This window comes from Neobacillus niacini (genome assembly GCF_036961885.1).
GTDB lineage: Bacteria > Bacillota > Bacilli > Bacillales > Cytobacillaceae > Neobacillus > Neobacillus niacini_H.
The window spans coordinates 146520-252625 of the sequence record NZ_JBALNQ010000029.1; the positions used below are offsets into that span (position 1 = coordinate 146520).

At 38.6% G+C, this 106106-nt stretch carries 114 protein-coding genes; 95 read left to right on the forward strand and 19 right to left on the reverse strand.

The window, feature by feature from the left end; translation table 11 throughout:
* Nucleotides 1-238 precede the first annotated feature (238 nt).
* Nucleotides 239-1147 (reverse strand): nuclease-related domain-containing protein, encoded by a 909-nt coding sequence (locus tag V7124_RS13795; protein WP_335489977.1) that lies wholly within the window; start codon nucleotides 1145-1147, stop codon nucleotides 239-241.
* Nucleotides 1148-1300: 153 nt separating this feature from the next.
* Here V7124_RS13795 and V7124_RS13800 point away from each other — a divergent pair, with 153 nt between their 5' ends.
* The 9 genes from V7124_RS13800 (at nucleotide 1301) to V7124_RS13840 (ending at nucleotide 12660) form a co-directional block, all read left to right on the forward strand.
* Nucleotides 1301-4957 (forward strand): dynamin family protein, encoded by a 3657-nt coding sequence (locus tag V7124_RS13800; protein ID WP_335489981.1) that lies wholly within the window; start codon nucleotides 1301-1303, stop codon nucleotides 4955-4957.
* A gap of 17 nt (nucleotides 4958-4974) precedes the next feature.
* On the forward strand, nucleotides 4975-5802 hold the full coding sequence (locus tag V7124_RS13805; protein ID WP_335408376.1) for a sulfurtransferase: 828 nt from the start codon (nucleotides 4975-4977) through the stop codon (nucleotides 5800-5802).
* Between the two features lie 54 nt (nucleotides 5803-5856).
* Complete coding sequence (locus V7124_RS13810; protein ID WP_335408374.1) at nucleotides 5857-6750, forward strand: 5'-3' exonuclease; 894 nt, start codon at nucleotides 5857-5859, stop codon at nucleotides 6748-6750.
* Nucleotides 6751-7103: 353 nt separating this feature from the next.
* The gene (locus V7124_RS13815; RefSeq protein ID WP_335489983.1) at nucleotides 7104-7334 is read left to right on the forward strand and encodes a hypothetical protein; all 231 of its coding nucleotides are present in this window, start codon (nucleotides 7104-7106) and stop codon (nucleotides 7332-7334) included.
* Nucleotide 7335: 1 nt separating this feature from the next.
* Nucleotides 7336-7971, forward strand: a complete 636-nt coding sequence (locus V7124_RS13820; protein ID WP_335489986.1) for a TorD/DmsD family molecular chaperone — start codon at nucleotides 7336-7338, stop codon at nucleotides 7969-7971.
* The gene (locus tag V7124_RS13825) at nucleotides 7961-10162 is read left to right on the forward strand and encodes a molybdopterin-dependent oxidoreductase (RefSeq protein WP_335489988.1); all 2202 of its coding nucleotides are present in this window, start codon (nucleotides 7961-7963) and stop codon (nucleotides 10160-10162) included. The genes V7124_RS13820 and V7124_RS13825 overlap by 11 nt, the downstream gene beginning before the upstream one ends.
* Nucleotides 10163-10177: 15 nt before the next feature.
* Nucleotides 10178-10741, forward strand: coding sequence for a 4Fe-4S dicluster domain-containing protein (locus tag V7124_RS13830; protein WP_335408367.1), 564 nt, complete (start codon nucleotides 10178-10180; stop codon nucleotides 10739-10741).
* A gap of 2 nt (nucleotides 10742-10743) precedes the next feature.
* Nucleotides 10744-11550, forward strand: coding sequence for a dimethyl sulfoxide reductase anchor subunit family protein (locus V7124_RS13835; protein WP_335489991.1), 807 nt, complete (start codon nucleotides 10744-10746; stop codon nucleotides 11548-11550).
* 27 nt (nucleotides 11551-11577) lie between these two features.
* Nucleotides 11578-12660, forward strand: coding sequence for a 4Fe-4S binding protein (locus V7124_RS13840; protein WP_335489994.1), 1083 nt, complete (start codon nucleotides 11578-11580; stop codon nucleotides 12658-12660).
* 91 nt (nucleotides 12661-12751) lie between these two features.
* Here the strand turns inward: V7124_RS13840 and sspL are convergent, their stop codons facing one another.
* Nucleotides 12752-12889: a small, acid-soluble spore protein L gene (sspL, locus tag V7124_RS13845; protein ID WP_335408362.1), complete on the reverse strand. Its 138-nt coding sequence runs from the start codon at nucleotides 12887-12889 to the stop codon at nucleotides 12752-12754.
* Between the two features lie 85 nt (nucleotides 12890-12974).
* Between sspL and V7124_RS13850 the strand changes: the two genes are divergently transcribed.
* Both V7124_RS13850 and V7124_RS13855 read left to right on the forward strand, forming a co-directional pair.
* Nucleotides 12975-13481 carry a divergent PAP2 family protein gene (locus V7124_RS13850; RefSeq protein ID WP_335408361.1) on the forward strand — a complete coding sequence of 169 codons (507 nt, stop codon included), beginning with the start codon at nucleotides 12975-12977 and terminating at the stop codon, nucleotides 13479-13481.
* Nucleotides 13482-13496: 15 nt separating this feature from the next.
* On the forward strand, nucleotides 13497-13778 hold the full coding sequence (locus tag V7124_RS13855; RefSeq protein ID WP_335408360.1) for a DUF6123 family protein: 282 nt from the start codon (nucleotides 13497-13499) through the stop codon (nucleotides 13776-13778).
* Nucleotides 13779-13812: 34 nt separating this feature from the next.
* Here V7124_RS13855 and V7124_RS13860 read toward each other — a convergent pair whose 3' ends face one another.
* Nucleotides 13813-14214 carry a reverse transcriptase-like protein gene (locus V7124_RS13860; protein ID WP_335408358.1) on the reverse strand — a complete coding sequence of 134 codons (402 nt, stop codon included), beginning with the start codon at nucleotides 14212-14214 and terminating at the stop codon, nucleotides 13813-13815.
* Between the two features lie 141 nt (nucleotides 14215-14355).
* On the opposite strand from V7124_RS13860, the gene V7124_RS13865 reads away from it, so the two are divergent.
* Complete coding sequence (locus V7124_RS13865; RefSeq protein ID WP_335408356.1) at nucleotides 14356-15012, forward strand: ribonuclease H family protein; 657 nt, start codon at nucleotides 14356-14358, stop codon at nucleotides 15010-15012.
* A gap of 21 nt (nucleotides 15013-15033) precedes the next feature.
* Nucleotides 15034-15219, forward strand: a complete 186-nt coding sequence (locus V7124_RS13870) for a zinc-finger domain-containing protein (protein WP_335408353.1) — start codon at nucleotides 15034-15036, stop codon at nucleotides 15217-15219.
* Between the two features lie 111 nt (nucleotides 15220-15330).
* Here the strand turns inward: V7124_RS13870 and cspD are convergent, their stop codons facing one another.
* Nucleotides 15331-15531 (reverse strand): cold-shock protein CspD, encoded by a 201-nt coding sequence (gene cspD / locus V7124_RS13875; RefSeq protein WP_026563856.1) that lies wholly within the window; start codon nucleotides 15529-15531, stop codon nucleotides 15331-15333.
* 257 nt (nucleotides 15532-15788) lie between these two features.
* Here cspD and V7124_RS13880 point away from each other — a divergent pair, with 257 nt between their 5' ends.
* The 8 genes from V7124_RS13880 to V7124_RS13915 all read left to right on the forward strand — a co-directional run bounded on the left by V7124_RS13880 (nucleotide 15789) and on the right by V7124_RS13915 (nucleotide 26116).
* Complete coding sequence (locus V7124_RS13880) at nucleotides 15789-16070, forward strand: hypothetical protein (protein ID WP_335408351.1); 282 nt, start codon at nucleotides 15789-15791, stop codon at nucleotides 16068-16070.
* A 246-nt stretch (nucleotides 16071-16316) separates the two neighbouring features.
* Entirely contained in the window at nucleotides 16317-17723 is a 1407-nt protein-coding gene (locus tag V7124_RS13885) for a cytochrome ubiquinol oxidase subunit I (RefSeq protein WP_335408349.1), read from the forward strand.
* 1 nt (nucleotide 17724) lies between these two features.
* Entirely contained in the window at nucleotides 17725-18738 is a 1014-nt protein-coding gene (gene cydB, locus V7124_RS13890; RefSeq protein WP_335490155.1) for a cytochrome d ubiquinol oxidase subunit II, read from the forward strand.
* On the forward strand, nucleotides 18738-20456 hold the full coding sequence (gene cydD / locus V7124_RS13895; RefSeq protein WP_335489997.1) for a thiol reductant ABC exporter subunit CydD: 1719 nt from the start codon (nucleotides 18738-18740) through the stop codon (nucleotides 20454-20456). The genes cydB and cydD overlap by 1 nt, the downstream gene beginning before the upstream one ends.
* Nucleotides 20453-22195: a thiol reductant ABC exporter subunit CydC gene (cydC, locus tag V7124_RS13900; RefSeq protein WP_335490000.1), complete on the forward strand. Its 1743-nt coding sequence runs from the start codon at nucleotides 20453-20455 to the stop codon at nucleotides 22193-22195. The genes cydD and cydC overlap by 4 nt, the downstream gene beginning before the upstream one ends.
* 455 nt (nucleotides 22196-22650) lie before the next feature.
* On the forward strand, nucleotides 22651-24834 hold the full coding sequence (locus tag V7124_RS13905; protein ID WP_335490003.1) for a DNA topoisomerase III: 2184 nt from the start codon (nucleotides 22651-22653) through the stop codon (nucleotides 24832-24834).
* A 69-nt stretch (nucleotides 24835-24903) separates the two neighbouring features.
* Entirely contained in the window at nucleotides 24904-25326 is a 423-nt protein-coding gene (gene mntR / locus V7124_RS13910) for a transcriptional regulator MntR (RefSeq protein WP_335408338.1), read from the forward strand.
* A gap of 109 nt (nucleotides 25327-25435) precedes the next feature.
* A complete protein-coding gene (locus V7124_RS13915; RefSeq protein ID WP_335490006.1) occupies nucleotides 25436-26116 on the forward strand; it encodes a class I SAM-dependent methyltransferase in 681 nt (226 codons plus the stop codon).
* A 71-nt stretch (nucleotides 26117-26187) separates the two neighbouring features.
* Here V7124_RS13915 and metA read toward each other — a convergent pair whose 3' ends face one another.
* Nucleotides 26188-27096 carry a homoserine O-acetyltransferase MetA gene (gene metA / locus V7124_RS13920; protein WP_335408334.1) on the reverse strand — a complete coding sequence of 303 codons (909 nt, stop codon included), beginning with the start codon at nucleotides 27094-27096 and terminating at the stop codon, nucleotides 26188-26190.
* Between the two features lie 200 nt (nucleotides 27097-27296).
* Between metA and V7124_RS13925 the strand changes: the two genes are divergently transcribed.
* The 21 genes from V7124_RS13925 (at nucleotide 27297) to V7124_RS14025 (ending at nucleotide 48681) form a co-directional block, all read left to right on the forward strand.
* Nucleotides 27297-28979: a formate--tetrahydrofolate ligase gene (locus tag V7124_RS13925; protein ID WP_335408332.1), complete on the forward strand. Its 1683-nt coding sequence runs from the start codon at nucleotides 27297-27299 to the stop codon at nucleotides 28977-28979.
* 69 nt (nucleotides 28980-29048) lie between these two features.
* Complete coding sequence (locus V7124_RS13930) at nucleotides 29049-29585, forward strand: hypothetical protein (RefSeq protein WP_335490008.1); 537 nt, start codon at nucleotides 29049-29051, stop codon at nucleotides 29583-29585.
* Between the two features lie 117 nt (nucleotides 29586-29702).
* Nucleotides 29703-30551, forward strand: a complete 849-nt coding sequence (locus V7124_RS13935) for a DegV family protein (RefSeq protein WP_335408329.1) — start codon at nucleotides 29703-29705, stop codon at nucleotides 30549-30551.
* Between the two features lie 97 nt (nucleotides 30552-30648).
* Complete coding sequence (locus V7124_RS13940; RefSeq protein WP_335490011.1) at nucleotides 30649-31299, forward strand: HD domain-containing protein; 651 nt, start codon at nucleotides 30649-30651, stop codon at nucleotides 31297-31299.
* The gene (locus V7124_RS13945) at nucleotides 31296-33191 is read left to right on the forward strand and encodes an ABC-F family ATP-binding cassette domain-containing protein (protein WP_335490158.1); all 1896 of its coding nucleotides are present in this window, start codon (nucleotides 31296-31298) and stop codon (nucleotides 33189-33191) included. The genes V7124_RS13940 and V7124_RS13945 overlap by 4 nt, the downstream gene beginning before the upstream one ends.
* A gap of 187 nt (nucleotides 33192-33378) precedes the next feature.
* Nucleotides 33379-34509 (forward strand): conserved virulence factor C family protein, encoded by a 1131-nt coding sequence (locus V7124_RS13950; protein WP_335490014.1) that lies wholly within the window; start codon nucleotides 33379-33381, stop codon nucleotides 34507-34509.
* 62 nt (nucleotides 34510-34571) lie between these two features.
* Nucleotides 34572-35006 (forward strand): BrxA/BrxB family bacilliredoxin, encoded by a 435-nt coding sequence (locus tag V7124_RS13955; RefSeq protein ID WP_335408322.1) that lies wholly within the window; start codon nucleotides 34572-34574, stop codon nucleotides 35004-35006.
* Between the two features lie 157 nt (nucleotides 35007-35163).
* The gene (locus V7124_RS13960) at nucleotides 35164-35754 is read left to right on the forward strand and encodes a YpjP family protein (protein WP_335408320.1); all 591 of its coding nucleotides are present in this window, start codon (nucleotides 35164-35166) and stop codon (nucleotides 35752-35754) included.
* A gap of 98 nt (nucleotides 35755-35852) precedes the next feature.
* Complete coding sequence (locus tag V7124_RS13965) at nucleotides 35853-36434, forward strand: TerD family protein (protein WP_335408319.1); 582 nt, start codon at nucleotides 35853-35855, stop codon at nucleotides 36432-36434.
* Between the two features lie 75 nt (nucleotides 36435-36509).
* Nucleotides 36510-37283, forward strand: coding sequence for a TerC family protein (locus V7124_RS13970; RefSeq protein ID WP_335408317.1), 774 nt, complete (start codon nucleotides 36510-36512; stop codon nucleotides 37281-37283).
* A gap of 268 nt (nucleotides 37284-37551) precedes the next feature.
* Complete coding sequence (locus V7124_RS13975) at nucleotides 37552-38748, forward strand: HpcH/HpaI aldolase/citrate lyase family protein (protein WP_335408316.1); 1197 nt, start codon at nucleotides 37552-37554, stop codon at nucleotides 38746-38748.
* Complete coding sequence (locus V7124_RS13980; RefSeq protein ID WP_335490017.1) at nucleotides 38690-40009, forward strand: phosphoribosyltransferase family protein; 1320 nt, start codon at nucleotides 38690-38692, stop codon at nucleotides 40007-40009. Before V7124_RS13975 ends, V7124_RS13980 begins: the two co-directional genes overlap by 59 nt.
* Before the next feature lie 10 nt (nucleotides 40010-40019).
* Nucleotides 40020-41138 carry a cysteine protease StiP family protein gene (locus V7124_RS13985; protein ID WP_335490019.1) on the forward strand — a complete coding sequence of 373 codons (1119 nt, stop codon included), beginning with the start codon at nucleotides 40020-40022 and terminating at the stop codon, nucleotides 41136-41138.
* Nucleotides 41138-41938, forward strand: a complete 801-nt coding sequence (locus V7124_RS13990) for an HAD family hydrolase (RefSeq protein WP_335408310.1) — start codon at nucleotides 41138-41140, stop codon at nucleotides 41936-41938. Before V7124_RS13985 ends, V7124_RS13990 begins: the two co-directional genes overlap by 1 nt.
* 456 nt (nucleotides 41939-42394) lie before the next feature.
* On the forward strand, nucleotides 42395-44032 hold the full coding sequence (locus V7124_RS13995; RefSeq protein ID WP_335408308.1) for a YceG family protein: 1638 nt from the start codon (nucleotides 42395-42397) through the stop codon (nucleotides 44030-44032).
* 36 nt (nucleotides 44033-44068) lie between these two features.
* Nucleotides 44069-45139 carry a toxic anion resistance protein gene (locus V7124_RS14000; protein ID WP_335408391.1) on the forward strand — a complete coding sequence of 357 codons (1071 nt, stop codon included), beginning with the start codon at nucleotides 44069-44071 and terminating at the stop codon, nucleotides 45137-45139.
* 37 nt (nucleotides 45140-45176) lie between these two features.
* Nucleotides 45177-45803 carry a TerD family protein gene (locus V7124_RS14005; protein WP_335490021.1) on the forward strand — a complete coding sequence of 209 codons (627 nt, stop codon included), beginning with the start codon at nucleotides 45177-45179 and terminating at the stop codon, nucleotides 45801-45803.
* Nucleotides 45804-45863: 60 nt separating this feature from the next.
* Entirely contained in the window at nucleotides 45864-46442 is a 579-nt protein-coding gene (locus tag V7124_RS14010) for a TerD family protein (protein WP_335408305.1), read from the forward strand.
* Nucleotides 46443-46601: 159 nt separating this feature from the next.
* Entirely contained in the window at nucleotides 46602-47306 is a 705-nt protein-coding gene (locus V7124_RS14015; RefSeq protein WP_335408303.1) for an anthrax toxin lethal factor-related metalloendopeptidase, read from the forward strand.
* Nucleotides 47307-47380: 74 nt separating this feature from the next.
* Complete coding sequence (locus V7124_RS14020; protein WP_335408301.1) at nucleotides 47381-48184, forward strand: thymidylate synthase; 804 nt, start codon at nucleotides 47381-47383, stop codon at nucleotides 48182-48184.
* Entirely contained in the window at nucleotides 48181-48681 is a 501-nt protein-coding gene (locus tag V7124_RS14025; protein WP_335490024.1) for a dihydrofolate reductase, read from the forward strand. The genes V7124_RS14020 and V7124_RS14025 overlap by 4 nt, the downstream gene beginning before the upstream one ends.
* A gap of 51 nt (nucleotides 48682-48732) precedes the next feature.
* Here the strand turns inward: V7124_RS14025 and V7124_RS14030 are convergent, their stop codons facing one another.
* Nucleotides 48733-48972: a hypothetical protein gene (locus V7124_RS14030; RefSeq protein ID WP_335408298.1), complete on the reverse strand. Its 240-nt coding sequence runs from the start codon at nucleotides 48970-48972 to the stop codon at nucleotides 48733-48735.
* A gap of 313 nt (nucleotides 48973-49285) precedes the next feature.
* Between V7124_RS14030 and V7124_RS14035 the strand changes: the two genes are divergently transcribed.
* The 14 genes from V7124_RS14035 to V7124_RS14100 all read left to right on the forward strand — a co-directional run bounded on the left by V7124_RS14035 (nucleotide 49286) and on the right by V7124_RS14100 (nucleotide 61735).
* Complete coding sequence (locus tag V7124_RS14035; protein ID WP_090757740.1) at nucleotides 49286-49480, forward strand: twin-arginine translocase TatA/TatE family subunit; 195 nt, start codon at nucleotides 49286-49288, stop codon at nucleotides 49478-49480.
* 124 nt (nucleotides 49481-49604) lie between these two features.
* A complete protein-coding gene (gene tatC, locus V7124_RS14040; protein WP_335408296.1) occupies nucleotides 49605-50351 on the forward strand; it encodes a twin-arginine translocase subunit TatC in 747 nt (248 codons plus the stop codon).
* 214 nt (nucleotides 50352-50565) lie between these two features.
* Complete coding sequence (locus V7124_RS14045; RefSeq protein WP_335408294.1) at nucleotides 50566-51645, forward strand: hydrogenase small subunit; 1080 nt, start codon at nucleotides 50566-50568, stop codon at nucleotides 51643-51645.
* On the forward strand, nucleotides 51638-53359 hold the full coding sequence (locus tag V7124_RS14050; RefSeq protein WP_335490026.1) for a nickel-dependent hydrogenase large subunit: 1722 nt from the start codon (nucleotides 51638-51640) through the stop codon (nucleotides 53357-53359). The genes V7124_RS14045 and V7124_RS14050 overlap by 8 nt, the downstream gene beginning before the upstream one ends.
* Nucleotides 53360-53370: 11 nt before the next feature.
* Nucleotides 53371-54165 (forward strand): Ni/Fe-hydrogenase, b-type cytochrome subunit, encoded by a 795-nt coding sequence (gene cybH, locus V7124_RS14055; RefSeq protein ID WP_335408291.1) that lies wholly within the window; start codon nucleotides 53371-53373, stop codon nucleotides 54163-54165.
* On the forward strand, nucleotides 54158-54652 hold the full coding sequence (locus V7124_RS14060) for a HyaD/HybD family hydrogenase maturation endopeptidase (protein ID WP_335408289.1): 495 nt from the start codon (nucleotides 54158-54160) through the stop codon (nucleotides 54650-54652). Before cybH ends, V7124_RS14060 begins: the two co-directional genes overlap by 8 nt.
* Nucleotides 54639-55070 (forward strand): hypothetical protein, encoded by a 432-nt coding sequence (locus tag V7124_RS14065; protein ID WP_335490029.1) that lies wholly within the window; start codon nucleotides 54639-54641, stop codon nucleotides 55068-55070. The genes V7124_RS14060 and V7124_RS14065 overlap by 14 nt, the downstream gene beginning before the upstream one ends.
* Entirely contained in the window at nucleotides 55063-55422 is a 360-nt protein-coding gene (locus V7124_RS14070) for a hydrogenase maturation nickel metallochaperone HypA/HybF (RefSeq protein WP_335490032.1), read from the forward strand. Before V7124_RS14065 ends, V7124_RS14070 begins: the two co-directional genes overlap by 8 nt.
* Nucleotides 55419-56078: a hydrogenase nickel incorporation protein HypB gene (gene hypB / locus V7124_RS14075; RefSeq protein WP_335408285.1), complete on the forward strand. Its 660-nt coding sequence runs from the start codon at nucleotides 55419-55421 to the stop codon at nucleotides 56076-56078. Before V7124_RS14070 ends, hypB begins: the two co-directional genes overlap by 4 nt.
* A complete protein-coding gene (hypF, locus tag V7124_RS14080; protein ID WP_335490035.1) occupies nucleotides 56063-58366 on the forward strand; it encodes a carbamoyltransferase HypF in 2304 nt (767 codons plus the stop codon). The genes hypB and hypF overlap by 16 nt, the downstream gene beginning before the upstream one ends.
* Nucleotides 58339-58575, forward strand: coding sequence for a HypC/HybG/HupF family hydrogenase formation chaperone (locus V7124_RS14085; protein ID WP_335408280.1), 237 nt, complete (start codon nucleotides 58339-58341; stop codon nucleotides 58573-58575). Before hypF ends, V7124_RS14085 begins: the two co-directional genes overlap by 28 nt.
* Nucleotides 58547-59659: a hydrogenase formation protein HypD gene (gene hypD / locus V7124_RS14090; RefSeq protein WP_335408389.1), complete on the forward strand. Its 1113-nt coding sequence runs from the start codon at nucleotides 58547-58549 to the stop codon at nucleotides 59657-59659. The genes V7124_RS14085 and hypD overlap by 29 nt, the downstream gene beginning before the upstream one ends.
* Nucleotides 59659-60660 carry a hydrogenase expression/formation protein HypE gene (gene hypE, locus V7124_RS14095; protein WP_335490038.1) on the forward strand — a complete coding sequence of 334 codons (1002 nt, stop codon included), beginning with the start codon at nucleotides 59659-59661 and terminating at the stop codon, nucleotides 60658-60660. The genes hypD and hypE overlap by 1 nt, the downstream gene beginning before the upstream one ends.
* Nucleotides 60661-60892: 232 nt before the next feature.
* Entirely contained in the window at nucleotides 60893-61735 is an 843-nt protein-coding gene (locus V7124_RS14100; RefSeq protein WP_335490041.1) for a DegV family protein, read from the forward strand.
* 33 nt (nucleotides 61736-61768) lie between these two features.
* Here the strand turns inward: V7124_RS14100 and V7124_RS14105 are convergent, their stop codons facing one another.
* The gene (locus tag V7124_RS14105; RefSeq protein ID WP_335490043.1) at nucleotides 61769-62656 is read right to left on the reverse strand and encodes an MBL fold metallo-hydrolase; all 888 of its coding nucleotides are present in this window, start codon (nucleotides 62654-62656) and stop codon (nucleotides 61769-61771) included.
* A gap of 216 nt (nucleotides 62657-62872) precedes the next feature.
* Here V7124_RS14105 and V7124_RS14110 point away from each other — a divergent pair, with 216 nt between their 5' ends.
* From V7124_RS14110 to V7124_RS14125, 4 genes are all read left to right on the forward strand, one after another.
* Nucleotides 62873-64498, forward strand: a complete 1626-nt coding sequence (locus tag V7124_RS14110; protein ID WP_335490046.1) for an ATP-binding protein — start codon at nucleotides 62873-62875, stop codon at nucleotides 64496-64498.
* A gap of 151 nt (nucleotides 64499-64649) precedes the next feature.
* The gene (locus V7124_RS14115) at nucleotides 64650-65231 is read left to right on the forward strand and encodes an SCO family protein (protein WP_335490050.1); all 582 of its coding nucleotides are present in this window, start codon (nucleotides 64650-64652) and stop codon (nucleotides 65229-65231) included.
* Nucleotides 65232-65340: 109 nt separating this feature from the next.
* Nucleotides 65341-66165 carry an SGNH/GDSL hydrolase family protein gene (locus tag V7124_RS14120; RefSeq protein ID WP_335490053.1) on the forward strand — a complete coding sequence of 275 codons (825 nt, stop codon included), beginning with the start codon at nucleotides 65341-65343 and terminating at the stop codon, nucleotides 66163-66165.
* Nucleotides 66166-66171: 6 nt separating this feature from the next.
* Nucleotides 66172-66750 carry a YpmS family protein gene (locus V7124_RS14125; protein WP_335490055.1) on the forward strand — a complete coding sequence of 193 codons (579 nt, stop codon included), beginning with the start codon at nucleotides 66172-66174 and terminating at the stop codon, nucleotides 66748-66750.
* 33 nt (nucleotides 66751-66783) lie between these two features.
* Here the strand turns inward: V7124_RS14125 and V7124_RS14130 are convergent, their stop codons facing one another.
* Nucleotides 66784-67533 (reverse strand): DUF4397 domain-containing protein, encoded by a 750-nt coding sequence (locus V7124_RS14130; RefSeq protein WP_335408264.1) that lies wholly within the window; start codon nucleotides 67531-67533, stop codon nucleotides 66784-66786.
* 303 nt (nucleotides 67534-67836) lie between these two features.
* On the opposite strand from V7124_RS14130, the gene rsgA reads away from it, so the two are divergent.
* The 3 genes from rsgA to msrB all read left to right on the forward strand — a co-directional run bounded on the left by rsgA (nucleotide 67837) and on the right by msrB (nucleotide 69985).
* Complete coding sequence (gene rsgA, locus V7124_RS14135) at nucleotides 67837-68907, forward strand: ribosome small subunit-dependent GTPase A (RefSeq protein WP_335490058.1); 1071 nt, start codon at nucleotides 67837-67839, stop codon at nucleotides 68905-68907.
* Nucleotides 68908-69069: 162 nt separating this feature from the next.
* Nucleotides 69070-69561, forward strand: a complete 492-nt coding sequence (gene msrA, locus V7124_RS14140; protein ID WP_335490161.1) for a peptide-methionine (S)-S-oxide reductase MsrA — start codon at nucleotides 69070-69072, stop codon at nucleotides 69559-69561.
* Complete coding sequence (gene msrB, locus V7124_RS14145; protein ID WP_335490061.1) at nucleotides 69551-69985, forward strand: peptide-methionine (R)-S-oxide reductase MsrB; 435 nt, start codon at nucleotides 69551-69553, stop codon at nucleotides 69983-69985. The genes msrA and msrB overlap by 11 nt, the downstream gene beginning before the upstream one ends.
* 22 nt (nucleotides 69986-70007) lie before the next feature.
* Here msrB and V7124_RS14150 read toward each other — a convergent pair whose 3' ends face one another.
* Nucleotides 70008-70598: a DUF502 domain-containing protein gene (locus V7124_RS14150; protein WP_335408258.1), complete on the reverse strand. Its 591-nt coding sequence runs from the start codon at nucleotides 70596-70598 to the stop codon at nucleotides 70008-70010.
* Nucleotides 70599-70718: 120 nt separating this feature from the next.
* On the opposite strand from V7124_RS14150, the gene V7124_RS14155 reads away from it, so the two are divergent.
* From V7124_RS14155 to V7124_RS14165, 3 genes are all read left to right on the forward strand, one after another.
* The gene (locus V7124_RS14155; RefSeq protein ID WP_335408256.1) at nucleotides 70719-70916 is read left to right on the forward strand and encodes a YjcZ family sporulation protein; all 198 of its coding nucleotides are present in this window, start codon (nucleotides 70719-70721) and stop codon (nucleotides 70914-70916) included.
* A gap of 183 nt (nucleotides 70917-71099) precedes the next feature.
* Nucleotides 71100-72566, forward strand: a complete 1467-nt coding sequence (locus tag V7124_RS14160; protein ID WP_335490064.1) for an NAD(P)/FAD-dependent oxidoreductase — start codon at nucleotides 71100-71102, stop codon at nucleotides 72564-72566.
* 154 nt (nucleotides 72567-72720) lie between these two features.
* Nucleotides 72721-73695, forward strand: coding sequence for a S66 family peptidase (locus V7124_RS14165; RefSeq protein WP_335490067.1), 975 nt, complete (start codon nucleotides 72721-72723; stop codon nucleotides 73693-73695).
* A gap of 133 nt (nucleotides 73696-73828) precedes the next feature.
* Here the strand turns inward: V7124_RS14165 and V7124_RS14170 are convergent, their stop codons facing one another.
* Nucleotides 73829-75193: a TrkH family potassium uptake protein gene (locus tag V7124_RS14170; protein WP_335408249.1), complete on the reverse strand. Its 1365-nt coding sequence runs from the start codon at nucleotides 75191-75193 to the stop codon at nucleotides 73829-73831.
* A 188-nt stretch (nucleotides 75194-75381) separates the two neighbouring features.
* Between V7124_RS14170 and V7124_RS14175 the strand changes: the two genes are divergently transcribed.
* The 8 genes from V7124_RS14175 (at nucleotide 75382) to V7124_RS14210 (ending at nucleotide 83610) form a co-directional block, all read left to right on the forward strand.
* Nucleotides 75382-76725, forward strand: coding sequence for an aspartate aminotransferase family protein (locus V7124_RS14175; protein ID WP_335490071.1), 1344 nt, complete (start codon nucleotides 75382-75384; stop codon nucleotides 76723-76725).
* A gap of 14 nt (nucleotides 76726-76739) precedes the next feature.
* The gene (locus V7124_RS14180; RefSeq protein ID WP_335490073.1) at nucleotides 76740-77432 is read left to right on the forward strand and encodes a CoA transferase subunit A; all 693 of its coding nucleotides are present in this window, start codon (nucleotides 76740-76742) and stop codon (nucleotides 77430-77432) included.
* On the forward strand, nucleotides 77417-78082 hold the full coding sequence (locus V7124_RS14185; protein ID WP_335490075.1) for a 3-oxoacid CoA-transferase subunit B: 666 nt from the start codon (nucleotides 77417-77419) through the stop codon (nucleotides 78080-78082). Before V7124_RS14180 ends, V7124_RS14185 begins: the two co-directional genes overlap by 16 nt.
* Nucleotides 78083-78116: 34 nt before the next feature.
* A complete protein-coding gene (locus tag V7124_RS14190) occupies nucleotides 78117-79385 on the forward strand; it encodes a peptidase (RefSeq protein ID WP_335490078.1) in 1269 nt (422 codons plus the stop codon).
* Between the two features lie 80 nt (nucleotides 79386-79465).
* A complete protein-coding gene (gene ablB / locus V7124_RS14195) occupies nucleotides 79466-80323 on the forward strand; it encodes a putative beta-lysine N-acetyltransferase (protein WP_335408239.1) in 858 nt (285 codons plus the stop codon).
* 55 nt (nucleotides 80324-80378) lie between these two features.
* On the forward strand, nucleotides 80379-81764 hold the full coding sequence (locus V7124_RS14200) for a sigma-54 interaction domain-containing protein (RefSeq protein WP_335490080.1): 1386 nt from the start codon (nucleotides 80379-80381) through the stop codon (nucleotides 81762-81764).
* Nucleotides 81765-81887: 123 nt separating this feature from the next.
* The gene (gene ablA / locus V7124_RS14205) at nucleotides 81888-83318 is read left to right on the forward strand and encodes a lysine 2,3-aminomutase (protein WP_335490083.1); all 1431 of its coding nucleotides are present in this window, start codon (nucleotides 81888-81890) and stop codon (nucleotides 83316-83318) included.
* Nucleotides 83311-83610, forward strand: a complete 300-nt coding sequence (locus V7124_RS14210) for a YokU family protein (RefSeq protein ID WP_335490086.1) — start codon at nucleotides 83311-83313, stop codon at nucleotides 83608-83610. Before ablA ends, V7124_RS14210 begins: the two co-directional genes overlap by 8 nt.
* Before the next feature lie 36 nt (nucleotides 83611-83646).
* On the opposite strand, the gene V7124_RS14215 is transcribed toward V7124_RS14210, so the two are convergent.
* Entirely contained in the window at nucleotides 83647-84750 is a 1104-nt protein-coding gene (locus V7124_RS14215; RefSeq protein ID WP_335408231.1) for an AI-2E family transporter, read from the reverse strand.
* A gap of 163 nt (nucleotides 84751-84913) precedes the next feature.
* On the opposite strand from V7124_RS14215, the gene V7124_RS14220 reads away from it, so the two are divergent.
* Together V7124_RS14220 and V7124_RS14225 are read left to right on the forward strand one after the other, a co-directional pair.
* Entirely contained in the window at nucleotides 84914-85132 is a 219-nt protein-coding gene (locus V7124_RS14220) for a YozE family protein (RefSeq protein WP_335408385.1), read from the forward strand.
* Between the two features lie 141 nt (nucleotides 85133-85273).
* On the forward strand, nucleotides 85274-85972 hold the full coding sequence (locus V7124_RS14225) for a hypothetical protein (RefSeq protein WP_420489476.1): 699 nt from the start codon (nucleotides 85274-85276) through the stop codon (nucleotides 85970-85972).
* Between the two features lie 3 nt (nucleotides 85973-85975).
* On the opposite strand, the gene V7124_RS14230 is transcribed toward V7124_RS14225, so the two are convergent.
* Complete coding sequence (locus tag V7124_RS14230; protein ID WP_335408227.1) at nucleotides 85976-86143, reverse strand: hypothetical protein; 168 nt, start codon at nucleotides 86141-86143, stop codon at nucleotides 85976-85978.
* A 177-nt stretch (nucleotides 86144-86320) separates the two neighbouring features.
* Here V7124_RS14230 and V7124_RS14235 point away from each other — a divergent pair, with 177 nt between their 5' ends.
* From V7124_RS14235 to V7124_RS14245, 3 genes are all read left to right on the forward strand, one after another.
* On the forward strand, nucleotides 86321-86494 hold the full coding sequence (locus V7124_RS14235) for a YozD family protein (protein WP_081954691.1): 174 nt from the start codon (nucleotides 86321-86323) through the stop codon (nucleotides 86492-86494).
* Nucleotides 86495-86725: 231 nt separating this feature from the next.
* A complete protein-coding gene (locus tag V7124_RS14240; RefSeq protein ID WP_335408222.1) occupies nucleotides 86726-87496 on the forward strand; it encodes a sporulation protein in 771 nt (256 codons plus the stop codon).
* 344 nt (nucleotides 87497-87840) lie between these two features.
* The gene (locus V7124_RS14245) at nucleotides 87841-88149 is read left to right on the forward strand and encodes a YodL domain-containing protein (protein WP_335408221.1); all 309 of its coding nucleotides are present in this window, start codon (nucleotides 87841-87843) and stop codon (nucleotides 88147-88149) included.
* Between the two features lie 40 nt (nucleotides 88150-88189).
* Here the strand turns inward: V7124_RS14245 and V7124_RS14250 are convergent, their stop codons facing one another.
* Entirely contained in the window at nucleotides 88190-88324 is a 135-nt protein-coding gene (locus V7124_RS14250; RefSeq protein WP_335408219.1) for a hypothetical protein, read from the reverse strand.
* A gap of 159 nt (nucleotides 88325-88483) precedes the next feature.
* Between V7124_RS14250 and deoD the strand changes: the two genes are divergently transcribed.
* From deoD to V7124_RS14275, 5 genes are all read left to right on the forward strand, one after another.
* On the forward strand, nucleotides 88484-89188 hold the full coding sequence (gene deoD / locus V7124_RS14255) for a purine-nucleoside phosphorylase (RefSeq protein ID WP_335408217.1): 705 nt from the start codon (nucleotides 88484-88486) through the stop codon (nucleotides 89186-89188).
* A gap of 107 nt (nucleotides 89189-89295) precedes the next feature.
* Nucleotides 89296-90105, forward strand: coding sequence for a M15 family metallopeptidase (locus V7124_RS14260; RefSeq protein WP_335490089.1), 810 nt, complete (start codon nucleotides 89296-89298; stop codon nucleotides 90103-90105).
* A gap of 117 nt (nucleotides 90106-90222) precedes the next feature.
* Nucleotides 90223-91725: a S41 family peptidase gene (locus tag V7124_RS14265; protein ID WP_335490092.1), complete on the forward strand. Its 1503-nt coding sequence runs from the start codon at nucleotides 90223-90225 to the stop codon at nucleotides 91723-91725.
* Nucleotides 91726-91796: 71 nt separating this feature from the next.
* Nucleotides 91797-92741 carry a CobW family GTP-binding protein gene (locus V7124_RS14270; RefSeq protein WP_335490095.1) on the forward strand — a complete coding sequence of 315 codons (945 nt, stop codon included), beginning with the start codon at nucleotides 91797-91799 and terminating at the stop codon, nucleotides 92739-92741.
* Nucleotides 92742-92801: 60 nt separating this feature from the next.
* A complete protein-coding gene (locus V7124_RS14275; protein ID WP_335490098.1) occupies nucleotides 92802-93623 on the forward strand; it encodes a hypothetical protein in 822 nt (273 codons plus the stop codon).
* Nucleotides 93624-93653: 30 nt separating this feature from the next.
* Here V7124_RS14275 and V7124_RS14280 read toward each other — a convergent pair whose 3' ends face one another.
* Nucleotides 93654-93896 (reverse strand): DNA alkylation repair protein, encoded by a 243-nt coding sequence (locus tag V7124_RS14280; protein WP_335490101.1) that lies wholly within the window; start codon nucleotides 93894-93896, stop codon nucleotides 93654-93656.
* A 124-nt stretch (nucleotides 93897-94020) separates the two neighbouring features.
* On the opposite strand from V7124_RS14280, the gene V7124_RS14285 reads away from it, so the two are divergent.
* Nucleotides 94021-94491 (forward strand): FixH family protein, encoded by a 471-nt coding sequence (locus V7124_RS14285; protein WP_335490106.1) that lies wholly within the window; start codon nucleotides 94021-94023, stop codon nucleotides 94489-94491.
* Between the two features lie 22 nt (nucleotides 94492-94513).
* Here the strand turns inward: V7124_RS14285 and V7124_RS14290 are convergent, their stop codons facing one another.
* Entirely contained in the window at nucleotides 94514-94966 is a 453-nt protein-coding gene (locus tag V7124_RS14290; RefSeq protein WP_335490109.1) for an Hsp20/alpha crystallin family protein, read from the reverse strand.
* A 162-nt stretch (nucleotides 94967-95128) separates the two neighbouring features.
* Here V7124_RS14290 and V7124_RS14295 point away from each other — a divergent pair, with 162 nt between their 5' ends.
* Nucleotides 95129-95287 carry a hypothetical protein gene (locus V7124_RS14295; protein WP_335408202.1) on the forward strand — a complete coding sequence of 53 codons (159 nt, stop codon included), beginning with the start codon at nucleotides 95129-95131 and terminating at the stop codon, nucleotides 95285-95287.
* A gap of 58 nt (nucleotides 95288-95345) precedes the next feature.
* On the opposite strand, the gene V7124_RS14300 is transcribed toward V7124_RS14295, so the two are convergent.
* A complete protein-coding gene (locus V7124_RS14300; protein ID WP_335408200.1) occupies nucleotides 95346-95906 on the reverse strand; it encodes a GNAT family N-acetyltransferase in 561 nt (186 codons plus the stop codon).
* Between the two features lie 314 nt (nucleotides 95907-96220).
* Nucleotides 96221-97342 carry an amidohydrolase gene (locus V7124_RS14305; RefSeq protein ID WP_335408198.1) on the reverse strand — a complete coding sequence of 374 codons (1122 nt, stop codon included), beginning with the start codon at nucleotides 97340-97342 and terminating at the stop codon, nucleotides 96221-96223.
* 174 nt (nucleotides 97343-97516) lie between these two features.
* On the opposite strand from V7124_RS14305, the gene V7124_RS14310 reads away from it, so the two are divergent.
* From V7124_RS14310 to dapF, 6 genes are all read left to right on the forward strand, one after another.
* On the forward strand, nucleotides 97517-97840 hold the full coding sequence (locus V7124_RS14310; RefSeq protein ID WP_335408196.1) for a DUF4870 domain-containing protein: 324 nt from the start codon (nucleotides 97517-97519) through the stop codon (nucleotides 97838-97840).
* A 107-nt stretch (nucleotides 97841-97947) separates the two neighbouring features.
* Nucleotides 97948-98148, forward strand: a complete 201-nt coding sequence (locus V7124_RS14315; RefSeq protein WP_335408194.1) for a PLD nuclease N-terminal domain-containing protein — start codon at nucleotides 97948-97950, stop codon at nucleotides 98146-98148.
* Nucleotides 98148-99056 (forward strand): ABC transporter ATP-binding protein, encoded by a 909-nt coding sequence (locus tag V7124_RS14320; RefSeq protein ID WP_335490112.1) that lies wholly within the window; start codon nucleotides 98148-98150, stop codon nucleotides 99054-99056. The genes V7124_RS14315 and V7124_RS14320 overlap by 1 nt, the downstream gene beginning before the upstream one ends.
* Nucleotides 99053-99832, forward strand: a complete 780-nt coding sequence (locus V7124_RS14325) for an ABC transporter permease (protein WP_335490115.1) — start codon at nucleotides 99053-99055, stop codon at nucleotides 99830-99832. The genes V7124_RS14320 and V7124_RS14325 overlap by 4 nt, the downstream gene beginning before the upstream one ends.
* Before the next feature lie 108 nt (nucleotides 99833-99940).
* The gene (locus V7124_RS14330; protein WP_335490118.1) at nucleotides 99941-100717 is read left to right on the forward strand and encodes a hypothetical protein; all 777 of its coding nucleotides are present in this window, start codon (nucleotides 99941-99943) and stop codon (nucleotides 100715-100717) included.
* Between the two features lie 73 nt (nucleotides 100718-100790).
* Nucleotides 100791-101771 carry a diaminopimelate epimerase gene (dapF, locus tag V7124_RS14335; protein ID WP_335490121.1) on the forward strand — a complete coding sequence of 327 codons (981 nt, stop codon included), beginning with the start codon at nucleotides 100791-100793 and terminating at the stop codon, nucleotides 101769-101771.
* A 317-nt stretch (nucleotides 101772-102088) separates the two neighbouring features.
* On the opposite strand, the gene V7124_RS14340 is transcribed toward dapF, so the two are convergent.
* Entirely contained in the window at nucleotides 102089-103921 is a 1833-nt protein-coding gene (locus tag V7124_RS14340; RefSeq protein ID WP_335490124.1) for a DNA ligase D, read from the reverse strand.
* Nucleotides 103922-104028: 107 nt separating this feature from the next.
* Between V7124_RS14340 and V7124_RS14345 the strand changes: the two genes are divergently transcribed.
* From V7124_RS14345 to V7124_RS14355, 3 genes are all read left to right on the forward strand, one after another.
* The gene (locus tag V7124_RS14345) at nucleotides 104029-104916 is read left to right on the forward strand and encodes a Ku protein (protein ID WP_335490127.1); all 888 of its coding nucleotides are present in this window, start codon (nucleotides 104029-104031) and stop codon (nucleotides 104914-104916) included.
* Nucleotides 104917-105261: 345 nt separating this feature from the next.
* Nucleotides 105262-105462 (forward strand): cold-shock protein, encoded by a 201-nt coding sequence (locus V7124_RS14350; protein ID WP_335408183.1) that lies wholly within the window; start codon nucleotides 105262-105264, stop codon nucleotides 105460-105462.
* Nucleotides 105463-105556: 94 nt separating this feature from the next.
* Complete coding sequence (locus V7124_RS14355) at nucleotides 105557-105760, forward strand: cold-shock protein (protein WP_335490131.1); 204 nt, start codon at nucleotides 105557-105559, stop codon at nucleotides 105758-105760.
* A 38-nt stretch (nucleotides 105761-105798) separates the two neighbouring features.
* Here the strand turns inward: V7124_RS14355 and V7124_RS14360 are convergent.
* The coding region (locus V7124_RS14360) for a DUF6509 family protein (RefSeq protein WP_335490134.1) at nucleotides 105799-106106 on the reverse strand (308 nt) is incomplete at its 5' end.

Genomic DNA, 106106 nt, shown 5'->3' on the forward strand with positions numbered 1-106106 from the left:
TAGAGAGTCTATAGTGACCGAGAGGAAGCTCGAAAAGGGTTTTGGGTAACTATAGAGAGTCTATAGTGACCGAGGGGAAGCTCGAAAAGGGTTTTGGGTAACTATAGAGAGTCTATAGTGACCGAACAAAAGCCTAAAAAGTACTTAGGGTAACTATGGATTTGCTTTTAGTTACCTAATGAACATTAGAATAAAAAAAGGTCACCATAAGTGACCCTGATCTGACGGAAAATATTGTTTATTCATAATAGGTATATTTTCCTCTACGACATGCCTCATAATGTTTCTTCAATATCCGTCTAATCTGTTTTCGTGACTCTATCACCTTACACCACTCAAAAATTAAATTGGTGGTGATGATAATATTGGGAAAAAGTAGCTGAAGTTCCCTCACAGACCGCAATATTCCATCCTCCACACTCTCCACACACCCACAAGAATGGCAGACAATGATAGTTCCATCGGACGAAACCTTTAATGAATGGCACAACCCACAGCTCAGTCCTTTTTTCAATTGTGCATAGTTATAGGGAGGTAATCGCGTGTAGGGAGATAGTGTTTTATGCTCTTTTACTAAGATGTTAGCTAGTTCATAGTGGTTATCTTTTAGGATAGAAGATTTTGCATTTAGCTCCTCAAAAAATTTATTAAGCTGTGTGGGATAAATGATCGGCTTGTCTAGGGGTGCTTGATAGAGGGTGAAGGCTGGGTTAACAAAGAAGACATTTGATTTAATAGAAATAGAGTGTTTTTTCTTTTGGAAAAGTTGCCGAAGCAAGGTATCACTTCTTTTTATTTGGTCAAGTGGACTCTGAATCTCATTATCATTCATTACGTAAAAGTGATCAGATTTATAGTAATAATCCCCCTCGAAATTCTTCACTTCACACGGCAAGAAATTTTCCTGACTAATAATAGAAGAATCTATTTGAAAAGTTGTAGAGTTCGTCTCTAAAAGTAAATCATTTAAAATCAGGAACTTACTTTTATCAAGACCTTCAGTTATCTGATCGAACATCACCTCTCCTTTATAGCCTTTTTCTAGATTAGAATAGATTTGTTTCTCTTTACTTGGTAAAGTCATATGATTATTCAAAATCCTAAAAATCTTTAATTCATCAGACTCAACCCGTTCTTTATATGCCATACTTCACTTCCTTCCTATATTTCTTATAATACCTTAGCGAAAAAATAAATGCGTGAATATTATGTTAACATTTTAAGCATTCACAATAGGAAAAGTTTGAATTATCATATAAAATATAAAATATTACAAAGTTGTGAACAAGGGGAAGAAATTATGGTGCAAACGGCTAATAAAACAGAAACGATTCCATCACTTAAAAACAAAATCCTGGCTTTATACGAATACCTAATCAAACAAAATGATACAGAAAACGCAGAAAAGACAAAGCAGTTAGCAAAAAAGCTTCAGAGCGGAGAGTATATGATTGCTTTTTGCGGTCACTTTTCAGCCGGGAAATCAACAATGATAAATAAGGTAATTGGCGAGAATTTGCTGCCTGCAAGTCCAATTCCTACCAGCGCGAACCTTGTGAGGGTAAGAACAGGTGAGGAATATGCCAAAGTTATTTTCAAAAATGAAAAGCCACGGATGTATTTAGCACCGTATGATTATGAATTAGTAAAGAATTACTGCAAGGATGGCGACCAAATCGAAGAAATCGAAATCAGTCATGCTGACTCGCAGCTTCCTGTTAATACGGTTATTATGGATACCCCTGGGATTGACTCCGCTGACGATGCCCATCGGGTGGCTACGGAATCGGCAATCCACCTGGCAGATTTAGTTTTATATGTGATGGATTACAATCACGTTCAAGCGGAGCTGAATTTTTTATTTACAAAAGAGTTAACCGAGGCTGGGAAAGAAATTTATCTCGTTATTAACCAAGTTGATAAGCATAAGGAAGATGAGCTTACCTTCGAAAAATTTAAAGAAAGTGTACAGGAATCCTTTGGCGCCTGGGGTGTTAAGCCTGCACGCATCTTTTATACTTCATTAAAGGTCCAAGATCATAAACGGAATGAATTTATTCAACTAAAGTCATTCATCGCAGAAAAATTGCAAAATAAGGATCACCTTCTTCAGCAATCTATTTTTCATTCATTAAAAAAGATAGCTCAAGACCATGTAAACCATCAACGAAAAACAAGAGAAGAAGAACTTCAGCCTATTTTTGAAGTATTAAATGAACTAACAGAGGAAGAAAAGCAGCAATTAACTAAAACCTATCAATCCATTTCCACAAACCTACAAACGCTTGAAAAAGGAGTAAAAGAGACCGAAAAGGAAATCGACGATGAAATCGCTAAGATTATGAAAAATGCCTATTTAATGCCGTTTCAAACTCGGCAATTAGCTGAGGCTTTCCTTGAAGCAGCGCAGCCAGAATTTAAGGTAGGATTCCTGTTCTCGAAACAAAAAACGCTTGAAGAGAAGAATGCGCGGCTTGACCGGCTTTACCAGGACCTAGTAGATAAAACCAAATCACAGCTGGAATGGCATTTACGTGAATATTTAATTGCAGCCCTGAAGCACAATGGTCTGGATAACCAAGAACTGCAAAAAAGTGCTCAAGCTTTTTCGATTGAAATCCCGATTGATATGATTGTTCAAACGGTTAAGCCAGGGGCTATGGTTTCGGGTGAATATGTCCTTCATTACACAGAAGATTTAGCAAATGGGATTAAAAAAATAGCCCGTGACGGAATTTTGAATTTTAAAGATGTGCTAATTCCTGCATTAGAAGCGAAAACAAATCAATTAACAAAAATATATCAAGAAGAATTCCATAACTTAGAACAGTTTGTGACAGCCCTAGCTGCACGAACGAAATTTGAGCAAGAAACAGCTATCACAGAAGCAGCAGTTGTTAAATTGTTGAATGAATCAATTGAAAATAATAAAGATGATTATTTTCTATTTAAACAAGAGGAAGAAGAAGCTGAAGTAGTTCATGGTCAGCCTCTAACTGAAACAAAGGAAGTAAAAAAGAATAAGCCCCTACTAACAAAAACAACTGTTACAAAGAAAAGCGAAACAGAAGCAGCAAGAAGTCATTTACAAAGTACGGTTTCTCGCTTACATCAATCAGCAAAACTCATTGACAGCCTGCCAGGATTTAAAAAACTGGCAAAGGAATTGGAAGATAAAGCAGACCGATTGGAACATAAAGGGTTTACGGTGGCTCTATTTGGTGCATTCAGTGCGGGGAAGTCTTCATTCGCAAACGCACTCATGGGGGAAAAGGTACTGCCGGTATCTCCTAATCCGACGACTGCTGCAATCAATAAAATTAAACCAATTACGGACCGTTACCAGCATGGAACGGTGCTCGTTAAATTTAAAGAAAAAAATGCGATGTTAGAAGATGTTAACCGTTCATTGAAACTATTTGATCTTCAAGGTTCCAATTTAGAAACAGCAGCAAATGAAATTGAAAAAGTTTTGCTTGAAAAGGGCCAGGAAGGTATCACAGAAAAGACGCATTATGCTTTTTTACAAGCATTTAAGAAGGGGTTCAACCTACATGGAGAGCAGCTTGGTACTATCTTGGAAACGGATTTAAACGAATTTGCTGATTTTGTTGCTTTAGAAGAAAAGTCATGCTTTGTTGAATGGATCGAGCTTTACTATGATTGTGAATTGACTCGTAAAGGAATTACGTTGGTTGATACCCCTGGAGCCGATTCGATCAATGCACGCCATACTGGAGTAGCGTTTGATTATATTAAAAATTCCGATGCGATTTTGTTTGTTACCTATTATAATCATGCATTTTCTAAGGCAGATCGGGAGTTTTTGATTCAACTTGGAAGGGTGAAGGAATCTTTCCAGCTTGATAAAATGTTCTTTATTATTAATGCGATTGATTTAGCTGAAAATGAGGAAGAAAAGGATACGGTTGCTGATTATGTAACTGAACAATTAATAAAATATGGCATTCGGGATCCTCATCTCTATCCGTTATCAAGTTTATTAGCTTTAAAAGAAAAACTCGAACCAAACACCGACATACAGTCTGGAATGGGTGATTTTGAAGGGGATTTCTATCATTTTATTTCCAATGATTTAACGGAAATGGCGATTACCTCAGCGGGGAATGAATTAAATCGTGTCAAACAGCTTGTCGATAAACTTATTCAAAGTTCAAAAGAAGATCAATCTGTAAAAGACCAAAGACGCTCTGAATTAGAAAAACAAAAATCGATGATAAAAAGTATTCTGGAAGAACAAAACCCAGATGGTTTGCAAAACCGGATGACTCAAGAAGCTGAAGAACTCCTTTACTATATTAAACAGCGAGTGTTCCTCCGTTTTGGTGACTTTTTTAAGGAAGCTTTTAATCCTGCAACCTTAAGAGATGATGGTAGAAATTTGAAAAAGGCCGTTCAATCTGCGTTGGATGAGTTTTTAGAAAGTCTAGGTTTCGACTTCGCTCAGGAACTAAGAGCAACAACGGTCAGACTAGATGTATTTGCGGGTAAAGTGTTAACTGACTATCATACAGCTCTAACGCGCCATATAATAGAAAAAAATAAAGACATATCGTTTTCAACCTTTGAGATGAAGCATGATGGAGAAATAGAATTTCCTATCGCTTTTAGTAATTTAAACAAACAATTGTTTACTAAAGCAGTCTCTTATTTCAAAAATCCGAAGTCCTTTTTTGAAAAAAATGAAAAGAAGTTAATGAGTGATGAACTGTACAGCGTTTTAAATCTGCCAGCAGATGATTATTTAAAAGCGGAAGGTGAAAAATTAATTCATTCTTATACTCAAATCTTGAGTGATCAATTAGAAAAATTAATAACACAAATAGCTGAACAAACTGAGGATTTTTATTTAAGTATCCTATCCACCTTGGATGGTGGAGTGTCTATTGAGAAGTTAGAAGAGGTTTATCAAAAGCTAGAAGAGTCAAAGAAATAAATAACTGGGGGATTCCTATGAATGTTATCGTTGACAAAGAATGGCTTCTGAAAAATTTACATCAAAAAAATATACGGGTTGTGGATTGCTCATTTTCATTAGCGAACTCTGAGAAAGGCAGACAGGAATATGATAAAAGTCATATTCCTGGAGCCATTCATTTTGACCTCGAAAAAGACCTATCTGGTGAAGTAAGTGAACATGGCGGCAGACATCCATTACCAAAAATCAATGAGTTTATCAATAAGCTTGAACATGCTGGTATTGATGAAAACACAACGGTAATTGCTTATGATCAAGGGGAAGGTGCTTTTGCCGCAAGGTTTTGGTGGATGTTGAAGTATCTAGGGCATGAAAAGGTCCTGGTCTTGGACGGAGGATTTCGTGGCTGGAAGGAAGGCGACTACCCAGTAACAACAGAAGTTCCGGTTTTAAAGCAAACTACATTCAACCCCAACATAAATCATGAAATATTCGCAAGTATGGACGATGTTAGCGCAGTGGCAGGGGATCCCGATTCTCAAGTTATTCTGATCGATTCCAGGGAAGAAAGACGCTATTTGGGAGTAGAAGAACCGATTGATAAAAAAGCAGGACACATTCCAGGAGCCATTAACAAGCCTTGGTTCGAAGGGTTAAATAAAGGCTTTTATAAATCTGTAGAAGTGCAAAAAGAACGTTTCCCCGGTATCGATCCTAAAGAACAAATTATCGTTTATTGTGGATCAGGTGTAACTGCAGCTCCGAATTTTCTAGCATTAAAAGCAGCAGGATTTGAGAAGGTAAAACTTTACTTGGGAAGTTTTAGCGACTGGATTTCCTATCAAGAAAACAAAATCCACTAATATTTATGCTATAATGGAACTCGTGTTGTTTTTAATTGATAGGAGGTATACTTAATGGAAAATCAAAAACCTTCACTTATGCTAGTTGATGGAATGGCGCTATTATTTCGTGCATTTTATGCTACGGCTGTAACGGGCCAGTTTATGATAAATTCTAAAGGAATTCCGACCAATGGAATTCACGGCTTCATTAAACATTTATTTACCGCAGTATCATCCTTCAACCCTTCTCACGTAGCCGTTTGTTGGGATATGGGCAGTAAAACATTTCGTTCCGAAATTTTTGAAGCTTATAAAGGGAATCGTGGCGAAGCTCCTATAGAACTAATTCCTCAATTTGATTTAGTAAAAGAAGTAGTTGCCGCATTTGATATCCCGAACATAGGTTTAGCAGGCTTTGAGGCGGATGACTGTATTGGAACGATTGCCTATCAAGCTCGAGAGCATGCGCATGTTTCGATACTAACAGGTGACCAGGATATCCTTCAGCTTCTTGATGAAAGTATTTCGGTTATACTATTGAAAAAAGGCTATGGGAATTATCTTGTTCATACTCCTGATACGTTCTTTGAAGAAAAAGGGATCACACCACGACAAATGATTGATCTAAAGGCGTTAATGGGAGACCCAAGTGACAATTATCCAGGAGTCAAGGGAATTGGTGAGAAAACGGCTCTAAAACTTTTAAAGGAATTTGAGCATGTTGATGGCATTATTACAAATCTCGAACGTCTATCAAAGTCTCACAAAACGAAAATTGAGCAGGATTTAGAAATGCTCCATTTATCGCGTATTCTTGCCGAAATTAAATGTGATGTGCCTGTCAGCTGCGATTTGGGAGAGGCAGGACTAAGCATAAAAAAAGATAAAGCGTTAAACAAGTTAAATGAACTCGAGCTTCGCGGCTTGCAGCGTTTGCTGCCGCTGGAGGCTTCCTTTATATCTTAAAATGAGAGGCTGTCCAACACGGGGCAGCCTCTTTTCATGGATTATTTTGTTTTTTAGTAATTGCATAGTGCGGTGTACAGCGGATTTAAGTAGATGTTTTAGAAAACTAAAATACATAATTATTTCATAAAATCTTCACCCTTTTGCCATTATTTCGTCCTTAGAAATAAAGACTCTTACTATATACTCATCTCATGGGTAATTGTACTATATGCATTGTAAAATTATGGGCAATGTTGGTTTGATACCTTGAAATTCATTTTTCTGCACCATTGGAGCTAAAAGTTAATATATATTTGCTCACTAGTTCACAAATGGTTATTTTGACTGAATCAGAAGGGAGTTAAAGAGATATGAAAACTTATCTTTACCTACTTATTAATGTAATGATTGCCGTATCCCTGTTAGGCTGTGAACAGCAAGCAGAAGAAAGCATAAAAGAAAAAATTCAAATGGTTCCAAATGAGGAATATGTGGGTGACCCAAATCCTACCGTGAAGAAAGAAATGAAATTAACAGATGAAGAAAAGCTAGAATTCGAGAAACTTCAGAAGGAAATCCAGTTAAAAAACGAGGGCGAATAATATGACGATTATACAAGAAAAGGTAATGAAGCACGAGGAACGATTGTTCTATTATCAGTTATTTTGTCATTATTATCGAGGGGATTTACTTCAACTTACCTCAGCACAATGGGGACAGTTAGTTCGAATTATAAAAGAAAATCAAAATACTAGTTTAATAGACGAAGTGACGCAAAGCTTACAAATGCTAGAAGAAGTCAATGAGACCACCATTCAAACGTTTGAATATGACTATAACCGTTTATTTGTGGGTCCCAATAAGTTATTGGCGTCACCGTATGAATCTAGTTATCGGAACTATGAAGGAAACGTTTTGCAACAGGAAACATTGAATGTACGGAATTTTTACCATCATGTGGGACTTCAGGTAGCGAATGAAGGGCAGATTCCAGATGATCACATCCAATTTGAATTGGAATTCATTCTACATGTATTAAGAGATCAAACGATTCAAGAAAATAAACAAATTTACAAGATGTTTTTAGATAAGCATCTCATGCAATGGGTATTAAAGCATTGTAAAAAAATCATAGAAAATAGTCAAAATCCCATCACATACGCGATGGCCGTTTTAATAAAAGAATTCTTACAACTTGAGAGCAAATTGATGGAAGGTGGGAAAAGAGATGTTAACTGAAAATGTTTCTCGCAGAACTTTTTTAAAGGGTTCAGCAGCATTAAGTACACTTTTAGGACTCGGAACAATTGGTAGTAAAGCAGCGAAGGGCCTTATTCCAACAGCCTCAGCACAGTCAAATGGCAAAAAGCAGCAATTTTACAATGCTTGCCCTCGAAATTGTTATGACACATGTTCGATTGTCACAACGGTTGAAGACGGCAGAATTACTTTTATTACTGGAAATGAAAAAAACAAATACACAAAAGGGAGACTTTGTGTTAAGGGGAATACGTATCCACGCATCGTCTATTCTCCAGACCGTATTAAATACCCAATGAGGCAAAAAGGGCGTGGAACTGGAAATTGGGAAAGAATTAGCTGGGACGAAGCCTATACGATTATCGCCAAGAAAATTCTTGCCATAAAAAAAGAGTACGGAAACACACTGCCAATCTGCTTAAATAAATACTCTGGAAACTTCAATATTTTAAATTACGCAACGGAAGGAATGCTTTCAAGTATCGGCTTTACTACTCGTGCTCAAGGAACACCATGTGATCCAGCCGGTTCAGATGCCCAAGCTTTTGATATGGGGACGGCTTATAACAATGATCCAGAGCAATTTATGGATGCCGAGTATATTATTCTTTGGGGAGCGAATCCAGCTTGGACATCTGCCCACTCAATGTATTTTATTGAGCAGGCGAAAGAGAAAGGGACTAAACTCGTTGTCATTGATCCATTGATTACACAAACGGCTTCAAAGGCAGATGAGTATATTCAAATTAAACCAAGTACAGATGGTGCATTAGCACTTGGTATGATTCGTTATATTATCGACCAACACTTATTTGATGAGGAATGGGTAACGAATAATTCCATTGGGTTTCATGAATTTGTGTCATATGTAAAAAAGAATATCACGGTTGAATGGGCTTCAGAAAAAACAGGTGTACCACAACCCTTAATTGAACGGATTGCCCGTGAATACGCAACATCAAAACCAGCCAATATTTGGATCGGCTTTGGGATGCAGCGTCATACAAACGGAGGCTCTATGGTTCGTGCGATCGATGCACTTGCTGCCATGACAGGCAATGTCGGTAAAAGAGGCGGTGGAGTCAATTATATTGGTGGAGAAACCTGGGGATTTAATTACCATACGATGAGCTTTGAAGCACCTGAAGGAACTGTAGGTGATGGTGACCGTTATGTCAATATGAACAACTTTGGTGCACAAGTCCTTGATGCCAATGAACCACCAATTAAGATGATGTGGATTGCCTGCCGCAATCCAATTGCTCAAGACCCTGAGCCAAATGTAGTAAAAAAAGCATTTGATCAGATGGAATTGATTGTAACAGCGGATTTATATATGAATCAAACAGTGGAATATTCAGATATTGTTTTACCTGTCACAACCCCATTTGAGACAGTTGGAATCAACGTAAGTTATTGGCATTATTGGATGAATGTGAATGAGCAAGCAATCAAGCCATTATACGAAACGAAAAGTGATTTAGAGATTGCCATGGGGCTTTCGAAGAAATTGAATGAGTTAGAATCAGGTTCATGTACATTTCCAGTTTCAGGCGAACTTGATGAATGGGTTGAAAAAGAATTTAACGATGACATTCGGGAAATGTTCGGCGTTAATAGCTGGGATGAATTACGAAAAAAAGGTGGAACCGTGAAGGCAAACGACAAGGTAACCGTTGCCTGGGAAGACTTAAACTTCCGAACTCCATCTGGTAAATATGAATTTTACTCAGAAAAGGCCGTTGAATATGGCCACCATCCACTTCCGGTATTTATAGAAGAGTATAAAACGACGAAAGAATACCCGATTCGATGCATGTCACCACACTGGAAATTAGGCATTCATAGTCAATTTCAACATATTGATTGGTTAGGTGCCATCCATGAGCATCCGTTTGTTGAAATGCATCCGGATTTGGCAAAGAAATATTCAATCCGTGAGAATGATATGGTCAACGTCCGAAATGAAGCAGGGTATTTGACTCTTCCAGCCAAACTAACAAAAACGATTCCGACAGATACGGTTGTGATGTATGAGGGCTGGTGGAAAGATGTGAATTATACCGAGAACTTTAATGTAAAGGCAATACCTTCCGACATGGGCGACTATAAAAAAGGCCAGCGCGGAATCGCCTTCCATGATAATTTTGTCAAAATAGAAAAGGCGTAAAGAGGAGGGGAAATCATGGCGAAAAAACTAGGATTTTTAGTAAATATTGAACGTTGTATTGGCTGTCATGCTTGTGAAATTTCATGTAAAAGCTTTTATCAGCTTGAACCGAATATGAGACGGAGAACTGTTCGGGAACTGCCAGAAGATCTAGTGGGTACTCCTGTTCGGGCCTTTGTATCCACTGCATGTAACCATTGTGATGAGCCAGCCTGTAAAAAGGCATGTCCTGTAGGGGCGTATACAAAACGGGATGAAGATGGAATTGTTGTTCATAATCAAGACCTTTGTATCGGATGTCAAATGTGCGGCAAGGCATGTCCATATGGAGTTCCACAATACAATCCTGTTAAGAAAAAAATGGATAAATGCAGTATGTGTTATGATCTGCTAGATGTAGGGGAATCACCTATCTGTGTATCGAAGTGTCCAATGGAGGCCATTGAAATTGTTGATTATAATGAAGTTCAGCCTTCTCGTGGAGTGTCAATAGTGCCGACATTTGCCGATCCATCCATTACTCATCCAACTACTCAATTTATTTTGCCAAAACCAGGCAAACAGTTTAGGAGGGCATAATCATGCATGATCTTCCACTTGTGATCTTTACCATTTTGTCACAGCTTATTTTAGGAGGATTTGTGACACTTTGGTGGATAGATCGAAAAAGAGCTGATATATCGCAAAAAACAGGATTACTGATATTGATTTCTTTCCTTATTCTTGGCGGTCTTTCACTAGTAGTCTCCATGCTCCACTTAGGTCAACCATTCTTCGCATATCGCGCAATCTTAAATATTGGAGTCTCGTGGCTAAGTCGTGAGGTAGCATTTTATGGAACATTTATTGGGTTGATTTTAGTATATACTTGGTTTTGGTATAAGGAAGATCGCACAAAGCGCAGCATCATCGGTTGCATCACGTCTATTATTGGAGTTATCGCAATCTTTTCATCCGCCAAAATCTACATGATTCCAGCAATTCCTGCCTGGGATGGGGTAAGTACTCTTTTTGCATTCTTTTTAACATCGCTTTTATTAGGTCCTCTATTTGTGGCTGCGATTTTAACAATAAGAGGAGAAATAAACGTTAATATTTCTGGTCTTTCGGTTTTAACGCTTGCTGTCACTGCGGTTGTAATGGCGGGTTACTTTTCATCCTTGCTCGCAGGTCTGCCAGAGGCTGTTGAAACAGCTAGATTAACGTTCAACCATATATTCTTTTGGATTAGGCTTGTGACGTTTGTAGCAGCCTTTACGTTATTATTCTTATCTTATAAAAATAGCAAATGGAGAAATGTAAAAATCTATTCTGCTGCCTTTGCCGTTTTATTTATCAGTGAATTTTTAGGCAGGGTTTTATTTTATGAAACAGCTATTCATTTATAGGTAGATACTTGAGAGGGGGCTGACATAATGGATTTGTTAAAATGGGTCAAGGTAATGGATCAAAAAATGACATCGGTGAGGGTGGAGCCAAATCTATGTACTCATTTGATTTCCCCGAAAAGCACTTGTCATAGCTGTGTTGAATATTGTCCAACCAAGAGTATTTCGTTTACAAAAAAACAGATTGAAATAGATGCTCATTGTCTGGAATGCGGAATCTGTTCAACCGCATGTCCAACCAATGCTCTGCTATTTAATCGCCCCCCTCTCGCGCAAGTACTTTCTGAAATTGTTCATCAGTGCGAACAAAATGAACAAGTGTACTTACATTGTGAAAAAATGCCTGTTTCAGATAAGAATGTAGTGACGGCTTCGGTTCCTTGCTTAGGGATGATTCCTAGAGAAGCATGGCTCTCCATGTTGAATAAGTGTCAAAACCTTACCATCTATCATGCTGATGCGGGTTGTTCCAGCTGTGAAGTGAAAACAGGAGAAAGAGTTTGGAGAAAGGAGCTTCAGGCTGGAGAAACGATGGCAGGTTCTTCTATAAAAATCACTTCCACTATCACTCATTCAGCAAAACAGAAACCGTTTGATAAGGATCGAAGGGCCTTCCTATCCAGCTTTTTTAATGAAATCAAGGCAACGAATAGGTTAGCATTAAAAGAAACCTTAGGAAGTACTGAAGTTGTATCTTACCAAGAAAAAAGGCAAGAGGATAAAGTTACTAAATTGAAAAGAGAGTTGGGGGAAGTGTCTAATCAAATATATGAGAAGATGACCAATGAATCCGCCTTGCCTTATATGAATAAAAGAGTACACTTATTAGCTCAATTACAGGGGAATGATACTTTTCAAAAACAAGAGGATATCAGGCTTCCGTTAATAAAGCCTAACTGTGATTTTTGCGGTGCCTGTACGATTTTATGTCCCACGGATGCTTTGAAAATGGAAACGGAAAGTAACCAGCATTCCATCACACTCTATCCTGCCAAATGTGTAGACTGTTCATTATGCGAAGACATTTGTTTTACGAATAGTATCCAATTACAGCATGTACAAAACAGAACCCTGCTCAAACAGGAGCAAAAACTTTTATCACAATCTTAACGGGGAGTACTGTCCAAAAAGCTCTGGTATAAAGTAAAAATAGCTGCGATTTAGAGAGGCTGTCCAACCATGGGCAGCCTCTTTCCATGGATTATTTTGTATTTTTCTTTTTAGCAGCATTTTCTAATTTACTTTTAGGATCTTCTGTCATTTCCGCATCCTGTCCATAGCCCTGTGGATTGACCCCAGGAGCCTTTACACCGCGATTTACTTGACCGTTTTTGCTCACCGTCGTTCACCTCCCATTTTTTTAGTATTGCCACTGGGAATAATAAAACTCAACTTTTTAAACAATAAAGCTAAGAGGTGATGACATGAACAAAGGTGTTTATTTGGCCCTTTTTAGTATTGGCTTAGCGCAGGGCTTGAAAATTCCCATTCATTATTATAAAAAGCAAGAATGGCGCCCAGAACTCTTTTTTCAAACAGGTGGGATGCCAAGCTCCCATTCAGCTGGAGTCTCAACGCTAACCACTTTTATCGCATTACAACGCGGTCTGCCGACGTTTGATTTTGCCCTTTCACTTGTTTATGGGTTAATTGTTATGTATGATGCCCAAGGGATTCGGCGCCAAACAGGCGAACTAACCTTAAGAGTGAATTCCATGCACGATCTAATGGAAAAAGTAAACAGAGAAGAAAGTGTTGAATTTGAACAAAAGTCGCCAAAGAAATTAAAAGAAATGTTAGGACATCAGCCTGAAGAAGTAATTGGCGGGGCCTTACTTGGTGCTTTAGTCGGAGTAATTGGGCATACATGCTCAAAAAAGAGTAGAAAATTGTCGAAATTTAAGTTAAAATCTGATAGTAGTTGGTTTTAAATTGCTTGGAGAGGGATGGATAAGCCAGTGCGGACAGTTGATGAGTATTTGCATTACTTGGAAGGAAAGGGTTTTCAATTTCAAGAGGATGCAATCGGTTTTATTTATTTCGGAAAACACTACACGAATGCTTCCGATGAATTAATTAATTCCGCAATAGAGATTACATTAAAAGCCCAGAAAAGTTTTGATGGCAGCTTTTATGTGTCCTTATTAGAAACCCTTGTTTCGAGCAAAATACAAACAAGAAATGCAGCCCTGAAATTCGTAAAAGAGCAAGAATTAGTGGCTATGTAAGCAAAAAAATACTCCCATGGTTGGGGGTATTTTTTTACTCTAAATTATTTTTCCGGATGGCAAGCCGTGCTAATTCATCAGCTGTTTTGTTTTCAATGCTTGGAATCCACTTCATAAAAAATAAATCAAATTGCTTAGATAAGCTAAGTGCCTTCTCAAACAAAGGTAAATATAATTTATTTTTTACAAATTCTTTTTCAACGGCATTGCTGACTAACTGTGAATCAGTTCGGAAAGATACAACTGATTTAGAATAGCCTTTTTCTAAGCAGATTTCTAACGCTTTAATAAACGCATGATATTCTGCTTCGTGATTTGACATATTTCCAAGTGGAATCGAATATTTTTCCGCTTTTCCATTTCCTTTAATGAATATACCCGCTCCGCTCGGTCCTGGGTTACCGGCACTAGCACCGTCGATATAAACTTCAATCAAAGCAGACCCTCCAGGTTCATAATAATTGAAAGTTTATCATAATCTAACACAAAACGCAGGAATTATATTTTTCCTATTTCTACTTTATTGAAGTGGGTATGCTAAGATTAGATAATTTATTTAGGGAAAGGTTGAAAAATGATGAAATACAGACTTGAGTGGAATTATAAAACAGCCAGAAATGAAAAAGTACAATTTACTTCTGATTGGGTAACAACAGAATTGGCCATACAAGCTGGTGAAGAGCTTGAAAAGCTTGGGAAAGCAAGTGACATTTATTTTTATGATGAAGTAGGGACATCCTGGATATTAAAAGAACTGAAGAAGCTTACGACTGAAATTGAAGACGACCCTCATGAGATTACCGTTTATTTTGATGGAGGATTTCAAAAAGAAACCAACACGGCTGGTCTTGGAGTTGTTATCTTTTTTAAACAAGGGAAAAAGAAATATCGAATTAGGGCGAACGAAAAGTTTGATGAAATGGAAACCAATAATGAAGCAGAATATGCTGCTTTTTATTATGCGCTTACGATATTAGAGGAATTAGGTGTTCACCATCTGCCATGTGAATTCAAAGGTGACTCACAGGTTGTTTTGAAACAGCTAGAAGGGGAATGGCCTTGCTACGAAGATGTACTCAATGCCTGGCTCGACAGAATTGAGAAAAAAATCAAAGCGCTTTCTCTTACACCAAAGTACACCCCCATTCCAAGGAATGATAATAAGGAAGCAGATAAGCTGGCTACACAGGCGTTAGATGGGAAGGAAATCTTCGCGAAAACACAAATTATTTAAGAAACGGGGAGTCGTAGACTGGTGGAAAATTCAAACAGAAAAGAATTGTTTTTTCACGTTGAATCCTTATTATGTCAATACTGTAACGGCTGTTTTGTCCATAAACAATTTAAACAGGAAGGCGGCAGGAGGTTTGCACATCGTTTTTGCATTTCACAATGTACAGTAGGGGAAAAACTGCAGGAATATGGAAAGAAGCTTACATGAAAAAGCAGGTCTCAACTAAGAAATTTCTCGAGAGAAGATCCCGGGCAGGCATTTGAGCAATAAAGAAAAAAGGCTGACGATGTGCGCCAGCCTTAGGTTAGTTGTGTTAGATTATAGTTTTACTACGTTAGCAGCTTGTGGTCCACGGTTTCCTTCAACGATTTCGAAAGAAACTTCTTGGCCTTCTTCTAAAGACTTGAAGCCTTCGCCAGTAATAGCGCTGAAGTGTACGAATACATCGTCTCCACCTTCAACTTCGATAAAACCAAAACCTTTTTCATTGTTGAACCATTTTACTTTACCATTTTGCATTTACTATTTCCTCCTAAGCCTTTTACGAACACCTTTTTAAAGTGCCAAAGATAAATATTATCATGTAAACAAAATATAGGTATTACCTTAATGATACACGACACTTAAAATATACATCAATATTTTTGGACAGTCAAGGAAAGTAAGCGCTTTTTATCCCAATAATCTTATACTTCCAAAAATAATCCAGCCACCTGAACATAAAAATTTATCAGCCTCATATTCTTATAAAAATGGTTGGTAAAGGGTGAGGAGTAATGTACCGATTTTCGATTGATGGTGATGAATGGATTTTAAGGTTCTCGCCGCAAGTCTTCATTGAAGCCGAAGAAAAACAAGTGGTCTTGATGACATTGCTTCAAATCGGAAATGATTTATCATCTTATTCCCATGGTGATGCCTTTCTCGTGTTTACAAAGAAGATAGGTGCAATCGTTTTTGATGTTGAGAGGATTCCATCTTTCATTTTGACAGTATCGAACATCATTCCTGAAGAAAATTGGTATATACAAGATTCAACTTTAAAACTAATAAAATAGTCAGGTAAACAAGTGGTTAGAGCTGGCCACTTGTTTTTATTTTTCATAATTCAGACAAAATTACCTAAACCATTTATTAAAAATGTCTGCTACTATATGGGTGATAGTAATGATAAATATTATTAAAAGATAATTATTATCATTTACTACATAATAATAGGGTTAACTGTGTTTAACCTTATTGGATCAATTTTTCTGTTTTGTGAAGGAATGAGCATGGAATTATTTTTTAGGGGGGTAATGATCATGGATGCAGTATTGCTGGCAAGGACTCAATTTGCCGCGACAACCATTTTTCACTTCTTCTTTGTTCCGCTTTCCATTGGATTAGTATTTATGGTTGCCTTAATGGAAACGTTGTACGTAGTAAAAAAGAAAGAGCTATACAAGAAAATGGCAAAGTTTTGGGGACATTTATTTTTAATTAACTTTGCAGTTGGTGTCGTAACAGGAATCATCCAAGAATTTCAATTTGGTATGAACTGGTCAGATTACTCTAGATTTGTAGGAGATGTTTTTGGTGCCCCGCTTGCCATAGAAGCTCTGCTTGCATTTTTTATGGAATCAACGTTTATCGGATTATGGATATTTGGCTGGGATCGTTTATCAAAGAAAGTTCATTTAGCCTGTATTTGGCTTGTATCAATAGGAACGATTTTATCAGGATTTTGGATTTTAACTGCAAACTCCTTTATGCAGGTACCCGTCGGATTTGAAATTAACAATGGTCGTGCAGAAATGAATGATTTCTTAGCACTGATTACAAACGGACAATTATTAGTGGAGTTCCCGCATGTGCTCACTGGTGCCTTGTGTACAGCTGCCTTCTTTATTGCAGGAGTAAGTGCTGTGGGTCTATTAAAGAAGAAGCATGTTGAGTTTTATAAAAAATCGATGCAAATAGCTATCATCATTGGCTTAATTGGCAGTATAGGAACTGCATTAACAGGTCACTTGCAAGCCCAATACTTAGTGAAAACACAGCCGATGAAAATGGCGGCTGCTGAAGGTATATGGGAGGATACCCCAGATCCTGCACCGTGGTCAGCATTTGCCATCATAGATACAGAGAAACATGTAAATAAGTTTGAACTGAATATTCCTTATGCTATGAGCTTTTTAGCTTATTCAAAATTTGAAGGCAAACTTAAGGGCATGGAAACGCTACAAGAAGAATACAAAGAAAAATATGTTTCAGTGGTAGGTGAAGATACAAACTATATACCACCAGTGAAAACAACCTATTGGAGCTTTAGACTCATGATTGGCTTTGGAGTAGGAATGATTTTGTTATCCTTTAGTGGTCTTTACCTATGGAAAAAGAGAAAACTTGAAAGTAGTTCTTTGTTCTTGAAACTCCTATTACCTGCCATTTCATTTCCGTTTTTGGCGAACACTGCTGGTTGGGTGATGACAGAGGTGGGGCGTCAGCCTTGGACGGTATTTGGTCTAATGACAACGGCAGATTCTATCTCACCGAATGTTTCATCTGGGATGATATTATTTTCAACTATTATGTATCTTCTCGTTTTCACTATCCTATTAGGTGTAATGGTTTATTTAATGGTACGTGAAATTAAAAAAGGCCCTGAAATTAGTCATGGAGTCATGTCAAAGGCAGCAAATGATCCATTTACGAAGGTAGGTGCTTAAGATGGAATTAAATGAATTATGGTTTGTCTTAATTGCTGTTGTCTTTATAGGTTTCTTTTTCCTTGAGGGATTTGACTTTGGCGTGGGAATGTCAACTAGACTAGTAGCTCGAAATCAAATAGAAAGAACCGTTATGGTCAATACGATAGGGCCATTCTGGGACGCAAATGAGGTGTGGCTGTTAACGGGTGGTGGTGCAATATTTGCAGCGTTCCCGCATTGGTATGCGACCATGTTCAGTGGTTATTATTTACCACTGCTAGCTGTTCTCCTTTGTCTCATTGGACGAGGCGTCTCGTTTGAATTTCGCCGTAAGGTTGAGAACCCACGGTGGACGAATGTCTGGGACTGGGTCATTTTCATCAGTAGTTTGCTCCCGCCATTCCTTTTAGGAGTACTATTTACGAGCATGCTTCGAGGGATGCCAATTAAAGGGGACATGAACATGGAAGCTGGGTTTACAGATTTCATTAATGTCTATTCACTTTGGGGAGGTCTAACCGTTACATTGCTCTGTTTCTTACATGGTCTTAATTTTCTATCTTTAAAAACCGAAGATGATATCCGTAAACGCGCAGCGGTATTAGCTAAAAAGGTAACATTTGTCATTTTTGGAGTTCTCGCAGTGTTCGTTGGTTTATCTTGGTTTATGACTGATATTTTTGAGGTGAGACTAATTCCCGAACTAATTCTAGTTGGATTGATTTTACTAGTATACGGACTTACGTACTATTTCAATCTTAAGAAACGTGAAGGATTATCGTTTGCGATGTCTGGTCTAGGGCTGGCATTTACGGTTGCTGCGATCTTTGTTGGACTTTTCCCAAGAGTGATGATTAGCTCAATTGATAAAGCGTTTGATTTAACGGTTTATAATGCAGCCAGTGGAGATTATTCCTTAAAAATAATGACCATCGTTGCTGTAACGGTCTTACCTTTCGTACTAGGCTATACCATTTGGAGTTACTATGTTTTCCGGAAAAGAGTAACCGACAAGGAGCATTTAACTTACTAATGGACAACAAAATGTTTTCTTATCAAGGGGCTAAGCAGGTGTTACTTCTCTTAGCCATTTTATCCGCACTACAAGGGACGGTTATCATTATCCAAGCCTATTCGTTGGCTGAAGCAATTTCCTCTCTTTTTGGAGGGGAGTTGTTTCGTACTGTTCGTAAAGACTTAGTGATTTTCATAAGCGCACTCGTTGGCCGTCAGGTGCTTTCGGTTAGTAAAAGAAATATCACCTACCATTTTGCAGCAAAAACGAGTCAGGATTTACGTGAACAATTATTGAAAAAATTATTTCAACTCGGTCCGCGGTTTACCAGAGAAGAAGGATCAGGACAGACAGTTACTCTTGTAATGGAAGGAACGATGAAGTTTCGACGCTACCTAGAGCTGTACTTTCCAAAAGTACTTAATGCTGGGTTTATCCCGCTCATCGTTAGCATCTATATCTTATTTGTTCATTTCCGTTCTGGGCTCATCTTGGTGCTCACCTTTCCAATTGTTCTCACTTTTATGGTTATTCTTGGGAAAGCGGCGAAAAGTAAAGCTGATAGCCAATATGAATCCTATCAATTACTCTCCAACCATTTTGTTGATTCGTTAAGAGGATTAGAAACACTTAAATACCTAGGCTTAAGCAAGAAGCATATTGAGAAAATCGCAATGGTTAGTGAAAAATATCGTATAGCTACGATGGCAACATTACGTGTGGCATTTTTATCTTCGTTTGCTCTTGAGTTTTTTACGATGCTGTCCATTGCAACGGTTGCCGTATTCCTTGGACTAGGATTAATTAATGGGAATATGGAGCTTCAGCCAGCATTAACAATCTTACTATTAGCACCAGAATTCTTCCTCCCTATTAGGGAGGTGGGATCAGATTATCATGCAACACTTGATGGAAAAAGTGCCGGTAAAAAGTTTCAAGAAATTCTTGAAATAGATTTGAGCCTGCCAAAACAAGAAAGACTTCCTGAATGGAATTCTACTAGCACGATTACATTATCCAAAATAAATGTCTCCTATAATAATGGTGAAAAAGCGGGGTTAAAAAATATTCAATATACATTTTCAGGTTTTAAGAAAATCGGGATTATTGGCAGCAGTGGTTCAGGAAAATCAACATTCATCGATATTCTCAGTGGATTTTTAATTCCTTCAAGTGGGAAATTTTTGATAAATGGCTGCGAGGTATCAACTTTAAGCCATCGTGATTGGCAAAAACAAATCACGTATATTCCCCAGCAGCCTTATATTTTTCATGATACCGTTTTGAATAATGTACGCTTCTATCACCCTGAAGCAACCGTAGAGGAAGTTGAAATGGCGTTAATGAAAGCAGGGTTAACTGGTATGATTTCCGGTTTGCCGCAAGGTTTAGAAACCTGCATTGGTGAAGGGGCACGAATGATAAGTGGAGGGCAGGAACAGCGAATTGCATTGGCAAGATCCTTTTTAGGAAATCAGCCTATTTTAATGTTTGATGAACCAACAGCACATCTTGATATTGAAACGGAAGCTGAGCTAAAAGAAACAATGCTTCAGTTGTTCAAGGATAAACTTGTATTTTTTGCTACACACCGACTACATTGGATGGTAGAGATGGATCAAATCCTCGTTCTAGACAAAGGGGAAATTGCGGAGACTGGAACACATGATGAATTACTTACCCAACGTGGAGTTTATTATCAGCTTGTACAGACACAAATGGGGGCGACTCTATGAAAAAGGAAAAATGGATCCTACCCTACATAAAAAAATACCGATTTTTATTTTTTCTCACCGTGATAATAGGGTCACTTACGATTCTTTTTGGCGGGGCTCTGATGTTTACATCAGGGTATCTCATTACAAAATCAGCCACCGTGCCAGAAACCATTTTGATGGTTTACGTTCCAATTGTCGGTGTACGAACTTTTGGTATTGGACGTGCTGCCCTAAGTTATGTAGAAAGATTGGTTGGACACCAGTTTATTCTAAAAATACTTTCAAATATGCGCGTACATTTATATGAACTGATTGAACCTCAAGCCCTTTTTATCCGCTCCCGGTTTCAAACAGGAGATATTTTAGGAGTATTAGCAGATGATATTGAGCACCTTCAGGAGTTCTATCTAAAAACATTAATCCCTTCGATTATTTCATTAGTTGTCTACAGTATAATTATCGTTGGTGCTGGACTTTTCTCGCTGCCATTTGCTATTCTACTAGCTTTACTAATGGGGCTATTGATTTTTGTTGGTCCATATATTTCATTGCTCTATGTTAGGGCTAAAAATAAACAATTAAAACATGGCAGAAATTTGTTGTATCAACGCTTTACCGAAGCAGTTTTTGGAATAAGTGATTGGATTTTTAGCGGTCATTCAAAAACTTTTATCCAGGGGTATGAAAAACAAGAGCAAAGTCTAATGAAGATTGAAACCAAAATGCAGTCATTCGTTTACATTCGCGATATTTTGAATCAACTGGTTCTTGGCGTCATTGTCATTGTTGCGGTATTTTGGGCGAATGATTTAACGATAAATGGTGAAATTTCTCCAACGTTAATTGCTGCTTTTGGACTGATATTACTATCGCTGTTAGAATCCTTTTTGCCGATAGCTGGGGCAGTAAGTGATACAACAAGTTACCAACAATCTCTAAAAAGGCTGGATTTAATACAAGAAAGCAGGTTGAAAAGGAGTGAGACAGTTCAGGGAGACAATACGCCTGATTCTAAGGTCCTGCTAGAAATAAACAATGTTTCCTTTGGGTATTCAGATCAAGCATTATTAGCGGATTTTTCATTAAAACTTGAACAAGGAGAGAAAATAGCGATAATTGGCCGCAGTGGGGCTGGGAAATCCACGCTCCTAAAGCTTATTCAAGGTGCATTCGCTCCAGAATCAGGTGAAATAAAATTGAATGGCATTCATGCACATGAGTGGGAACCATCGATTTCAAAAATGATCGGTTTTTTGAACCAGAAACCCTATTTATTTAATACTTCTTTGTTAAATAATATTCGTCTTGGAAACCCAAAAGCAAGTGATGAAGAGGTATATGAGGCCGCCAAGATGGTCCAATTGGATGAAATGATTAATCAACTTCCTAAAGGCTACGAAACAAATATGCAGGAAACAGGACAGCGGTTTTCAGGAGGTGAGCGTCAAAGGATTGCCTTAGCCCGTATCTTATTACAGAACACGCCGATTGTAATCCTAGATGAACCAACAGTTGGTCTTGATCCAATCACTGAGATCAGGCTACAGAAAACGATTTTTGAAACATTAAAGGGTAAAACCATTATCTGGGTCACTCATCATTTAATCGGAGTAGAAGCTATGAATCGCATCCTATTCTTAGAAAATGGTAAAATAGTCATGGATGGAAACCACTATCAGTTACTAGAAACAGAAGCAAGGTACCGCCGATTGTATACACTTGATTGTCCCGTGCGCAAAGAAATTATTATAAAATGAGTCTGAATCCATTAGATTTCAGACTCAACCTACTCGATTTTTCAACTCAATGAATGGCCACTTATTTTGGATTTTTAGACATCCTCAAGTTACCTTCTCAAACTTCTACCAATGCAATGGATATTTTTTTAGCCTTTACAAAAAGACAAATAAAGTGGGAAAATGAATTCTGGATGCTTTATTTAAGGCATTGCCACGTTAAAATCGGCTTTAAGATTTTAACAACATTGATGCGAATACAGCCTTAGTTAAGGCTCTTTTCTTTAACTTTGTTGTTTTCTAATAAAAATTATTGATTTTGCTGTGTATTAGCGAAAGTAAAAAAAATATAGTGAGAAAAGAGCTAGCAAACTAAATTTAAACACTAAAAATAATTATTGCCACGTTAAAATCGGCCTTATGATTTTAACAACATTGATGCGAATACAGCCTTAGTTAAAGAGGAGCAAACATAAATGAAATTAATTATTGCTGAAAAACCAGACCAAGGTTCAACCTTGGCTTCTATTTTTAAACATAAAAAACAAAATGGTTTTATAGAGATTTTTCCAAATGAAACTTTTACAAATGGCGCTTATGTCACATGGGCGATCGGACATTTATGCCAGCTTGTTAACCCAGAAAAGTACGAGCCAGGCTGGAAGAAATGGTCTTTAGATAATTTGCCAATGATACCTGCTCAGTTCCAATATGAAGTAACTAAGGATAAAATAAAACAATTTTCCGTTATTCAAAAGCTGGTAAATAACCCTGCTGTTACAGAAATTATTCACGCAGGTGATGCTGGGCGCGAGGGTGAATTAATTATCCGTAATATACTTCGGATTACAGGCTGTAAAAAGCCAATGAAACGGCTTTGGATTTCGTCCTTAACGGCAAATTCGATTCGTGACGGGTTTAGTAAATTACTAGACGAAGACCATACAAGAAATTTGTATTATGAAGCCTACACCCGCGCCTGTGCGGACTGGGTAGTAGGTATGAATGCATCGCGGCTGTATAGCTTGCTTTTGCAAAAACAAGGATTTTCTGATGTGTTTTCAGTAGGTCGGGTTCAAACTCCTACATTAGCTCTTATTGTAAAAAGAGAATTAGAAATTGAAAATTTCAAGTCCGAACCCTTTTGGGAAGTGATTGCTCATTTTAACATTGAAGGTAAGAAATATAACGGTAAATGGCAGAATGATGGGGAAACAAGGGTAAAAACAAAAGACATGGCAGAGAAGGTTGCAGCTTTTTGCCGAGAAAAGCCGGCAGAAGTAGCAGAGGTTGAAGCAGAGAGAAAAGAATTTTTACCGCCGTTACTATATAATCTATCAGCTCTTCAGGCAGAAGCGAACAAGCGCTATAAATTTTCGCCAAAGAAGACGCTTGATGTCCTGCAAAAACTCTACCAAAAAGGAAATGTCTCATATCCCCGTTCGGATTCAAGGTATGTGACCATAGAAGAAGCAAATACTTTCCCTGAAATTCTCAATAAAATTAGTCATATTAAGGGGTATGATCAGTTTTTTCCACTGCCTATCGAATCGATAGCCGATAACAAGCGCTATGTTAATGAGAAAAAGGTTACCGACCACTATGCGATTATTCCTACAGAACAAATTCCAAATGTTGACCGGCTGGATCCAGATGAAAAGAAACTTTACGATTTGATTGTCACCAGTTTAATAGCAGCCCATTATCCAAAAGCAATTGCCGAATATACAACGGTAAAAACGTTAATAGATGGTCGGGCCGTTTTTCTTTCAAAGGGTAAAGTGCAAATTGAAGTAGGGTGGAGGAAGGTTGTCAATCATAAGGAAAAGGAGGATGAGCCTGCGCTTCCACAACTTACAATAGGGGAAAAAGGCAGGACAACAAAGGTTGATGTTAAAGAGAGTCAAACGCAGCCCCCAAAACGCTATACAGAAGGCCAGTTAATTACCTTAATGAAAACGGCAGGCAAGCATATCGAAGACAAGGAAATGGAGAAAATTTTATCTAAGACAGAAGGACTCGGTACCGAGGCGACAAGGGCAGGAATTATTACCATGCTGAAGGACCGTAGATATATAGATGTCACAAAGAACATGGTCTATGCTACTGCGAAAGCGAGAATTCTGATAGAAGCAATTGGTAAGGAAGTCCTTGCTTCCCCGGAAATGACGGCTAAATGGGAACAAAAATTAAAAGAAATTTCCGAGGGCGCTGCCTCTCCGAAAAACTTTATGGAACAAACAAATAAGATGGTATACCATCTTATTTCTTCAGGTGTAGGTCATTCCGATAATTGGGCTTTTTCGGAAGATGTACGCGACAGTTTCACACCAAGTAAGCAATTGACAAAGGGTAAAGGCAGTACAAAGCTGGGCAAATGTAAAAAATGTGATGGAGCCATTGTGGATAAAGGCAGCTTTTATGGATGTACTAACTATCAAAAAAACCAATGTAACTTCACGATTTCAAAAAAAATTCTGGGGAAAAACATCACCCAAAAAAATATTAAACTCTTGTTAACGGAGGGAAAGACTGAGGTAATTGAAGGTTTTACAAATAAGGATAAAACCTTTAATGCAAGGCTTTTCCTAGATGAACAGGAAAATAGGATTAAGTTCCAATTTGAAAATAATCCAAAAGAGCAGAATGCAGTAAAGTGATAAATCACCTTGTCACTATTTTTTTTCTATAGTAAACTTTTAGAAGAGTAATTTTTTTGGAGGTACGGGATGCCAACACCTAGTATGGAAGATTATATAGAACAAATTTATATGTTAATTGAAGAAAAAGGATATGCCCGAGTATCGGATATCGCTGAGGCATTATCTGTTCATCCCTCCTCAGTAACAAAAATGGTTCAAAAACTAGACAAAGACGAATACTTAGTTTATGAAAAATATAGAGGATTTAGCTTAACCACAAAAGGTAATAAGATCGGTAAACGTCTAGTATTTAGACATGATTTACTTGAACAGTTCCTAAAAATCATCGGAGTTAGAGATGAAAATATCTACAATGACGTCGAGGGAATTGAGCATCACTTAAGCTGGGATTCGATCGAACGCATCGTTGACCTCGTTCAATTTTTTCAAGAGGATGAAACGAGAATTGATGCTCTAAAAGAAATTCAAAAACAAAATGAAGCTGATTAAACTAAAGCACCTGGCCAATTACCAGGTGCTTTACTAGTACTAGGATAATTAAAGGAATTATTAAATCTAAGGGCGAATACATAATAAATAAAATGGATGGAGGCGTAAAATGACCAATTTCAAATGGGTGGACGAAGCAGAAAAACAGTGGGATGAGCGAGCTGAAACGTGGCACTCTAACAGCATAGAAATGTGGGATAAGGGGAGCCGAAAAGACATTATCCCCTTTTTAACAAAGCACCTTACAGGGGAGGAAGCTATTTGTGATCTTGGCTGTGGTGACGGTTATCCCTCGTATAAGTTGGCAATGAAAGGCTTTCGGGTTACTGGGATTGACCTCTCTGAACAAATGCTTGAAAAGGCTAGGAAAAGAGCAAAAGATACTTCAGCACAATTCTTGAAAGCAGACATTTCGAATATACCTGTAGAATCTGACTCTTTCGATGCCATCATGGCCATTAATTCACTAGAGTGGACGGAGAATCCACTGAAGGTTTTAACTGAAATGAAACGAGTGGTCAAAAGAGATGGTCTGATTTGTATTGCGATTTTAGGACCTACTGCTATGCCGCGAATTAACAGCTACTTGAGGCTGTATGGAGAAAAGGTTATTTGTAATACGATGATGCCGTGGGAGCTAGGGAAGCTGGCAGAAGAAAATGGTTTAGTTAAAGTGGATGAACTCGGAGTTTACAAGCGGGGAGCAGAAAATTTACCTTTAGAGAAACTATCACTAGATTTGAGGCAAGCATTAACCTTTATGTGGGTTTTCATGTTTCAAAATAAATAAGCGGAAGAGCCAATGGGCATCTTCCGCTTTTTTTAATTTCAAATGTATTGAAAATGGAACGTTCGATTCTTTCAATCCCAATGAAAAGGTGTTTCCTGATAGACATAATAGTTTAGCCAGTTTGAAAAGAACAAATGACCATGGGAACGCCAGCGATTAATTGGAGGTTGTGTTGGATCATTGTTAGGAAAATAATTTTCCGGAATATGAATTTGCACCCCTCTAGAAATGTCACGATTATATTCATGGGCTAAAGAATCTGATTCGTATTCCAAATGTCCAGTAATCATCACATGTTTTCGATCCTTGGAAGCAATGAGCAGTGCGCCAGCTTCCTCCGATGCGGCTAACAGCGTCAGTTCTGAATTCTCATGAATCTCACCAATTGATACATCAGTATAACGAGAATGGGGAGCATAAAAATGATCATCGAAACCACGTAAAAGCAAATCAGTTTGCTCAAAGATTTGGTGTTCATAAATCCCGGAACATTTTCGAGTCAATTCAAATTTATCGATCCCATAATGATAAAAAAGTGCTGCCTGTGCTCCCCAGCAAATATGCAGGGTAGAAGTCACATTGGTTTTGGTCCAGTCCATTATTTCCATAAGTTCTTGCCAGTATTTTACCTGTTCAAACTCCATGAGTTCCACAGGCGCACCCGTAATGATCATTCCATCATACTTTTGATTTTTGACCTCTGGAAAGGTGGTATAGAATTGTTCCAGATGTTGTTTACTGGTGTTCGTAGCCTCGTAGGAATTCGTTTTTAAAAACTTTACATTTACTTGCAGCGGGCTGTTTCCCAAAAGCCTCAATAGCTGCGTTTCTGCCTTTTCTTTTTCCGGCATTAAATTTAGGATAAGAATATTTAATGGCCGGATATCCTGTTGGATGGCCCGTTCGTCGTCCATGACAAAAATATTTTCATGTTCAAGGATTTCTCTAGCAGGCAGCAGCTTTGGAATGTTAATAGGCAAGGTGCACTCCCCCTTTATTTACTAATCTTGTATCTAAGTATATCGTATTTTTTATAAAATTCGGTCATTAACATTATAAACATTATATTTATTTCAGAAAAGAATAATGTTTGTAAAAAATAATTCACGAAACAAATCAGTGATTTGATACAATAGAAGTGGTTTTAAATTCTATGTGAACGAGGGGATCTTTTTTGCAAATGAAAACATCTTATAAGTCAGACATTGAAATCGCACAAGAATCAACCATGAAACCAATCCTTGAAATTGCCGAATCGATCGGTTTATCAGAGGATGATCTCGAACTTTATGGGAAATATAAAGCGAAAATTTCCTATGAGGCACTTACTAAAATTGAAACAAATGAAAGTGGAAAAATCATACTGGTTACATCCATTAACCCAACGCCTGCTGGTGAAGGAAAATCAACGGTAACCGTTGGTCTTGGCGATGCCTTTCGAAGAATTGGAAAAAAATCGATTATTGCCATGCGAGAACCTTCATTAGGCCCAACGATGGGAATTAAAGGTGGTGCAACCGGTGGAGGGTATTCACAGGTATTGCCGATGGAAGACATTAATTTGCATTTTACTGGCGACCTGCATGCGATTACCACCGCAAATAATGCCCTGGCAGCTCTACTAGATAATCATATACAACAAGGAAATGTACTTAAGATCGACCAGCGCCGAATCGTTTGGAAACGTGCACTTGATTTAAATGACCGTGCATTAAGAAAAGTGGTTATTGGTCTCGGTGGTCCTCAACAAGGAGTTCCGCGCGAAGATGGCTTTGATATTACCGTCGCCTCAGAAATTATGGCAGTGCTTTGTTTAGCTTCTGATTTGAAGGATTTAAAAATACGATTAGCTAGAATGGTTGTTGCTTATAATGACAAAAGAGAGCCGGTAACGGTCGGTGACCTTGAAGTTGAGGGTGCTCTGACACTATTACTTAAGGATGCGATAAAACCAAATCTTGTCCAAACTATCGAGCATACTCCTGCACTTGTGCATGGCGGGCCATTTGCTAATATCGCTCATGGCTGTAATAGTGTAATTGCCACTCGTGCTGCAGCAAAGTTAGCTGATTATGTTTTAACGGAAGGCGGCTTTGGCGCGGATTTAGGTGCAGAAAAGTTTTTACATATTAAAGCAAGAAGTGCTGGTATTAAACCAGAAGCAGTTGTAATTGTTGCCACGATCAGAGCGTTGAAAATGCATGGTGGAGTAGAAAAATCTGACCTGGCAAAGGAAAACATTGCTTCGTTAACTATGGGTTTTGCTAACCTTCAAAAACATATTGAGACAATCAAAAGCTTCGGTTTACCAGTGGTGGTGGCAATTAACAAATTTATCACTGATACAGACCTAGAAGTAAAAACTTTGCTTGATTGGTGTAACCATGAGGGTGTTGCGGTTGCCTTAACAGAAGTATGGGAAAAAGGTGGAGCAGGCGGGGTAGAACTCGCAGAAAAACTGCTTTCCGTAATGGAAAAAGAAGAGAATAAGTTCCAGCCTTTATACGATTTATCTGATTCCCTTGAAGAAAAGGTACGGACGATTGTCCAAAAGGTTTATGGAGGAAAAGACGTAGAGTTTACTCCGAAAGCGAAAAAGCAGCTGATTGATTTTGAAAACTTTGGTTGGTCTAATTTGCCAATTTGTATGGCAAAATCACAATATTCCTTGTCAGATGACCCAGCGAAACTAGGGAGACCTACGGGCTTTACTGTAAACGTCAGAGAATTTAAACCATCGATTGGAGCAGGCTTTATTGTGGCATTGACCGGAGATGTAATGACAATGCCAGGATTACCGAAAAAGCCTGCAGCATTAAATATGGACGTAGATGAACATGGCAGAGCAACTGGATTGTTTTAATAACGCTCTTTTCTTAATCTTTGCTGCTTTTAATAACGAAGGCAGCCTTTAATAAACTGAGGTGAGTATATGTTCGATCCGACGGCGTTTGATAATATGAAAGTAGTCGTTGAGGGTGCACTTTATGATTTCGATTTTGCAGGAAAAATCGTTATCATTGATCGTAATGACATCATGAATATGGCGAAGATGTCCCGAAGTTTCGATGTTTCCTTTACATTACCTGAGTCACAAGTAACGGCTATGATTGAAATTAAGTCAAATCTAATCAATCTAGCAGCTGAACTACTGCCGGATTCTCTATCAGAAAAACATGCGGGCTGCTATATGAAACTACAATTTTTTCATCATGGTATTACGGACGCTAAACCATTGAATAACATCGAAACCATTCTTTTTGAAATTTGGGGAAGGAATAGGAAGATTAGTCAATCCGTCACCGTTAATCACCCCGAATCAGAAATTAATAACGTTCATAGTATTGAATTAGATCGACTTATTCGGGAAGATCAAATTGAAGATCTAGTTGAATTAATCGATTCCATGGTTTTAACACTCGAACATTTAGAAGGATATCTGAGCAAAAACCATTTCAACTTAAACTAAAGGAAAGAACCAGCTTTTTATTAGCTGGTTTTTTTATATTTACAAGGAATCAATTTCAAGGTACGATTGTTTTAATTTGATATTAGGACCTCATACTAAATTAAAGGGGAGATTACATTGGTTAAAACGGCATGGGTAACGGACAGTACAGCTTTTTTAGATGATGAATTAATAAATCATCCTGATTTGTATACAATTCCATTAACAATTTTATTAGACGGTGAGGAATTTGCTGACGGAATCGATTTAACAGCTGCCCAGCTTTTTGCGAAATTAAAAGAGCTTAAGTCACCACCAAAAACATCACAGCCTGCTGTTGGAGTTTTTCAAGAATTATATGAAAAACTTGCAAAAGATTATGACCAGGTAGTGGCTGTACTTTTATCTGGAAAACTAAGTGGTACCGTTTCCTCAAGCGAACAGGCTGCCAAGCTTGTGGACATTCCAGTTACTACCTTCGATTCTCATATTCTAACGGCACCGATGACGGCTATATTAAAAAAAGGAATTGAGCTTGTTGAAGCAGGAAATAGTGTTGCGTCAGTAATCGATCAATTAGATTCACTAAAAACCACCAATGAAACATATGTACTAATTGGAAGCCTAGAACAGCTGCACCGCAGTGGAAGGATGTCTGGTTTACAGTTCTTTCTGGGAAGTATGCTGAACGTGAAGCCGATTATATCGATTGAAAATGGTGCTCTTAACACAAAGGAAAAAGTAAGAAGTGATAAAAAGGCAAAAGAAAAAATTCTGGATTATTTTAAATCTTCCTACGAGAAGCATAGATTTAAAGAAGTCTATATTTTATATGGACTACACTTAGAGCATGCAAATGAATGGAAAGTGGAATTAGAACGACAATATCCAGAGCTAAAAGTTATTTGCTGTCCGTTGGGTGCTGTTATTGGTGTCCATGCGGGTGAAAACACGCTTGGGATTAGCTGGCATAATGGATTGAAATAGTTTATTTAGGAAAGATCATGACTCCGAATTTTGTTCGGGGTTATTTTTTGTTCGTTATTCATGATAAAATAGCAAGGGTGAAGGAAGGTGTTTTTATATGTATGATCAAATTATCGAACAAACGGCAATGTATGTCCGTAGTGAATTAGGTGATGATGCAACAGGTCATGATTGGTACCATGTTGACCGTGTAAGACGGACTGCCTTAGATATTTGTCAAAAAGAACAAGCAGGTGACCCTTTTATTATTGAAATGGCAGCTCTCCTGCATGATATCTCTGATGAAAAGTTAAATGAAAGTGCTGAGGCAGGGCAGAAAAAGCTGAATTTATTTTTTCAAACGATTGATTTGCCTGAAGTGGCACAACATGCGATTACGAACATTATCGAAACGATTTCATATAAAGGTGGAAGAAAAACAGGGTTAGCTAGCATCGAGGCAAAAATTGTTCAGGATGCAGATCGAATAGATGCGATTGGAGCAATTGGAATTGCAAGGGCATTTGCCTATGGCGGCAAAAAAGGTCAACCTATCTACGACCCCACTGTGAGTGTGCGCGAAGAAATGAGCCTAGAAGAATATCGAAAAGGTAAATCAACAAGCATTCATCATTTTTATGAAAAATTATTAAAGTTGAAAGACTTACTAAATACAGAAACGGCCAAAGAAATGGCCGCGAGCCGTCAAGAAATGATGGAAGTATTTTTAAGACAATTTTATCTAGAATGGGATGGTCAAGCACGATGAAAATGCTCACTGTAGAAAATGTTACTAAAACGTATGGAGAGAAACAGCTTTTTAACCATATTTCTATAACTATTGGTGAAAAAGAGCGCGTCGGCTTGATTGGAATCAATGGGACGGGTAAATCCTCGTTGTTAAAAATTATCGCTGGCTTAGACCAGCCAGATGACGGAAAAATTATCACTGGAAAAGATTATACGATTGCCTTTCTAGATCAACAGCCTGATTTGGATCCAGGTAAAACCGTTCTCGAACAGGTTTATCATGGTGACGCTCCGATCCTTAGGCTAATGCGTGAGTATGAAAAAACACTGCTGTTGTTGAATTCAAGTCCAAATGACACAAAGGTACAAGAGGAATTATTTCAATTACAAAAGAAAATGGATGCTTTGAATGCTTGGGATGCGAGCACCAATGCAAAGTCAATTTTAATGAAATTGGGAATTGAAGATTTTACTAAACAAATTGGCGAGCTATCTGGCGGGCAAAAAAAACGTGTTGCCTTAGCTCAAGTATTAATTGCAGAGCCTGATTTACTCATTTTGGACGAGCCAACCAACCATCTCGACTTTGACTCAGTTAAATGGCTCGAGGATTACTTAAGCAGGTATAGCGGCTCTATTCTATTGGTAACACATGATCGATACTTTTTAGACCGGGTTGCAAACAGAATGTTCGAACTGGATGGCGGTAATCTCTATAGCTATAAAGGTAATTATGCAGCTTTTTTAGAAGCAAAAGCGGTTCGTGAAGAAAATGAGGCAGCTACCTTTGAAAAGAAACAGAATCTGTTTAGACGAGAGCTTGAGTGGATGAGACGCGGAGCAAAAGCACGAACAACGAAGCAAAAGGCACGAATTCAGCGTTTTGATGAACTAGATGATAAGCTTTCAGGTGGAAAGCCTACAGGTGAGAAGGTAGATATTTCACTAAACGGCAGCCGGCTCGGTAAACAGGTTTTTGAACTCAAGGATGCCTCAAAGCGTTATGGGGAAAAAACAATCTTAAACCACTTTAATTTACTCGTAAAACCAGGTGATCGTCTTGGGATTATCGGTAGAAATGGAACAGGAAAGTCTACGCTGTTGAATGTCCTTGCTAAAAAGCTGCCACTTGATGAAGGTGAATTCATCATGGGACAAACAGTGAAAATCGCTTATTATACGCAAGAAAACGAAGATATGGATGAGAGCAAGCGAATGATTGAGTATATTAAAGAAACCGCTGAAGTGATTGAGACTTCCGATGGGAAAACACTTTCAGCTGCCCTTATGCTCGAACGGTTTCTTTTCCCGCCGTTTTCACATGGAACACCAATCCGTAAATTATCAGGTGGAGAAAAACGCCGTTTATATTTACTGAAGTTATTAATGACTGCCCCCAACGTGCTATTGCTCGATGAACCGACAAATGATCTGGATACGCAAACCTTGACGGTCCTTGAAGATTATCTAGAGGATTTCCCTGGGGTTGTAATCACCGTTTCCCATGATCGTTACTTCCTTGATAAGGTCGTCGATCAACTGCTTGTTTTACGAGGGGAAGGTCATATTGATTCTTTTTATGGAAATTACAGTGAATATCTTGAAAAGGAAATAGCAACTGAAACTGCTGCGAAAAAGCCAGTAACATCTTCTGCTCAAACTGCGAAAGCTCCTGAAAAGGAAAAAAAGAAAAGAATGACCTTTAAGGAGAAAAAAGAGTGGGAAGAAATGGACGAAGTCATTGCTAAAACCGAAGCACGTCTCGAAAAGGTTGCTGAAGAAATCGGAAACACCGGCAGTGACTTCACAAAAGCTCAAGAATTAATGAAAGAAGAAACAGAATTAAACGAAAAGCTTGAGTATTTAATCGAAAGATGGGAATATCTAGCTGAATTAGCGGAAAGTGAGTAAAGAGTGCGTCTTATGACGTGCTTTTTTTGATGATTTTTAGCTTCGGAAACGTATATCTGCGTTAATTCTGATCTATTGCGAATAAAGAATATATCTTCGGTAACGATACCCTAAGCCCAATTTATAGAATGAACTACATTCAATATGTTAAACTTGTAAAGAGAAACTAAAGAATTAGGTGATCATCTTGAAAATTAAGGCAATCGAACCAACGCCAAGTCCTAATACGATGAAAATTATCTTAGATCAAGAACTGCCAATGGGGAAAAGCCATAATTATAAAAAAGAAACGTCATCAGACGCACCTGCTGTTATCCAAAGTATATTGACTATAAATGGAGTCAAAGGTGTTTATCATGTGGCCGATTTTCTTGCAGTTGAAAGGAATGCTAAATTTGACTGGAAGGAATTATTACCACAAGTCCGCCAGGCGTTTGGTGAAACAGATGCGTTATCAATGGAATCCCAAAATAAAGTAGACGAACACTTTGGTGAAATCAAGGTGGAAGTCCAAATGTTTAAGGATATCCCCCTTCAGGTTAAGCTAACTGACGGTTCCACGGAAAAACGGTTCGGAATGCCAGATTCCTTTTTAAAAGCGAGAGAGCGAGCACAGCTGCCAGACGAAAATTATATTTTGCTTCGCAGATGGGATCAACAAGGCGTTCGCTATGGGGAATTTGAAGATATTGGGCAGCAAGTAGTTGAAGAATTAATTGCCGCTTATCCAAATGAGCGCCTTGAAGAGCTCGTATCAAAGGCACAAACGAAAGAAACGAAACAAAAGCCAACGCGGGAACGCAAAAAAGTGACATTGGAGGCATTAGCCAATCCTGACTGGCAAATCCGCTATCAGCTACTCGAACAAATGGATGATCCCGAGCTAGAAGATTTACCTGTTTTAGAAAAATCATTATCAGACGAAAAGCCATCCATCCGCAGGCTTGCCACTGTCTATCTTGGGATGATTAAGGACCAAGCTGTATTACCTCTTTTATTTAAAGCGTTAATGGATAAGACAGTTACTGTTAGAAGGACTGCTGGGGATTGCTTATCAGATCTTGGATTCCCTGAAGCGAGTGAAGCGATGACCAAAGCGCTTCAAGATCCAAGTAAATTAGTTCGCTGGCGGGCTGCCATGTTTTTGTATGAGGTAGGAGATGAAACATCTTTGCCAGCTCTAAAAGCAGCCGAAAATGACCCCGAATTTGAGGTCAGCATGCAAATCAGAATGGCAATTGAAAGGATTGAAGGCGGAGAGGCAGCAAAAGGTTCAGTTTGGAAGCAGATGACGGAAGCGCGAAAAGCAGAAAGCTAATAGAATTGCATATAATAAATAGGATATAGTACACTGCAAATATAGAAAGCGAGGTTTTTAATATGTCAATGGCATACGAAGAATACATGAAACAAATGGTTTTACCAATGCGTGAGGAATTAACTAGGACTGGGTTCCAGGAACTCACTACTACTGAAGAAGTTGAAAACTATATGGAGAATGCAAGTGGCACAACACTCGTAGTCGTGAATTCTGTTTGCGGATGTGCGGCTGGACTTGCACGCCCTGCTGCAACACAAGCTGTGTTAACAAGCGAGAAAAAACCAGAACATCTTGTTACAGTATTTGCTGGCCAGGATAAGGATGCTACCGCAAAAATGCGCGAGTATTTCGATGGAATTGAGCCATCCTCACCATCAATGGCATTGTTGAAAGGTAATAAAGTGGTTCATTTCATACCGCGCCATGATATTGAAGGTATGCCCATGGAATCCATTATGGCCAATTTAAAGGCAGCATTCGAAGCCAATTGCTAAAAGGATGTCTAACGACGTCCTTTTTTTAAAAAAATCATGATTCTTAGCAAGAAATGATTTTCAATTTTCCCTATAAAAGAAGTATAATAATTGGTAAGAGTCAAAAAATAGCGGAAAAATTTGCTGAATTCTTCCAGGTACAAAGGGGAATATAAAGATGAATAAGTGGATTCGTAAATCGGCGGTAGTCCTGATTTCAGTTTTAACCTTTGGATTAATTACACCAACACAATTAATAAATAACGTAAATGCAGAGAAACCTAGTGAGAGAGATATTTTTGATGCAGGGCTAATAAGAGGTTATAGCCAAGAAACTACCTCCTTTATAGAAACAGAAGTTGACAAAGAGAAATTTATCAACGACCTACTTAAACAAGCTGAACGCCAGTCTTATCAAAAATTCGGCACAAGAATTAAACCTGTCATTGAAAATGAGTTCAGAGAAATCATCATGCCAAATATTGAAAAAGCCCTGCAGGAAACGGCTACCCAGTTCCCAACAGAGGATTTATTAAACTTGGCCATTACGGAGTCACCAGGCAAAGGGCAATCAGAAAAGATTTTTAATATTAAAAACAGTAATACAAATATGGATGTTCTTCGCTTTCATGTCAGAAGGGATAATCCGCCCCAAGCAGGATACTGGTTTAACTTTCATTACCATACATATCATGATGGCTTTCAAAGTCACCATGAACTCGGCTCCATCTATTGGGATAAAAATACACCGCCGAAATGGATGAGTTAATGATTTGCTATCATAACAAAAAAAGTTTTATTATTTTTTTGAAACCTTTCTAAGAGAAACTCGTATTAAAACTATACCAAAAATGGAGGAATGAAAAAATGGCAATTAGTTTATCAAAAGGTCAAAAGGTAGATTTAACGAAATCAAATCCTGGGTTAACAAATGTTGTAGTAGGATTAGGCTGGGATACAAATAAATATGATGGTGGTAATGATTTCGATTTAGATTCATCCGTATTCCTATTAGGGGAAAATGGTAAAGTTACAAATGAATCAGATTTTGTGTTCTACAATAACCCAAAAGGTGCAAATGGCGCAGTTGTACATAATGGTGATAATCGTACTGGCGAAGGTGATGGAGATGACGAGACAGTTGGCATCAACTTAACTACGATTCCTGCTACTATTCAACGTGTTACTTTTACCATTACGATTCACGATGCAGCAGCTAGAAACCAAAACTTTGGTCAAGTATCAAATGCCTATGCTCGTATTTTCAATGAAGCAAATGGTGAGGAGTTAATCCGTTACGATTTAGGAGAAGATTTCTCTATTGAAACGGCTGTTGTTGTAGGTGAATTATACCGTCATAACGGCGAATGGAAGTTTAGTGCGATTGGCAGCGGCTATCAAGGCGGATTAGCAGCATTGGCAACAGACTTTGGATTATCAGTAGGTTAAACAACTAGAATAAAGACCCAGCATAACGCTGGGTCTTTGAATGAAAACATCTAACATCCAGGAGGAATTTTTTTTATGTCTGTTTTACAAGGAATTATAGATACGTATGCCCAATTTTTTAACTGGGAAATGTGGGGACAGGTTCTCACCGATCCGGTTGCATGGGGATTAATTGGGACCTTGGTTATTCTAGAAGGCTTACTTTCTGCAGATAATGCACTCGTTTTAGCTGTAATGGTTAAGCACTTACCACCCGAACAACGTAAAAAAGCACTTTTCTATGGTTTATTAGGAGCTTATGTTTTCCGTTTTATTGCGATCGGCGTAGGGGTATTCTTAATTAAACTGTGGTGGGTAAAGATTTTAGGTGCAGCTTATCTAGCATGGTTAGCTATTAAATACTTCATGGATAAACGTAAAGCAGCACAAAATGAAGGTGAAGAAGAAGAACACGGCATCAATAAAAATGGATTACTTATCCGTCTATTTGGTACCTTCTGGGGAACCGTTGTTGCTGTAGAAATAATGGACATTGCATTTTCTGTTGACAGCGTCCTTGCTGCATTTGGTGTTAGTGAACAAGTTTGGGTATTATTAGTCGGTGGTATGCTCGGGGTTCTTATGATGCGAGGTATTGCCGGAGTATTCTTGAAGTTAATTGACCGCATTCCAGAGCTTGAAACATCAGCGTATATCTTAATCCTGTTAATTGCAGCAAAAATGTTCGTAGCGGTTTTCGGTATTCACGTTCCACACTCAGCATTCTTTATTATTATCTTACTAACATTCGCAGCTACTTTTGTTGTTCATTTCAGGAACAAAAAGAAAGAAGTGGGCAAAGAATCATAATTATCAACGTATGACAAAAAATGGGGAACAGACGAAAGTCAGTCCCCATTCTTTTTTATCTTAAGGTCGTTTTCGTAACGGTTGTTGTTAAAGTCTTAAAGCCGACTTTAACGTGGCAATAGTTATTTTTCCACCTTTGAATTTAGTTTGCAGGCTCTTTTCTTATCGGATTTATGCTATATTCTGCGAAACACAACACAAATATTTATTTTTTTATTACTAGCTACAAAGTTTAAGAAAAGAGCCTTTATTAAAGGAGTAAATGAGAATGAAATACTTTACCTATTTTTATGAAAATGAGCTCGAGTCATTATTCTTTCAAAAACCTAAAGACTTTAACAAGTATAGTAGTCGAGAACTTTTATCATATGGTTTGGGTGCAACGCTCTACATGCCGGCAACACGACCAAATATTCATCAAGAACTCCTCTCGAAAAAGCATGAGGGGTTAACATCACTTGTCATTGACCTCGAGGATGCCGTTGGGGATATTGAACTGGAAAAAGCAGAATTGCTGCTGGTTGCAGAATTGTTAAAATTACATAGTGAATTCAACAAAAATTATTTAACGATTGACGATTTACCACTCCTGTTTATTCGAATCCGCAATCTTGACCAATTTAAACGGATTAAAGAACAATTAGGTAGTGCCATACAGGTGTTAACTGGCGTGGTATTGCCGAAGTTCAGTGCTGATTCTGGGGAAGCCTTATTAACTGAGGTTGTGAACATTCACACAATGCATAAGCCTTTTTATGCCATGCCGATTTTAGAAAGTGATAAAATTATTCATAAAGAAACTAGAATGACAGAGTTAATGGCGATAAAACATCTGCTCGACCAATATAAAGACAATATTTTGAATGTACGAATTGGTGCAACTGACTTTTGCGGATTATATGGTATTCGCAGAAGTGTTGATACAACGGTTTACGAGATTGCTGTTTTACGAGATTGTATTGCCGATATTATCAATGTTTTTCAAAGGTCAGAAAGTCCGTATGTCATTTCAGGTCCTGTCTGGGAATATTTCTCCTCGAAACCTAGAATGTTAAAACCGCAGCTTAGACAAACCCCTTTTCGTGAACGATATGGGGATGAAGGCTTGAAATGGCGAGCTGAATTAATTGATCAAAATTTGGATGGTCTGATCAGAGAAGTGTTAATGGATATCGCCAATGGTCTTACAGGAAAAACAATCATCCATCCAACGCATATTAAAGCAGTCCAGGCTTTAAATGTTGTAACATACGAGGAATATATTGATGCGTGTACGATTGTTGAATCAGAAAACAGTGAAAATGGAGTTAAGAAAAGTAATTTTTCTAATAAAATGAATGAGATTAAGCCGCATTTATTTTGGGCAAAGAAAATCATTTTAAAATCTCAGCTTTACGGGGTGCTACATGAAGGATACACAAATATCGACCTTATCAAAAAAGACGTATACATATACAATTCTTGATGCAATCACCATTGATATAGAAGAAACGGATAATCCATATCAATTACATCTCGAAGACTTTTTTACGATGGCAGCAAGAATCAATAAGAAACGTTCGTTTCTATTTGTGAGTAAGGTACTCGGAAAACATTTGCCTATCAATCCTAATAAAGGTCTGTTAACAGCTGCTCTTCTTGCGGCAAGATATGCAGAAGCGATAAAAGGATTTGATTGCCCTGTACGGGATAGGTTAGTTGAATTATTCGAACAGAGTGAACCAACTATTGAAATTGGAGCATTTATCAATGAAAGAGTGAACCCAGTTATCATTGGCTTTGCTGAGACAGCGACCGCACTCGGACACGCCTTTTTTGATTGCTTTGAAAATGCTGAGTATTTCCATACAACAAGAGAAGAACTAACCGGGTTAGCACCTATCATTACCTTTGAAGAAGAGCATTCACATGCTACTTCACACCGATGTTATATTCCCTTAGAAATGATTAATAACCATCGAGAAATCATATTAGTTGATGATGAAATGACCACTGGAAAAACAGCTATCAATATTATTCAATCGATCCATGCCCAGTTCCCAAGGACAGAATATACTGTCGTTTCTATTCTTGATTGGCGTTCAGAGGCCAACAAACAACAGTTTAAACAGTTAGAAAGAACATTAGGAATTACGATTAACATTGTAAGTTTGTTGGCCGGAAATGTTCAAGTTAACGAGATTGCCAAGCTGAAAGAACAAAAGGGTCAACAGAATCATTTTTATGAAAAAAAACCATCAATTGAAACCCTATCATTAGCTGACTTTTTTGAAAGTGCGAATGTCAAAGACACTCCACTCATTAAGGAGACAGGGCGTTTTGGGATTACGAGCAGTATTAATCAAAAAATAAGTAGAGCAGCTAGTGTTTTAAGAGAACACAGAACGGGTGAAAAAACACTTTGTTTAGGTACCGGGGAGTTCATGTATATTCCAATGAAATTAGCTGCAGAAATGGGTAGAAACGTCTATTTTCAATCCACAACAAGAAGTCCCATCTATATACAGGATTCACAAGGCTATGGAGCAAGACATGGGATCAACTTTCCTAATCCAGAGAATCGGGAGGTTGCTCATTTCGTTTACAATATTTCTCCAAAGCAATATGATGAGCTATTTATCTTTTTTGAGAGAGAAGTAGCATTGGAAGACCTTCAGATATTATTAGAACAACTGGAAAAAGTACAGTTAAATTCGATCAAAATCGTCTTTTTTATGCATGAATAGGGGTGATAATATGCCGATGAAAACAAAACAGCCTGCTAAAATGGGAAGCTATTCAGAGGATGATGTTATGTTTCTATTAAAGGATTTAAGTGATATCAACCTTGAAGATTCTACGGTTAATCGAGAAATGAGGGTTCAAGCTGGCCAGCATTATAGTGAATCATTGCCGATAGAATACCAGCCTCCAAAGGAATATGTGGATTTATTTTGGAAGACGACAAGTGAGTATAAGCGTAAAGTGGCACTGTGCGTTGGGGTTGTAGCTGAGCAAATCTATCAAGCTAAGGGAAGTCAAACAATCCTAGTCTCTCTTGCAAGAGCAGGTACCCCTGTTGGAGTCCTGTTAAAAAGATATATTCATTTACGCTACGGTATTTCACTCCCTCATTATAGTATTTCGATTATCCGAGACAGAGGCATAGATAAAAATGCGCTTTTGTATATCTTTGCGAAACATCCAGAGGGAAAGATTCAATTCGTGGATGGCTGGACAGGAAAAGGAGCCATTTCAATCGAATTAACAAAGGCATGCCAGGAATTTGAAAAAAAAGGGCAAATAAAGCTTGATGATACACTCGCAGTGATTGCCGATCCTGGCCATTGCACCTCGCTGTATGGAACAAGAGAGGATTTCCTCATTCCAAGTGCTTGTTTAAATTCAACCGTCTCTGGTCTTGTAAGCCGTACGGTGTTAAATGAACAGTATATTGCTAAGGACGATTTTCACGGAGCAAAGTATTACCGCGAGCTGCTATCAAGTGATGTCTCCAATCAATATATAGATTTAATTGCAGCTGAATTTCCCCAGGTCATTCATGAAGCTGAGAAAATGGTTTTACAAAGAAATCAGCTAAAAATTAAAACTGAATTTTTAGGGATGCAGGATGTGAACCGTATCCGAGCTGAATTTGGAATTGAAAATACAAATCTTATTAAACCAGGGGTCGGTGAAACGACACGTGTACTGCTCCGCAGGGTGCCATGGAAAATCCTCATGCGTGATTCTTCTAGTCCGTTTGCGAAACATATTCTAATGCTAGCAGAAGAAAAAGGCGTAGAGGTAGTAGCGTATCCGGAAATGAATTATTTGTGTATGGGGCTAATTAAATCGGTTAAGGGGACAAGTTAATGATAACAGCATCGGATCTTGATCGAACCTTAATGTATTCCGACCGGGCATTAGAAGAATTAGGAGTGCCAGAAAATGTTTTGTTAAAACCGGTGGAACTAAATAAGGGAAAGTGGGCTGGGTATATGACAGCATCTGCTTTTTCCATGTTAAAAAAGATAAATCAGAACAGTTTATTTATCCCGGTGACCACGAGGACGACCGAACAATTTAAACGCTTTATCATTTTTGAGAAAGAAATACCGTTATCCTACGCGATTACCACAAATGGAGCTCAGATTTTGTATAAAGGGCAGCCTTTAAAGGATTGGTCTGACCAAATAACCATTCAATTAAAAAATGGCAGTGCCACTGAGGTAGAATTGGCAGCTGCCTTAAAAAGAGCAGGAATTTTCTTAGATGGGGAAAGAAAGCAGGCTGAAAAGTTATTTTTTTATTTTATATTACATAGTCTGCCAACCCCATTAGATCTCATAGAAATACGGGAGCTAACAGACAAATACGGCTGGAAAGTAAGCCTGCAAGGTAGAAAACTATACTTTATTCCAGATGCTATTAGTAAGGGGAAGGCACTTGAATTTATTTGTAACCGAGAGGGAATGGAAGTAATCGCGGGTGCAGGAGATTCCGTTTTAGATTGGGATTTTCTAAAGAACTGCCGCAATCGATTCGTCCCAAGTCATGGAGAGCTTCTTAAAGTGATGGGACCAGGTGACATCACACTGACAAACCAGCTCGGCGTTGCTGCAGGAGAAGAGATTCTCGAGCATTTCCAAAAGGCTTTATCACTTAAAATCTAAGGTTCTTTTATATAAGGATAGAAGAAATATAAATATATCCAATAAAAAATAGCAAAAGAACCGAAAAAAAATAGGATAGACATACTAACTGTGGCGAGAACGGGCGAAAGTAACAGGGTAAACAGTAAGCATAACCAGAACAAATCGATGATAACGAAGGTTTTCGAGACCATTAAATCCATGATGATATTTAATTCCTCGCTAACATCTTCCATTCTTGGCCGCCTGTATAAAAACCTCATAAAGTCACCTACTTATATATCAGTACTCAAATCATATGTAAGGACAATGAAAAGGGTGAAAATTGAGGAAATTGTCTAAAGGATGAAACATTTTACGATTACTTTCGTATAAACAATGAACCAATTATTTAACTGTGATATGATGATAAAGTATACCCTTACATAATTTTACTGAAAAAAAATCTTTCGCTTATACTGAGGGAAGGGATTATGAATGAATTTATCATACAACCAAATGAATATCCGACCTGTATCCCTTTCGTATGAAAATTGGCTTGATATGCTGAATAAGCCGCTGTCTGAACGGCCAGAATTTTCACTAGACAAGGGAACTATTCAGATTGGTCAAGTACGGGGGAAATTTCTCGGCATTCCGATTGACAGTGATGAGTATTATAATCGGCTTTTCGAGTATGTGTCATCACCCGAACCTGGCTTACATTTATTGAGCGAAGAATCACTAAATAAAACGATTGATAATCAACACTTTCAAGCGATTCAAAAGGTTCTGAATATCAGCCAGGAACAAAAGCTTTCCATCAATCGATTTACTGCTTTTCTTGACGGTGAGCAGCTTTTGTATAAATCAACGGTCCCGGCGATCCATCGGAAAATAAGAGAAGCAATGATAAGCACACTTGAACTGTTTACAAATCGTGAAAAGGATGGCTTAAAAAATCACGAATTAAGAAGAGTTCTTGTGGACGTGATTAAATGGTCGATGAACCATTTAAATCCCCTGCTGGATGGTGTTGACCTACAATCGGGAATGCCAAAATTCTTATGGTATGGCGATATAAAAAGAAGTCAGCCTTATTTTGTCTATTTTTTATTGAAGCTTGGCTGTGATTTAGTTATTTTTCATCCTGAAGGCAAGGATATGTTAGCTGGGTTTAGCGACGAAGAAATCTTTACGCATCATTTTCCAAATAAGCAGCAAGCTGAACCATTTCCAAAAGAAAGAAGAAATCGCCAAACCACTGTCGCCTATCGTGCATCCCGAGAGATTGAGAATATTCTCCATCAGGAAGGAGCAGGACTTTATAAACCATGGCAGTTAAGGGATTACACGCCATCTTCCATTACCTTAAAAACAACCTATGATGAATTATTTATTCTTGGGAAAGAAATCGCAATGGTACGGCCAGGCTTTGAGGTGGAAAACAGTCAAGTTAAAATACCATCACTCTTTGCTAAAGTTCAGGGTGTTAGTAAAAACCGCAAAGAGTATTGGGATCGCATTCAAAATCTTTCAGAATTCGAGAATAGCCTGCTGATTCGTCAATTACCATTTACTTGGTCAAGCTCCAACGACTTTCGTTTTCATTACCGGAACGCACTTGGGCGAGATGGTTTATTAAACCCTGAAGTAATGATGCAGGCCCATTATTGGCCCTATTCCTTTTTGCCGAGTGGATTGCAAAAAGGAATTGCCAATGCGATTCGACGAATTTGCGAAAAGCCTAGTTTAAAGTCGCAGCCAGGGGAAAACATGGAAGAGGTAAGTATCTATTTATTTAGTCAGGCGATGTTTACACCGAAAGAAATTATTCAATTAATGGAGAAGTTCGATTATTCACAGCATGTGCCGAAGTTAATGATTTATAACAATGAGTGCCGCGGTATGCTTTCCAGATCTGATGCTGCCCTGCTGTTACTCCTAAACCAATTCGGTATTGATATAATTGTATATAACCCGCCAGGACATAATGATATTGAAAACTTTCTCCATGAACGTTTATTCGATACCCACTGGCTGGAGGATGTTGTATTTGAATTAGAATATAAGGAGCCTTTCAAGTTGAAAAAAGGATTCTTTCAAGGTTTCTTAAAAAATTTAAGGGGAGATTAAAGCGTGAATCTACAAAAAAATCAATCTACAAGCATAATGACAACAACAGATGATACCCTGAATGAAGCGAAGATTTCAGACATTAAGCTTGCCCTTCGAAAGGAAACGGAAGTTCAAAATTTGGCAAGGTCAATCGATGAGAGAGACCAGATCAAAATCTTGGAATTTGGGAAAGAGCCTGCTGTTCAAATCTCCCGTTTTTCTGACCAAATCTTAGGAAATATGCGTACCACAAAGGTGGAGGATTCCGGCGAGCTTCTGAAACAGCTTACCAAAATTATGGATAGGTTCGACCCAAAGGACTTTCAAAAAACCTCTAGTGGATTTTTCGGAAAGCTCTTTAAAAAGGGCGAAAAGATGATGGAAAAAGTTTTTGGCAAATACCAATCCATGGGCTCGGAAATTGATAAGGTTTACGTGGAAATTTCCAAGTACCAGCACGAAATGGTCGATTCAACGAAAATGCTGGAGAATATGTATGAGCAAAACTACCAGTTTTATATGACGCTGGAAAAATACGTAGTTGCCGGTGAGCTCAAGGTTGAGGAATTAAAAAACAACCAATTGCCACAGCTTGAAGCACGAGTTGCCGCAGGTGATCAGATGGCTTCCATGCAGCTAGACTCACTTAAAAATGCTGTAGAGCTATTGGAACAACGGATTTATGACCTTGAAATGGCGAAGATGGTTTCCCTGCAGACTGCACCGCAAATTCGCTTGCTGCAGCGCGGAAATACCAAGCTGATTGGAAAAATTAATTCTGCCTTTGTCACGACGATTCCGATTTTTAAAAATGGCTTAATTCAAGCGGTTGCTGCCAAAAGACAAAAGCTTGTTGCTGATTCAATGAGTGAGCTAGACCGCCGCACAAATGAAATGCTTCTGAAAAATGCCTCAAACATTTCGAAGCAAAGCACAGATATTGCAAGGCTTGCAGGTGGTCCGAGCATTAAAATTGAGACCATTGAAGAGTCTTGGAACATAATTATTAAAGGTATGCAGGAAACAAGGGCAATTGAAGAAGAAAATAAGCGCCTGCGTGTAGAAGGAACAAAGCGCTTAGAACAACTGCAAGACAATTTTAAACAACTGAAACAACAATACTAAATTATTGTTAAATAAAAAAACTAATGAGGTGAATGATTTGGCTATTAGCTTACAAAAAGGTCAAAGAGTAGATTTAACAAAAGGGAACCCAGGGCTTTCTAAAATCTTAGTAGGTTTGGGCTGGGATCCAGTTCAAACAGGTAAAAGCGGAGGCGGCGGTCTCTTCGGTGGATTATTTGGTGGCGGCGGAGCAGGTGGCGGTGCTAATATAGACTGTGATGCATCCGTCATTATGCTTGGTGCAAATGATAGAATTCAAAACAATAAAGATGTCATTTATTTTGGTAATTTAAAGAGTAATGATGGTAGCGTTCAGCACTCTGGTGACAACTTAACAGGTGACGGAGACGGTGACGACGAGCAAGTGATGGTCGATTTAAGCCGTGTTCCAGCAAGCGTTCAAAAGCTTGTATTTGTCGTTAACATCTATGATTGTGTTAAAAGAAAGCAGCATTTCGGGATGATTCGTAATGCGTTTATTCGTGTGGTTAATCCATCAAACAATAATGAATTGATTCGTTATAATCTTTCAGATGATTATAATGGTAATACATCTTTAGTGGTTGGGGAAATTTACCGTCACAACACAGAGTGGAAATTCGGCGCTGTTGGAACTGGCACAAACGCTGCTAGCTTAAGTGAAGTAGTTCGTTCTTATTCATAATTTTTAGGAACAAGCATACTTGTTCCTTGCTATAGAAAGTTTGGCGAAGAGGTGAGATAATTGGGAATTAATTTATCTAAGGGACAAAGAATTGATTTAACAAAAACAAATCCTGGCCTAACAAAGGCAGTGATTGGTCTTGGTTGGGATACAAACCGCTATTCTGGCGGACAGGACTTCGATCTTGACGCATCTGCATTTTTAACAGACGCGAACGGACGAGTTACTCAGGACTTAGACTTTATTTTCTATAATAATTTAGTTCATGCCTCTGGCGGTGTCGAGCATACGGGAGATAATCGCACAGGTGAAGGCGACGGGGATGACGAACAAATCAGGATTGAATTCAACAAGGTTCCGGCTCATGTCCATCGGATTGCAATTTCGGTGACAATTCACGATGCAGACTCCCGAAATCAAAACTTTGGACAAGTATCCAATGCGTTTGCTAGGCTTTTTGATGAAGAAACTAATCGTGAAATTCTTCGCTTCGATCTAGGTGAGGATTTTTCAGTTGAAACAGCAGTCGTCATTTGTGAGCTCTATCGTCACAACGGTGAATGGAAATTCAATGCTATCGGCAGTGGATTTTCAGGCGGTCTAGCCGCACTTTGTCGGAATTATGGTCTAGAAGTATAGATAATTAAAGAAAAGCTGCTAACTTGGCAGCTTTTCTTTGCGTTTTTGGAACTGAAAAATAGTAATTTCCGCCACTAAACCCTTTAACTCACCAATTTTACAACCCTTCTACCATGTTATAATTCTAGTAAGTATTTGATTTACTAGGAGGATGATAATATGCGTAAATGGGTTGTTTCCTCCATTATTGCCGGATTGTTACTATCGATGATTACTACCTCGCAAGCCTCATTTGACAGCGTTTTGTTAGCGGATTATCCGAGAAACTCTGAACTCTATCAACTTTTAAATACAGATTCATCCCTTGAATCACTAAACCAAATGATCGAATTACCAAAAACCCTTTTTGACGAAAAAGAAGCTGCTGCGATTATAAATCGAATTGGTCAATTACCAGAAACTCTTTTGATAAAAAGCAATAACCAAGGCATTATACTTAAACTCTTTACAGGAAAATTAACGGATAACCGTACAGCCCGCTATCTAGCAGGACAGATACCAAGAGGCTATCACTCACAAACAACGTGGGATGAAGTACCTGGTATTGGCGGCTCACAAGTAGTTTTGGTCAAAATTGGTCACAGTGAAAAAGGGAAAGGACACGGCTCCGTCAACTTAGAACTTCATGAACTTGCCCATTCAATTGACAGTCTCGTCTATCAAAATATAAGTAAAAGTAGAAAGTTTCAATTGGTTTGGGAGGAGGAGAGAGGAAAAATGTTCCCTGGGAACTCCTATTTTATCCTGCATGCAGAAGAGTACTTTGCTGAAGCCTTTGCCATGTATTACTTAAATGAAGACACGAACGAACAATTACAGGTTATAGCACCAGAGACATTTGCATTCATTAAAAGTTTAAATTAATTTTTATGACATTCTAACCTATGCTTTGTCGTCATGTTTTGATAAAATGAAAAAATATGGAGACTGACAAGGGAGTGGCAAAGTTGAAGCAATATTTAGAGCTATGCGAGCATGTTTTGAAGAATGGACATGAAAAAGGGGATCGTACCGGAACCGGAACGATTAGTACCTTTGGATACCAAATGAGATTTGACTTACAGGAAGGCTTTCCATTATTAACGACCAAAAAGCTTCATTTAAAATCCATTATCTATGAATTGCTTTGGTTTTTAAATGGGGATACCAATGTCCGCTACCTGCAGGAAAATGGAGTGCGCATCTGGAATGAGTGGGCCGACGAAAACGGAGAATTAGGACCGGTTTACGGACATCAATGGCGTTCATGGACTGGTGCAGATGGAACAACAGTGGACCAAATTAGTGATTTAATTGATCAAATCAAAAATAATCCTAACTCAAGAAGACTCATTGTAAATGCTTGGAATGTAGCGGAAATTGATAAAATGGCATTGGCACCATGTCATTGCTTGTTCCAATTTTACGTATCAGATGGTAAACTATCCTGTCATTTGTACCAACGATCAGCGGATGTTTTTCTTGGCGTACCGTTCAATATTGCCTCTTATGCACTACTGACAATGATGATTGCACAGGTATGTGATTTGGAGCCAGGCGAATTTGTACACACCTTTGGTGACGTTCATATTTATCAAAATCATCTGGAACAAGTAAATTTGCAATTGAGCAGGGAGCCTCGTTCAGTACCAAAAATGAAAATTAATCCAAATGTGAAGGATATTTTCTCATTTGCATTTGAAGATTTCATTTTAGAAGGTTATGATCCACATCCACATATTAAAGGCGTGGTCTCGGTATGATTTCTTTTATTGTAGCAATGGATGAAAATAAAGTCATTGGCAAGGATAATCAATTGCCATGGCATTTACCAGAGGATTTAAAGTTCTTCAAAAGAACAACAATGGGTCACCCGATTGCAATGGGAAGAAAAACGCATGAATCCATTGGCAGAGCTCTCCCGGGCAGAGAAAATATCGTGATTACCCGTCAATTAGATTACGACAGCGATAATGTGACAATTTTCTACTCGATTGAGGAATTTGTAGAATATTGCAGAAATCAAGAGGAAGAAATCTTCGTAATTGGCGGGGCAGAAATTTTCAAAGAGACCTTTGCCTTTGCCGATCGTCTTTACATAACACATATATACGAAGAGTTTGAAGGTGATACCTATTTCCCTGATTTCAACGAACGTGACTGGGAGTTTGTTTCCAGTGAAAAAGGAATAAAAGACGAAAAAAACCCTTATAAGTATGAATATAGAATTTATGATCGTATTTTAAAAGGCAGCCATTAAACGGCTGCATTCACAAGAAAAGAAGCATCGCTGCCGATGCTTCTTGCTTTTTTAAAAGTATGACCCATTTAATTCATAATCAGCTAGTTTATCAAGCATTCCTCTGAATTCATCTGGATGGCAGAAGTCTTCCTCATGAAAATGTGCTTTCACCCATTGAATTAATTCGGTGGGGCTATTAAAGTATTCACCGCTTCGATCACTTTTACGAATCATGTACCTTCCATTATCCTCATCGATGGTGACTTCTACTGGCAAGGCTCCATCAAAACTACTGAGTGAAAATTCCATCTTCATCACATCCATTCAACTAAATTTAAGTTTAAATTAGTATATGTTACTGTTGATGAAATTATAAACGAATAAACACCTAATTGTCAAAATATTTATACAATTTGACAAAAGAATTTACATTGACTTTAAAGGTTGTTCTTGATAAATTGTTAAGTGTAATACGGAAAAAATAAATGCTAAATATCACACTTTTGTAGTTTTTCAGGATTATGTGAAATTAATATGAATTATTTCGATTTTTCAACGCAAAAAAGTATATCAGTACTATAATCGTAGTAGAAAGATAATTAACTAAAGGGGATGTATATGAATGTTCTCAAATATTGGAATTCCAGGATTAATCCTTATCTTAACTCTAGCGCTTATCATCTTCGGACCTAAGAAGCTACCTGAAATCGGTCGTGCATTCGGACAAACATTAAAGGAGTTCAAAAAGTCAACTCGTGAGCTTACAGACGATGTAATGAAGGACGTTGAAGAGGAAAAGCAAAAATTGACAAAATAAAAGGTGTAAGATTCATTCTTGCACCTTTTTTTCTTCATTGGTCTTTTTGACTATTTAAATGGTGGTAAACGTACTTACTCTTAAACAAAACATTTTCAACCTTTGAAATTGGCAGGGGAATTACATGGAAGATAAAGAATTACAATTAGTTGATCATTTAGATGAATTGCGAAAACGAATTATTATCTCTGCAATTGCATTTGTAGCTTTTTTCATTGTCGGATTTATTTATGTTACCGATATTTATAGTTGGCTGGTTCGTGATCTTGATGTTAAATTAATCGTCCTTGGACCGAGCGATATCATTTGGGTCTACTTCATGATTGCGACTGTTATTGCGATTGCAGGAACCATTCCAGTGCTAGCAAGCCAGTTATGGATGTTCGTCAAGCCGGCACTTAAACCGCTTGAAAGGAAAATAACTCTATCCTATATTCCAGCACTATTTATTTTATTTATAGTTGGACTGGCATTTGGTTATTTTGTTATCTTCCCGATGGTACTCGAGTTTTTAGTTAACATGGGAGCAGAAATGTTTGTAACGAATTTTACAGCTGATCGATATTTCCGCTTTATTTTGAATATGACCCTTCCGTTTGGTGTATTGTTCGAACTGCCAGCGGTCGTGATGTTCCTAACTTCATTAGGGATTATTAATCCATTTGTTTTAGCAAAAATTCGAAAATATGCTTATTTCGTATTAATCCTGATTGCGATTGTTATTACACCTCCAGATTTTATGTCGGATTTTGTAGTGACGTTGCCATTGTTATTACTATATGAAATCTCTATTAACTTATCAAAGATTGTCTATAAAAAAAGAATGAAAAAGCTCCAGGAACAAGAAGAGGAGTTTGCAGAAGAAGCATAAAATAAAGCGATAAAGGCCCTCAGAGATTCAATTCTCTGCAGGCTTTTTTTTGTGAAAAATAATATTTCCAACTTTTCTATTAAAAAAACATTAACAATACAGTTAAGGAATCTTTGTGTATTTTTTTGAAAATTCAGGACGAAGGTCGTCGATTTATACTACAATTTTCTTGAAATCATGTTTTTACCATTTATGGTATATGGAGGGGAAACGGATGAAGAGACAGAAAACCGTGTATGAAGCGGCTATCGACCATGGAGTTAGCCGGCGTGACTTCCTCAAGATGTGTACGGCATTAGCAGCCACGTTAGGGTTGGACTATACTCAGTCTGATCAAGTGGTTAAAGCAATGGAAATTAAAAAGAGAGTACCGGTGGTTTGGCTGCAGTTCCAAGACTGCACAGGCTGTTCAGAATCATTTATTCGCTCATCACAGCCAAAAACAGAAAACGTCTTGCTAGAAATGATATCACTCGAATACTCCGAAGTATTATCCGCACCATCTGGACACCAAGCAGAAGCAGCGATGAAACAGGTTTTAAAAGATTATCATGGTGAATTTATCCTTGCCGTGGAAGGTAGTATACCTGATGACGGTGCCTTCTCAACCGCTGGCGGCGTGTCAGCAAAAGAGACATTCCTTGAGATGGCAGCAGGAGCTCAAGCTATTATCGCATATGGGTCATGCTCATCTTGGGGAGGTATTGCTGCAGCACATCCGAACCCAACTGGCGCAAAGCCTGTTACTAGTTTTGTAAAAGATACTCCAACCATCCTTGTTCCTGGCTGTCCGCCAATTGCAGAGGTCATGACAGGTGTTATCGCACATATTATCACATTCGGAAAGTTACCAGAATTAGACCATTTTGGCCGTCCTAAAGCCTTTTACCGTCATCGTATTCATGATAAATGCAATCGACGTGCGTATTTTGACGCAGGGCTTTTTGTTGAATCGTTTGATGATGAAGGGGCCAAGCAAGGGTATTGTTTATACAAGGTTGGCTGTAAAGGACCAACCACTTATAACTCCTGTGCAGAAATGCGTTGGAATGGCGGTGTTAGCTATCCAATCCAATCAGGTAATCCGTGTATTGGCTGCTCGGAACAGAACTTCTGGGATAATGGACCGTTCTATACACGGAGGGCGAAAATCCCAGGAACACAAACAACGATTAATCCAGATACGGTCGGCTTAGCTGTTATTGGAGCAACAACCGCAGGAATTGCCGTCCATGCAACTGGAACGGTAATTAAGAAAAAGATTGATGACAAACGAGGTGCAGAACATGAGTGAACGAATAGTTGTTGATCCGATTACGAGAATAGAAGGACATCTTCGTGTTGAAGTAGATGTTGATGAAAACGGTGTCATTAAAGATGCATTTAGTTCTGGAACATCTGTCCGTGGACTCGAACTAATTGTAAGAGACCGAGACCCGCGTGATGTTTGGGCATATGTTCAACGGATTTGCGGTGTTTGTACAACCACGCATGCGCTGGCGTCCATTCGTTCTGTCGAAGACGCACTGCAAATTAAAATCCCAAGAAATGCTCAGTTAATTCGGGATATTATGAACGAAGCCCAGTTTGTTCATGACCATGTTGTCCATTTCTATCACTTGCACGCATTAGACTGGGTCGATGTTGTGAGCGCCACAAACGCGGATCCAGCTGAAACATCGAGGATTGCCCAATCAATTTCAAGCTGGCCAAAATCATCACCAGGCTATTTTACGGATGTACAAAATAAAGTGAAGAAATTGGTGGCCAGCGGGCAATTAGGTATTTTCGCTAATGGCTATTGGGGCCATAAGGCTTACAAGCTGCCGCCAGAAGTAAACCTGCTCGCCGTTGCTCACTATTTAGAGGCTTTAGATTGGCAAAAAGAAATTGTTAAAATCCATACCATTTTCGGCGGGAAAAATCCACACCCACATTATGTAGTTGGCGGCATGGCAACACCGCTTGATATTGATAGTGATAATGGGATTCATGCTGAACGATTAATGCACGTTTCCCGGCTAATAGATGAAGCACAACAATTTGTCAACCAAGTATATATTCCTGATTTACTGGCAATTGGTTCCTTCTACAAGGACTGGACGTATGGCGGCGGCATAAACAATTACCTTTGCTATGGTGATTTCTCGACCGGGGATATTTACGATACAAAGCTATACAGAATGCCAAGAGGTATTGTCCTGAATGGAAACCTTAAGGAAGTATTAGATGTTGATTTGAAGGACCCTAAGCATGTTCAGGAATTTATTGATCATTCTTGGTATACCTATGACGGAAAACGTGCTGGTAAAGGGAAGCATCCATTTGATGGTGAAACAACCTTTGATTACACAGGCCCGAAAGCTCCGTTTAAAACATTGGATACCGAAAAAGAGTATAGCTGGCTGAAAGCACCACGTTGGAAAGGTCATCCAATGGAAACCGGTCCATTAGCAAGGATGATGGTTGGTTATGCATCAGGAAGAGAAGAAATCGTCAATATTGTCGATGATACGTTGAAAAAGCTTGAACTACCAGTATCTGCCTTGCAATCAGCGCTTGGACGTACGGTTGCTCGTGGTCTTGAAACAAAACTCATTTCAGGCTGGCTTAGAGATGATATGGATAAACTCTTAAAAAATATTAAGGGTGGCAACCAAGTTACATTTGACCGAACCAAGTGGGAGCCAAGCACATGGCCAGAACGTGCTAAGGGAGTGGGCTGGATAGAAGCTCCACGCGGTGCACTTGGGCATTGGATTGATATAAAGGATGGAAAAACAGAGAATTACCAAGCCGTTGTTCCATCGACTTGGAACGCTTCACCCAGGGACGCTAAAAACAAAATTGGCGCCTATGAAGCCGCTCTAATCGGAACACAAATGCTCGATAAACACCAGCCTTTAGAAATTATGCGCATTATTCACTCATTTGATCCATGTCTTGCATGTGCCGTTCACTTAACAGATTTGGAAACGAACAATACGACAGAAATCCGTTTGGGTTAGGGGTGAAATAAATGGCTGCACCAAAATTACCATATCGCGGGCCGAATCCACCTGACATAAATCTTGAACCGAACTGTGAGAATACGTTTCACCAAGAACGGCCAATTGTTTATAAGCCAGTAAAAAATGAAGTGAGAGCATATGTATGGGAACTGCCGGTAAGAATCTGGCATTGGGTCAATATGCTGGCAATCATTGCCTTGACGGTTACAGGCATCTATATTGGCAAACCAATGACCGCCGCGATTATCCCGGAAGAAGCCTATTATTCGAATTTAATGGGCTGGGCGAGATATATTCATTTCTTTTTCGCCTTTATCTTTGTGATTAACCTTATGTACCGTTTGTATTGGAGCTTTGTGGGAAATAAATTTGCGACATCGAACCCATTTAGATGGATTTTTGTTAAGGAAGTATATGAAGCCGTTAAGTTTTATTTATTCTTACCAAATAAAAAGCCGCACTATGTCGGTCATAATCCATTGGCACAGTTAAGTTACTGGATTTTTATCGGATTGTGCTCATGGATCGTTATGCTAACCGGTTTCTATATGTACTTTGAGCCGCAGCCAGAGTCCTTCTGGGGAAGTCTATTTTTCTGGGTGCCATATGTTTTCGGCGGCGACAGCTTCACCGTCCGCTCGTGGCATCACATAGGAATGTGGGGCTTCCTGTTATTTACGGTCATTCATGTTTATTTAGCATTCCGTGATGACTATCTTGATCGGAATGGCTGTATTTCCTCGATGTTTACCGGATATAAAACAACTACGAATAAGTCAGTTGGTGAAAAGAATAATGACTAGATTACAAGAACCAAAGATTACGATTCTTGGGATTGGCAACACCCTCTTTTCGGATGAGGGTGTTGGCATCCACGTTTTGCCGTTAGTAGAAGAAGAATTAAAGGGCTTCGAAAATATCGAAATCATTGAAGGTTTGACTGATGGGATGCGTTTGCTGGGTCCGGTTGAGGATGCGGAAAATTTAATCATTATTGACGCCATAAATGCTGGGGAACAACCAGGAACCATTATCACATTAGTGGGGGATGAAATACCTGCTTATTTTGGTATAAAGATGTCGGTACATCAGATGGGCTTCCAAGAGGTCTTAATGGCTGCAAAATTAAGAGAGCGATATCCGAAGCAGATTGTTATGTATGGAATGCAGCCTTCCTCCCTTGAATTAGGAGTCGAATTAACCGAAACCAACGAGAAAAAGTTGGTTGAGCTTAAAGATGTGGTCATTAATCAAGTGAATGTTTGGAGAGCAGCTTATGAAACGGCTTGATTTCTTTAAAGAAATGGGCGATGGCTTCTTCCAAACGGTAAAGTCAGTCTATGAACCTTTTATTCAAGATGATTTGGAGAAAATCGAGGGTGCAGCAGACAGGGCACTGGGTATAACCTGGGTTCCGGTTTTGAAAGAAACTGAAATGACTAGCAGCCTTGAAATGAAATTTTTTCAAGGAAAAGCGATGATCTTTGTTTTTCATGAAACGAACATGCAGGCATGGAATGGTATTTGTCCTGTATGTTCGCATATTATTACCTTTTCAACACTATATTCAAGTGGAAAATGTTTGAATTGTCAAAAAGAATTCAATTTTAAGAGTAATACTGGTGACCTACCTTTACTACCACTGCCATTGAAAAAAAAGGATCAAATCTACCATATTGGATTTTTGAAGGGTGATTTTCATGCATGAAATGGCATTAATGGGCGATATCCTTCAACTTGTTCATGAAGATGCAGAAACTAGAGGGATTAAAAAAATCGAAAAAATAGAATTAATTGTTGGGGAAATTTCAAATGCAATGCCAGACGCACTTAGAATGGCTTTTGATATCTTTCGCGACCAAAATCTTCATCTTTTTACTGAAAATGCTGAATTGGTCATTCATATCGAGGAAGCAAAGGCTGCTTGTGTGTTATGTGGGCAGGAATATCGTCCTGATTTGAAAATAGCGCTCTGTCCAAACTGCCATATTCCTTCAGGAAAGGTGCTTGCAGGCGAAACATTCCAAATTCTATCATACGAAGGGAGCAATTTAAGATGAAGGTAGCACTAAGAACAGATGTTTTAACCAACAACAATATAGCAGCAGAGTTTAATCGAGAGCTGTTCACGAGTACAAAAACCTTAGTTATTAACTTGATGAGTTCTCCTGGTGCCGGCAAAACGACTTTGCTCGAGGAAACCGTTCGTGAACTGTCAGGAAAGTATCGGATAGCTGTCATTGAGGGGGATCTTGCTACTGAAAGAGATGCCGATCGTATTCGTGCCATGGGGGCAAAAGCCGTTCAAATCAATACCCACGGAGGCTGTCACCTCGACGCCAGAATGATTGCTGCAACACTCAGTGAATTTGACTTTGATGAAGTTGATATTCTATTTATTGAAAATGTCGGCAATCTTGTCTGCCCTTCAGGCTATGATCTTGGGCAGCAGCATAAAGTAGCAGTTTTAAGCGTTCCAGAAGGCAATGATAAAATCCCGAAATATCCACAGATGTTTATGCGTACTGAGCTGGTATTGTTAAATAAAATCGATTTATTACCATACTTAGATTTTAATGTCGATGAAGCAAAGAGAGACCTATCAGAAATCAATCCACAGTCGACGTTACTGCCGCTTTCGGCACGAACACAAGAAGGGCTGCACGAATGGTTCTCATGGATTGAAGGAGCATATATGCGATGCGTACAGCCGTAAAGGTTGCTGTCAGAGGCAGAGTGCAGGGGGTCGGATTCCGTCCGTTTGTCTTTGGGCTCGCTGACACTTACCTTTTGAATGGTACGGTTCAGAATAATATGGACGGTGTCAAAATTTATCTCGAAGGGGAGTCAATGGCAATCCAACAATTTCTCTCTGACTTGAAAAATAAAGCACCAAGGCTATCAAAAATCAATGAGATTCTCGCGCAAGAAACAGAATTAGTTGGTGTAAACGACTTTAGGATTATTCCGAGCGAGCGAAGCGGCACATCCATGCTCGTGATACCGATTGACTCTGCTGTTTGTGATGAGTGCTTAAATGAAATGAATGATCCGGAAGATTTCAGGTACCAATACCCGGTTATCAACTGTACACAGTGCGGACCGCGCTACACGATTATTGAAGAATTACCCTATGACCGACCATTTACATCTATGAAGTTGTTTCCAATGTGCGAGGATTGCCGAAGGGAATATGATGATCCGACCAACCGACGCCACCATGCTCAGCCAATTGCTTGCCCGAAATGCGGCCCAAAGGTATGGCTGCTTGATCAGAATGGCCATGAACAATTTTCAGTAAGTCCGATTAAAGATTCGATTAAACTCTTAAAACAAGGAAAAATTGTTGCTATAAAAGGAATAGGCGGGTATCACCTGGCATGTGATGCCAGAAATCAAGAAGCAGTAATGGCATTGAGAAGTCGAAAAAGACGTCCTAACAGACCGCTTGCGGTAATGGCAGCATCAATCACAGCAGCACGAGAGTTTGCTGAGATAAGTGTAATGGAGAAGGAATTAGTAACTAGTCCAGAATCACCAATACTAGTACTGAAGAAAAATAAACAGTATCAACTCCCAGAAGGTGTAGCACCAGGGATGGGAACGATTGGTGTGATGCTTCCGTATTCCCCTTTGCACCATTTATTATTTGCTGACCAAGAGCTAACTTGTCTCGTGATGACAAGTGCAAATCCCTCTGGTATGCCGATTCTCTACAAAGATGAGGAAGCATTTCAATACTTAAATGGAATAGCAGATTACTATCTAGTTCATAATCGTGAGATACTTCACCCAGTTGATGATTCAGTTGTCCAAATAAATGATGGCGAGATCGATTTTTTACGGCGATCACGTGGGTATGTGCCAGACCCTTTTTCGACAATTGTCGATGTATCGGGAATTGTGGCGTTTGGAGGCCAGCAAAAAACGACATTTACGATTGGCAGGAATGAACAGATCTTTGTTGGTCCCCATATAGGCGATTTAGAAAATATCGAGACCACCCAGCACTATCAGCAGGAATTAGAACATCTCTTAAAATGGATTGATACACCTAAATCAGTTGCAGTCATTGATGCCCATCCTGGCTATCATGTTCAGAAACTTGTAAAAGAGTATGAGTTCAAGGAAGTCTTAGAGGTCCAGCACCATCATGCCCATATGGCAGCTGTTCTCGACGAACATCATATAGAAGGAAAAGCATTTGGGATTATTCTTGATGGCACGGGATATGGCCTTGATGAGAATATCTGGGGCTTTGAAATCTTCTATGGAGATTGCGCAGAATTTGATAGGCTCGCCCATTTAAAGTATACGCCGCTTCCTGGAAGTGAAAAATGCATCCGTGAACCGTGGCGGAATGCGGCTGCGATGCTGATCTCGCTACATGCTGAAAAAGGGTTACAACTTGCAAAGGCTATTTTTACAGAAAAAGCTTTAGAAATTGAAATCTTAAAAAGAATGATAGAAAACAATATTAACACCATTCAAGCGGGAACATGCGGCAGACTTTTTGATGCCGTAAGTGCCTTGTGTGGGGTTACCAAAGTATCGAGCTATGATGGGGAAGCTGCCATTCACTTGGCAGAGTTGGTTGATGAAAACTTAATCTACAAACCATACCCGTTTAATTTGCTTGAAAAGGATATTTTAACGATTGATTTTTCAAGAATGATAGAAGATATCGCTTTGGATGTATTGGCCGGAAATAACACCGCAAACATTAGCGGCAGGTTTCACGAAACAGTAGTCCAAGCGATTGTTTCAACCATGGAACATGTTTATAGAGATGGAACGAACAGAGACGTTGTTTTATCAGGCGGCAGTATTCATAACCGTTATTTAAGAAAAAGAATCAGCCATGAATTAAGGGGTCGAAATTTTAACGTTTATTTTTCTAAAAAGGTCCCATGCAATGATGGTGGCTTATCCTACGGGCAACTAGTCGTTGCCGCAGCAAAAAGGAGTGTTAAAGAATGTGTGTTGGAGTACCAGCGAAAGTAATTAAAAAGATGGAATATAGTGCTGTTGTCGATGTGATGGGATCACAGACAACGGTTGGAACAATCTTTGTCCCTGAAGTCGCGCTTGGAGATTATGTCATTGTTCATGCCGGGCAGGCGATGAGTATTGTCGATGAGACTTACGCACGAGAAAGCGTGGTGGAATGGAGGAAGCTAATTGATGCTCGAAATTCTGAAACAGTCCAATAACCCAGAAATCTGTAAACCGCTTGTTGAAGCTGTAATTGAAAAAGCGAAAGAGTTTCAGCAAAAATTTGGGCGCAAGCCTGCTTTCATGGAGGTATGTGGTTCCCATACGATGGCGTTAGCTCGAACGGGCGTAAAGCAATGTTTAAAGGAAGATGTCAACCTTATTTCGGGACCGGGCTGTCCGGTATGTGTAACCGATCAACGATCAATTGACGCGATGATTGCCCTAGCGGAAGGGGAAGACAGGATTATTTGTACATTTGGCGACATGATGAGGGTGCCTGGCTCGAATAAAACATTGCTCGATTCAAAGATTGCTGGCAAGGATATCCGTGTCTTATATTCTCCCGTTGATGCGGTTAAGATTGCAGAAGAAAACCCTGATAAAGAAGTGGTTTTTCTAGGGGTTGGCTTTGAAACAACGATTCCCATTCTAACATTGATGATAGGTGAGGCAGAAAAACGAGAAATCCCTAACTTCTCTATTTGGATGACAACAAAACTAGTTGAACCAGTACTTCGCTTCTTATTAGATGCGGGTGAAGTGAATTTGGACGGCTTCCTGCTACCAGGGCATGTATCCATTGTGTTGGGGGAAGATTCTTATCAGTATCTTGTTGATGAATATCGTATTTCCGGTGTCATCACCGGATTTGAGACAGCTGAAATCCTCTCTGGCATATACAAGGGTATTGAGTTGGCATTACACGAAAAAATTGCAATTGTAAACAACCATCCCGCTGTTGTTAGTAAAACCGGCAATCAGGTGATTCATCAATGGTTTGATAAATATTTAACAGAATGTGATGAAGCCTGGCGGGGAATTGGTATAATAGCTAACAGCGGCCTGGATTTGAAGCCGGAATATGATCAATTTAATGCAAAAAAGAGATTCACTGTTCATGTTGGCGAACCTCGAAAAACAAAATGCCGCTGTGGTGAGGTCATCCGTGGGTTAATCTCACCAACTGAATGTTTACTGTTCGGTAGAGCCTGCCAGCCAATGAATCCCATCGGCCCATGTATGGTTTCTGCGGAAGGCAGCTGTGCAGCACACTATCAATACATGAGGGAGAGTTTCTGATGGAACAATATATCAATTTAGCACATGGTGATGGCGGTGAACTAAGCCACCGCTTAATTCGTGATTTATTTGTGGAAGCATTTGGCGACGGGAAAGCTGCCATGTTCGATGCTGCCGAAATCACGTTGACATCTCAGCAAATAGCAGTTTCGACAGACTCGTTCGTTATAAAACCGATATTCTTCCCAGGTGGATCGATAGGTAAATTAGCAGTCGCTGGCACGGTCAATGACCTTGCCGTCAGCGGAGCGAAGCCAGCCTTTCTTACCTGTGGGTTTGTGATAGAAGAGGGGTTTTCTATTTCGGACTTGAAGATAATCGTCTCCGATATGGCAAATGAAGCGAGAAAAACAGGCGTGTCGATTGTCGCAGGAGATACGAAGGTAGTCGAACGTGGAAGTGCAGATGGTGTTTATATCAATACTACCGGTATAGGAATCTATGAATCCGGAATTGGCTGCAGTCTACTATTTGAAGAAGGAGACGCAATCATTGTCACAGGATCCATTGGCGACCATGGAGTTGCTGTCTTGGCAGCCAGGGGTGAATTAGGAATCACGGTACCGATTGAAAGCGATTGTGCTTCACTTAATAGAATGCTAGGTGAAGTACTTCATCATTCGGGCGGTGTGCGAATCATGCGCGACCCGACAAGAGGCGGATTAGCAACAACCCTTGTAGAAATTGCGGAAGACTTTCATATAACGATGAAAATAAATGAAATCGACTTGCCTGTAAAAGAAGAAGTTCACGGGGTTTGTGACTTGTTAGGGTTCGATCCGCTTTATCTAGCGAACGAGGGAAAAGCGATTATCATCGTGTCTAATGAAGAAAAAGAGAAAGTACTTGATATCATACGGGAATTTCCAGAGGGACAGGATGCAGTTATTATTGGTTCAATTACAGGAAAACAAAAAGGACAATTACTATTAGAAACACCACTTGGATCAAAACGCTTATTAAATAGACTATCAGGTACTATGTTTCCGAGAATATGCTAAAAAATGCCCCCATTCACTTTACCGAATGGGGGCCATTTTTTATGTTTTTTTTCTGTTCTTTAGGTTGTGAAATGTCTTGATTATGAAGCACGGTTAAAGTGCTAGGAAACCGGTGTTCTAGGCGCCTCCGCATATTTTGTTCACATTTATTTTACAGAAGTAGGGGGAATTATTTCATATCAGAATCAAGAACATGTATAATACAAAGAAGTAAGCCTAGGGATGTGAGGGAATGAGTAAGATTAAGATTGTAACGGATTCTACTATGGATATGACAAAGGAGATGGCTGATCAACTTGGTGTTGTCATGGTTCCATTGTCTGTTTCAATAAATGGAGAAACCTACCTCGATCGAGTAGATATTCAGCCTAAAGAATTCATTGAAACGATGAAGAGCTTAGAGAATTTACCAAAAAGCTCGCAGCCTTCTGCTGGAACCTTTCTTGAAGTTTATGACCAGATTGGTGCAGAAGGATATGAGGTATTATCCATACATATGACAGGAAAAATGAGCGGAACGGTTCGGTCAGCTCAAAGTGCGGCACAAATGACGAAGACCAAGGTAACCGTGCTTGATTCCAAGTTTATTTCGATTGCCCTTCAGTTTCAGGTTAGAGAAGCGGCTGAAATGGCGAAGCAAGGGAAAAGCATAGAAGAAATCGTTCATCGTCTTGAAAAAGTGCAAGAGAATACAAAGCTGTATATTATGGTCGATACGTTAGAAAACCTAGTTAAAGGGGGAAGGATCGGAAAAGGAAGAGCATTTATTGGTTCCTTGCTTAATATTAAACCGATTGCTTCCCTTGAAGGAGCAGAATATAACCCGGTAACAAAGGTTCGCAGTTACACCCAGGTTGTAAAATTTTTGGCCAAGCAGTTTGCTGAGGATGTGAAAGGAAAAACGATTTCCGGTGTTGGAATTGCACATGCCGAAGCGTTTGAATTATCATCAAAAATAAAAGATGCGATTTTTGAGTTAACTGGATATTCGGATATTCCAATTGAGTATACAGGTTCAATCGTTAGCACACATGCAGGTCCAGGAGCACTTGCCTTAATGTATTACACAGAATAAAACAGGGATGGTGCTTTTTGAGGCACCATCCTCTTATTTTACCGTCAAAATTTCGGACCCTTGAACATCATACCCCAAACGCTGTAAATGTTTACGAATTCCGCTTCGTTCCCATGTCCTAAGAATCAAAGCCTTTTCTAAAATTTTTTTAGGATAGAAGATTCCGGTACTTGTAAGCTCCTCAAAATTCAGTCCCTCACGAATATATTTTTTAATTATTTCATCACGCTGTTCGATAATCGCTAAAAACTTACCCATTGCTTCTGTAAAAACTTGCTTCGTGAAGACGCCTTTTTGATGACCAGTGATGTAAGTATCCACATCCAACTCTAGCAAACGTTTACTTGATGAAATGAATGAATCAATATCCCCATCTGTTCCAAAGTACCATGGTCCAAAGGATGTCATATCGAAATCTCCAACGTAGACGACTCCTAGGTCTGGAAAGTAGGGACTCGTATAACCCTCTGTATGTCCAGGCGTGTGAAGGAAGTGAACCTTGACACCGCTAAAATTATATTCGTCTTCATATTGATAGGTTCCGGAAATTTCCCCAAGGTTTTGCACCCATTCTTTTGGCAGGTGTTTTCGAAGTGCTTCAACACCCTCTGGACCCCATTCTTGGTAGACTCCATTACCTCTCGCAATTCCTTCAATCGTTTGAATCGTTTCAAATTCTAATGGGTTGATCCATTTTTCAGTATTGCTAAATAAATGATTATGCAACGTATGATCCGGGTGGTAGTGTGTATTAATAATCAAATTCACTCCAAACTGATCATCTAATGCCCGAAGTTCAGTTGGGTCTGCCCCAGTATCGATGAGTACCTTATCTTTACTATTAATATACAAGCTTCTTGAAAAAGGAACCTTACTTTCATTTGGACCTTCAATGATCATAAGCGGACCAATCTGTTTCATTTCTATCACCTCTAAATAATTGACTTAATTTTCTGTTTTATAAAATGAATACTCATTCATAATACCATATCTTCTCGTTCCAATAAACCATCTTGCCTTATCGTGAGGAGTCGATAGTAAATTTAAATTTATTGTGAAATTACTCAAATAAATAAAGGAATAACGATTATTTTGTAGAATTTCAAGTGAAAGAATCAACACGAAGGGACAAAGAATATGCCAAAGAAAAAGCAACTCAAGGATCTGCCACTATATCGTAAGCTATTATTATTTTCTTTTTTCATCACTTTAATGATTGTGATTTCAACTGCAGGCTTCGCTTTTATTTTTCATACAAAACAGTTAGAAAGTCAATTAGTAGATCGTGCAAAGGGGCTTGCCTTACTTTGGAGTACGACAATTGATCCCAATGATGTTCAATTTGCCATAGATTCACATGATAAGGACAATCAATATGTAAAGAAACTAAACGAACAAGTCTCAATGGTGAATGATAAAGACTCAAATTATTTAGGCGGAATTATTATAGATGGAAAAATGAACAGTAAAAATCAATTAACTTTTATTTCAATTTCAAAGCATTATGAAGCCTTTGGCCTAGATAACTTTTATCAATACCAGCCAGAAACGGAATTTCTTACAGCCTATAATACCGCCATAAAAGAGAAGATATCGACGAATACCAAAGTTTATCGAGATGAGATAGGGAAGTGGATCACTGCCTTCTACCCGATTATCAATAATAAAGGTGAAGTGATTGCCCTTTTTGCAGTTGATGTCAATGCGACGATTATTGAAACCTTTCAAGAAAAAATTGCCTTCTATCTCATTTTCTCATTTCTTATCTTGAGTATTATCGTATATTTTACATTAAGATGGGGCCTTAAAAAGGCGTTAGCACCCGTACATGAAATCGTTTCAGGTATTAATTCCGTTAGTGCAGGAAATTTTAATGTAAAGCTTAACATTACAGAACAGGCGGATATGATGGAGTTAAGTGATAAATTCAATCATATGACTGAAAAACTTTCAGTTTTGTTTGAACTACTGTCAGATACGAGTAAGGAATTAGGCTCTAATCCTAATACTCCTAGCAATATGCACAGAATTGAAGAAGCGATTGAAGAAATGGATAATATCATTGCGAAAACTAAAATACAAAAGGAATTGCAGCGGGCAGAAAAAATGAATGCAATTGGGCAGCTCGCAGCATCTGTTGCTCATGAAATCCGCAATCCAATGACAGTGGTCAGAGGATTTTTGCAAATTTTCCTAGCCAAAGAGAATTTTAGTTCACAAGAATTAATGTATGTACAACTAATGATTGATGAATTGAACCGAGCTGAAACAATTATCCATGATTATTTATCGCTCGCAAAACCTGACCTTGACCAAATTGAAAAAGTCGATGCGAATGAATTGTCTCATAAAGTCATGGATTTAATGAGTTCTTTTGCGCTAATGAAACCGAATATTACGCTAAATACCGATTTTGCTTGTGAAATAGTTTTGAAAGGAAATAGCAATGAATTAAAGCAGGTATTAATAAATATTGTCAAAAATGGTATCGAAGCGATGCGAAGTGGCGGTGTACTAATTTTAAAAATTTATAAACAGGAAGAGTTCGGAGTCTTTGAGGTGACAGATACAGGGATTGGAATGTCATCAGATGAATTGGAAAGATTAGGTACGGCTTTTTATTCACTAAAGGAAAAAGGAACTGGAATGGGTCTAATGGTTTGCTACCAAATTGTAGAAAGTATGAAGGGGCATATTGATGTCATAAGTGAAAAAGGAAATGGAACAACCTTTAGAGTTTTTATTCCCTTGTGGATTGAATAAGGAACAGGATAGTGCCATTTGCACGATCCTGTTTTTTGGGTAAATCAATAGTAAAAACGGGGGTTATCGATTAATAAACCGATTGCTTTTCTCTTTCATGAAACTTTGTTACACTTATCACGAAAAGAAAAAGCTGTCGGGGGATATTTTTATGAAAATTCATTTATCATTTTTATTTATGATCATTATGGCTGTGTTGCTTCTATCTGCATGTGGACAAAAGGGGATTGAGAATCCGCTAGATTATCCAGTAAATGATTTTTCTGCGGTTACAGAAGAGAACATACCGTTTGAAAAGAAAAATTTAGACGGAAAGATTTGGGTGGCCGATTTTATTTTTACTAATTGCGCAGATGTTTGTCCGCCGATGACAGCCAATATGACCAAGCTGCAAAAAATGGTGGCAGATGAAGAGTTGAAAAATGTTGAGTTCGTTTCCTTTAGTGTCGATCCAACCATTGACACACCTGAAATACTTTCAGCTTATGCAAAAAATTTCGGGTTAAATACAGACAATTGGACCTTCCTAACAGGCTATTCACAAGAGTTTATTGAAACGTATGCAAGAGAAACTTTTAAAACGTTAGTGAAAAAGCCGCAAGAGGGTAATCAAGTCATTCATCAGACATATTTTTTCTTAGTAGGACCAGATAGTAAAGTGAAAAAAATTTATGATGGGTATAAAGAAGTCCCATATGATGAAATGCTCGATGATATAAAAGCGTTGCAATAGACCTTTTTAAGAGGGTCTATTTTTTTGGGAATGACTAGGATGTAGGACCAGCATGTTTTGAATTTTTAATGACATGTTATAATATCATTAGGTAGAGGTGGTGAATAAAATGAAAAAAGTTATCACCCTTCTCCTTCTTTCGACTTTTTTCTTAAGTTCTTGCAGTCAATCCAATCGCTGGGAATTGCACAAAGAGCGCACGGCATCAGCTGTCGTTTTTGAAGAGGTTCCTGTCGATTTTGTCCCACAGGAAATAAAGATTATTTCTGCTGGTGATTCCTTAACAGAGGGTATTGGCGATAGTACAAAAACAGGAGGATACCTGCCTTACTTAAGAACTTTGCTCGAGGAAGAAAAGGGGATTAAGGAAGTTGATTTCTATAATTATGGTGTAAAAGGTAATCGAACGACACAACTTTTAAAAAAGCTGCAACAAGACGATATTACCGACACGCTATCTACAGCTGATTTAGTGATTTTGACAATTGGCGGCAATGACATCATGAAAGTCGTTAAGGATAACATTTCAAATCTCCAGCTTTCCGTCTTTGATAAGGAAAGAGAAGAATATACAAGAAATTTATACGAAATCATGAATACGATTACGCAAGTAAATCCCGAAGCTTTTATTGTGTTAGTTGGAGTCTACAATCCTTTTTCACAATGGTTTTCTAATATTTCGGAGCTAGATCAAATCGTTACAGATTGGAACATCGCCAGCCAACAGGTTGTTGCAAATTATGCGAACGCCTATTTCGTGGGTATTGAAGATTTATTTAGGGATCCAACAGAAAGTCTACTGTATACCGATAACTTTCATCCCAACGATAAGGGCTATAAATTAATTGCTGAGCGTTTGAATGAAACCTTAGAAGAACGAACATTACCTGATCTCGTTAAGAAGGCGTATTTGGTCAGTAAAGAGGAGAATTAGCTTTCTATGAAAAATAAGTGGAAAAGGGGATTCTTTCTATTATTAGGGTTAAATGGTCTTATAGTTATCATTCTTTTAACTTTAATCATGATTCCTGCAGGTGAAAAAGGAAAGATTCAACAAAATATACCAGATAACGAAAGTGTTTCTTTTGAAGTTAAATCAAATAAAGCCGATTTAAATCGATTAATAAACCAGTATATTAAAAAGGAAGCAGCCGATTCACCAATTGAGTATAGCGTCCGCCTAGAGGATGAGGTGGAGTTATACGGGACATTGCCATTCTTTAGTCAAGAAGTAGATTTAAAACTCACCTTTGAACCAGAAGCACTAGATAATGGAGATTTGGTTTTGAAGCAAAAGTCAATTTCGGTTGGCAGCTTACCTTTACCTGTTTCCTATGTCCTCAAATTTATCAAAGAAAATTACAAGCTCCCAAAAGGAGTAGACATTCAGCCTAATGATAAACTTATCTATGTAGAGATGAAGCAATTAAAGCTCAAGAGTGATGTGAAAATAAAAGCAAATAGGTTCGATTTACTAAAAGATGATATAGCGTTTACGATACTCGTACCTGTTGAATAAGGTGACTCACATAAATGTGGGCCACCTTATTTTTTAATCTTTTAAGATCATTGCTTGTAATGTTGCTGGGTCTTCTTTGGAAAGACCAATCAATACAATTGTGTATGTTTCATTCGGTCGGAACTGTGCTTTTGGCATTGGGAGGACAACTTGTTTTGTTCCAGCCTCTCTTACCTCTAAATCTACTGTCATTGGCATGATTCCTAAATAGTTCGTTGCCTGCTTGTAGGTGATGTTCGGAAAGACAACATCTCGATCTTTAACGGCAATATCCAATGTCCCAGTATCTGGCGATAAATGCAAAAAGCGTATTTTTGATTCATTTGGCGGCACTTCTGGTTGTGTAAGGTAGGGGAGCAAACGCATTTTTTTTACAGAGTCGATAATGGCTAGTGTATATGATTTTCCAGGGTCAATGGTAATCTTCTTATTGAGGACACTATCTACAGAATTTCCAGTTGGATAGATATCAATATGATGCTTTCCAGGCTTTAATGGTAAATAATTACTTGCAACTTTGAATGGAAGGTGTTTCACTTTCATTTGCCCATTAATATAAATGTCAACATCGGGGGCATCAGGTGAGGTGTGAAGGAATCTAACTTTCCCATCAACTCGTGTTTGCTGGGTGTTGCGCAGCAGGATCGCTTTATTCATGTATTTTAAATGTTTCAAATAATACTGCATGTGTAGGTTTGGGTTCGAATATTTAACATTGTGAGCTAATATATCGTACATCGCGGCCCTTTGAAGATAATCCGAATGATTTCCATTTTCAGACATACCCATCGCTCCTTTCTCGTTCTTTATAACTTAATTTATTCATGCATGTTTAGGTAGGTGTCTATTTTGGGAGTTTTTGTTTACAAATGGATATTAATAACATATACTTAATACAAATATGTCGGAAGGCGGGTGAAGTGTAATGGTAAATGAAAATACGTTAATTGTCGTTGATTTCAATATCGTTTGCACAGCCCGCAGGTTCACCCATTAGGGGAATCTATACCCATTTTTCCTTTGTGAAGTAAACCATGGGCTGTGTTGCCTATGTTTTTTTATTTTACAATTTTTGGAGGAATATGGATGAATTTACTAACATTTGGATTAACTGAAAAAATAAATAACGATTTCTTAACATTAAAACAAAGTGAAGAAATGATAATCGGCCGTGTTGCCTTGGAACATAAGCATATGTATCGTGTCTGGACCGAGCATGGCGACTTGCTTTGTGAAGTGTCAGGAAAATTTAATTTTGAAGCATTAAGTCGTGAAGATTACCCTGCAGTTGGAGATTGGGTGATGTTAAAGCCACGGGCAGATGAAGGAAAAGGGACGATTTATACTGTAATGCCTCGGTTTAGCAAATTTTCACGGAAATCTGCTGGCAGAACCGCTGAAGAACAAATTGTTGCTGCGAACGTGGATACTGTCTTTCTTGTCAATTCACTCAATGATGACCTAAATTTAAGAAGAATCGAGCGCTATCTGCTGCTAACTTGGGAAAGTGGGGCAAATCCAGTTATTGTGTTGAGTAAAGCAGACCTTTGTGAAAATCTCGAGGAAAAGCTGGTGGAAGTTGAAGCAATCGCATTTGGCGGAGTGCCGGTTATTCCAATTAGTGCAGAGCAGATGAGTGGAATCGATCAGCTTGCTCCATACTTACAGCCTGGAAAAACGGTCGCTTTGTTAGGATCGTCAGGAGTGGGAAAGTCGACCTTAACCAATCGGTTATTAGGTGATGAGAAAATGGCCGTAAAAGAAATTCGTGAAGGTGATGACAAAGGGCGCCACACCACTACCCATCGCGAACTGATTCAACTCCCAAATGGCAGCGTGTTAATTGACACCCCAGGAATGCGCGAATTGCAGCTGTGGGAAAGTTCAGAGGGTTTAACAGAAACGTTCTCCGATATCGATGAATTGGCAGAAAACTGCAGATTCAGAGATTGCAAACATATTGATGAGCCTGGCTGTGCCGTCGTTTTGGCGATTGAAGAAGGCACGCTCCCAGCTGGACGGCTAACTAGCTATAATAAGCTGCAAAAAGAACTTGCCTATATCGAAAGAAAAGCCGACAAACGTGCCCAAACTGAAGAACAGAAAAAATGGAAGAACATTGCGAAACAAATGAAAAATAAAAAGAAAATTAAATAGATGAAGGTGTAGCCGAACCCGGAGACGTGGTTCGGCTTTTTCAGTCAGCAAATTGTATTTCTTTAAAAAGATTCGGTATACTCATACTCAGAAGCAAGTAAATTCTAAAGGGGTGGGAACGTGGAAGAAAAAGCTACATTTGCTGGAGGCTGTTTTTGGTGTATGGTGAAACCATTTGATGAGCAGCCAGGAATCATTAGTGTCATTTCTGGATATACAGGCGGTCACGTCGAGAATCCTACATATGAGCAGGTTTGTTCTGAATCAACGGGGCATTATGAAGCTGTCCAAATTACTTTTAATCCCGAAATTTTTCCATATGAAAGACTACTTGAGCTCTATTGGCAGCAAATTGATCCAACCGATCCGGGTGGTCAATTCTACGACAGAGGCCAGTCTTATCAAACAGCGATATTTTATCATAATGAAAAACAGAAAGAGCTTGCGGAACAATCAAAACAGACTCTTCAAGGTAGCGGGCGCTTTACTAAACCCGTTGTAACGCCAATTTTACCAGCGAAAACGTTCTATCCAGCGGAAGAATATCATCAGCATTACTATAAGAAGAATCAAGCTCATTATGAAAGATACCATATCGGTTCAGGGAGAGCAGGATATATTAAAGCACACTGGGAGGAGAAAAATGAAAAATAAAGAACAATTAAAAAAAGAATTATCACCAGTCCAATATGAAGTAACCCAAAATAATGGCACCGAGCCGCCGTTTCGGAATGAATACTGGAATGAAACGAGAGACGGGATATATGTAGACCTCGTTTCTGGAAAGCCGCTGTTTAGTTCTCTTGATAAGTTTGACGCTGGCTGTGGCTGGCCGAGTTTCACCAAGCCGATTGTCGAGGAAGAAGTTCTAGAAAAAGAAGATAGAAGCCATTTTATGGTTCGGACGGAAGTGAGGAGTAAGACAGCGGACTCCCATTTAGGCCACGTTTTTAATGATGGTCCTGATCCAACAGGTTTACGGTACTGTATTAATTCTGCAGCCTTACGGTTTATTCCGATAGAAAAGCTTGAAGAGGAAGGCTACGGAGCATATAAAAAGCTATTTGACGAAGAATAAAAGCCGCGATTCGCGGCTTTTTCTATTTGCTATTTACTTTTGAGGTGGAGGTCATGCCACCAGATAAGATAAATTTCATTGCATCTTCAGGCTTAACATCAATAATTTCTACTTGCTCCTTCGGAATTAAAAAAGTAAAACCAGCAACCTGAAAAGTTTGCGGTATATAGACAGCTACATGATCCTTTAGCGGACTGTAGAAATTCTCCAACTGTTCAGATGTAACAAACCCCATACTGCGCATTTCGGTACCAGGAATTACCACAAGTGCCACTTTCGAAAAAGATTTTTTCTCACCGAGGAAGGATTGGACTGTATCTTTAATAACGGAGTAGATGGTCTTTACAACAGGGATCTTTTCCAGCCACCGATCAATCAGTTTAACAATGCTCCCAGTAATGAATTTTGTTGACAACCAGCCGAGCAGAGTGATTAAAACAATCGTTGTCAGCAAACCAATACCAGGGATGTAATCATCCTTTAAGTAAGGTCTTAAAGTATTTCCTAGCAAACCATCGAGAAACAAAAAAGTTTTATAAATAACAAAGATTACTAGAATGATTGGGACAATAGTTAAAATACCGTTAACAAAGCTTTTCAATAAAGTTTTCAAAATATCACCCTCAGATTTTTATCATTGATTCTCATAATATAGGCGAATGCACAGACAGGTCAAGTACCTATATCATAAAGTAAAAGTGTTAACAACAAAAACTCGAAGGAGTGAATAGGTATGTACGGACATTATGGTCATGGTTTTGGGCAAGATTGCGGTGGATTAGGTTATGCTGCACCAGCAGTAGGAGGATGTGGTTTTGGCTATGCAGCACCAGCAGTCGGAGGATGCGGATTTGGTTATGGTACCGGCACTTTCGTATTAATTGTAGTATTGTTTATTCTATTAATCATCATCGGTGCAAGTTGGTGCTAAACCCAAAAAGACTCAGGTGAAAAGCCTTGAGTCTTTTTTTTGTTATTTTCAAAAAAAGAGTAAAACACGAACATTTTTAATTAAAAATTGTTAATAGTTCGTTTCTATTGTTGACTGAAGGGTGAAACTCTGATATATTTACCAAGGGTTAAGTAAATACATACGTCTTGGAGGTTTTGGACAATGGAAAATAGATATGATGTTATAGTAGTGGGTGCAGGCCCAGCAGGAATATTTACCTGCTATGAACTTTCACTAAAAATGCCGAATGCAAAGGTGTTATTAGTGGATAAGGGGCATGATATTTATCGGAGAAATTGTCCAATTTTAGAAAATAAAATTGAAAAATGTCCCCCAGCAGCGGGAAAAAAAGAGTATGCAGGATGTCTGCCGGCTTGTTCGATCACCAGCGGCTTCGGCGGTGCTGGCGCTTATTCGGATGGAAAGTTTAATATTACAAGTGAATTCGGCGGTTGGATGACGGATTATCTACCTGATTCTCAAGTTGTCGATTTAATTAAATATGTGGATGAAATTAATTTAAGCCACGGTGCAACAGAAAGTATTACCGATCCGCTTACTGATAACGTGAAGGATATCGAGCGTCGAGCTTTTGCGGCTGGATTAAAATTGTTGCGCGCACAGGTCCGTCACCTTGGAACAGAGCAAAACTTAGAAATAATGAAAAGTATCTTTGAATACTTAAATGATAAAGTGGAACTGTCTTTTAAAACAGAAGTGGATGATCTTATTACTGAGAGAACATCAGATGGACACACCATTAAGGGAATTAAGCTAAAAGGTGGACAAGAACTTTTTGCCGACAAAGTAGTCATTACCCCAGGTAGAGATGGCTCAAAATGGTTAACTGAAATTCTGAAGGCCCGCCGTCTGAAAATGACTAGTAATCAAGTTGATATCGGTGTACGAGTGGAGACTTCTGACATTGTTATGAAGGAAATCAATGATAATTTGTATGAAGGAAAATTTGTATTCAATACATCCGTAGGAACAAGAGTACGGACGTTTTGCAGCAATCCTTCTGGACATGTTGTCGTTGAAAATCATTCTGGTATCATGCTTGCCAATGGCCATGCTTACAAGGACCCGAAGCTAGGAAGCCCAAATACGAACTTCGCCTTATTGGTATCACATACATTTTCAGAACCTTTTGATAAGCCAAACGAATATGCTCACGAGGTATCACGTCTTGCAAACAGCCTTTCAAATGGAGGCTTAATCGTGCAAAAGTATGGAGATATTTTAAAAGGCAGACGTTCAACTGAAAGAAGGATTAAAGAGGGATTCATCGAGCCAACATTAAAAGAGGCTGTTCCAGGTGACCTTGGTCTAGTTCTTCCATATAATACGCTTAAAAGTTTAATTGAAATGACAGAGGCATTGAATCAGATTTCACCAGGATTAGCTTCAGAGCACACATTGTTCTACGGAGTTGAAGCAAAATTCTACTCTGCCAGACCGAAACTTAATGACCGTTTTGAATCTGAAATCAGCGGCTTGTATGTCGGCGGTGACGGCGCAGGAATCACACGCGGTCTTGCACAAGCAAGTGCATGCGGGGTCTGGATTGCAAGAGATATCATTAAAAAAACAACACCAGATCGTAAAAAAGAAGTAGTCATGGCATAACCCGCTAAAATTAGCGGGTTTGTTTTTTGAAGAAGGCAGATTTGGGGAGAACCGGATATATCTCCGATCCGCCTTACCGTATTGCACGCTGAACACTTCAAAACACTACCCTTAATCTGATAAACTATCTAAAAAAGGAGGTTTCACACTTATTATGCTGCCTAACCGATTATCTCCTGGGGATGAAATCAGAGTGATTGCGCCGTCAACGAGTATGGCGCTTGTAAAAGGAAAGCAAGTGGAAATCGCGACTCAACGGTTGAACCAATTAGGATTCACTGTCACTTTTGGTAAACATGTCGATGACCATGATGAATTTTTCACGACTTCAATTGAACAAAGGATTGAAGATTTACACGATGCGTTCAAAGACCCGAACGTAAAAGGGATTTTAACTGCCCTCGGTGGCTATCACGCAAACCAGTTGTTAACCCATATTGATTACAACCTTATCCAATCAAATCCTAAAGTTTTTTGCGGATATAGTGACATTACCGCATTAGGTGCAGCCATCTATAAAAAAACGGGTTTAATTACCTACTCCGGACCGTTCTTTTCAACGTTTGGTGTTAAATATGGTTTAGATTACACCATTCAATCTTTTTTAGAAGCTGTTACGAATGATGCACCATATGAGGTGAGTCCGTCCGCTACATGGAGTGATGATAAGTGGTACCTTGACCAAGAGGAAAGAACCTTTGTGGAGCAGGACAACTATATGGTCATCCATGAAGGTGAGGCAGAGGGAACACTGATTGGTGGAAACTTAAGTACGTTACACCTCCTACAGGGAACGGATTACATGCCTTCACTCAAGGATTCGATTCTTTTTATCGAGGAAGATGATGAAGCGCATATACATTCCTTCGACCGGGTTTTACAGTCAATCCTACAGTTACCTGATGCAAAAGGAATAAAGGGGATACTTATTGGGAGATTTCAAAAAGACTCAAACGTAACTGAAACAGCGATCAAAAGAGTCATCGAAACAAAAAAGGAACTGAATCATATACCGGTAATTGCAAACGTTAATTTCGGACATGTGCAGCCGCTGGCGACGATTCCGATGGGAGCAAGAGCATCAATTTCAGGAAATGGTACAACGACTGAAATTACAATCTACTCATGAAGAAAAGAAATTTTTAAACTTAGTTTACTGTCCAGCGCAAGCGGCCCTAACGGCTAGTGTCCTTCGCTCTCCNNTTTCCTTTATCTCAGTTGCTCCAGGCCATACGCCGCTGACCAGGGCGCTTCTGCTTTTCTTATCCTATCGTAACCTTCTCTTTAGGGAAATGGATCTTTTCCTGACTAGTATCTTTGCCTCTTAAAATCAGTAAACACGTAACAATCCCGACCCTTCCGATAAACATCAGAAGGATGATCAAGATTTTCCCAAAGGTTGTTAACATAGGTGTTAAGCCCATCGATAAGCCATTGGTACCAAACGCAGAAGTAACTTCAAAAATAACTTGAATAAGGGTACCATCTTCCGTAATTGAGAGAATTAATATCGAAACTAAGCATAGAGTAGCTGCTGTCGAAACCACGATAAAGGATTTTATTATATCCTGGCTATGGAGTTCTCTTCTAAAAATTTTAATAGAGCCTTTTCCGCGTGCATAAAAGAATATGGCGAGCAAAACAATTGCGAACGTTGTAGTCCGAATTCCACCCGAGGCACTGCTTGGAGAACCACCGATAAACATCAATATTGACATAAATAGCTGATTACTTGTGGTAAAATCATTTAAATCCATTGTTGCCAACCCAGCACTTTTGGTGGTGGTAGAATTAAATAGAGAATAGAAAAGTACTTCATGCCATGATTTATCAGCAAAAAAGTGATAGCTATCTAGTAAATAAATAATAATTCCACCAACTAAGGTTAAGATAACAAATGTTGCAGTTGTCAATTTCGTAAATAAAGTGAAATGATACCTTCGCTTAACCTTCAGACTTAAAAAGAATTCATACACCTCGACAATCACAGGAAAGCCGATTGCTCCAATAATCATTAATAAAATTACCACCGTTTGTACAAAGTAGTCGTTGCTAAACGGAATTAAAGATCCCCCTGTAATATCAAATCCAGCATTCGTGGTAGCACTAATGGAGCCGAAAAATCCATGCTTAAAAGCTGATAAGGGGCTGTCAAAGTATTTTAAAAAGCGTAATCCTAAAATAATGCCCCCAATGATTTCAAATGAAATGATGATAATAAAAATCCGCTTTGCCAGCTGGACTAATCCAGATAAATTGGATTGATTTTGGTCCACCATGATTAGTTGGCGTTCCTTTAATCCTACTTTTTTCCCGATCATGATCCATAGGAAGGTACTAAGTGACATTACACCTAATCCGCCTAATTGAAGAATAAAACATAAGAGAACTATTCCGAAATTATTAAATGTATCTTTTAATGAGATTGTACTTAGACCTGTTACACTTACTGCACTTGCCGATGTAAATAAAGCATCGATAAAACTAAGTGATGCATTTTCTTTATGAGCTAAAGGTATTTTCAGGAGTAAAGTAGAAATGATTAATGCAGATAGGTAAAAAATAACGATTAATTGAATCGTTGATAGTTCTTTCTTTTTTAATGAATGCTTTCTTGTAATATTCATTTGATCCATCCTTATGTAAATCTACATGTAATTTTATAGTAACTGTCGGTAAAAGTAAAAGATAGTTTTCTTGCGAAAATTTTCTAACGACTTAAGGCATAATCAACAGAGAACGAATTACTTTAATTAAGATGAAAGTATTAAAAACCTCGCTCATACAATGAACTAAAAGGGGAAGTGGTGTCAGGTTGGAACGTTCGTTTCTTATAAAACCATTACTCGATGAAACCTTGCCGATGATTGACCATGGTAAAGGGATTTATTTGTATGATAGCGAAGGTAAAAAATATCTTGATGGTTCCTCTGGTGCTGTAACCGCTAACATTGGCCATGGCGTTTCAGAAATTATCGAGGCGATGGAGGAGCAGGCGAAAAAAGTCTCGTTTGTGTATCGTTCGCAATTTACGAGTGCAAGTGCTGAGAAGCTGGCAAAAAAGATTGCAGAAATTACTCCAGGGGAGCTTAATTGGTGCTTTTTTGTTAACAGTGGTTCTGAAGCGGTAGAAACGGCTATGAAAATGGCCATCCAATATTGGCAAGAAAAAGGAATTCAAACAAAAACGAAAGTGTTATCCAGATGGGTCAGCTATCATGGTATTACTCTAGGAGCACTTTCGTTGTCCGGACATACCGGGAGAAGAGCACGATTTGTTCCGTTGCTTGAGGATTTCCCAGTCATCAATCCCCCTTACTGCTACCGCTGCCCTTATGGTCTCGAGTCACCCTCCTGCGGTCAGCTTTGTGCACAGGAACTTGAACAGGCGATTAAACGAATCGGTGCTGACCATATTGCCGCCTTTATTGCAGAACCAGTCATCGGTGCAGCGGGCGGCGCGATTGCTCCCCCTAAGGATTATTTTAAAGTCATTAAAAGGATCTGTGATGATCACGATATTCTATTTATAGCGGATGAGGTAATGACAGGTTTTGGGCGAACAGGATCGATGCTGGCAATGGAACAGTATGATGTTATTCCTGATATCGTGGCTTTAGGGAAAGGGATGGGTGCAGGGTATGCCCCGATTGCAGCTGCAGTTGCAAGTGAAAAGGTAATTGAACCGATTTTAGCGGGAACAAAAGTAGTTATGAGCGGACATACCTTAAGTGCCAACCCGCAATCCTGTGCCGTTTCTCTGGCGGTACTTGAATATCTGGAAAAAAACAAGATTGTCAGTCATGTAGACTCCAAAGGGGAATACCTCAAGAACATGTTACTTCAATTAAAGAATCAGTTTTCCTTTATCGGTGATATTCGTGGGAAGGGTTTATTGCTAGGAATTGAATTTGTTGAAGACACAGCCACGAAAACTCCCTTTCCAAGAAAAGCGCTTGTTACCCAAAGAATGATTGCTATTGCAAAAGAAAATGGACTGCTCATTTATCCAGCTGGAGCTGGTCTTGATGGTGTCAATGGTGACGCCATCATTATCTCACCGCCATTGACGATCACAAAAGATGAAATTAAGGAATTGGTATCATTATTGGCAAAATCGTTTGAAGTGTTTTCAAAGCAACTGAAATCCGACGATTGATGGGTGGTGTATGGATGGAAAATCCTTTTGGGAAAATTACAACCTTAGAGATGGTTTTAGACTTATTTTATGATGGGATGACATTAATGTTTGGGGGATTTGGCGGTGTAGGTTCCCCGCCAACCCTCATCGATGGAATTCTCGAAAAAGGAGTCCGGAATTTGACGTTGATTGGGAATGACACCGGATTTCCTCATATTGGTATTGGGAAACTAGTTAGTCAGGAAAGGGCCATTAAGGTGGTTGCTTCACATATTGGTTCTAATCCCATTGCCGGCAAGCTTATGCATGAAGGCAAGCTTGAAGTGGAATTTTCGCCACAAGGGATACTAGCTGAACGGATTCGTGCTGGCGGTGTCGGTCTCCCCGCGATTCTATCAGATATAGGAATTGCTAATGAATTAGTTTCGAAGAATAAGCCGCACTTTCTCCTCAATGGTACCGACTACCTTATTGAAACAGCCTTAACAGCAGATGTTTCCATTGTATATGCTAAAAAAGCTGACCCCTACGGAAATTTAATCTATGATAAAAGCGCTCGGAATACGAATCCACTTGTTGCTATGGCAGGGGATATCACGATTGCAGAGGTAGAGAAAATCGTCCCTTTGGGTAGCCTCGGCCCAGATGAGATTATCACCCCTGGTGTGTTCGTTGATCATATCATCCCTTCGAAGGGAGTGAACTGGAAATGGGCTTGGGAGTAGACTTTCGCAACAGAATAGCAAGAAGAGCATCAGAAGAAATTTACAATGGAATGGTGGTCAACCTTGGTATTGGTATTCCATCTTTGGTTCCTAATCATTTACCAAAAGACATGATGGTCATGTTCCATGCTGAAAATGGGATAACCGGTATGGGAGCAACTCCTGAGAAAGGGCAGGAAGATGAGAATCTCTGTAATGCTGGTGGTTTTCCAGTCACCTTGAACCAAGGGGGTTCTTACTGTGATAGTGCGATTTCTTTTGGAATGATCCGTAGAGGCAGGGTTGATATCACGATTTTGGGATCGCTGCAAGTGAGTCAGCAGGGGGACTTGGCCAACTGGATCGTTCCTGGGAAAAAGGTTCCTGGTATGGGTGGTGCGATGGAGCTGGCTCAGAAAGCGAAAAAAGTAATTGTATTAATGAATCATTGTGATAAGGCAGGTAATCCCAAAATTGTTACGAACTGCACGTTACCGTTAACTTCCTCCGCCTGTGTTGACATGATTATAACCGAGTTAGCGATTTTCACGGTAACGACAGAGGGATTACGGTTAACAGAGCTGTTTGAACCCTATGATTTGCGTGATGTTATCAACAAAACAGATTGTGAGTTTACGATAAGCGATAATGTCCGAAAGATAATCTATTAATCTCAACCATTTTTCTAAAGAGGGAGTGAATTTGTTGAGTAACCAGGAAGAAGCGATCAAACAATGGCTGAAGGACAATCGTGCGAGAGGAACAAGATTTTTACAAATACTCGTCCAGGAAAATAGTATCAGAGGTAATGAGAGCAGTGCACAGGCAGTCATTATCGAAAAGTGCCGGCAGTTAGGATTGAATCTTGATATTTGGGAAATCGATAGGGATGAAATCAAGAACCATGAGGCGTTCTGCTGTGATCGGGACAGCTTTGAAGGGAATCCAAATGTCGTTGCCGTGTTAAAAGGGGCTGGCGGCGGAAAATCAATCATTCTAAATGGCCATATCGATGTTGTTCCTGTGGGTGATGAGAAGAACTGGACACACGACCCTTTTAGTGGTCAAATTGAGTGCGGAAAACTATACGGACGTGGGAGCACAGATATGAAAGGGGGAACAGCCGCACTAATCATGGCAATCGAGTCTTTAATAGCAACGGGGACGAAGCTTAAAGGGGATGTTATTTTTCAAAGTGTAATCGAAGAAGAGAGCGGTGGCGCCGGTACACTTGCAGCGGTATTAAGAGGCTATCATGCAGACGGAGCAATCATCCCTGAACCTACTGGTATGAAAATCTTTCCAAAGCAGCAAGGTTCCATGTGGTTTAGAGTTCGTGTGAAGGGAAGGGCAGCTCACGGCGGCACTCGATATGAGGGAGTTAGTGCCATCGAAAAAGCAGTTGTAGTGATACAAAAGCTGCAACAATTAGAAAAGAATCGCAATATTAAAATCACCGATCCATTATTTAATAATATTCCCATTCCAATCCCGATAAATATTGGAAAAATAAACGGTGGTGAATGGCCGTCCTCCGTTCCAGATTTGGTTGTAATCGAAGGAAGAATGGGTGTTTCACCAGAAGAAACGATTACAGCTGCTCAAGCGGAAATGGCCGCGGTTCTAAATGAACTCAATGTGCAGGATAAGTGGTTCCAAGCTAATCCGCTTGAGATTGAATGGTTTGGGGGGAGATGGCTTCCAGGTAATCTTGAAGTGGACCATCCATTAATGAAGATACTTTCAAATAGTTTTGAAAAAGTAAAGGGTGAAGCACCGGTCATTGAAGCAAGTCCGTGGGGGACCGATGGCGGAATTCTATCAAACATCGGGAATACACCAGTCGTTGTTTTTGGACCGGGTATTACAGCTGCTGCACATGATGCGGACGAACACATTATTCTTGAGGATTTGTTTGCAGCCAGCAAGATTATTGCGTTAACGATACTGAAATGGTGTGAAGTGTGTGATTAGATCCACTATAAGTATGGAAAGAAAAAAATGTCTGGCTGTTTTCCAGTCAGGCATTTTTTTCAAGGGAAAGGAGACTGTAAATGTTGAACCAAACTGCCTCCATCATATATATAGAAGAAAGTAACTTCTTCCTAGAAGTTTATCTGGACCCCTTTAATAAAAGAATACGAGTAGATGATTACCGTGGCAATACGAAGTTTGTCCTAGAAAAAGCAGAAGAGCTCGCCCGCCAGCATCAAGCAGAAAAGTTAATCATGAAAGCACGAACCGAGGATAATTTACAAATCTATGAACGAGGGCTGCAGCCTGAAGCTGTTGTTGACCGGTATTTTCTCGGTTCGGACGCTCATTTTTATTCGAAGTTTTATACCGTGGAACGAAAGAAAAATGATCATTGGATTACCGAAGATGGGATGATTCAAAGTATCTATCAATTAGACATAGCAAGCGGGAAACCGTTTCCGCCAAAGGAGTATGAATTAAAGAAGGCGGATAAAACATGCGCAGAGGAGCTTGCTGGCTTGTACCGTCAAGTGTTTCAAATTTATCCCACTCCATTAAATGAACCTGAATATGTAAAAAAAACAATGGAAGAAGGGACTATTTACTATGTTTACTTTCATCAGGGGAAAATCGTCAGTGCTGCATCGGCAGAAGTAAATTCTTTTTATAAAAATGCAGAATTAACGGATTGCGCTACCTTAAAGGAACATCGGAAATATGGGTTGATGAAAATAATCCTCCGTGAGCTTGAGGGGGAACTGAAAAGGCTAGGTATTTATTGCGCTTACTCGATTGCCAGAAGTTTATCCTTTGGAATGAATGCGGTGTTGTTTCAACTAGGATATAAATATCGGGGTCGATTAATGAATAATTGCTACATCTATGACAAGCTAGAAAATATGAATATGTGGGTAAAGAATCTGGCAGCCTGCTAAAAATCCAGCAATAGGTGCCGAATTTTTGGCATGACAAAAAGAGGTGAAATAAGAGATGGTCCAACTAAATGTGCTAACGCAGGAAGTTCTTTCAGCCATTTTAAAAACCATTGATGAAGGCATCCATGTGGTCAATACAGAAGGAAGAACGATTTTTTATAATGAGGTAGCGGCACGGCATGATGGCATGGATGTAAAGGAAGTACAGGGTAAGTATCTTTTGGATGCCTTTCCCTCTTTATCAAAAAATTCTAGCACCCTGCTCCGGGTGATTAAATCAGGCAAGCCGATTTATAATCAAACACAGGTTTATGTAAATATTCATGGATCACGCATAGATACCATAAATACGACACTTCCGATTTTTTTAGATAAAGAGATTATTGGTGCGGTTGAGATAGCCAAAGATTATTCGCGGATGAAGCAATTAGCTGAAAGCCTATTAGATTTACAAAAAAATGTGAGTAAAGGCACAAAAAAAAAGGTGCCCAAAAACGTTACCTACACGCTAGATGACTTAAAGAGTGTTAATCAGGTTTTCATCAGCATGAAGGACGAGGCTAGAAAGCTGGCTAAATCAGATTCACCGATTCTTGTATACGGAGAAAGCGGGACGGGAAAAGAATTGTTTGTGCAAGGAATTCATCATGCTTCCCATCGTGGAGATGGTCCGTTTATTGCCCAAAACTGTGCAGCCATTCCAGAAACACTGCTCGAAAGTATCCTTTTTGGCACCGCGAAAGGGAGCTATACGGGTGCTGTTGAGAGAAAAGGACTGTTGGAACTGGCCGATGGTGGGACGCTGTTTCTCGATGAACTTCATACGATGCCGATTGAGCTCCAGGCTAAGTTATTACGAGTTTTAGAGGATGGGTTGGTTCGAAGGGTTGGTAGTGCGCAAAATATTTCTGTTGATGTTCGTGTGATCGCTGCTATGAATATCCACCCAAATCATGCGGTTGAAAACCAAAAGCTTCGCTCTGACTTGTACTATCGCCTCAATGTGTTTACCTTTTCGCTGCTGCCGATTCGGGAACGAAAAGAGGATATCGTATTTTTGACGGAGTACTTTATTCGATTTTTTAATAAGAAATTACAAAAAGCAGTAAAAGGACTCGATCAGAAAGTAGCAAGTTTTTTTATGAGTCATCCATGGCCAGGAAATGTCAGGGAACTAAAACATACCATTGAGTATATGATGAACGTGTGTGCTGATGACGTACTTCAAATGAATGATTTGCCAATAATGATGCGTCAGCAGGCTGTTAGTAATGGAAATAGTGATAAGAGTCTTTCCTTAAGAAAAAATGTAGAAGCGCTTGAAAGTCAAATCATTGCCGATGCACTTGCTATGTCAAATGGAAATATCAATCAAGCGGCCAAGCTGTTGGAGATTCCTAGACAAACCCTGCAATATAAACTTAAAAAGAACAGGGAATAGCTGCCGATTTATCGGCGTTTTTTTTTTGCGTACCGAATAAAAATGATAACCTTACCTGGACTATCTGCAATGGCATAATTCTTGCATAATATTTAGGTAATGCGGGGTAAGGAGGAATTTTACATGAAACAGACATTATACAAGCCGAGTAGGCATTGGAAAGATATAGAGCTATGGAAAGATGTAACGGAAGAGCAGTGGAATGATTGGCTCTGGCAGCTTACGAACACCATTCGCACTCTGGATGATTTAAAAAAGGTGATAAATTTAACTCCAGATGAAGAAGAAGGAGTTCGAATCTCAACAAAAACCATTCCCTTAAATATAACACCATATTATGCTTCGCTCATGAACCCTGATGATCCACGTTGCCCAATACGGATGCAGTCTGTCCCCATTTCTAAAGAAATCCATAAAACCAAATATGATCTTGAAGACCCATTGTATGAAGATGAAGACTCCCCAGTTCCTGGATTAACACACCGTTATCCAGATCGAGTACTTTTTCTCGTTACCAATCAATGTTCGATGTATTGCCGTTACTGTACAAGGAGACGTTTTTCAGGCCAAATTGGTATGGGGGTACCGAAGAAACAGTTAGATGCAGCCATTGGTTATATACGTCAAACTCCACAGGTACGGGATGTGTTAATTTCTGGGGGTGATGGGCTGCTCATTAATGATACGATCCTTGAATATATCTTAAAAAATCTCCGAGAAATCGACCATGTTGAAATTATTCGAATCGGAACAAGAGCACCAGTTGTATTTCCACAAAGAATTACCGAAAACCTCTGTAATATATTTAAAAAATATCACCCTATTTGGTTGAATACGCATTTTAATACATCCATTGAAATAACCGAGGAATCAAAAAAGGCCTGTGAAATGCTGGCGAATTCAGGCGTCCCAGTCGGAAATCAATCAGTTATCCTAGCCGGGATCAACGACAGTGTGCCGATTATGAAAAAGCTTATGCATGACCTTGTGAAAATTCGTGTTCGTCCTTATTATATTTATCAATGTGACCTTTCTGAAGGCATCGGCCATTTCCGGGCACCTGTTTCGAAGGGGCTTGAAATTATCGAAGGCTTGCGTGGTCATACGAGTGGCTATGCGGTACCAACTTTTGTGTTAGATGGACCGGGCGGTGGCGGGAAAATCGCGCTTCAGCCGAATTACTTAATTTCTCAAAGTCCTGAAAAAGTTGTCCTTCGGAATTTTGAAGGAGTGATTACTTCTTATCCAGAACCAGAGAATTACAACCCTGGCACTGCGGAGGGGTACTTTAAAGAGGTTTATCCTGATATGGAGGAAAAACGCTCAACTATTGGCGTTGCAGGAATCATGAATGACCAGCACTTTAATCTTGTGCCTGAGGGTTTAACACGATTAAATCGTCGTAAAGAATATCATCAGGATCCAAAGCATGCCTCACTTAAAGATAAACGAGGCAAGCGTGATGAGTTGAAGGAAAAGAAATTCCAGGCCCTACAGAACAAACCGTCCACTGTTAAAAATGGTCCAGATGCAAATCCAGAATCTAATGAATAGAGGGATGAATATGGGATTAAGCTGTGAGTGGTGTGGCAGTGAGGCGAAAAACGGTGAGAATAATGTCTATTGGGAGCTCCCAGACGGCACTAGAGCCATTCAGATTACAGAAGCCCCTGCTGTAGTTTGTGATACGTGTGGGATGGAATATCAAACAGATGAGGTAACGAAAGAAATTGAAGATCAATTATTTTTAGTAGATACAAAGAAAATTCCTAAAACTCTCAGCTATCAAGAGTTAATGGCACTTCCGAGGCTGTTGAAAAGAAATTATTTTGATTTTTCATCTTAAAATAATCCCCCTATCTGCTGATAGGGGGTTAATTGTTTATTCAGTTTGGATAGGGCTTGCTGCATTTTTTCTGGCCCGGAGAAATTTAACTAAATTTAATACAATCGTCTTCATTACCGCGTAGAAGGGGATTGCCAACACCATCCCAAGAACTCCTGCCAAATTTCCAGCAGCTAGTAAGATAATGATAATTGTTGCTGGATGTGTGTCCAAGCTTTTTCCTAGAATCAGCGGAGATAACACATTCCCTTCAATTTGCTGTGCAATAAGGATAACCACAACGACTAACAATGCTTTGGTAGGAGAATCAAATAAAGCCACGATGACCGCTGGTGCTCCACCAAGAATGGGACCGATATAAGGAATAATGTTGGTAAAGGCTACGATTAAGGCCATGACAAGTGCAAAGGGTAAGTCAATGATCAGGTAACCAATAAATGCCAGCGTTCCAACTGCTAATGCAACCGTAACTTGGCCCTGAATATAGGCTGATAGCGTGTCACCAGTCTCTTTTAAAATAGAAAGTCCTTCTTCTCTGTATGCATTCGGAAGAAATTTGGAAAGTGCAGCCGGAAACCTGTGACCATCTTTAAACATATAAAATAATAAAAATGGGACGGTGACGAGTACAATGGCAATATTGGTAATTACACCAAGAATATTGGTGATACTCCCAGTAATCGTGTTTGGGAGCGTATTAGCAAATTCAATCATTCTTTCTTGAACGGTCTCAAGGATATCCTTTTGTTCGTCCATTATCCATTTGAATTCAGAGGATTTAAAAATCTTATCAAAAAATTCCATCGTCTTGTCTGCATAAACCGGGAGTTCATTGGCTAGAGCGGTAAATTGTTTTGTTATCGCTGGTACTAAATTTCCGATCGCAAATACACAAATGCCGATAAATACAACATAAATAATGATGATCGATAAGAGTCTTGGCACCTTACGACGTTGCAGGAAATCAACAACAGGATTAAGTAAAAAATATAAAAAGCCTGTAATCAGAATGGGGAAAAAGATGGTTGAAAAAAAGATTCCGATTGGCTCAAATAAAAAGGAAATTTTAGTTGAGACCCAAATGATGGTTAAAATTAACAGGATCTGTATTAACCAGTATTGTAATTTTTTCTTTGGCAATGTAGGTACCTCTATTTCTAAATATATTTGGTAAAATTATATCAATTATAACTAAATTATACCAACATTCTTTAGGCGGGTTTTCAAATAAGACCCTAGACGTAGAAACATGCTTCCGTTATAGTATTTTTATCAAAACCAGAAAAGGCAGGCGCTACATATGATTAAATCATTTTATCACTTTTTAATGAAGTATAGGCACCCGGAACCTAAGGACGCTATCAGTGTGTTTGCGAATGATGCCTTTTTAGACCATAGCTTCCCAAAAACATCTGAAAATTACCATGCGATCAGTTCCTATCTAGAATTAAACGGTCACTACTTACAGTCAATGACAATCTTTGATGAAGCCTGGGAGCTTTATGTACTCTCGGAAAGTTAATGAAAATTTTATAAAATTCCTTTAAATCGTCTTATGCAAAAAGAGGCGATTTTTCTTTTTCTCCGTTGTGCGCGATACATAATGTGGTGCATATACTATTGTAATCAAAATTCACGGCTCATCATTGAGAGGATGGAGGATATGAATAGAAGGAACATACCGAAGTATAAGGTCGGTGATACGGTCGTGATAACGATGTATGGTACAGTTGGTAAAATAACAGATGTTAAGCTTCTAGACGGCAATTATGTATACGAAGTGAATAATAGTGATGGTCTTTTTGTTGAATCGGGACTTCAACTCCTTTCCGAATATGAAGGGGACTTGGTGGAACAAGAACAAATAGATATTGAATATAAATTCTTTTTTGGAGATTTAATTCAGGTTGCTGGATATGGTACGGATTTGTTTAAGATTGTTGGGTTTCGTACAGAAATTTGGCGCTACAAAGAAGATGCATGGGAAGATGTGATCTACGAACTTTCGCGAATTAGTGATGGGGAATGGCTAGAAGCGGGTGAAGAGGAAATGACACTTGTCGCTGATGCTGAGAGTGCGGATACATTTATTCAAAAATTAGGACTCCTCTACTTAGTTAATAATGAAGAAAAACAGCAGATAGCAGTGTCAAAAACACAAAACCTGATTAAAAAAGCAGAACTTGACGCAATCGAGCGGAAAAAGGAAAAGAAACAATTAATCGATAATTTACTCGATATCTACAATGATTACAAAATATTATATAAAATGTTCCACGATCAGGAGTATTTTCAAGTAATGCGTGTCATTCTAAGGAAATTGAAAAGTGTCGTAAATGACGATGGTAAAAGCCATGTCTAGCTTCTACCACTTGGATATCGTCCATAACAAATAAGTCACCAAAGGAATTCCGCCCCATTTTATTAGAAAAAATAGGCTGTTAGTTATCTTCTCAAAGGCTGTGATAATTTTTCCATCCTCCTGATTCACATCATCAAGAATAGCTTCAAATTTTGCTTGTAGATTTGACATACTATCACCTCATCGTTCATTTTATTCATCCTATGCTTGTCCAAAGAAAAAAAGACTTAATTATTCTTTTATTTTGTTCTCTATGTTTAAGCTGTAGAATATTTACCGATTCTTCTAGAAGTTAATAGCATGAAAGAGCATAATTCATCATACATTCTGTAAAAAGGGGGCGATGCTGTGAGAGAAATTGAAGTGTTTATTGATACGGAAGAGATTGCTGAATTTTTCTTTCATGAGCTGGTAAAAAGAGGATACGTTCCTACGGAAGAAGAGTTGGAAGAAATCGCTGACATTACCTTCGAGTATCTCATCGAGAAAAGTATTATCGACGAGGAAGTAGAAGATGAATAGGTAAAATACCACGATACTTATTTCTTCTTTTAAATAAAATGTAACGAAAGACGAGCATTTGATTCTGCTCGCTTTTTGTTGTGAAAATTTTTTTGATATTTTGCTTGGATTGGTGAAACTTAAGCTTTTCTTTCACGTATTAAGAATGACAAATTGAATCCTGTTATGAGGATTGCGTAGAAGTAAAGTCAAATATAGAAAATTTATTGGAAAAATAGGGAGGAAATGATCATGTCTTTTTTTGACAAAGTATTTGCTAGTGTAGGGATTGGATCAGCTGCGGTTGACACCAAGCTAGAGAGAGATTCATATATGCCAGGTGAAACCGTTAAAGGTGTAGTAGAAATAAGAGGAGGAAAAGTAGAACAGCAAGTAGATGATATTTATTTAACATTAAATACTACCTATTTAAAAGAATCAGATGATAAAAAGTATAATGTAACAGCTGCTATCGATCGTTTCCGAATTACAAGTCCATTTGTTATTGGCAAAAATGAACGAAAAGAAATTCCGTTTTCCTTCCAGCTTCCACTAGACACACCGCTCTCAATCGGTAGGTCAAAAATTTGGGTAACGACAGGCTTAGATATTAAAAATGCGGTTGATCCTGGTGATAAAGACTATCTTCAGGTTATTCCAAACCAATTAATGAATGCTGTATTACATGCCGTCGACAGTCTTGGATTCCGTCTGCGTGAAGCGGATTGTGAACAAGCACCACGCCATTTACGCGGACGCTTGCCATTTGTTCAAGAATTTGAATATGTTCCGACTTCTGGTCCGTTTCGTGGAAGATTAGACGAACTAGAATTAGTATTCCGTCCAGCAGGAAATGGTGGTTTAGAATTATTGTTACAGGTTGATCGCCGCGCTCGAGGATTGGGTGGTTTATTTGCCGAAGCTGCTGGTATGGACGAAACAAACGTAAGATTAACTGTAACGAATGCAGATATTCCTAACTTACAACAGCAAATTCATAGCGTTATTCAAAGATTTTCTTAAAAAATAAGGAAGAATTTTTGAACTTAGTTTACTGTCCAGCGCAAGCGGCCCTAACGGCTAGTGTCCTTCGCTCTCCGCCCTACGATAAGTCAACATCGAATCGCCTCCGGCTCTTCGTGTTTCCTTTATCTCAGTTGGAGCGCTCCACAAGGAACGCTCCGGCAGCATAGACTTCGCACGAAGAAAAAGCGTTAGCTTTTTCGAGGAGGCCATACGCCGCTGACCAGGGCGCTTCCGCTTTTTTTTTTATCGACAAAAAAAGACGGTTTTCATAGAAGGATTCTACAACGTCCATCTCTAATTATTAAAGTAATAACTTTTATTTTAATGATTGGAGGGATAAGATGATCAAAGCGATAACCAAGAGAGGCAGTATTCAATATGATGTGACAATCTTTCAAACTCCAAAGTACAGAGAATACAAAGGATACAAACCCATTTATCGTACCTTTATTCCTGCTGGAAGTCATGAAAGTTGTTTAGAGAATACCTTTAGCCTTTTCAATGTAACCGATCGAATACCATCGAATTATCAAGGCAGATTTCTTTCCACCGGTGATATCATATTGATTGATGAAGGCCGCGGGGGACAGCATTACTATCAGCTGAAACCTGGTGGCTGGCAGCCGATAAATCGAATCCAAATAAGATGAATAAAAACCTAAGGAATCCATCCTTAGGTTTTTTATCGTCTTATCCTCTTTTCTTTCTTCCGCCAGCCGCACTATTTTCTTTTTCATGAGCCTCATGTTCTGCTGCGATGGCCTCGGCTGGAATATGATTATTTTTCTTTGGTCGATTTGTTTGTGCTCTATGCTTTTTTCCCATAATGTTATGAACCTCCTTTGGATAATCTAAAAATAGCTTCCCACAAATGAAAAATTTCATGACCTTTTCAGTGAAAGGTTTTTCAATCGAAAATGGTTATGATATATTGACTAGTGTGAAGGGAAAGACTTCACTTTAATTGATTGGAGGATTTTTAAAATGAGTGTACATATTGGTGCGAAGGAAAATGAAATTGCAGAGACAGTATTACTTCCTGGGGACCCGCTAAGGGCTAAATATATTGCAGAAACTTTTTTAGAGGATGCAAAATGCTATAACGAAGTAAGAAACATGTTTGGATACACTGGTACGTACAAAGGGAAAAGAATTTCTGTCCAAGGAACTGGAATGGGTGTTCCATCCATCTCCATCTATGTCAATGAATTAATGAACAGCTACAACGTCCAAAATCTTATTCGTGTAGGCACTTGCGGTGCCATTCAAAAGGATGTAAAAGTTCGTGATGTCATTTTGGCAATGACAAGTTCAACGGATTCGAACATGAATCGTCTTACGTTTGGCGGTGTTGACTTTGCTCCATGTGCAAACTTTGATTTACTTAAAAGGGCTTATGATGCAGGAATAGAAAAGGGTCTCAATTTAAAAGTTGGGAATATCTTCACAGCAGACTCGTTCTATAATGATAATGCTGACCTAGAGAAATGGGCAAAGTACCAAATCCTTGCTATCGAAATGGAAACGACTGCTTTATATACGTTAGCTGCCAAATTCAACCGCAGAGCACTATCGGTATTGACAGTAAGTGACCATATTTTAACAGGTGAGGAAACAACTGCTGAAGAACGACAATTAACATTTAACGATATGATTGAAGTGGCATTGGAAGCAGCAACAAAAGAATAATAGTGATTTAACCTCTTTCATGATGTGAAAGAGGTTTTCTAATTGACGATTTTGGGAAAAATAGATATAGTGCAAAAAGGAAGAAGAAAGATAGATAGGTGAGAATAATGGGTTGGAAAAATTTATTATTGATTGGTACAATGACCATTCTAGTTAGCGGATGCAGTCAAATAAATTCACTTTTAAACAAGCTGCCATTCATAGCGGATGATTCTAGTAATAACAACAAGAACCAACAAACGAAGGATGATGACTCTCCTATAAATGACCCACTTAGTTTAGAATCCATTTTTTTCAATGAAATAAAGGAAGTAGACGGTAAAAATGTGATTCAAAATTCTGCAAATGTCATGGCTTTGGTAAACAAAGAATTTTACCTGCCAGCAGATTACATTCCTGGAGATCTCGTTAGACCAAATGTTGCGTTTTCTTTTGGTGATGTGGAAACTGAAAAGAGCTTGCTGAGAAAGGAAGCTGCTCTAGCCTTAGAGAAAATGTTCTCCGAAGCTGCTACTAATGGAATAGAACTGTATGCCATTTCTGGTTACCGCTCTTTTAGCCGACAACAATCGTTGTTTAATGCTGAAATTGACAGAGTAGGAATTGAAAAGGCAGAGCAGGCTGTAGCAATCCCAGGTGCAAGTGAGCATCAATCCGGGCTAGCAATGGATATTTCAAGCCAATCGAATAAGTTTTATCTAAATGAAGCTTTTGAAAATACCCCAGAAGGTAAATGGCTTAAAGATCAAGCTCATCGCTTTGGATTTGTTCTGCGATACCCAAAAGAGAAAATAGACATTACCAATTATATGTATGAGCCTTGGCATTACCGTTATGTAGGGGTGAAAGCTGCAACGATTATGTACAAGCATAACTGGACGTTAGAGGAATATTTTAATGAAGTTAAGAAAATGTAGATAGTGATTTGCCGGCACGCCTGCCATGGATGTGCCGCTTTTATTTTATTGTTATTTTTTCAGAAAAGATGTTATTCTAATCACTAAGGGCTATTTCTACATATTATTTTTTGAACAATGAAAGTGGTGAAGGTGAAGACAATGGATGAACAAAATGTTGAGCAAGAAAATCTTGAACAAGCACATGAAACGGATAAAAAATCTGGGTATATACAAATTAAGAAATTTCATTTTATATTGATTGTGTTTTTCCTTGTAATCCTGTCTACAGGAATAACTGGGTTTGCCCTATCATTCGGTGATGAGAAAGTCATAACTGTTGGTACTGACAGGGCAGAATTTGATAAACTTTACACGGCCTATGATACACTTAAAAGTGGATATTATGAAAAGCTTGACGAGAAAAAACTGATCAATGGGGCGATTGATGGAATGGTGAAAGCCCTTGACGATCCTTATACAGACTATATGAGCCTGGAGGAAGCAGCACAATTCCATAGCTCCATTGACTCATCCTTCCAAGGAATTGGTGCTGAAATTCAAGAAAAAGACGGACATATTATGATTGTTTCTCCTATTAAAGGATCTCCTGCTGAAAAAGCTGGGTTGAAACCGAATGATATCATTATGTCGGTAGATGGAAAAAGTATCCAGGGGATGAAATCAACAGAAGCTGTAGCACTTATTCGTGGTAAAAAAGGAACAAAGGTCGAATTGACTATCCAACGACCTGGAACGGACGCACCGGTGAAGGTTCCGATTATCCGTGATGATATTCCGATTGAAACCGTTTATGGAGAGATGGTTGGCGAGGGAATCGCTAAGGTGCAAATTACTAGTTTTTCAAAAAATACACCGAAAGAACTTACAGACAAGTTAAATGAACTTCAGAAACAGGGAATGCAAGGGTTAGTTTTGGATTTGCGCCAAAACCCAGGTGGATTATTGGATGAAGCCATTAACATTTCCAGTTTGTTTGTTCCAAAAGGGAAACTGATCTTAAAAGTAGAAGACAGGAATGGAAAGATAAAGGAATATCCTTCACAAAATGATGGAAATCCCGATTTTCCTTTGGTCGTGTTAATTGATAAAGGTAGTGCAAGTGCTTCTGAAATACTTGCAGGCGCTGTAAGTGAATCTGCAGGGGTAAAGCTAGTAGGTGAGAATTCCTTTGGTAAAGGAACAGTCCAAACCGCCAAGGATTTCCCTGATAACTCAAATATCAAATTTACAACAGCTAAATGGCTGACACCAAATGGAAATTGGATTCATAAAAAAGGAATCAAGCCAGACTTTGAAGTGCCGCTTCCTTCATATGCAACATTACCGATTATTAATCCTGAAAAAGAACTTAAGCTATCAAGCTCATCAGCTGAGGTTGAAACGGCACAGAAAATGTTAAAAGCAATCGGTTATGACCCAGGCCGTGAGGACGGATTCTTTGATGAGAAAACACAAGAGGCGGTTAGCAACTTTCAAACAGCCAATAATCTTCCTGCTGACGGAGTGTTAAAAGGAGAGTCTACTTTTAAACTAATGGAGAAAATCAGGGAATTGATAGAAACAAATGATACCCAGCTTCAAAAAGCAATTGAAGTCTTAAAAGAAGAAATGAAATAAGGAAGAAGCCTGAAACCTAGTGGTTCAGGCTTTTTTTCCACGTGTATTATCAAAGGAAAGAGGTAGAAAAAATGGTCAATACCGAAGTTTATATATTATCAGGATTTTTAGGAAGTGGAAAAACGACCCTTTTGAAACGCTTACTCGAAAATGAACGGTTATTAGGCAGAAAAACGGCTGTGATGATGAATGAGTTAGGAAAGGTCTCAATTGATTCTGATGTCGCACGTGATGAAGAGGTTTCTTTAAAGGAACTATTAGGCGGCTGTATCTGCTGTTCGATACAGGACAAGCTTGAGGCACAGCTGCAGGGTCTACTTTTAAATGAAAAACCAGAGGTAATTTACATTGAAACCACTGGTGCAGCACATCCTGTTGAAGTCCTTGACGCCATCCTCTCGCCAAACTTTGCCGATCAATTTACAATCAAAGGGATTGTAACGACAGTAGATGGGTTAAGATGGAGAGATCGCAAGGCGCTCAGTCCACAGCTGCAGCAATTACTACTTGAGCAGGTCAGACATGCTGACTTTATTCTTATTAATAAAATGGATGAGCTATCAGCATCCGAACAAGCCAAAATAATTTTCGAAATACAGGGTATCAATGCCATGGCCCGCTGTTTGTTAACGAATTACTCACAAGTTTCCCTTGATGAATTAAGAAAACTTACTTTATCATTTTTAAAACAATCGAATTCAAATTCTACTCAGAAAGCACTTAATTTAACTACTTTTGTCTATCAATTCCAGGGACCTATTAGCCATTCTGAGTTTGAAGATTTCTTGAAGGGGTTATCTGAGAAAATTTACCGAGTCAAAGGTTATATTAAATTTGATGATTCATCAAAGCCATATCTATTTCAATATTCGTATGGAATGCCTTTTTACATGAAGGAAGAGATGAATTTACCACTCAATTTAGTGTTTATTGGCGAAAGTATCAAGTGGTCAGAGATCGAGGGAAAACTAAAAAAACTTGAGCTGGAATTCAAAAAACAAAGAGAACGTGAATGAACATTTCCTCTTCTGGTAACTCTTTTAATGTAGTTATTTTACATTATAGAGGAGGATTAGATGAAGGAGAAAGCCGTTTTATTCATGATTATTCTTTTCCTCCTTACTGGTCAGGGGATTCAAGCTTCCACCAATATAAGTTACAAAATAGAAATGCTTCCATGGGAAGAAGTTAATAATCTTTTGCCAAAGTATTCAAAGTTTACGGTTCTGGATATTGAAACGGGGAAGCGGTTTAAAGTCCAAAGACGTGCGGGCAGTCATCATGCTGATGTTCAGCCGTTGACCACAAAGGATACAAAAATTATGAAAAAAATCTATGGCGGCAAATGGAGTTGGAAACGTCGGGCTATCGTCGTGATTAGTAGAGACCAATGGATAGCTGGTTCAATGCATGGCATGCCGCATGGAGGCGGAGCATTAAAAAATAATTTTCCTGGCCATTTTTGTATCCATTTTTACGGGAGTACAACCCATCGCACAAATTCAATGGATCTATCCCACATGCTAATGATTTATAGGGCCTCTGGAAGACTGGAGGAATACTTGAGCAAAGCATCACCCTATGAGACAGTAGAAGCTTATATCGCTGCTTTAAAGCAGCAGGATACCCATATTTCCTCATCAATCTCGTTACAAAAGCAGAACTGGAAACCTATTTTAGGAAAAATTGAAAATGTTAGAATAACGCGGATGCCGATTTTACCTGCGGAAGATTTAACAAAGGAAATAAGTATGGAGGTACCAATTGAAATCGACTGGTTCATTAAAAATAGAGGTCGACAAAACTATCGGGGGAAAATCCATTTAATCCGTTTTTCAACTATGGATGCATGGAAGGTAGATGCAGACTTGTTTTTAAAAGAAAATGACCTTAAATGAAAAACACCTTACGCATAAGGTGTTTTTGTCTTATACCTGTTCGCCAAATTTAATAAAGGTTCTTTCGTCTTCTATTAAGCCGCAAACAGCACATTGAATTCGATAGTCAGGACCATTATAAGGAATATGAAACGGCTCCAAATCATTTTCACCGTATTCTTTAACCACTTCACCGGATTGAGGGTCAAGTTTTACAGATTGGGAAACTTGTTGAATGACATTAAAACGGCTCCGATTTGTTTTGCAATTAGGACATTTATATGGGGTTGTCATAAATTTCTCCTTTCATGCTATTGTTAAAATCTATTTTTTGCAATAATGTTAAAAAGTATGTAACAATGCATGTGAGGATATGGAAGATTACGTTTGTCGATTAAATAATGAAGGAGGAAGAAGCATGAAAAAATTCGTGGTAGTAAGTTTAGCTATGTTAACCTTATTGTTCATCAGTGCTTGCAATAATAATAGCAAGGATAATAACGGCGATAATTTACCTGAGTTTGTAGATGTTAAATTGACTATAAGTCCTGAAAATGGACAAGTAAATGAACCAATTATTATTGAAGCCAAGGTAACGCAGGGAGACGAAAATGTTGAGGATGCTGACAGTGTATCCTTTGAAATTTGGCGCTCAAAGGACGAAGTACACGAGAAAGTCGAAGTTAAACATGCTGAAAATGGAATCTATCGGTTGGAAAGATCATTTAACCAAGAAGGAACTTATTACATTATTTCCCATGTATCCGCTAGAGACATGCACAATATGCCTAAGAAAGAATTCATTATTGGTACGGCCAGTGAACCAGAAGATCCAAAGGAAGCAAAAGATTCGATGGAAATGGATATGGAAGGGCATGAAACAAAATAGACAGCTGGAAAATGCTGTCTTTTTATAATTCTGAAACATCGATTTGGGAATATTGGACGTCGTACGACTTAATTAATTTAATTTCTAGGATCCCATCTTGATATTTAGCAGATGACCCTTTCTTTTTTACCATTGCTGGCAGCATAATAGAATGACTTATATCCAGTTCGGGGTAATGTTCCACCTTCAACTGATTGGCCGTATGATAAATCTGAAGGCCTTTAAGCATTGTCTCATCCTTAATGGGTATTCTAATAAATACAGAATCATGTGTTTCAAAAGTGGTTGAGTTTAATGTGTTTGCCTGTTGAGCAGGTTGGGAGCGATAACTATCTTGAGGATTACTCGTACCAGATTGAGCTGACATTACATTTCCCATAATGTCTTTGATAAATTTATCGATATTTTCTGGGTTCATATGCTCCAGTTTACTCTTCATATCTTTATTAAAAGGAAATAAATTCCACGGGAACATCATTCCCCCACCTTTCAGCTAACCCTCATTGGGCATTAATACCTTATACTATGCTCAATAGCTAATTTGCGTTATTAGTAAACATATAAATTACATAGAATGAATTGTGTTCCTTTTGTGAATAATAGATGTAGAGCATCATCTATGAAAGGAGCAAAGAAGATGAGTTTTAATATAAATCGAATTAACCCAAACCAAACTCAAGTGTTTTTTCATGATGGTCGTTTTGAAACGCTAACAAACGAGGAACTAGAAGAATTTTTGCTCCATATGGGTATTAGTGAGGTTAATTCTGGAATGGAACAGGATATTACGGATTAATAAAATATTTCTTTTAAAACAAAAAAAGCAATCGGCAGCTTTGATCTGCCGGTTGCTTTTATGCTTCTAATAGATGAGAAGGTTCTTCTTGTGGAGCACCATTTCTCATTAGGTAGAAGGAATATTGGTCTTTTGGTATTTCATATAAATCGTACACATCACCATTAGCATTTAACTGTTCGTATAGTGATTTTCTGGTTTCATTTGCTTTCACAACATAAGGTAGTTTTTCGGCAGCCTTAATAGACCGGATATTTACCTTACGAATTCTCATAAAGATGGTTTCAATGCCCATGTTGTAAAAAACTTCCTGAAAAAATGCGTCCTTAGCAGGGCTGTTATAACCTTTGCCATGATATGGCTTTCCAAGCCATGTACCTAAAAATCCAGCATTATCTTCAATATCAAAAAGATTAATGGTTCCGATAGGCGCGCCCCATTCATCAAGAATCGTTCTTGAAATACATTCACCGCGCTCTTCGGCTTCAATCGTTTGTTTGGTCATGAATATGAATTCTTCATAAGAAGCACATTTTTGACGCACAAAAGGAAAGACATCTGGATGCGACATTAAATCAAATAATACATGGCTGTCATGAAGATCTCGTTTCTTAAGCATAGAATTTCCCTCCACTGGGCAATCCGATCCCATAACTAAAGAAGCGGCCCACCCTCGAAATTTTTTATTCAGATTAACTAAAAAATTTCGGGGTGGGAATCGAACCCACTAGAACCAGGTATTACTGGTGGCGCACCATTTGCCTTCCCTATATCATTTTTTTTGTTGATGAAATATAATGTGAATTTCCCCCTAAATTTTTCAGGCATATTTCGGCTTCACTTTAAGTATCATACAAGAAAAAATAAAAAAAATAAATAGGTTTTTTGTTAACTTTTTGTAATTATTTATTAGCAAATTTCAACAAATTTCTACTATTCCGAGAAAACGATTTCCCCACCAATCATCGTCCATTTTGGTTTAGCCAAATAATGAAAAGGATGGTGACTCCATAGCACTAAATCTGCATCTTTTCCTGCTTCAATACTTCCGATTTTTTGATCTAACCTGAGGTTCCTTGCAGGTAAAATCGTGATTCCTTCTAATGCTTTTTGTTCTGAGAGACCTTCGCGCAGGGCTAAGGCAGCACATATATTTAAATATTGAATCGGGGTATATGGGTGATCGGTCGTAATCGATACTTCGACACCTTTATTTGTAAGCTCCTGATATGTTTTCCAAGTCTTATTTTTTAGTTCGATTTTTGATCTTCGGGTTAAGGTCGGACCAACTGAAACTTTTAAATTCATGCCGGCTAACTCGCTGGCAATTAGATGTCCTTCAGTACAATGCTCAATTCTTAAATCAAGGTTAAATTCCTCCGCTAGTCGTAACGCCGTTATAATGTCGTCCGCACGGTGAGCGTGTATTCTGACTGGAATTTCTCTTTTTAAAGCCATTACAAGTGGAGCAACCCTTAGATCTTCCGGAGTATCTGAATGGAAGGCTTTATAAAATGCTTCCCTCAGCATTCCCATAATCCCCATTCGTGTAATCGAGTCATTATTGCCCTGACTGTGAATTCTTTTCGGATTTTCCCCTAACGCGATCTTCAAGCCGGCAATATCCTGGACAATCATTTTTTTAACGTTTTTACCGGTTGTTTTGATTACTGAAGTGGTGCCTCCAATAACATTCGCACTTCCAGGCATGACATGTGCGGTTGTAATTCCGCTTTTAATCGCATCAGAGAAAGCGGGATCTAATGGATAAACACCATCAATAGCTCTTATATGTGGAGTCATGGCTTCAGCCGTCTCATTGGCATCATTACCAGCCCAGCCAGTTCCTTCATCATATAGGCCAAGGTGAGTATGGACATCAATAAATCCTGGTAAAAGATACTGATGATTGCAGTCGATGATTTGTACATTTGGTTCGGTTAGAATTTTTTTACCTACTTTTATTATTTTTCCATTTTCAATTAACACTTCACCGTTTCGAATGGGTACAGATGTAATAGGGTAAACGATTGCGTTTATTAACAGTATTTTCATGGTAATTAAACCTTCCTACACAGTTGTAATAGTGTTTTTATCATTTTATCAACTGGACCTGACGATGTGTTAGTAAAATTAGTGATTTTCGAAAAAAATGATGAAACCTTTTATAGAGAGCAACGTAGATATTAGGAAAGATAGAAAAAATTTTTCCGTTGGGGGAATAATAAAATGATAAAAAGTGAAGAAAGAGCTCTTGCTGCTATACTCTATGTTGTTAGTCTTTTTTTTCCAATTATCGGACCACTCGTAATTTGGTTATTAAAGAAGGATGAGTCTTCATATATCAATTATCATGGCAGAGAATATTTTAACTTTTTCATTTCGTACACGGTTTATTCAGTTATAAGCGGGATCTTGGTGTTCCTAATTGTTGGTATTTTCTTATTATGGATTTTAGGAATTATGGCCTTAGTGTTTACCATCATCGCAGCTGTTAAAGCATATGAAGGATCTGAATATCGATTCCCACTGATTTTCAGAGTAATTAAATAAGATTTCCACCGTTCAAAACCCAGCAAAAAAAAATTTTGCTGGGTTTTGAACGTTTTTATAATCCAAACGTCATATCCATATAGAAAGCAAATCAAGGGGGAATTGACATGGAATTTTTAGAAAGTATTAACTGGGGACTGGTTGCGCCATTGTTAATAATTCAGCTCATTTTATTAATTGTTTCACTTGTAGATTTATCCAGAATTGAAAAAACCAATGGTCCAAAGCTGCTTTGGGTGTTTATTATTATTTTTGTAAACATTCTTGGTCCGATTCTTTATTTTGTTATTGGAAGGAGAAATCATTAATGTCTCTCATCCAAATTCAAGGATTAAAAAAGAGTTTCCAAGGCAATGAGGTCATAAAGGGGCTGGACTTTAAGCTAGAAAAGGGCAAATGCATTGCCCTTTTAGGTCCAAATGGAGCTGGGAAGACAACAACACTTCGAATGCTTTCAGGACTAATGAAACCAACAAGAGGGACTATCACCTTTAGTGATGCTAAAAAGGACGGGGATATTCGTCACTTAATTGGTTACTTGCCACAATTTCCGGTTTTTTATGATTGGATGTCAGGATTGGAATTCCTTCAATATGTGGGCGAACTCGCTGGACTAACGGGTAAAGAAGCGAAGTCACGTTCATTAGAACTGTTAGAGCTTGTTGGAATTAGTGATGCGAAGAATCGTCGAGTAGGCAAATACTCAGGAGGAATGAAGCAAAGGCTTGGAATTGCTCAGGCGATTATTCACCGTCCACAGCTTGTTATGCTCGATGAGCCAGTTTCTGCATTAGATCCTTTTGGCAGAAGGGAAGTACTAGAACTTCTAGAGGGTTTGAAAAAGGAGACAACGATACTTTTCTCCACTCATATTCTAAATGATGCTGAGGAAGTTTGTGATGAAATCTTATTTTTACATAATGGAGAAATTGTTGAATCGGGAACGATGGAGGATTTGCGAGAGCGGCACCAGCAGGCAAAGATAGATTTGGTTTTCCGGAAAAAAACAGGCGAGATTGTCAATGTATTGAATAATCATGCGTTAACACTATCAATCTTAGAAGAGGGAAATAGAATTAGCGTATTTGTAAAGGATATTGAGCTTGCTAGAAAAGAATTTTTAAAACTAATAGCTGATAAAAACTGGCATCTCGAAAAATTTGAGATCAGCAGTATGACCCTTGAAGATGTATTTATGAAGGTGGTGGGGAAATGAGGCAGTGGCTGACGCTTTTTCAAAAAGAGATTCTCGAAATGTGGAGAAATTTTAAATGGATTTGGGTGCCAATTACCTTCATATTATTAGGAGTATCCGAACCTTTAACAAGTTATTATATGAAGGATATTCTTGATTCTTTAGGAGGACTGCCTGACGGAGCGGTCATTGATATCCCGGTTCCAACCGCAGGTGCTGTATTAGCTTCCGGCCTTAGCCAATATTCGACCATTGGAGTGTTAATCATTGTACTTGGTACCATGGGAACGATTGCTGGTGAAAGAAAAAGTGGAGTCGCAGCCATGATTCTTGTCAAACCGGTTTCCTATTTTTCCTATGTCACTTCTAAATGGGCAGGAAGTCTTTTGTTAGTGTGGATATCATTATTTATCGGATATCTATCAACCTGGTATTATACTGGTCAATTATTTGATTGGGTTCCTATCGGTGAATTTTTCCAATCATATGTTTTGTACGGTTTATGGCTGACAGTGGTCTTAACTGTAACGATATTCTTTAGTGCCTCTCTATTAGCACCAGGAATGGCAGGGTTTATCTCGTTAGCACTTGCTCTAGTAGTCAGTATCATTAGCGGGGCACTTTCTCATTTATTAGAATGGAGTCCGTCGCAGTTAACAGGTTATGCGAGTGCGCTGCTGGCAGCGGGGGAACTACCAAATGATACACTAGCAGCAAGTTTATTGGCCATTTTAATCATTGCGATTCTTCTATGGTTAAGTGTAGTTATTTTTAAGAAAAAAGAGCTTGCCTCTTAATTTGAAGAAGCCATAAGTGGCTTCTTTATTTTGTAGAAAAACTTCTCATTTTTTTTGCCCATGTTTAATAGAATTAAATTAAGAGGGGCAGATAAGGAGTTTTGCAGAATGAAAATAGATGAATTTTACCGTGGTACGGCCAATTTGAATTTAAATGGAAGCATTGCTGCACTCGTTCCCGCCATCATCATAGCAGTAGGAAATCTCTATTATTTTCAAAACAACCAAATTATGTTCTTAACAATACCTTTTGTCATTTATAGCTTTATTAGCTTTCAACTCTATCTTTTTAGAATGAAACAATCGATTTCAATCGGACACAATCTGTCACCTTCGAACAGCCTTTATCGGAATATATTTGAAGCTAGACACCTTGTAGTTGTTTACATGAATTATCAAGACTCCAGCCTATACTTTTTCTTTCCCGATGGACACCAGGCAGGAATACTGAAAAAATACCGGCAAAAGGAACATCTTCTTTTAAAAAAACCCAGAATTTACATACTCTATAATTGCCAAAATCAAGCTATTGGATTTTTTAAAATTAATCACTTAAAGATTGAGGTATACGATCAACATAGAAAATATGTTGGCTGCTTTGAGACTGAGAAACGATCTTGGTGGAAAAAAAAGAAAGAAATGCTCGATGAGTCAGGTCAGTATATTGGATCCGTTGAAGGCTCAACCACCTTTATGGATGAACGTGTACTGAATCAATCGAGAGAGCAGGTAGGACGCCTTAGACGGGGGTGGATGCCTGTAGAGTGGAGCGGCCGATTTCCGGAGGCAAATACTCCAGTTCTTTCTCTCTCAGAAAGCTTATCAGAAAAGGACAAGCTGTTGAGGATGTCATTTTTGGTCAATGAATATTTTATTGAAAGGTAAGGAAAGTGTCATTCTCGGTTATTATTTGATAGAATAAATTATAAAATTGCTATTTACTTCGGAGGTTTTTGCAGTGAAAATTGATTTGATTAAAGGTCATGGTTCAGGAAATGATTTTCTCGTTATTGACGAAATTACCAATGCTTATTCTTTCTCTGAGGAGGGGAGAGCTGAAATTGCCCGGTTGTTATGTAATCGTAGTTCAGATTTAGGTGCTGATGGTGTCCTCTTTATTATGAAAAGCGATCATGCAAATGGAAGAATGAGGGTGTTTAATGCAGATGGTTCGGAAGCTTCGATGTGTGGCAATGGACTTCGACTGGTTGCTAGGTATGTTTGTGAAATGCTTGAGTTCAAAGAGGCAATCATAGAAACCATGAAGGCGGATTTAAAGGTGAGTAAGCAAGCGGATATATTTCCAAATGTGACCACCTACCAAGTGGAAATATCACCCATTTCGTTTCGTTTGGCAGATTTGCCATTGATTCTAAACGAAGACAATTTGCGGAATGAAAAAATACCAGAGCTTTCTGGTGAGTTGACGTTTACTGCATTAGCAGTTCCGAATCCCCATTTAATTTCTATTGTTGAGACAGACCAAATAAAGTCGGGTATTCAAAAACAGATTAGTGAGAAAGTCAATAATCCGAATGCATTGTTCCCTGACGGTGTGAATGTCAGCTTTGTTAAATCTTTGAGTTCAGGCAGCATTTATGTAAATACCTTTGAACGTGGCGTGGGCTTCACCAACGCCTGTGGAACAGCGATGTCAGCCTCTTCCTTGGTTACGTGCCTGCAAGGATTAAACGACGTGGATGAAATCATAAACGTTTATAATAATGGTGGCAAAGTACAATGTGTGGTTCATGAAAATGATGAAAATTACTCCATAGACTTGATTGGAAATGCAACATACTTATACAAGGCAGAGGTAGAAGTTGACCTCGGAAGCAAAGATTTTACCGTGATTTGGAAAGAAAATTTCTCTGAGCAGGATATTTACGAAAAATTACAGGCAGAAGCACAAGCATATCTTCGTGGTACTGGATTGTAAAAGGAAATATGGAGGGTTGGAGTGGTAAGGGTGGCTTATAGAGACCGACAGTGTAGAAGGAAGAGGGGTGTGGTCACTATAAGTGGCTTATAGTGACCGACAGTTTAAAAAGAAGAGGGGTGCGGTCACTATAAGAGGTTTATAGTGACCGAAAGTGTAGAAGGAAGAGGGGTGTGGTCACTATAAGAGGTTTATAGTGACCGAAAGTGTAAAAAGAAGAAGGACACGGTCACTATAAAGTGGGTGGAATGCCCCAAAGTTCTTACCCGAAAGCTCACCCCAATACGATAACGGTCACTCCAGCTGGCCAACTCCCTTTATTTCTTTGCTTTTAACACATCCAGCACTTGTGCAAAATTCTGCACGGACTTTGTTTTAAAGTAATTTTTAAAGGGATCTCCTTGTTTGCGAATCCGATTTAAAGCATTTTCCATATTAAATTGAACCGGATTCAGTTTATCATTCACTTCTTCCCAAAATAGCGGTGTCGCTACACCTGCATGTTCATTACCACGCATGGAATAGGGCGCCACAATTGTTTTTCCTTCACTATGCTGAACATAATCCACATAGAGCCGGTTACCACGATTCTTTTTCATCCTTTCAATGGTGAATGAATCAGGATCTTTAGAAATCAAATAGTCGGCAATAAAACTTGTGAATAGACGTGTATCATCAAAGGAAAATACATCCTCAGGCAATGGCAAGTAAATTTGTAATCCTTTATTTCCTGATGTCTTAACAAATCCTATTAAATTTAATTGATCAAGCACCTCTTTAATAAACAGTGCTGCTTTAACTGCCAAGTGGAACTCATCCTTGGAGGGAGGATCTAAATCGATAACGATTTCACTCGCTCCCTGACTGTGAATGGTTTGAAATGGAAGATGGTATTCAATTGCTAATTGATTCCCGAGCCAAATCAAGGTCTTTAAATTGTTACAGACGATATAGTCAATCCCTTCATCACGATACGTCTGGACAAAATCTGGTGCATAATCTGGACAGTTTTTTTGATAAAAGGGCACGCCAAACATTCCGTGAGGGTAGCGAATAACCGTGAGGATCCGATTTTTTAAAAATGGCAGCATATAAGGAGATATTTCCCTTAAGTACAGGATGAAATCTGCCTTTTGAATATCATGATTTTTCCATAACGGCTTATCCGGATGGGTAATATCCAAATCCTCGGGTAAGTTCTTTTGTTTAAACATAAACTGGTCATATGTACATTCATTTGGCGTGATGTCAAAGCGAAAACGATGAAAATGTGGTTCACGCAGCTGATTTTCATAGAGCTCTAAATATTTAACTTCTAAACAAATAGCAGGCTCAACATAGAGAAATTGTTGGTCCTCACTAACCATATTTTGTTTAATTGTACTTTGAAGTGCATGCTTTTCATCCGGTTTAAATCCAAACAGAACTTGACCAATCCCATGAATTTTACCTTCTTTGTACACTCCCACAGAAAAGTAGCCATTTGCTTTTTCATAAGAAGTTATAAAGCAACTGACGTATTTCCAGTTTTTGTACTTTAACCATTGTATGGAACGCCTTCCTTCCTCCCAAAGGCTATTTTTATGCTTCGCAATAATCCCTTCACCATCATATAAGACCACATTTTCCCATAAAGTTGTAAAATCATTATGAGCCTCTACAAACTGTAGTAAATTTTCATTATATGGATCCGCTTCGATTGGTAAACCAACATTCATAAAAAGTTTTTGTAATTCATCTTTACGCTTGTAAAATTTTTTAGAATTTAGCGGTTTCCCCGCTAAAACAAGAATATCAAAGACCATTAGCCGACAAGGGGATTTAGCTGCTTGTTCGGCAATTTTCTTAGCTGCCTTTAGCCGGCCGCGGACCTGAATCCCAGAAAAGTTCGCTTTGTAACGATTTTCCAGTAAAACTAGTTCACCATCAAGCCGAAGAGGGAGAAATGGACGGAATTGTTCCTCTAACGACTCAAGAAAATCCTTTATTTCAGGGAATTGCGGCAATAAAGGTTTATCATTCCGACTCGTTAGCGTAATTCCACTTTTATCCCAATTTAAAATTGCTCGAAAGCCATCGTATTTTACCTCGTACAGCCAATCCGGATTTGGTGTTAGCTCAAAGGTAAGTGTTGGCAGCATCGGTTTCATAAGTGTATTTCCTTTCTTTTTCTTTATTTTGTCCTTTTCCAAATGTTTTTAGGAATGTAATCAAAAAATAAAGCAAAAATAATAAAAAAAGATTGGAGATTTAACCTATGCACACGATGTGGAAAGGAAGTATCAGTTTTGGCCTGGTAAATATCCCAATTAAGCTTCATACTGCCACAGAAGATAAAGACATAAAACTCCGGACCTTGCATAATAAATGCCATGCACCGATTAAATATGAAAAGATTTGTACTGCATGTGAAGAGGAAGTAAAGCCAGAAGATATCATTAAAGCATATGAATATACAAAAGGGAAATTTGTCGTCCTTGATCAAGAGGAGCTCGAAAATCTCCGGAAAGAAAATGAAGATAAAGCGGTTGAAATCATTGATTTTGTTAAAATCGAAGAAATCGACCCGATTTATTTTAACCGCAGTTATTATATGTCACCAAATGAAGGAGGCAGTAAAGCATATTCCTTGCTGCGGAAAGCCCTTCAGGAATCTCAAAAGGTTGGATTAGCTAAAATTATCATTCGTTCAAAAGAGCAAATGGCTGTTATTCGTGTTTACGAAAACACATTGGTAATGGAAACGATTCATTTTCCTGACGAAGTCCGCAGTGCAGGAGACGTTCCCAATGTTCCCTCTGATGATAAGGTGACAGAGAAAGAATTAGTTACAGCGATTATGCTGATTGATCAACTAACAACAGAATTTGAGCCTGCGAAATATACAGATGAATATCGTACGGCCTTATTAGAGTTAATCGAATCTAAACGCACAGGACAGGAAACGGTAACACCAGCTGCTGCAAAAGAGACCACTTCAAATGTAACGGATCTAATGGCTGCCCTGCAGGCATCTATTGATAGAACGAAACCAAGTAAGGAAACAGCGGTAAAAAAAGGAACTGCAGGTAAAAAGGAAACCATCGCCAAAAAACCAGCAGCACCTAGAAAAAAAGCAGCACCTAAAGTGAAAAAAGAAGCTTAAGTAGAAAAACCGATTCGATTTAATCGAGTCGGTTTTGATTCCAATATTTTTAGCCTTATAAACCAAAGTACTTTCATTTTAATGATAAGCAAAATATTATGGGAAAATTATTTATTTTTCTATATAGTAGCTTGCTAGTATGCTATACTGTTTATTTGATTGACTTTTGGAAACATATAGGGTATGATTAAAGTACGCTTTTAAGTTCGTGAAAATATTTATTGGTTTTAGTAGTCGTAACTGCACAGAATGTGGGTGATGCCTATTACCCGGCAGTGCATTGCGGCTTTTTGATTTTTTAAATGGTGATTGACTTAAAGTGAACAAATTTTGGGGGTACTATTCATGAACAACGGTAAAGTAAAATGGTTTAACGCAGAAAAAGGTTTTGGATTTATCGAAGCTGACGGTGGTCAAGATGTATTCGTACACTTCTCTGCTATTCAAACAGAAGGCTTCAAAACTTTAGACGAAGGTCAAGCAGTTTCTTTCGAAATCGTTGAAGGCGCTCGCGGACCACAAGCTGCTAACGTAGTTAAAGCTTAATTGAAAAATAAAAAGGTGGTGCAGTGATAAGGCATCACCTTTTTATCTTTATAAAATGGTTTTTGGATTGCAAAAAGTACAAGGGGTGATCATTTTGGCGTTTGGAAGAAGAAATGATGAAGAAGTAAAGCTTGAAGAAACTAAAATTTGGAAATGTAATTCAGATAGTTGTAAATGCTGGATTCGTGACAATTTTAAGAGCACTGAAGTGCCCCTGTGTCCAATATGCAAAAGTGAAATGAGTCTTAGCACGAAGGAATTAGCTGTAATTCATAATCATAGTAAAAACTTTATGTAATCATTAAGAAAAAGCAGAGGATAATTCCTCTGCTTTTCTTAATGACCAATGTTTTCCTTACAATAATTTAACACTAATAATTCCTCATCTGCTTCAAGCTCAAAATCTAAAACCTTGTCGCTTCCTCTTTCATAAAGATGATAGTTAGAAATTTTAGAACGATTGTCCTCAACTACAAAAAGTACTCTTATCCCAATCCCTTTATCAGAATAAAGTTCATCCTCTTCCTCTACATCTACTTCAAGAAAAAATTCATAGCGATCTCCGCTTAATAATCCAAATGGATCTACAAGTGTTTCAACTGTATGACCAGTTATATTCAATGAAATCATCCTTTGCAAAATAT

Bases quoted from the DNA above. Each gene is read 5' to 3' on its own strand.
- V7124_RS14225 (WP_420489476.1), top strand. From the start codon at position 85,274: ATGAATAGAAGGAACATACCGAAGTATAAGGTCGGTGATACGGTCGTG.
- V7124_RS14315 (WP_335408194.1), top strand. From the start codon at position 97,948: ATGGAATTTTTAGAAAGTATTAACTGGGGACTGGTTGCGCCATTGTTA.
- V7124_RS14045 (WP_335408294.1), top strand. From the start codon at position 50,566: ATGAAGAGACAGAAAACCGTGTATGAAGCGGCTATCGACCATGGAGTT.
- msrA (WP_335490161.1), top strand. From the start codon at position 69,070: ATGGTGAAACCATTTGATGAGCAGCCAGGAATCATTAGTGTCATTTCT.
- V7124_RS14325 (WP_335490115.1), top strand. From the start codon at position 99,053: ATGAGGCAGTGGCTGACGCTTTTTCAAAAAGAGATTCTCGAAATGTGG.
- V7124_RS14015 (WP_335408303.1), top strand. From the start codon at position 46,602: ATGCGTAAATGGGTTGTTTCCTCCATTATTGCCGGATTGTTACTATCG.
- V7124_RS13840 (WP_335489994.1), top strand. From the start codon at position 11,578: ATGGATTTGTTAAAATGGGTCAAGGTAATGGATCAAAAAATGACATCG.
- msrB (WP_335490061.1), top strand. From the start codon at position 69,551: ATGAAAAATAAAGAACAATTAAAAAAAGAATTATCACCAGTCCAATAT.
- V7124_RS14245 (WP_335408221.1), top strand. From the start codon at position 87,841: ATGATCAAAGCGATAACCAAGAGAGGCAGTATTCAATATGATGTGACA.
- V7124_RS14085 (WP_335408280.1), top strand. From the start codon at position 58,339: ATGTGTGTTGGAGTACCAGCGAAAGTAATTAAAAAGATGGAATATAGT.
- V7124_RS14200 (WP_335490080.1), top strand. From the start codon at position 80,379: ATGGTCCAACTAAATGTGCTAACGCAGGAAGTTCTTTCAGCCATTTTA.
- V7124_RS13820 (WP_335489986.1), top strand. From the start codon at position 7,336: ATGACGATTATACAAGAAAAGGTAATGAAGCACGAGGAACGATTGTTC.
- V7124_RS14290 (WP_335490109.1), bottom strand. From the start codon at position 94,966: ATGTTCCCGTGGAATTTATTTCCTTTTAATAAAGATATGAAGAGTAAA.
- V7124_RS14110 (WP_335490046.1), top strand. From the start codon at position 62,873: ATGCCAAAGAAAAAGCAACTCAAGGATCTGCCACTATATCGTAAGCTA.
- V7124_RS14305 (WP_335408198.1), bottom strand. From the start codon at position 97,342: ATGAAAATACTGTTAATAAACGCAATCGTTTACCCTATTACATCTGTA.
- V7124_RS13985 (WP_335490019.1), top strand. From the start codon at position 40,020: ATGCCGATGAAAACAAAACAGCCTGCTAAAATGGGAAGCTATTCAGAG.
- V7124_RS14180 (WP_335490073.1), top strand. From the start codon at position 76,740: ATGGAAAATCCTTTTGGGAAAATTACAACCTTAGAGATGGTTTTAGAC.
- V7124_RS14105 (WP_335490043.1), bottom strand. From the start codon at position 62,656: ATGAAACAGATTGGTCCGCTTATGATCATTGAAGGTCCAAATGAAAGT.
- V7124_RS13880 (WP_335408351.1), top strand. From the start codon at position 15,789: ATGTACCGATTTTCGATTGATGGTGATGAATGGATTTTAAGGTTCTCG.
- ablA (WP_335490083.1), top strand. From the start codon at position 81,888: ATGAAACAGACATTATACAAGCCGAGTAGGCATTGGAAAGATATAGAG.
- V7124_RS14035 (WP_090757740.1), top strand. From the start codon at position 49,286: ATGTTCTCAAATATTGGAATTCCAGGATTAATCCTTATCTTAACTCTA.
- V7124_RS13850 (WP_335408361.1), top strand. From the start codon at position 12,975: ATGAACAAAGGTGTTTATTTGGCCCTTTTTAGTATTGGCTTAGCGCAG.
- V7124_RS14270 (WP_335490095.1), top strand. From the start codon at position 91,797: ATGGTCAATACCGAAGTTTATATATTATCAGGATTTTTAGGAAGTGGA.
- V7124_RS13885 (WP_335408349.1), top strand. From the start codon at position 16,317: ATGGATGCAGTATTGCTGGCAAGGACTCAATTTGCCGCGACAACCATT.
- V7124_RS14260 (WP_335490089.1), top strand. From the start codon at position 89,296: ATGGGTTGGAAAAATTTATTATTGATTGGTACAATGACCATTCTAGTT.
- V7124_RS13810 (WP_335408374.1), top strand. From the start codon at position 5,857: ATGGAAAATCAAAAACCTTCACTTATGCTAGTTGATGGAATGGCGCTA.
- V7124_RS13960 (WP_335408320.1), top strand. From the start codon at position 35,164: ATGAATAAGTGGATTCGTAAATCGGCGGTAGTCCTGATTTCAGTTTTA.
- V7124_RS13800 (WP_335489981.1), top strand. From the start codon at position 1,301: ATGGTGCAAACGGCTAATAAAACAGAAACGATTCCATCACTTAAAAAC.
- hypF (WP_335490035.1), top strand. From the start codon at position 56,063: ATGCGTACAGCCGTAAAGGTTGCTGTCAGAGGCAGAGTGCAGGGGGTC.
- V7124_RS13940 (WP_335490011.1), top strand. From the start codon at position 30,649: ATGTATGATCAAATTATCGAACAAACGGCAATGTATGTCCGTAGTGAA.
- V7124_RS14275 (WP_335490098.1), top strand. From the start codon at position 92,802: ATGAAGGAGAAAGCCGTTTTATTCATGATTATTCTTTTCCTCCTTACT.
- mntR (WP_335408338.1), top strand. From the start codon at position 24,904: ATGCCAACACCTAGTATGGAAGATTATATAGAACAAATTTATATGTTA.
- V7124_RS14230 (WP_335408227.1), bottom strand. From the start codon at position 86,143: ATGTCAAATCTACAAGCAAAATTTGAAGCTATTCTTGATGATGTGAAT.
- V7124_RS14030 (WP_335408298.1), bottom strand. From the start codon at position 48,972: ATGGAATTTTCACTCAGTAGTTTTGATGGAGCCTTGCCAGTAGAAGTC.
- V7124_RS13835 (WP_335489991.1), top strand. From the start codon at position 10,744: ATGCATGATCTTCCACTTGTGATCTTTACCATTTTGTCACAGCTTATT.
- V7124_RS13830 (WP_335408367.1), top strand. From the start codon at position 10,178: ATGGCGAAAAAACTAGGATTTTTAGTAAATATTGAACGTTGTATTGGC.
- hypE (WP_335490038.1), top strand. From the start codon at position 59,659: ATGGAACAATATATCAATTTAGCACATGGTGATGGCGGTGAACTAAGC.
- V7124_RS14330 (WP_335490118.1), top strand. From the start codon at position 99,941: ATGAAAATAGATGAATTTTACCGTGGTACGGCCAATTTGAATTTAAAT.
- V7124_RS14000 (WP_335408391.1), top strand. From the start codon at position 44,069: ATGACAACAACAGATGATACCCTGAATGAAGCGAAGATTTCAGACATT.
- V7124_RS13955 (WP_335408322.1), top strand. From the start codon at position 34,572: ATGTCAATGGCATACGAAGAATACATGAAACAAATGGTTTTACCAATG.
- cydD (WP_335489997.1), top strand. From the start codon at position 18,738: ATGGACAACAAAATGTTTTCTTATCAAGGGGCTAAGCAGGTGTTACTT.
- V7124_RS14285 (WP_335490106.1), top strand. From the start codon at position 94,021: ATGAAAAAATTCGTGGTAGTAAGTTTAGCTATGTTAACCTTATTGTTC.
- V7124_RS14320 (WP_335490112.1), top strand. From the start codon at position 98,148: ATGTCTCTCATCCAAATTCAAGGATTAAAAAAGAGTTTCCAAGGCAAT.
- V7124_RS13925 (WP_335408332.1), top strand. From the start codon at position 27,297: ATGAAAACATCTTATAAGTCAGACATTGAAATCGCACAAGAATCAACC.
- V7124_RS14280 (WP_335490101.1), bottom strand. From the start codon at position 93,896: ATGACAACCCCATATAAATGTCCTAATTGCAAAACAAATCGGAGCCGT.
- V7124_RS13970 (WP_335408317.1), top strand. From the start codon at position 36,510: ATGTCTGTTTTACAAGGAATTATAGATACGTATGCCCAATTTTTTAAC.
- V7124_RS13965 (WP_335408319.1), top strand. From the start codon at position 35,853: ATGGCAATTAGTTTATCAAAAGGTCAAAAGGTAGATTTAACGAAATCA.
- V7124_RS13825 (WP_335489988.1), top strand. From the start codon at position 7,961: ATGTTAACTGAAAATGTTTCTCGCAGAACTTTTTTAAAGGGTTCAGCA.
- V7124_RS14250 (WP_335408219.1), bottom strand. From the start codon at position 88,324: ATGGGAAAAAAGCATAGAGCACAAACAAATCGACCAAAGAAAAATAAT.
- V7124_RS14120 (WP_335490053.1), top strand. From the start codon at position 65,341: ATGAAAAAAGTTATCACCCTTCTCCTTCTTTCGACTTTTTTCTTAAGT.
- V7124_RS14100 (WP_335490041.1), top strand. From the start codon at position 60,893: ATGAGTAAGATTAAGATTGTAACGGATTCTACTATGGATATGACAAAG.
- cybH (WP_335408291.1), top strand. From the start codon at position 53,371: ATGGCTGCACCAAAATTACCATATCGCGGGCCGAATCCACCTGACATA.
- V7124_RS13995 (WP_335408308.1), top strand. From the start codon at position 42,395: ATGAATTTATCATACAACCAAATGAATATCCGACCTGTATCCCTTTCG.
- V7124_RS14115 (WP_335490050.1), top strand. From the start codon at position 64,650: ATGAAAATTCATTTATCATTTTTATTTATGATCATTATGGCTGTGTTG.
- V7124_RS14050 (WP_335490026.1), top strand. From the start codon at position 51,638: ATGAGTGAACGAATAGTTGTTGATCCGATTACGAGAATAGAAGGACAT.
- V7124_RS14160 (WP_335490064.1), top strand. From the start codon at position 71,100: ATGGAAAATAGATATGATGTTATAGTAGTGGGTGCAGGCCCAGCAGGA.
- V7124_RS14240 (WP_335408222.1), top strand. From the start codon at position 86,726: ATGTCTTTTTTTGACAAAGTATTTGCTAGTGTAGGGATTGGATCAGCT.
- V7124_RS13930 (WP_335490008.1), top strand. From the start codon at position 29,049: ATGTTCGATCCGACGGCGTTTGATAATATGAAAGTAGTCGTTGAGGGT.
- V7124_RS14345 (WP_335490127.1), top strand. From the start codon at position 104,029: ATGCACACGATGTGGAAAGGAAGTATCAGTTTTGGCCTGGTAAATATC.
- V7124_RS14300 (WP_335408200.1), bottom strand. From the start codon at position 95,906: ATGCTTAAGAAACGAGATCTTCATGACAGCCATGTATTATTTGATTTA.
- V7124_RS13795 (WP_335489977.1), bottom strand. From the start codon at position 1,147: ATGGCATATAAAGAACGGGTTGAGTCTGATGAATTAAAGATTTTTAGG.
- V7124_RS14060 (WP_335408289.1), top strand. From the start codon at position 54,158: ATGACTAGATTACAAGAACCAAAGATTACGATTCTTGGGATTGGCAAC.
- V7124_RS13815 (WP_335489983.1), top strand. From the start codon at position 7,104: ATGAAAACTTATCTTTACCTACTTATTAATGTAATGATTGCCGTATCC.
- V7124_RS13945 (WP_335490158.1), top strand. From the start codon at position 31,296: ATGAAAATGCTCACTGTAGAAAATGTTACTAAAACGTATGGAGAGAAA.
- V7124_RS14130 (WP_335408264.1), bottom strand. From the start codon at position 67,533: ATGTCTGAAAATGGAAATCATTCGGATTATCTTCAAAGGGCCGCGATG.
- hypD (WP_335408389.1), top strand. From the start codon at position 58,547: ATGCTCGAAATTCTGAAACAGTCCAATAACCCAGAAATCTGTAAACCG.
- cspD (WP_026563856.1), bottom strand. From the start codon at position 15,531: ATGCAAAATGGTAAAGTAAAATGGTTCAACAATGAAAAAGGTTTTGGT.
- V7124_RS14165 (WP_335490067.1), top strand. From the start codon at position 72,721: ATGCTGCCTAACCGATTATCTCCTGGGGATGAAATCAGAGTGATTGCG.
- V7124_RS13915 (WP_335490006.1), top strand. From the start codon at position 25,436: ATGACCAATTTCAAATGGGTGGACGAAGCAGAAAAACAGTGGGATGAG.
- deoD (WP_335408217.1), top strand. From the start codon at position 88,484: ATGAGTGTACATATTGGTGCGAAGGAAAATGAAATTGCAGAGACAGTA.
- tatC (WP_335408296.1), top strand. From the start codon at position 49,605: ATGGAAGATAAAGAATTACAATTAGTTGATCATTTAGATGAATTGCGA.
- V7124_RS13975 (WP_335408316.1), top strand. From the start codon at position 37,552: ATGAAATACTTTACCTATTTTTATGAAAATGAGCTCGAGTCATTATTC.
- V7124_RS14025 (WP_335490024.1), top strand. From the start codon at position 48,181: ATGATTTCTTTTATTGTAGCAATGGATGAAAATAAAGTCATTGGCAAG.
- V7124_RS14155 (WP_335408256.1), top strand. From the start codon at position 70,719: ATGTACGGACATTATGGTCATGGTTTTGGGCAAGATTGCGGTGGATTA.
- V7124_RS14210 (WP_335490086.1), top strand. From the start codon at position 83,311: ATGAATAGAGGGATGAATATGGGATTAAGCTGTGAGTGGTGTGGCAGT.
- cydC (WP_335490000.1), top strand. From the start codon at position 20,453: ATGAAAAAGGAAAAATGGATCCTACCCTACATAAAAAAATACCGATTT.
- rsgA (WP_335490058.1), top strand. From the start codon at position 67,837: ATGAATTTACTAACATTTGGATTAACTGAAAAAATAAATAACGATTTC.
- V7124_RS14340 (WP_335490124.1), bottom strand. From the start codon at position 103,921: ATGAAACCGATGCTGCCAACACTTACCTTTGAGCTAACACCAAATCCG.
- V7124_RS14310 (WP_335408196.1), top strand. From the start codon at position 97,517: ATGATAAAAAGTGAAGAAAGAGCTCTTGCTGCTATACTCTATGTTGTT.
- V7124_RS13805 (WP_335408376.1), top strand. From the start codon at position 4,975: ATGAATGTTATCGTTGACAAAGAATGGCTTCTGAAAAATTTACATCAA.
- V7124_RS14295 (WP_335408202.1), top strand. From the start codon at position 95,129: ATGAGTTTTAATATAAATCGAATTAACCCAAACCAAACTCAAGTGTTT.
- V7124_RS13865 (WP_335408356.1), top strand. From the start codon at position 14,356: ATGAAATACAGACTTGAGTGGAATTATAAAACAGCCAGAAATGAAAAA.
- ablB (WP_335408239.1), top strand. From the start codon at position 79,466: ATGTTGAACCAAACTGCCTCCATCATATATATAGAAGAAAGTAACTTC.
- V7124_RS13905 (WP_335490003.1), top strand. From the start codon at position 22,651: ATGAAATTAATTATTGCTGAAAAACCAGACCAAGGTTCAACCTTGGCT.
- V7124_RS14185 (WP_335490075.1), top strand. From the start codon at position 77,417: ATGGGCTTGGGAGTAGACTTTCGCAACAGAATAGCAAGAAGAGCATCA.
- V7124_RS14065 (WP_335490029.1), top strand. From the start codon at position 54,639: ATGAAACGGCTTGATTTCTTTAAAGAAATGGGCGATGGCTTCTTCCAA.
- V7124_RS14170 (WP_335408249.1), bottom strand. From the start codon at position 75,193: ATGAATATTACAAGAAAGCATTCATTAAAAAAGAAAGAACTATCAACG.
- hypB (WP_335408285.1), top strand. From the start codon at position 55,419: ATGAAGGTAGCACTAAGAACAGATGTTTTAACCAACAACAATATAGCA.
- V7124_RS13980 (WP_335490017.1), top strand. From the start codon at position 38,690: ATGAAGGATACACAAATATCGACCTTATCAAAAAAGACGTATACATAT.
- V7124_RS13855 (WP_335408360.1), top strand. From the start codon at position 13,497: ATGGATAAGCCAGTGCGGACAGTTGATGAGTATTTGCATTACTTGGAA.
- V7124_RS13990 (WP_335408310.1), top strand. From the start codon at position 41,138: ATGATAACAGCATCGGATCTTGATCGAACCTTAATGTATTCCGACCGG.
- V7124_RS14070 (WP_335490032.1), top strand. From the start codon at position 55,063: ATGCATGAAATGGCATTAATGGGCGATATCCTTCAACTTGTTCATGAA.
- cydB (WP_335490155.1), top strand. From the start codon at position 17,725: ATGGAATTAAATGAATTATGGTTTGTCTTAATTGCTGTTGTCTTTATA.
- V7124_RS14350 (WP_335408183.1), top strand. From the start codon at position 105,262: ATGAACAACGGTAAAGTAAAATGGTTTAACGCAGAAAAAGGTTTTGGA.
- V7124_RS14265 (WP_335490092.1), top strand. From the start codon at position 90,223: ATGAAAGTGGTGAAGGTGAAGACAATGGATGAACAAAATGTTGAGCAA.
- V7124_RS14125 (WP_335490055.1), top strand. From the start codon at position 66,172: ATGAAAAATAAGTGGAAAAGGGGATTCTTTCTATTATTAGGGTTAAAT.